Origin of the sequence: Plantactinospora sp. KLBMP9567 (assembly GCF_033446045.1) — a bacterium.
GTDB lineage: Bacteria > Actinomycetota > Actinomycetes > Mycobacteriales > Micromonosporaceae > Plantactinospora.
Map to the genome: position 1 here is coordinate 57,672 of NZ_JAWQRR010000026.1, position 114,803 is coordinate 172,474.

At 71.6% G+C, this 114,803-nt stretch carries 98 protein-coding genes and 9 pseudogenes (2 of these 107 cut by a window edge); 54 read left to right on the top strand and 53 right to left on the bottom strand.

The window, feature by feature from the left end; all coding sequences use genetic code 11:
- The 5 genes and pseudogenes from R6Y94_RS20885 to R6Y94_RS45215 form a co-directional block, all read left to right on the top strand.
- On the top strand, positions 1–634 hold the 3' portion of the coding sequence (locus R6Y94_RS20885; protein WP_318397563.1) for a hypothetical protein. The gene continues 80 nt to the left of window position 1, outside the view; only the last 634 of its 714 coding nucleotides appear in the window; its start codon lies off the left edge, out of view; it ends in the stop codon at positions 632–634.
- A 333-nt stretch (positions 635–967) separates the two neighbouring features.
- On the top strand, positions 968–1,789 hold the full coding sequence (locus R6Y94_RS20890; protein ID WP_318397564.1) for a hypothetical protein: 822 nt from the start codon (positions 968–970) through the stop codon (positions 1,787–1,789).
- A 12-nt stretch (positions 1,790–1,801) separates the two neighbouring features.
- Positions 1,802–3,727 (top strand): fumarate reductase/succinate dehydrogenase flavoprotein subunit, encoded by a 1,926-nt coding sequence (locus R6Y94_RS20895; RefSeq protein ID WP_318397565.1) that lies wholly within the window; start codon positions 1,802–1,804, stop codon positions 3,725–3,727.
- A pseudogene (locus tag R6Y94_RS20900) lies at positions 3,727–4,515 on the top strand (succinate dehydrogenase/fumarate reductase iron-sulfur subunit); the annotation flags it as partial. The gene R6Y94_RS20895 and the pseudogene R6Y94_RS20900, both read left to right, overlap by 1 nt.
- Positions 4,516–4,566: 51 nt before the next feature.
- Positions 4,567–4,818 (top strand): annotated as a pseudogene (locus tag R6Y94_RS45215) (succinate dehydrogenase/fumarate reductase iron-sulfur subunit); the annotation flags it as partial.
- Positions 4,819–4,934: 116 nt separating this feature from the next.
- On the opposite strand, the gene R6Y94_RS20905 reads toward R6Y94_RS45215, so the two are convergent.
- Positions 4,935–5,318 (bottom strand): (deoxy)nucleoside triphosphate pyrophosphohydrolase, encoded by a 384-nt coding sequence (locus R6Y94_RS20905; RefSeq protein ID WP_318397567.1) that lies wholly within the window; start codon positions 5,316–5,318, stop codon positions 4,935–4,937.
- 269 nt (positions 5,319–5,587) lie between these two features.
- On the opposite strand from R6Y94_RS20905, the gene R6Y94_RS20910 reads away from it, so the two are divergent.
- A complete protein-coding gene (locus tag R6Y94_RS20910; RefSeq protein ID WP_318397568.1) occupies positions 5,588–5,899 on the top strand; it encodes a 4a-hydroxytetrahydrobiopterin dehydratase in 312 nt (103 codons plus the stop codon).
- A gap of 85 nt (positions 5,900–5,984) precedes the next feature.
- A complete protein-coding gene (locus tag R6Y94_RS20915) occupies positions 5,985–6,347 on the top strand; it encodes a PH domain-containing protein (RefSeq protein ID WP_318397569.1) in 363 nt (120 codons plus the stop codon).
- A 67-nt stretch (positions 6,348–6,414) separates the two neighbouring features.
- On the opposite strand, the gene R6Y94_RS20920 is transcribed toward R6Y94_RS20915, so the two are convergent.
- Positions 6,415–6,756 (bottom strand): winged helix-turn-helix transcriptional regulator, encoded by a 342-nt coding sequence (locus R6Y94_RS20920; RefSeq protein WP_412102836.1) that lies wholly within the window; start codon positions 6,754–6,756, stop codon positions 6,415–6,417.
- A gap of 192 nt (positions 6,757–6,948) precedes the next feature.
- Here R6Y94_RS20920 and R6Y94_RS20925 point away from each other — a divergent pair, with 192 nt between their 5' ends.
- Entirely contained in the window at positions 6,949–7,824 is an 876-nt protein-coding gene (locus R6Y94_RS20925; RefSeq protein WP_318397571.1) for an SDR family oxidoreductase, read from the top strand.
- Positions 7,825–7,841: 17 nt separating this feature from the next.
- Here the strand turns inward: R6Y94_RS20925 and ychF are convergent, their stop codons facing one another.
- Positions 7,842–8,930: a redox-regulated ATPase YchF gene (gene ychF / locus R6Y94_RS20930; RefSeq protein WP_318397572.1), complete on the bottom strand. Its 1,089-nt coding sequence runs from the start codon at positions 8,928–8,930 to the stop codon at positions 7,842–7,844.
- 253 nt (positions 8,931–9,183) lie between these two features.
- On the opposite strand from ychF, the gene R6Y94_RS20935 reads away from it, so the two are divergent.
- The 9 genes and pseudogenes from R6Y94_RS20935 (at position 9,184) to R6Y94_RS20975 (ending at position 21,347) form a co-directional block, all read left to right on the top strand.
- Complete coding sequence (locus R6Y94_RS20935) at positions 9,184–10,815, top strand: DNA-3-methyladenine glycosylase 2 family protein (protein WP_318397573.1); 1,632 nt, start codon at positions 9,184–9,186, stop codon at positions 10,813–10,815.
- Positions 10,816–10,820: 5 nt separating this feature from the next.
- Positions 10,821–11,324, top strand: a complete 504-nt coding sequence (locus R6Y94_RS20940; protein ID WP_412102837.1) for a methylated-DNA--[protein]-cysteine S-methyltransferase — start codon at positions 10,821–10,823, stop codon at positions 11,322–11,324.
- A 289-nt stretch (positions 11,325–11,613) separates the two neighbouring features.
- Entirely contained in the window at positions 11,614–12,546 is a 933-nt protein-coding gene (locus R6Y94_RS20945) for a TIGR04222 domain-containing membrane protein (protein ID WP_318397575.1), read from the top strand.
- A 17-nt stretch (positions 12,547–12,563) separates the two neighbouring features.
- Positions 12,564–13,337: pseudogene (locus R6Y94_RS20950) on the top strand (DUF692 domain-containing protein); the annotation flags it as partial.
- A gap of 442 nt (positions 13,338–13,779) precedes the next feature.
- On the top strand, positions 13,780–15,759 hold the full coding sequence (locus tag R6Y94_RS20955; RefSeq protein ID WP_318397577.1) for an ABC transporter ATP-binding protein: 1,980 nt from the start codon (positions 13,780–13,782) through the stop codon (positions 15,757–15,759).
- A complete protein-coding gene (locus tag R6Y94_RS20960; protein ID WP_318397578.1) occupies positions 15,756–17,669 on the top strand; it encodes an ABC transporter ATP-binding protein in 1,914 nt (637 codons plus the stop codon). The genes R6Y94_RS20955 and R6Y94_RS20960 overlap by 4 nt, the downstream gene beginning before the upstream one ends.
- Positions 17,670–17,895: 226 nt before the next feature.
- A complete protein-coding gene (locus R6Y94_RS20965; RefSeq protein ID WP_318397579.1) occupies positions 17,896–19,587 on the top strand; it encodes a serine hydrolase domain-containing protein in 1,692 nt (563 codons plus the stop codon).
- A 33-nt stretch (positions 19,588–19,620) separates the two neighbouring features.
- Positions 19,621–20,292 carry a response regulator transcription factor gene (locus tag R6Y94_RS20970; protein WP_318397580.1) on the top strand — a complete coding sequence of 224 codons (672 nt, stop codon included), beginning with the start codon at positions 19,621–19,623 and terminating at the stop codon, positions 20,290–20,292.
- Positions 20,289–21,347, top strand: coding sequence for a HAMP domain-containing sensor histidine kinase (locus tag R6Y94_RS20975; protein WP_318397581.1), 1,059 nt, complete (start codon positions 20,289–20,291; stop codon positions 21,345–21,347). The genes R6Y94_RS20970 and R6Y94_RS20975 overlap by 4 nt, the downstream gene beginning before the upstream one ends.
- Before the next feature lie 60 nt (positions 21,348–21,407).
- On the opposite strand, the gene R6Y94_RS20980 is transcribed toward R6Y94_RS20975, so the two are convergent.
- Positions 21,408–22,454, bottom strand: coding sequence for an aminoglycoside phosphotransferase family protein (locus R6Y94_RS20980; RefSeq protein WP_318397582.1), 1,047 nt, complete (start codon positions 22,452–22,454; stop codon positions 21,408–21,410).
- Between R6Y94_RS20980 and R6Y94_RS20985 the strand changes: the two genes are divergently transcribed.
- The gene (locus R6Y94_RS20985) at positions 22,453–23,052 is read left to right on the top strand and encodes a DUF6939 family protein (protein WP_318397583.1); all 600 of its coding nucleotides are present in this window, start codon (positions 22,453–22,455) and stop codon (positions 23,050–23,052) included. The genes R6Y94_RS20980 and R6Y94_RS20985 overlap by 2 nt on opposite strands.
- Before the next feature lie 69 nt (positions 23,053–23,121).
- Here the strand turns inward: R6Y94_RS20985 and R6Y94_RS20990 are convergent, their stop codons facing one another.
- Positions 23,122–23,796, bottom strand: a complete 675-nt coding sequence (locus R6Y94_RS20990) for a transposase (RefSeq protein WP_318397754.1) — start codon at positions 23,794–23,796, stop codon at positions 23,122–23,124.
- Positions 23,797–24,133: 337 nt separating this feature from the next.
- Here R6Y94_RS20990 and valS point away from each other — a divergent pair, with 337 nt between their 5' ends.
- Positions 24,134–26,746 carry a valine--tRNA ligase gene (gene valS / locus R6Y94_RS20995; protein WP_318397584.1) on the top strand — a complete coding sequence of 871 codons (2,613 nt, stop codon included), beginning with the start codon at positions 24,134–24,136 and terminating at the stop codon, positions 26,744–26,746.
- Here the strand turns inward: valS and R6Y94_RS21000 are convergent.
- Complete coding sequence (locus R6Y94_RS21000) at positions 26,743–27,366, bottom strand: TetR/AcrR family transcriptional regulator (protein ID WP_318397585.1); 624 nt, start codon at positions 27,364–27,366, stop codon at positions 26,743–26,745. The genes valS and R6Y94_RS21000 overlap by 4 nt on opposite strands.
- Before the next feature lie 66 nt (positions 27,367–27,432).
- Between R6Y94_RS21000 and R6Y94_RS21005 the strand changes: the two genes are divergently transcribed.
- The gene (locus R6Y94_RS21005) at positions 27,433–28,149 is read left to right on the top strand and encodes a hypothetical protein (protein WP_318397586.1); all 717 of its coding nucleotides are present in this window, start codon (positions 27,433–27,435) and stop codon (positions 28,147–28,149) included.
- A gap of 159 nt (positions 28,150–28,308) precedes the next feature.
- Here the strand turns inward: R6Y94_RS21005 and R6Y94_RS21010 are convergent, their stop codons facing one another.
- Complete coding sequence (locus R6Y94_RS21010) at positions 28,309–29,574, bottom strand: M14 family zinc carboxypeptidase (RefSeq protein WP_318397587.1); 1,266 nt, start codon at positions 29,572–29,574, stop codon at positions 28,309–28,311.
- A 252-nt stretch (positions 29,575–29,826) separates the two neighbouring features.
- Here R6Y94_RS21010 and R6Y94_RS21015 point away from each other — a divergent pair, with 252 nt between their 5' ends.
- A complete protein-coding gene (locus tag R6Y94_RS21015; protein WP_318397588.1) occupies positions 29,827–30,051 on the top strand; it encodes a hypothetical protein in 225 nt (74 codons plus the stop codon).
- 510 nt (positions 30,052–30,561) lie between these two features.
- Here R6Y94_RS21015 and R6Y94_RS21020 read toward each other — a convergent pair.
- Positions 30,562–32,457, bottom strand: a complete 1,896-nt coding sequence (locus R6Y94_RS21020) for a serine hydrolase (protein ID WP_318397589.1) — start codon at positions 32,455–32,457, stop codon at positions 30,562–30,564.
- Positions 32,458–32,615: 158 nt separating this feature from the next.
- Between R6Y94_RS21020 and R6Y94_RS21025 the strand changes: the two genes are divergently transcribed.
- Positions 32,616–34,433 (top strand): glycoside hydrolase family 3 protein, encoded by a 1,818-nt coding sequence (locus tag R6Y94_RS21025; protein ID WP_318397590.1) that lies wholly within the window; start codon positions 32,616–32,618, stop codon positions 34,431–34,433.
- Between the two features lie 15 nt (positions 34,434–34,448).
- Positions 34,449–34,514: pseudogene (locus R6Y94_RS21030) on the top strand (ATP-binding cassette domain-containing protein); the annotation flags it as partial.
- 47 nt (positions 34,515–34,561) lie between these two features.
- Here R6Y94_RS21030 and R6Y94_RS21035 read toward each other — a convergent pair.
- Both R6Y94_RS21035 and R6Y94_RS21040 read right to left on the bottom strand, forming a co-directional pair.
- Positions 34,562–35,215 (bottom strand): hypothetical protein, encoded by a 654-nt coding sequence (locus R6Y94_RS21035; protein WP_318397591.1) that lies wholly within the window; start codon positions 35,213–35,215, stop codon positions 34,562–34,564.
- A 112-nt stretch (positions 35,216–35,327) separates the two neighbouring features.
- Positions 35,328–36,101 (bottom strand): hypothetical protein, encoded by a 774-nt coding sequence (locus R6Y94_RS21040; RefSeq protein ID WP_318397592.1) that lies wholly within the window; start codon positions 36,099–36,101, stop codon positions 35,328–35,330.
- 71 nt (positions 36,102–36,172) lie between these two features.
- On the opposite strand from R6Y94_RS21040, the gene R6Y94_RS21045 reads away from it, so the two are divergent.
- Both R6Y94_RS21045 and R6Y94_RS21050 read left to right on the top strand, forming a co-directional pair.
- Positions 36,173–37,354 carry a DNA recombination protein RmuC gene (locus R6Y94_RS21045; protein ID WP_412102826.1) on the top strand — a complete coding sequence of 394 codons (1,182 nt, stop codon included), beginning with the start codon at positions 36,173–36,175 and terminating at the stop codon, positions 37,352–37,354.
- A 192-nt stretch (positions 37,355–37,546) separates the two neighbouring features.
- Positions 37,547–40,819, top strand: coding sequence for a S8 family serine peptidase (locus R6Y94_RS21050; protein ID WP_412102827.1), 3,273 nt, complete (start codon positions 37,547–37,549; stop codon positions 40,817–40,819).
- 492 nt (positions 40,820–41,311) lie between these two features.
- Here the strand turns inward: R6Y94_RS21050 and R6Y94_RS21055 are convergent, their stop codons facing one another.
- Together R6Y94_RS21055 and R6Y94_RS21060 are read right to left on the bottom strand one after the other, a co-directional pair.
- Positions 41,312–41,758, bottom strand: a complete 447-nt coding sequence (locus R6Y94_RS21055) for a hypothetical protein (protein WP_318397595.1) — start codon at positions 41,756–41,758, stop codon at positions 41,312–41,314.
- Between the two features lie 55 nt (positions 41,759–41,813).
- Entirely contained in the window at positions 41,814–42,845 is a 1,032-nt protein-coding gene (locus R6Y94_RS21060; RefSeq protein WP_318397596.1) for a 4-hydroxy-3-methylbut-2-enyl diphosphate reductase, read from the bottom strand.
- A gap of 102 nt (positions 42,846–42,947) precedes the next feature.
- On the opposite strand from R6Y94_RS21060, the gene xseA reads away from it, so the two are divergent.
- Positions 42,948–44,168 carry an exodeoxyribonuclease VII large subunit gene (gene xseA, locus R6Y94_RS21065; protein WP_318397597.1) on the top strand — a complete coding sequence of 407 codons (1,221 nt, stop codon included), beginning with the start codon at positions 42,948–42,950 and terminating at the stop codon, positions 44,166–44,168.
- Positions 44,169–44,230: 62 nt separating this feature from the next.
- A complete protein-coding gene (locus R6Y94_RS21070) occupies positions 44,231–44,467 on the top strand; it encodes an exodeoxyribonuclease VII small subunit (protein WP_318397598.1) in 237 nt (78 codons plus the stop codon).
- 58 nt (positions 44,468–44,525) lie between these two features.
- Here the strand turns inward: R6Y94_RS21070 and R6Y94_RS21075 are convergent, their stop codons facing one another.
- Complete coding sequence (locus tag R6Y94_RS21075; protein WP_318397599.1) at positions 44,526–45,332, bottom strand: hypothetical protein; 807 nt, start codon at positions 45,330–45,332, stop codon at positions 44,526–44,528.
- Between the two features lie 81 nt (positions 45,333–45,413).
- A complete protein-coding gene (locus R6Y94_RS21080) occupies positions 45,414–46,046 on the bottom strand; it encodes a DUF4245 domain-containing protein (protein WP_318397600.1) in 633 nt (210 codons plus the stop codon).
- A gap of 177 nt (positions 46,047–46,223) precedes the next feature.
- On the opposite strand from R6Y94_RS21080, the gene glpX reads away from it, so the two are divergent.
- A complete protein-coding gene (gene glpX / locus R6Y94_RS21085) occupies positions 46,224–47,255 on the top strand; it encodes a class II fructose-bisphosphatase (RefSeq protein WP_318397601.1) in 1,032 nt (343 codons plus the stop codon).
- A gap of 31 nt (positions 47,256–47,286) precedes the next feature.
- On the opposite strand, the gene R6Y94_RS21090 is transcribed toward glpX, so the two are convergent.
- Entirely contained in the window at positions 47,287–48,216 is a 930-nt protein-coding gene (locus R6Y94_RS21090) for an NAD-dependent epimerase/dehydratase family protein (RefSeq protein WP_318397602.1), read from the bottom strand.
- A 211-nt stretch (positions 48,217–48,427) separates the two neighbouring features.
- On the opposite strand from R6Y94_RS21090, the pseudogene R6Y94_RS21095 reads away from it, so the two are divergent.
- A pseudogene (locus R6Y94_RS21095) lies at positions 48,428–49,117 on the top strand (TetR/AcrR family transcriptional regulator); the annotation flags it as partial.
- 101 nt (positions 49,118–49,218) lie between these two features.
- Here the strand turns inward: R6Y94_RS21095 and R6Y94_RS21100 are convergent.
- The 6 genes from R6Y94_RS21100 to R6Y94_RS21125 all read right to left on the bottom strand — a co-directional run bounded on the left by R6Y94_RS21100 (position 49,219) and on the right by R6Y94_RS21125 (position 54,947).
- Positions 49,219–50,187 carry an NAD(P)/FAD-dependent oxidoreductase gene (locus R6Y94_RS21100; RefSeq protein WP_318397603.1) on the bottom strand — a complete coding sequence of 323 codons (969 nt, stop codon included), beginning with the start codon at positions 50,185–50,187 and terminating at the stop codon, positions 49,219–49,221.
- 112 nt (positions 50,188–50,299) lie between these two features.
- Positions 50,300–50,965 (bottom strand): rhomboid family intramembrane serine protease, encoded by a 666-nt coding sequence (locus R6Y94_RS21105; protein WP_318397604.1) that lies wholly within the window; start codon positions 50,963–50,965, stop codon positions 50,300–50,302.
- Positions 50,966–51,076: 111 nt separating this feature from the next.
- Positions 51,077–51,766, bottom strand: coding sequence for a lytic transglycosylase domain-containing protein (locus tag R6Y94_RS21110; RefSeq protein WP_318397605.1), 690 nt, complete (start codon positions 51,764–51,766; stop codon positions 51,077–51,079).
- 308 nt (positions 51,767–52,074) lie between these two features.
- Positions 52,075–53,493: a PhoH family protein gene (locus tag R6Y94_RS21115; protein WP_318397606.1), complete on the bottom strand. Its 1,419-nt coding sequence runs from the start codon at positions 53,491–53,493 to the stop codon at positions 52,075–52,077.
- Between the two features lie 363 nt (positions 53,494–53,856).
- Positions 53,857–54,189, bottom strand: coding sequence for a hypothetical protein (locus R6Y94_RS21120; RefSeq protein WP_412102828.1), 333 nt, complete (start codon positions 54,187–54,189; stop codon positions 53,857–53,859).
- Between the two features lie 398 nt (positions 54,190–54,587).
- Positions 54,588–54,947 carry a hypothetical protein gene (locus tag R6Y94_RS21125; RefSeq protein WP_318397607.1) on the bottom strand — a complete coding sequence of 120 codons (360 nt, stop codon included), beginning with the start codon at positions 54,945–54,947 and terminating at the stop codon, positions 54,588–54,590.
- A 264-nt stretch (positions 54,948–55,211) separates the two neighbouring features.
- Between R6Y94_RS21125 and R6Y94_RS21130 the strand changes: the two genes are divergently transcribed.
- The 3 genes from R6Y94_RS21130 (at position 55,212) to otsB (ending at position 57,207) form a co-directional block, all read left to right on the top strand.
- Positions 55,212–55,652, top strand: coding sequence for a helix-turn-helix transcriptional regulator (locus R6Y94_RS21130; RefSeq protein WP_318397608.1), 441 nt, complete (start codon positions 55,212–55,214; stop codon positions 55,650–55,652).
- 158 nt (positions 55,653–55,810) lie between these two features.
- On the top strand, positions 55,811–56,176 hold the full coding sequence (locus tag R6Y94_RS21135; RefSeq protein ID WP_318397609.1) for a hypothetical protein: 366 nt from the start codon (positions 55,811–55,813) through the stop codon (positions 56,174–56,176).
- Between the two features lie 206 nt (positions 56,177–56,382).
- Positions 56,383–57,207, top strand: coding sequence for a trehalose-phosphatase (gene otsB / locus R6Y94_RS21140; protein ID WP_318397610.1), 825 nt, complete (start codon positions 56,383–56,385; stop codon positions 57,205–57,207).
- 52 nt (positions 57,208–57,259) lie between these two features.
- On the opposite strand, the gene R6Y94_RS21145 is transcribed toward otsB, so the two are convergent.
- The 4 genes from R6Y94_RS21145 to R6Y94_RS21160 all read right to left on the bottom strand — a co-directional run bounded on the left by R6Y94_RS21145 (position 57,260) and on the right by R6Y94_RS21160 (position 62,039).
- Positions 57,260–58,030: an isoprenyl transferase gene (locus tag R6Y94_RS21145; RefSeq protein WP_318397611.1), complete on the bottom strand. Its 771-nt coding sequence runs from the start codon at positions 58,028–58,030 to the stop codon at positions 57,260–57,262.
- Positions 58,031–58,047: 17 nt separating this feature from the next.
- Positions 58,048–59,196, bottom strand: coding sequence for a geranylgeranyl reductase family protein (locus R6Y94_RS21150; RefSeq protein WP_318397612.1), 1,149 nt, complete (start codon positions 59,194–59,196; stop codon positions 58,048–58,050).
- 11 nt (positions 59,197–59,207) lie between these two features.
- Entirely contained in the window at positions 59,208–60,092 is an 885-nt protein-coding gene (locus R6Y94_RS21155) for a hypothetical protein (RefSeq protein ID WP_318397613.1), read from the bottom strand.
- 75 nt (positions 60,093–60,167) lie between these two features.
- The gene (locus R6Y94_RS21160; protein ID WP_318397614.1) at positions 60,168–62,039 is read right to left on the bottom strand and encodes a phosphoenolpyruvate carboxykinase (GTP); all 1,872 of its coding nucleotides are present in this window, start codon (positions 62,037–62,039) and stop codon (positions 60,168–60,170) included.
- 401 nt (positions 62,040–62,440) lie between these two features.
- On the opposite strand from R6Y94_RS21160, the gene R6Y94_RS21165 reads away from it, so the two are divergent.
- The 3 genes from R6Y94_RS21165 (at position 62,441) to R6Y94_RS21175 (ending at position 64,333) form a co-directional block, all read left to right on the top strand.
- Positions 62,441–62,989 (top strand): GtrA family protein, encoded by a 549-nt coding sequence (locus R6Y94_RS21165; RefSeq protein ID WP_318397615.1) that lies wholly within the window; start codon positions 62,441–62,443, stop codon positions 62,987–62,989.
- A 61-nt stretch (positions 62,990–63,050) separates the two neighbouring features.
- Positions 63,051–63,824 (top strand): GtrA family protein, encoded by a 774-nt coding sequence (locus R6Y94_RS21170; protein ID WP_318397616.1) that lies wholly within the window; start codon positions 63,051–63,053, stop codon positions 63,822–63,824.
- Between the two features lie 8 nt (positions 63,825–63,832).
- Entirely contained in the window at positions 63,833–64,333 is a 501-nt protein-coding gene (locus tag R6Y94_RS21175; protein ID WP_318397617.1) for a MaoC/PaaZ C-terminal domain-containing protein, read from the top strand.
- A 107-nt stretch (positions 64,334–64,440) separates the two neighbouring features.
- Here the strand turns inward: R6Y94_RS21175 and R6Y94_RS21180 are convergent, their stop codons facing one another.
- The 3 genes and pseudogenes from R6Y94_RS21180 to R6Y94_RS21190 form a co-directional block, all read right to left on the bottom strand.
- Positions 64,441–65,013 (bottom strand): PH domain-containing protein, encoded by a 573-nt coding sequence (locus R6Y94_RS21180; RefSeq protein ID WP_318397618.1) that lies wholly within the window; start codon positions 65,011–65,013, stop codon positions 64,441–64,443.
- A 233-nt stretch (positions 65,014–65,246) separates the two neighbouring features.
- Positions 65,247–65,693, bottom strand: a pseudogene (locus tag R6Y94_RS21185) (biotin--[acetyl-CoA-carboxylase] ligase); the annotation flags it as partial.
- A gap of 165 nt (positions 65,694–65,858) precedes the next feature.
- A pseudogene (locus tag R6Y94_RS21190) lies at positions 65,859–66,272 on the bottom strand (biotin--[acetyl-CoA-carboxylase] ligase); the annotation flags it as partial.
- A 144-nt stretch (positions 66,273–66,416) separates the two neighbouring features.
- Here R6Y94_RS21190 and R6Y94_RS21195 point away from each other — a divergent pair.
- Positions 66,417–68,009: an acyl-CoA carboxylase subunit beta gene (locus tag R6Y94_RS21195; protein ID WP_318397619.1), complete on the top strand. Its 1,593-nt coding sequence runs from the start codon at positions 66,417–66,419 to the stop codon at positions 68,007–68,009.
- Between the two features lie 36 nt (positions 68,010–68,045).
- Here R6Y94_RS21195 and R6Y94_RS21200 read toward each other — a convergent pair whose 3' ends face one another.
- The 7 genes from R6Y94_RS21200 to R6Y94_RS21230 form a co-directional block, all read right to left on the bottom strand.
- Positions 68,046–68,996, bottom strand: a complete 951-nt coding sequence (locus tag R6Y94_RS21200) for a hypothetical protein (protein ID WP_318397620.1) — start codon at positions 68,994–68,996, stop codon at positions 68,046–68,048.
- Positions 68,989–69,489 (bottom strand): SigE family RNA polymerase sigma factor, encoded by a 501-nt coding sequence (locus tag R6Y94_RS21205; protein WP_318397621.1) that lies wholly within the window; start codon positions 69,487–69,489, stop codon positions 68,989–68,991. Before R6Y94_RS21205 ends, R6Y94_RS21200 begins: the two co-directional genes overlap by 8 nt.
- A gap of 153 nt (positions 69,490–69,642) precedes the next feature.
- On the bottom strand, positions 69,643–70,749 hold the full coding sequence (locus tag R6Y94_RS21210; protein WP_318397622.1) for a ketopantoate reductase family protein: 1,107 nt from the start codon (positions 70,747–70,749) through the stop codon (positions 69,643–69,645).
- Positions 70,750–70,824: 75 nt separating this feature from the next.
- Entirely contained in the window at positions 70,825–71,565 is a 741-nt protein-coding gene (locus R6Y94_RS21215) for a M50 family metallopeptidase (RefSeq protein WP_318397623.1), read from the bottom strand.
- A gap of 42 nt (positions 71,566–71,607) precedes the next feature.
- Entirely contained in the window at positions 71,608–71,829 is a 222-nt protein-coding gene (locus R6Y94_RS21220) for a winged helix-turn-helix domain-containing protein (RefSeq protein WP_318397624.1), read from the bottom strand.
- A 521-nt stretch (positions 71,830–72,350) separates the two neighbouring features.
- The gene (locus R6Y94_RS21225) at positions 72,351–72,590 is read right to left on the bottom strand and encodes a hypothetical protein (protein ID WP_318397625.1); all 240 of its coding nucleotides are present in this window, start codon (positions 72,588–72,590) and stop codon (positions 72,351–72,353) included.
- A 104-nt stretch (positions 72,591–72,694) separates the two neighbouring features.
- Positions 72,695–72,835 carry a hypothetical protein gene (locus tag R6Y94_RS21230; RefSeq protein ID WP_318397626.1) on the bottom strand — a complete coding sequence of 47 codons (141 nt, stop codon included), beginning with the start codon at positions 72,833–72,835 and terminating at the stop codon, positions 72,695–72,697.
- Positions 72,836–73,921: 1,086 nt separating this feature from the next.
- Here R6Y94_RS21230 and R6Y94_RS21235 point away from each other — a divergent pair.
- A pseudogene (locus tag R6Y94_RS21235) lies at positions 73,922–74,323 on the top strand (IS1634 family transposase); the annotation flags it as partial.
- A gap of 236 nt (positions 74,324–74,559) precedes the next feature.
- On the opposite strand, the pseudogene R6Y94_RS21240 reads toward R6Y94_RS21235, so the two are convergent.
- Together R6Y94_RS21240 and R6Y94_RS21245 are read right to left on the bottom strand one after the other, a co-directional pair.
- A pseudogene (locus tag R6Y94_RS21240) lies at positions 74,560–75,607 on the bottom strand (IS1634 family transposase); the annotation flags it as partial.
- 666 nt (positions 75,608–76,273) lie between these two features.
- Positions 76,274–78,349: a serine/threonine-protein kinase gene (locus R6Y94_RS21245; RefSeq protein WP_318397627.1), complete on the bottom strand. Its 2,076-nt coding sequence runs from the start codon at positions 78,347–78,349 to the stop codon at positions 76,274–76,276.
- A gap of 91 nt (positions 78,350–78,440) precedes the next feature.
- Here R6Y94_RS21245 and R6Y94_RS21250 point away from each other — a divergent pair, with 91 nt between their 5' ends.
- From R6Y94_RS21250 to R6Y94_RS21270, 5 genes are all read left to right on the top strand, one after another.
- Complete coding sequence (locus R6Y94_RS21250) at positions 78,441–78,668, top strand: acyl-CoA carboxylase subunit epsilon (RefSeq protein ID WP_318397628.1); 228 nt, start codon at positions 78,441–78,443, stop codon at positions 78,666–78,668.
- Positions 78,669–78,758: 90 nt separating this feature from the next.
- Entirely contained in the window at positions 78,759–79,232 is a 474-nt protein-coding gene (locus tag R6Y94_RS21255; protein ID WP_318397629.1) for a hypothetical protein, read from the top strand.
- A 1,443-nt stretch (positions 79,233–80,675) separates the two neighbouring features.
- Positions 80,676–81,740 (top strand): S8 family serine peptidase, encoded by a 1,065-nt coding sequence (locus R6Y94_RS21260; protein ID WP_318397756.1) that lies wholly within the window; start codon positions 80,676–80,678, stop codon positions 81,738–81,740.
- A gap of 66 nt (positions 81,741–81,806) precedes the next feature.
- Positions 81,807–82,556, top strand: coding sequence for a Maf family protein (locus tag R6Y94_RS21265; RefSeq protein WP_318397630.1), 750 nt, complete (start codon positions 81,807–81,809; stop codon positions 82,554–82,556).
- 43 nt (positions 82,557–82,599) lie between these two features.
- The gene (locus R6Y94_RS21270) at positions 82,600–83,253 is read left to right on the top strand and encodes an O-methyltransferase (protein ID WP_318397631.1); all 654 of its coding nucleotides are present in this window, start codon (positions 82,600–82,602) and stop codon (positions 83,251–83,253) included.
- Between the two features lie 86 nt (positions 83,254–83,339).
- Here the strand turns inward: R6Y94_RS21270 and R6Y94_RS21275 are convergent, their stop codons facing one another.
- From R6Y94_RS21275 to R6Y94_RS21285, 3 genes are all read right to left on the bottom strand, one after another.
- Complete coding sequence (locus R6Y94_RS21275; protein WP_203858186.1) at positions 83,340–84,095, bottom strand: ABC transporter permease; 756 nt, start codon at positions 84,093–84,095, stop codon at positions 83,340–83,342.
- Positions 84,096–84,152: 57 nt separating this feature from the next.
- Complete coding sequence (locus R6Y94_RS21280; RefSeq protein WP_318397632.1) at positions 84,153–85,109, bottom strand: ATP-binding cassette domain-containing protein; 957 nt, start codon at positions 85,107–85,109, stop codon at positions 84,153–84,155.
- 113 nt (positions 85,110–85,222) lie between these two features.
- Positions 85,223–85,966, bottom strand: a complete 744-nt coding sequence (locus tag R6Y94_RS21285) for a PadR family transcriptional regulator (protein WP_318397633.1) — start codon at positions 85,964–85,966, stop codon at positions 85,223–85,225.
- Between the two features lie 303 nt (positions 85,967–86,269).
- Between R6Y94_RS21285 and R6Y94_RS21290 the strand changes: the two genes are divergently transcribed.
- Together R6Y94_RS21290 and R6Y94_RS21295 are read left to right on the top strand one after the other, a co-directional pair.
- Positions 86,270–88,045, top strand: coding sequence for an acetyl/propionyl/methylcrotonyl-CoA carboxylase subunit alpha (locus R6Y94_RS21290; RefSeq protein ID WP_318397634.1), 1,776 nt, complete (start codon positions 86,270–86,272; stop codon positions 88,043–88,045).
- Positions 88,046–88,281: 236 nt separating this feature from the next.
- A complete protein-coding gene (locus tag R6Y94_RS21295) occupies positions 88,282–89,721 on the top strand; it encodes a GuaB1 family IMP dehydrogenase-related protein (protein ID WP_318397635.1) in 1,440 nt (479 codons plus the stop codon).
- A 33-nt stretch (positions 89,722–89,754) separates the two neighbouring features.
- Here R6Y94_RS21295 and R6Y94_RS21300 read toward each other — a convergent pair whose 3' ends face one another.
- From R6Y94_RS21300 to R6Y94_RS21315, 4 genes are all read right to left on the bottom strand, one after another.
- Positions 89,755–90,354, bottom strand: a complete 600-nt coding sequence (locus R6Y94_RS21300) for a TetR/AcrR family transcriptional regulator (RefSeq protein ID WP_318397636.1) — start codon at positions 90,352–90,354, stop codon at positions 89,755–89,757.
- A gap of 178 nt (positions 90,355–90,532) precedes the next feature.
- Positions 90,533–91,744, bottom strand: a complete 1,212-nt coding sequence (thrS, locus tag R6Y94_RS21305; RefSeq protein ID WP_318397637.1) for a threonine--tRNA ligase — start codon at positions 91,742–91,744, stop codon at positions 90,533–90,535.
- A 236-nt stretch (positions 91,745–91,980) separates the two neighbouring features.
- Positions 91,981–92,175, bottom strand: coding sequence for a hypothetical protein (locus R6Y94_RS21310; protein ID WP_318397638.1), 195 nt, complete (start codon positions 92,173–92,175; stop codon positions 91,981–91,983).
- A 330-nt stretch (positions 92,176–92,505) separates the two neighbouring features.
- Positions 92,506–93,909 (bottom strand): NAD(P)H-quinone dehydrogenase, encoded by a 1,404-nt coding sequence (locus tag R6Y94_RS21315; RefSeq protein WP_318397639.1) that lies wholly within the window; start codon positions 93,907–93,909, stop codon positions 92,506–92,508.
- Between the two features lie 106 nt (positions 93,910–94,015).
- On the opposite strand from R6Y94_RS21315, the gene R6Y94_RS21320 reads away from it, so the two are divergent.
- Positions 94,016–94,471, top strand: coding sequence for a gamma-glutamylcyclotransferase (locus tag R6Y94_RS21320; RefSeq protein WP_101369614.1), 456 nt, complete (start codon positions 94,016–94,018; stop codon positions 94,469–94,471).
- Between the two features lie 34 nt (positions 94,472–94,505).
- On the opposite strand, the gene R6Y94_RS21325 is transcribed toward R6Y94_RS21320, so the two are convergent.
- From R6Y94_RS21325 to R6Y94_RS21340, 4 genes are all read right to left on the bottom strand, one after another.
- The gene (locus R6Y94_RS21325) at positions 94,506–94,850 is read right to left on the bottom strand and encodes a sensor histidine kinase (RefSeq protein ID WP_318397640.1); all 345 of its coding nucleotides are present in this window, start codon (positions 94,848–94,850) and stop codon (positions 94,506–94,508) included.
- Positions 94,851–94,902: 52 nt separating this feature from the next.
- On the bottom strand, positions 94,903–95,661 hold the full coding sequence (locus R6Y94_RS21330; protein WP_318397641.1) for an SCO6745 family protein: 759 nt from the start codon (positions 95,659–95,661) through the stop codon (positions 94,903–94,905).
- Between the two features lie 216 nt (positions 95,662–95,877).
- Positions 95,878–96,942, bottom strand: a complete 1,065-nt coding sequence (locus R6Y94_RS21335; RefSeq protein WP_318397642.1) for a hypothetical protein — start codon at positions 96,940–96,942, stop codon at positions 95,878–95,880.
- Between the two features lie 18 nt (positions 96,943–96,960).
- Positions 96,961–97,590, bottom strand: a complete 630-nt coding sequence (locus R6Y94_RS21340; protein WP_318397643.1) for an MBL fold metallo-hydrolase — start codon at positions 97,588–97,590, stop codon at positions 96,961–96,963.
- A 115-nt stretch (positions 97,591–97,705) separates the two neighbouring features.
- On the opposite strand from R6Y94_RS21340, the gene R6Y94_RS21345 reads away from it, so the two are divergent.
- Positions 97,706–98,728, top strand: coding sequence for a DUF4349 domain-containing protein (locus R6Y94_RS21345; protein WP_318397644.1), 1,023 nt, complete (start codon positions 97,706–97,708; stop codon positions 98,726–98,728).
- A 91-nt stretch (positions 98,729–98,819) separates the two neighbouring features.
- Here R6Y94_RS21345 and R6Y94_RS21350 read toward each other — a convergent pair whose 3' ends face one another.
- Entirely contained in the window at positions 98,820–100,073 is a 1,254-nt protein-coding gene (locus R6Y94_RS21350; protein WP_318397645.1) for an amidohydrolase, read from the bottom strand.
- Positions 100,074–100,573: 500 nt separating this feature from the next.
- Positions 100,574–102,157: a methylmalonyl-CoA mutase gene (locus tag R6Y94_RS21355; RefSeq protein ID WP_318397646.1), complete on the bottom strand. Its 1,584-nt coding sequence runs from the start codon at positions 102,155–102,157 to the stop codon at positions 100,574–100,576.
- A 282-nt stretch (positions 102,158–102,439) separates the two neighbouring features.
- Here R6Y94_RS21355 and R6Y94_RS21360 point away from each other — a divergent pair, with 282 nt between their 5' ends.
- On the top strand, positions 102,440–104,374 hold the full coding sequence (locus R6Y94_RS21360) for a protein kinase domain-containing protein (protein ID WP_318397647.1): 1,935 nt from the start codon (positions 102,440–102,442) through the stop codon (positions 104,372–104,374).
- An 88-nt stretch (positions 104,375–104,462) separates the two neighbouring features.
- The gene (locus R6Y94_RS21365) at positions 104,463–106,169 is read left to right on the top strand and encodes a phospho-sugar mutase (RefSeq protein WP_318397648.1); all 1,707 of its coding nucleotides are present in this window, start codon (positions 104,463–104,465) and stop codon (positions 106,167–106,169) included.
- A gap of 43 nt (positions 106,170–106,212) precedes the next feature.
- Here R6Y94_RS21365 and R6Y94_RS21370 read toward each other — a convergent pair whose 3' ends face one another.
- On the bottom strand, positions 106,213–106,890 hold the full coding sequence (locus tag R6Y94_RS21370; RefSeq protein WP_318397649.1) for a GOLPH3/VPS74 family protein: 678 nt from the start codon (positions 106,888–106,890) through the stop codon (positions 106,213–106,215).
- 118 nt (positions 106,891–107,008) lie between these two features.
- Entirely contained in the window at positions 107,009–107,641 is a 633-nt protein-coding gene (gene upp, locus R6Y94_RS21375; protein ID WP_318397650.1) for a uracil phosphoribosyltransferase, read from the bottom strand.
- Positions 107,642–107,775: 134 nt separating this feature from the next.
- Here upp and deoC point away from each other — a divergent pair, with 134 nt between their 5' ends.
- Genes deoC through R6Y94_RS21395 form a run of 3 tightly spaced genes read left to right on the top strand, consistent with a single transcriptional unit; the run spans position 107,776 to position 111,157 of the window.
- Positions 107,776–108,906 (top strand): deoxyribose-phosphate aldolase, encoded by a 1,131-nt coding sequence (gene deoC / locus R6Y94_RS45220; protein ID WP_412102829.1) that lies wholly within the window; start codon positions 107,776–107,778, stop codon positions 108,904–108,906.
- Positions 108,907–108,909: 3 nt separating this feature from the next.
- Positions 108,910–110,340 (top strand): aldehyde dehydrogenase family protein, encoded by a 1,431-nt coding sequence (locus R6Y94_RS21390; protein WP_318397651.1) that lies wholly within the window; start codon positions 108,910–108,912, stop codon positions 110,338–110,340.
- Positions 110,333–111,157: an aldehyde dehydrogenase family protein gene (locus R6Y94_RS21395; RefSeq protein ID WP_318397652.1), complete on the top strand. Its 825-nt coding sequence runs from the start codon at positions 110,333–110,335 to the stop codon at positions 111,155–111,157. Before R6Y94_RS21390 ends, R6Y94_RS21395 begins: the two co-directional genes overlap by 8 nt.
- Before the next feature lie 140 nt (positions 111,158–111,297).
- On the opposite strand, the gene R6Y94_RS21400 is transcribed toward R6Y94_RS21395, so the two are convergent.
- A complete protein-coding gene (locus tag R6Y94_RS21400; protein ID WP_318397653.1) occupies positions 111,298–112,884 on the bottom strand; it encodes an alkaline phosphatase D family protein in 1,587 nt (528 codons plus the stop codon).
- Between the two features lie 230 nt (positions 112,885–113,114).
- On the opposite strand from R6Y94_RS21400, the gene R6Y94_RS21405 reads away from it, so the two are divergent.
- The 3 genes from R6Y94_RS21405 to cydD all read left to right on the top strand — a co-directional run.
- Complete coding sequence (locus R6Y94_RS21405; RefSeq protein ID WP_318397654.1) at positions 113,115–113,522, top strand: BlaI/MecI/CopY family transcriptional regulator; 408 nt, start codon at positions 113,115–113,117, stop codon at positions 113,520–113,522.
- 4 nt (positions 113,523–113,526) lie between these two features.
- Positions 113,527–114,450: a M56 family metallopeptidase gene (locus tag R6Y94_RS21410; protein WP_318397655.1), complete on the top strand. Its 924-nt coding sequence runs from the start codon at positions 113,527–113,529 to the stop codon at positions 114,448–114,450.
- Positions 114,451–114,652: 202 nt separating this feature from the next.
- Positions 114,653–114,803, top strand: the start of a protein-coding gene (gene cydD / locus R6Y94_RS21415) for a thiol reductant ABC exporter subunit CydD (protein WP_318397656.1). It continues 1,679 nt past the right edge of the window; the window shows 151 of its 1,830 coding nt (coding positions 1–151); its start codon is at positions 114,653–114,655; its stop codon lies off the right edge, out of view.

The window sequence follows — 114,803 nt, forward strand, 5'->3', positions numbered from 1 at the left end:
GGCCGAGCCGGCGAGCAGGGCCGGCGACGTACCCCCGGGTGCGCCGGCCGGCACCGACCAGCCGACCGGGCAGCGACGTCCGCCCGACGCGGCCGCCCGGCGGCGCCGCCGGCTGACCATCGCCGGAATCGCCGGTGCGGCGGTCCTGGTACTTCTGGTCTGCGGCTGCCTCGGCGCGTTCGCGGCCGGTCTGGGCCGGTTCGCCCGGGAGTCCGACCGCGAGCGGACGGCGCAGGCCCGGGGCGATTCCGCCTGCCGCGAGCTGGAGAGGCGGCTCAACCGGTTGACCCCGCCGGGTGCCACCGGAAGCCCGGGCGCGCGGGCGGCGGCGATCCGGGACGAGAACGCCGCCGTACGGCCGTTCCTGTCCGAAATCGAGCGACTACGCGGTTGGTGGGGCAACGACCGCGACGACCCGGACGACGACCGGGGCGGTCGTGGCGAATCCTGGCAGCGGCTGGTCGACGCCCGGGCCAGCTATGCGGACGCACTCGACCGGCAGGTGACCAACGGTGAGCCGGCGTTCTTCATCGCGCCGCGCGATCCGGCGGGCCGACCTGTGGTGGACCGGTTGCAGCACGGGCCCGAGGAGTGCGCCTCGGCCGCCCGCAGACTCGGCGCGCCGGACCTGTAGGCGGCGCGCCGGACCTGTCAGCAGTTCACGTTCCGCAGCCGACCCTGAATCGTCCGTGCCCCGCTCGGCCGCACCGATCCGGCCGTACCCGGCACGGTGGGTGTCACCGAGTGAAGTTATGCACAACCGCGCCCGGATCCGGGAACAGGACTTTCGTAATCGGCGGGAAACCCGCGAGACTCCCTTGCGCATGTGCCTGTCAACGTGCGGCGTAACGTGTGCACCGACGCGGACGCAGGTAGCGCGGCTGCGGGTCCTCCCCTGCCCCCGCGCGCCCCGCCGGAACACCATCCGTGCCCGTCAGCCAGACCGGGCCCCGTCAGGGAGACATAGATGACTACGAGGACGGCCCCACCTCCGGCCGGACTGCCGGGGAGCGTGCGCCAGCGCGCGGCCATCACGGCAAAAACCCTGCGTACCGACCGCTGGTGGTTCGCTCCACTGATCACGGTGATCGGGCTCGGCGCCTGGGTCACGTACGCCACGGTGCGGGTATTCATGCACGACTTCTACTGGGTCGCGGACTACCACTACCTGACCCCGTTCTACTCGCCGTGCGTGACGGAAGCCTGCATCCCCGAGGCGGCGCACTTCGGCCGGGTACTCCCCGGCTGGTGGTTCATTCCGGACGCCGCGCTGACCCTGCCGTTCCTGCTGCTGTTCCGGCTCACCTGCTACTACTACCGCAAGGCGTACTACCGGTCGTTCTGGCTCTCGCCGCCGGCCTGCGCGGTCCCGGACGGGCACAAGACCTACACCGGCGAGACCCGCTTCCCGCTGCTCGGCCAGAACCTGCACCGCTACACCTTCTACGCCGCCGTGATCATCTCGCTGATCAACAGCTGGGACGCGGTCCTCGCCTTCCACAGCCCGAAGGGCTTCGGCTTCGGCCTCGGCAACCTGGTCCTGCTCGGCAACGTGGTGATGCTCTGGGCGTACACGCTCTCCTGCCACTCCTGCCGGCACATCGCTGGCGGCCGGTTGAAGCACTTCTCCCAGCACCCGGTGCGGTACCGGTTCTGGACGTTCGTCTCCAAGCTCAACGTCCGGCACATGCAGCTCGCCTGGATCACCCTGGGCACCCTGGCGCTGACCGACTTCTACGTCATGGCGCTCTCCGCCGACTGGTTCGACGACCTGCGGTTCATCAACTAAAGGGCCTCTGACATGACTACCCGAATCGAACGACACCACTACGACGTCGTCGTCATCGGTGCCGGTGGTGCCGGCCTCCGCGCGGCGATCGAGGCCCGGCTGGCCGGGAAGCGGACGGCGATCATTTCGAAGTCGCTGTTCGGCAAGGCCCACACCGTGATGGCCGAGGGCGGCGCCGCCGCCGCGATGGGGAACGTGAACAGCCGGGACAACTGGCAGGTGCACTTCCGGGACACCATGCGGGGCGGCAAGTTCCTCAACAACTTCCGGATGGCCGAGCTGCACGCGAAGGAGTCGCCGCAGCGGATCTGGGAGTTGGAGACGTACGGTGCGCTCTTCGACCGCACCAAGGACGGGAAGATCTCGCAGCGCAACTTCGGCGGCCACGAGTACCCGCGGCTGGCGCACGTCGGCGACCGGACCGGCCTGGAGCTGATCCGCACCCTGCAACAGAAGATCGTCTCGTTGCAGCAGGAGGACAAGAAGGCGCACGGCGACTACGAGGCGCGGATCAGGGTCTTCGCCGAGACCACCGTCACCGAGCTGCTGCTCGACGGGGACAAGATTGCCGGGGCGTTCGGCTACTACCGGGAGTCCGGCGAGTTCGTCCTCTTCGAGGCCCCGGCTGTCGTGCTGGCCACCGGCGGCGTCGGCCGGTCCTACAAGGTCACCTCGAACTCCTGGGAGTACACCGGTGACGGGCACGCGCTGGCGCTGCGGGCCGGCGCAACGCTGATCAACATGGAGTTCCTCCAGTTCCACCCGACCGGCATGGTCTGGCCGCCCTCGGTGAAGGGCATCCTGGTCACCGAGTCGGTCCGGGGCGACGGCGGGGTGCTGAAGAACTCCGAGGGCCAGCGGTTCATGTTCAACTACGTCCCCGACGTCTTCCGGAAGCAGTACGCGGAGACCGAGGAGGAGGCGGACCGGTGGTACACCGACCCGGACAACAACCGGCGCCCGCCGGAGCTGCTGCCCCGGGACGAGGTCGCCCGGGCGATCAACGCCGAGGTCAAGGCCGGTCGGGGTACGCCGGCCGGCGGCGTCTACCTGGACATCGCCAGCCGGCTGCCGGCCGAGGAGGTACGCCGCCGGCTGCCCTCGATGTACCACCAGTTCAAGGAGCTGGCCGACGTCGACATCACGGCCGAGCCGATGGAGGTCGGGCCGACCTGCCACTACGTGATGGGTGGCGTCGAGGTCGAGCCGGACAGCGGCGCGGCGGCCGGACACGTGCAGGGGCTCTTCGCCGCCGGTGAGGTCTCCGGCGGCATGCACGGCTCCAACCGGCTCGGCGGCAACTCCCTCTCCGACCTGCTGGTCTTCGGCAAGCGGGCCGGCGGGCACGCCTCGGCGTACGCCACCGGGCTGGCCGCGCGCCCGAAGGTGTCGGCGGCGGACGTCGAGGCCGCGGTGGACCGGGCGCTGGCCCCGCTGGAGCGCGAGGGCGGGGAGAACCCGTACACCTTGCAGCAGGACCTCCAGGCGGTGATGGGCGACCTGGTCGGCATCATCCGGCGCAAGGGTGAGCTGGAGGAGTCGCTGGTCAAGCTGGCCGACCTGCGGGACCGGGTGACCCGGGTGGCGGTGGCCGGCGGTCGCCGCTACAACCCCGGCTGGCACCTGGCGCTGGACCTGCGCAACATGCTGGTGGTCTCGGAGTGCACCGCCCGGGCGGCGCTGGAGCGCGAGGAGTCCCGGGGCGGCCACACCCGGGAGGACTTCCCGACGATGGCGCCGCAGTGGCGCACGGTCAACCTGGTCTGCTCGCTCGACGGCGACAAGGTACGCCTGGAGCACAAGCCGCTGCCGAAGATGCGGGGCGAGCTGATCCAGCTCTTCGACCGCACCGAGCTGGCCAAGTACCTGACCGAAGAGGAGCTGGCGGACTTCGACGCCCTCACCGCAGAGGCGCACGCTGAGGAGGCGGCCAAGTAATGGCGACACAGAACGCGCCGGGCGGCGCCGGCAAGGCCGGTTCCACCCGCAACTTCAAGGTCTGGCGCGGCGACGAGTCGGGCGGGGAACTGACCGACTACCAGGTGCAGGTGAACGAGGGCGAGGTGGTCCTCGACGTCATCCACCGGTTACAGGCGACCGAGGCGCCGGACCTGGCCTGCCGGTGGAACTGCAAGGCCGGCAAGTGCGGCTCCTGCTCGATGGAGATCAACGGCATGCCCCGGTTGGGCTGCATGACCCGGATGTCGACGTTCGAGGAGAACGAGACGGTCACCATCACCCCGCTGCGGACCTTTCCGGTGATCCGGGACCTGGTCACCGACGTCTCGTACAACTACGAGAAGGCCCGGGAGACCCCGGCGTTCGCTCCGCCGAGCGAACTGGAGCCGGGTGACTACCGGATGCAGCAGGTCGACGTCGAGCGGTCCCAGGAGTTCCGCAAGTGCATCGAGTGCTTCCTGTGCCAGAACACCTGCCACGTGGTCCGGGACCACGAGGAGAACAAGGTCGCCTTCTCCGGGCCGCGCTACTTCATCCGCGCCGCCGAGCTGGACATGCACCCGCTGGACGCGAAGACGGACCGCAAGGAGTACGCCCAGGCGTCGCAGGGTCTCGGCTACTGCAACATCACCAAGTGCTGCACCGAGGTCTGCCCCGAGCACATCAAGATCACTGACAACGCGATCATCCCAATGAAGGAACGCGTCGTCGACCGACGGTACGATCCAGTTGTGTGGCTCGGTAGCAAGATCTTCCGCCGTGGCAAGCAGAACGAGGCCGCTCAGGGCCAGACCCCGCGCGACCCGGACGAACTCGGCTCGGTGCACTCGCACGCGGGCGGTTCGCACGAGCCCGAGGCCGAGGCTGGGGCGGAGCACGGTGTGCACTGGGGCCGGCAGGTCCCGCACCCGACCGCGCCGCCGCTGGACTCCCGGGGTCGGTTGGCGATCAGCGAGTTCACCTTCGACAAGGCGGCCGCGCCCTCACCGTTCGGTGACGACGTGACCTTCCCACTGCCGGCCGAGGGGCTCAACTACAGCCACCCGGAACAGCCGCGCGACAAGGACTGACCCGTCTCGTGGCGCGGGCCGAGGCCACCGGAGGGTGAGCTCGGCCCGCGTCCCGGGGCCGGGTGGCGGTCCGACGACGGCCGACGGGACGGCGGTGTTCAGCACCGGCCGGTCGGTCAGGACGCGGCCAACACCGGGCGCAGCGCCGCCACGATCGGTAGGTCCGCCGGCAGCCACGGCACGCTGTCCAGCTCTTCCGGGCGCAGCCAGCGCAGTTCGGAGTGCTCCAGAGGCTGCGGCTGGTCCCCGTCGACCAGTGCGGCCAGATAGACCCGGAGCACCGAGCGGCCATGACCCATCGGGACATCCCCGCCGATCCGGTCACCGATCTCGACCCGTACGCCCAGCTCCTCGGCACACTCCCGGACCAGCGCGGCGACCTCGGACTCGCCCGGCTCGACCTTGCCGCCCGGAAACTCCCACCGGCCGGCGACCTCGGGCGGGTGAGATCGCGCACAGCCGAGTACCCGGCCGGCGACCACGATGGCCGCTCCCACCACGACCTTCGGCTCCCGCCGTCCGCGCCCGGAATGTCCCCGGGTCGACCCATCCCGGTCGTTACCGTTCGCCCAATCGGTCCGCACGGGCGTCCAGCGTGCCAGATCAATCGGGAATTCGGGTAGCTGCGCCGGACCCACCGGCCAACAGAAGACGGAAGGGTGGACGTGGACACACCAGCCGGCCAGCGACAGACTAGGGAGCACCGACCGAGACACGGGATGGCGACGATTTGGCCACAAGCCGGCAACGACGCCTGGGAGGTTTGGCGATGCGTGCTCTGTGGGGTGGCCGAATGGACCGCGACTACCTGAGCGACGCACTCACCCTACTGGGCGGCTGGACCCGCGAGGGACAGCAGATCAAGAGGACCCTCATCCTCGACGACACCCAGCACGCGGCCCTCACCGAGCGGATAAAGATCATCGCAGACGCGCTGCATCTCCGCCCGGAGGTGCGGCGACTGGACGGGCACACCCAGATCAGGATCGGCCCCGGCGACGACAGTGAGATCACCGAGGGTGAGGTCACGCTCGCCGCCCGGATCGAGGACGTCTACCGCGCGGTGACCGCTCCGAACTGACCGGGCGAGGCCCGGCCCCGTCTCCGCGGACCCGGCGGCCCCGCTGGGCGGTGCGGTGGTGGCGGGCCCCTCCTACCCTCGGATCATGGCCAACGTCACCTTTGACCGTCGCGAGCAGCTCAAGCAGATCGAGAGCGGCCTCCTCGACGGGGAACAGGTCATCGCCGTCTACGACGCCATCGGCACGGGCACCGGGTTCATCGGGCTGACCGACCGACGCGTGATCATCCAGGACAAGTCGTTCGTCGGCAAGAAGTTCGCGATCACCAGCATCCCGTACTCGAAGATCACCAGCGTGAGCGTGGTCAGCAACAAGTCATGGGGTGGTTCGTTCTTCTCCACCGGCGCCATCGCGATCAACGTCGGCACCCACACCTACGAGGTGGAGTTCCGTGGCGACCAGAAGAGTCACCACGTACACAACGTGATCCTGCACTACATCTCGTGACCGTCGACCGGGCTGATGTCCACCCGGTCGCCGTCCGGGGACGCACCCGGGACGGACGCGCCGACGCTCAGGCTTCCCGCGTCGCCTCGTACGCCTTCCGGGCGGCGAGGACGTCGTCCAGCCGCCCCTCGACCCAGCGGGCCAGCGCCGACACCTGCTCCGCGACCTCCCGTCCGGTCGGGGTCAGCGAGTAGTCCACCCGGGGCGGGATCACCGGTTTGGCGGCGCGGTGCACGAAGCCGTCCCGCTCCAGGGTCTGGAGAGTCTGCGCCAGCATCTTCTCGCTCACCCCGCCGACCTGGCGGCGCAGCTCGCTGAACCGGTAGGACCGGTGCAGCAGCACGGCCAGCACCAGCACGCCCCAACGGCTGGTGACGTGTTCGAGCACCCCCCGGGACGGGCAGTCCACCCGGTTGACGTCGGGCGCCGTGCCGGGCGACTTGGGCGGAACCCGACCGGCGGGAGTCGAATTCTCGGTTACGCTCACGTCACTACCTTACTCAGAAGTGGGTACTGTCACCAGGACCCATACCCCTCCTACAGTGAGTGCGGAACGTACGGCGTGCACCTGCGCCACCAGACGACCGGAAGAAGCACTCAGATGAGCATCGTCATCACCGGGGCAACCGGCCAGCTCGGCCGCCTGATCATCGCCGACCTGCTCACGGCGGGCGTGCCGGCGGACGCGATCACCGCCGTCGCCCGGAGCAAGGAGCGGGCGGCCGACCTGCTGGCCCGGGGCGTCGGGTTGCACGTCGCCGACTACGACGAGCCGGACACCTTCGCCCGGGCGTTCCAGCCCGGCGACCGGGTACTGCTGATCTCCGGCAGCGAGGTCGGCAGGCGCATCCCCCAGCACGCCGCGGTGATCGAGGCGGCCCGGGTCACCGGTGTCGCCCAGTTGGCCTACACCGGCGTGTTCGGCGGCCCCCGGGCCGACTTCCAGCTCGGCACCGAGCACCGGGAGACCGAGCGGCTCATCCTCGCCTCCGGCCTGCCGTACACGTTCCTGCGGAACAACTGGTACTCCGAGATGTACGCGGTCAACGAGCTGCCGGGAATCCTGGCCCGGGGCGCCATCGTCACCAACGTCACCCCGGGCAGCCGGATCGCCACCGCCACCCGGGCGGACTACGCCGCCGCCGCGGCCGTCGTGTTGCGCGAGGACGGACACCTGGGCAAGGCGTACGAGCTGAGCGGCGACACCGCGTGGACCTTCGAGGAGTTCACCGAGGAGGTGTCCCGGCGCAGCGGCCGGACCGTCGTGCACACCTCCGTACCCGGGCCGGAGCGGGCGGCTATCCTGACCAGTGCCGGTGTCCCGGCTCCCTTCGCCGACGTACTGGTGGAGGTGGACGAGGCGATCAGCCGCGGTCTGCTCGCCGGCACGCCCGGTGACCTCTCCCGACTCATCGGCCGCCCGACGACACCGATCGCCGACACCATCGCGGCGAGCCTGGCCGCGCAGGCCGGCTGAGCCGAGCCCGACCGCAGTCAGACGTTGAAGCGGAACTCCACCACGTCGCCGTCCTGCATGACGTAGTCCTTGCCCTCGATCCGGACCCGGCCGGCGGCCTTGGCGGCTGCCATCGAGCCGGCGGCGACCAGGTCGTCGTACGAGACGATCTCGGCCTTGATGAAGCCGCGCTGGAAGTCGGAGTGGATCACACCGGCCGCCTCCGGCGCGGTCGCCCCGATCGGGACCGTCCAGGCCCGTGCCTCCTTCGGCCCGGCGGTCAGGTACGTCTGCAGCCCCAGGGTACGGAAGCCGACCCGGATGAGCTGGTCGAGACCGGGCTCGGACTGCCCGATCGACTCCAGCAGTTCCCGCGCCTCGTCCGGGGGCAGGTCGGTCAGCTCCGACTCGACCTTGGCGTCCATGAAGATCGCCTCGGCCGGTGCGACCAGCAGTCGCAGCTCGTCGAGCAGGTCGGCGTTGTTGAGTTCCGCCTCGTCGACGTTGAAGACGTACAGGAAGGGCTTGGTGGTCAGCAGGTGCAGCTCGCGCAGCTCGGCCACCTCGATCCCGGCGTTGGCCGCGCCCGCGTAGAGGGTGACCCCGGTGTCGAGCAGCTCGGCCGCCTTCTTCGCGGCGGTGACGGCGGCGGCCCGGTCCTTACGGACCTTCGCCTCCTTCTCCAGCCGCGGCAAGGCCTTCTCGATGGTCTGGAGGTCGGCCAGGATCAGCTCGGTGTTGATCGTCTCGATGTCGTCGCCGGGCGAGACCTTGCCGTCGACGTGCACCACGTTGGGGTCGGAGAAGACCCGGACGACCTGGCAGATCGCGGCCGCGTCCCGGATGTTGGCCAGGAAGGCGTTGCCCCGGCCCTGCCCCTTCGACGCGCCCCGGACCAGGCCGGCGATGTCGACGAAGGAGACCGGCGCGGGGATGATCTTCTGCGAGCCGTGGATCTCGGCGAGCTTGTCCAGCCGCTCGTCCGGCAGGCCGACCACCCCGACGTTCGGCTCGATGGTGGCGAACGGGTAGTTCGCGGCGAGTACGTCGTTCTTGGTCAGCGCGTTGAAGAGGGTGCTCTTGCCGACGTTGGGCAGGCCGACGATGCCGATGGTCAGTGAAGTCATGCGAACGCGACTGCCTCTCTCGTAGCCTCCGGCGACCCGGTGTGGTCCACCGGCCCGGCCCGGGATGAAGTCTACGGACGCTCCCGGACCGCTACCGCGACGGGCGAGACCCGGCGCCGGGCCACCGCTGACGGACCGACCGGAGCGCGCCGGCCGGTCCGGACGGTGACCCCGGCCACCACTCGATCGGAGACCCACGGCCAGGTCCGATTTCCGCGCGTCAACGCGCCCGGCACGGGGCACGATCGAAGGCATGGAACTGGACTTCGAACGGTGCTATCGGGCGGTCGACAGCCGGGACCAGCGGTTCGACGGCTGGTTCTACACCGGCGTCACCACCACCGGCATCTACTGCCGGCCGTCCTGCCCGGCGACGACCCCGAAGCGGCGCAACGTCCGGTTCTATCCGTCGGCCGCAGCCGCCCAGCGCGCCGGGCTGCGCGCCTGCCGGCGCTGCCGGCCGGACGCCGCGCCCGGATCGCCGGAGTGGAACGTCCGGGCCGACCTCGTCGGACGGGCGATGCGGCTGATCGCCGACGGTGTGGTCGACCGGGAGGGGGTGCCGGGGCTGGCCGGCCGGCTCGGCTACACCGACCGGCACCTGCACCGGATGCTGGTCGCGGAGGTCGGTGCCGGGCCGCTCGCCCTGGCCCGGGCGCAGCGGGCGCAGACCGCCCGGATCCTGGTCGAGACGACCGACCTCGGGCTGGCCGAGATCGCCTTCGCCGCCGGCTTCGGCAGCGTACGGCAGTTCAACGACACGATCCGCGAGGTGTACGCGGTGGCGCCGTCCCAACTGCGCGACGCCGCCCGCCGCTCGGCCGGTACCGACTCCCGCCGCGCTTCCCGGACGGTCGGGGGCGGCGACTCCGGTCCGACGGCGTCGGCGGTCCCCGGCGGCTCGAACGGCACGCCGGGGACGATCGCGCTGCGGCTCGCCTACCGGGCACCGCTGCACGCCGACGCGCTGCTGGACTTCCTCGCCCTGCGGGCGGTACCCGGGATCGAGGAGGTCGAGGCCGGTTCGTACCGCCGCGGCCTGCGGCTGCCGCACGGGCCGGCCGAGATCGCCATGACCCCGATGCCCGGGTACGTCGCCGCCACCCTCCGGCTCGCCGATGTCCGTGACCTGGCCCCGGCGGTGGCCCGCTGCCGCCGCCTCTTCGACCTGGACGCCGACCCGGAGGCGGTGGACGGGGTGCTCGGCGCCGATCCGGTGTTCGCCGAGACGGTGGCGAAGGAGCCGGGCATCCGGGTGCCGCGTGCGGTGGACGGCTTCGAGATGGCCGTCCGGGCGATCGTCGGCCAGCAGGTCTCGGTCGCCGGGGCGCGTACCGTGCTGGCCCGGCTCGCCGCCGCCGTCGACACCGACGCGCCGGCGGCCCTGGCCCGGGACGCCGCCTCTGCCCTCCGGGACGACCGACTCGGCCGGACCGAGGCGGCCGCCGTACCCACGGACCCGGCTGTCAAGCCGGCCGGCTCGGCCGAGACAGCCGGGCCCGCCGGGCTGCGCGCGTTTCCGACCGCCGAGGAGGTACTGGCGCTGCCGGACTCCGCGTTCGGCATGCCGGCCGCCCGGCGGGCGACGATCCGGGCGCTGGCCGAGGCGGCCGCCGCAGGCGACCTGGACCTGGACCCCGGCGCGGACCGGGCCGAGCTGGTCGACCGGCTGACCGCGCTGCCCGGCATCGGCGCCTGGACCGCCGGCTACGTCGCGATGCGGGCGATCGGCGACCCGGACGTCTTCCTCCCCACCGACCTCGGGGTACGCCGGGGCGCCGCGGCGCTCGGCCTCCCCGACGACCCGAAGAGCCTCGACGCGTACGCCGGCCGCTGGCGGCCCTGGCGCTCGTACGCGGTGATCAGACTATGGAGAGCAGAGTGAACGAGATGTACAGCAGCCGTATCGAGACGCCGACCGGACCACTGACCGTCCTCGCCGACCCGGAGGGCGTGGTGCACGCCGCCGGCTTCACCACGGACACCGCCAACCTGCTCGGACTTGTGCACCCCCGACTGCGTCGGGAGGTCCGGGAGCGGTCCGAACTCGGCCCGGTCAGCGCGGCCGTAAGGTCCTATCTGGACGGCGATCTGACCGCGATCGACGCCGTACCGGTCGTGCAGTACACCGACGGCGAGTTCATGGCCCACGCCTGGAACACGTTGCGGCAGGTCAAACCGGGTGAGCCGATCACCTACACCGAGTTCGCCGAGCTCTCCGGCCGGCCCCGGGCGGTCCGGGCCGCGGCGATGGCCTGCGCCCGGAACGCGGCGGCGCTCTTCGTACCGTGTCACCGGGTGCTGCGCAGCGACGGCGGGCTCGGCGGTTTCCGGTGGGGGCTGCCGGTGAAGACCTGGCTACTCGCGCACGAGCGCCGGGCGGACGTCCGTTAGGAAGGGGGCTGGCGGTCCCTCCAGCAGCACAGTCAGCCGGGCCCCGGGGCGGACGTCCGCGAGGAGGGCCGGCCGAGGTTTCCCCGCAGGCCGACCCGGATCGCGATGCGGCGCCGCTCGGCCACCTCGACCGAGGTACCCGGTAGGCCGGCTCGACCGCCGCGACATCCGGATCCGGGTGTCGCGGCGGCATATACTGACGGCCACCGATCAGGGCCGGTGCCTCTCCCGGCCGTACGGCCCGGCACCGGACAGATCGGCCGGACCACTCCGCCGGCCGGAAGCCGCCATGACCCTCCTGCTCTGGACAGCAGCCGTCGTCTTCGCCGGACTGGTGCTCTTGACCCGGGCCCGGGTCAAGACAGCGGTCCAGCACTGGTTGCCGGAGGTCCGGAAGCGACAGTGGCGTCCGGCCTCCACAGCGGACCCGCTGGCCGACCTCGGGACGTACGAGCTGGCCTATCTGATGGGCGACGCCGGACACGCCATCGACGCCGCACTCGTCACGCTGCACCACGGCGGGGCGGTACGGATCTCCCGCGAGGGAGAGGTCAGCGCGGTGACCGGTGTGCCGGTCCCGACCGATCCGCTGGAACGGGCGGTGCTGGACACGCTCGCCACGGATCCGCACCGGCCCCGGTCGGCGCCGGAACTGCGGGCGGCGCTCCGGTTCACGCCCGTGCTGACCAGCATCCATCGGCGGCTGGAAGATCTCGGCATGCTGACCCCGGACGAGGCGGTCGAGCCGACCCGGGCACGGCTGGTCGAGCTGCTCACCGCGTCGGTCGGCGCGACCGTCGTACCCTGGCTGCTGCTCGTGGCCGCCGCCGTGTTCTTCCCGGTCGACTGGTTGGCGGCGCTCGGTGCGGCTCTGCTCGGTACGGCCGCCGGCGGGCTCGGCATCCGCGAACACGTGCTGGGGCGACGGGCGATCGACACGATCGGCGGCCACGGCGGCTGGCACGGGGACAGGTTCCTGGTCCACCGGGTCGCCCCGGAGGCCGCGTCGGCGCTGCTGCGCAAGTCCGACGCGGCCCGGCGAGGGCCGGCGAAGCGCCGGGCACTGGTACCGGTCGGACTCGCCGTGGCGCTCGGCGGGCTGGCCGTGCTCGCTGATCCGACGCTCCAGACCGCGCTCCGCCCGCCCGAACCGGAGTCCGAATCCGGCGGCGCCGGTACGGGCTACGGGGGCTGCGGTGGTGGCTGCGGCGGCTGCGGCTGACCCGGGAGGTCGCAAAGATGCTGGGCATCGGGATCGGCTGGCGTTCGGAGATCGACCTCACCGTGGAACGGCTGCCCGGGGTCGACTTCGTCGAGGTGATCGCCGAGCGGCTACGACCGCCGCGGCTGCCGGAGTCGCTCCGGCTGCTGCGTGCCCGGGGTGTCACCGTCGTGCCGCACGGGGTGGGGCTGGGCCTCGGCGGGGCGGAGCCACCCGACCGGCGCCGGCTGGCCCACCTGGCCGCCTGCGCCGAGCTGCTGGAGGCGCCGCTGGTCAGCGAGCACGTCGCGGTGGTCCGGGCAGCCGGGTTGGAGGCCGGGCACCTGTTGCCGGTGCCGCGTACCCGGGACTGCCTGGAGGTGCTGGTGGCGAACGTCCGGCTGGCCCAGGCCGCGCTGCCGGTGCCGCTGGCCCTGGAGAACGTGGCGGCGCTGTTCGGCTGGCCCGGCGACGAACTCACCGAGGGCCGGTTCCTGGCCGAACTGGTCGAGCGGACCGGCGTACGGCTGCTCGTCGACGTGGCCAACCTGCACACCAACCGGGTCAACCAGTCCGTCGACCCGCTGGAGACCCTGGCCGGGTTGCCCCCGGACGCGCTGGGGTACGTGCACGTGGCGGGTGGCCAGCGGCAGGACGGGATCTGGCACGACACGCACACCCGGGCACCGGTGGACGATGTCTACCAACTCCTCGCCGACCTGTGCACGCTGGCCCGTCCGCCCGGCGTACTGCTGGAATGGGACGGGGACTATCCCAGCGACCAGGTACTCGCCGACACCCTCGGTCGGATCCGCCGGGTGGTCGAGGAACGGTCCACTCCGCACCCCGGCCCGGTCCGCATCCCACCGCCGCCGATCCGGCCGTCGGCCCAGCCGGACCGGGTCGACGCGGCCCGCTCCCGGCTCGCCGCGCGGTACGCCGAACTGCTCCGCACAATGCTGCTGGCCGCACCGCCGCCCGCCGGGTTCGACCCCGAGCGCCTCCGGGTGCAGGCCGAGCGCCTGGCGGAGCGGCGCCGCCGGTACGCCCACCGGCACTGAGCCGCCGATCAGCACCGACCGGGCGGCGCACGGCGCCGGGCAGGTGTCGCGAGCGCCGCTCCGCAGCGTGCCGTCACCTGAGCCGTCGATCGACGCCGATCCGCCGACCGGTGCCGGCCGGGCCCGCTCCGGCGACGCCAGGTGACAACAACACGACTCGTCCGGAAGCTGGATTTGCCGTTAACGTCATGGCATGGCGCCGGATCGTGACGACGAGCCCACGGTCCGGGGCCGGCCGGGCTTCCGGCTGCCCGCCCGGCTGGGGATTCGCCGGAGGGGCCAACCGGCGCGGCGCACCGCCGACCCGCCCTCGCGGCGCACCGCCGACCCGCCCTCGCAGCACACCGCTGAGCCACCGTTGCGGAGCTGGCGCCGGCTCCGGCTGCCCGGCAATCCGTTGCCCCGCAACCTCTGGCGGCTGCGGCGCTACCTCCGCCCGTACCGGGCGCAACTGGTCTGGCTGCTGCTCGCGGCGTTCGCGGCGACCGGGGCGAGCATCGCCGTACCGCTCGTCGTGCAACGGGCGGTGGACGGCCCGATCGCGCACCGCGACCCCGGCGGCCTGCTCCGGCTCGGCGGGCTGGCGCTGCTGCTGGGGCTCGCCGAAGCGGCGTTGATCTTCATCCGGCGGTGGGCCCAGTCCTCCTCGGCCGTCGGGATGGAGGCCACCATCCGGGACGAGATCTACGCCCACCTGCAACGGCTGCACATCGGCTTCCACGACCGCTGGCAGTCCGGCCAGTTGCTGTCCCGGGTCACCAGCGACCTCTCGGTGATCCGGCGCTTCCTCTCCTTCGGGCTGCTCTTCCTCGTCGTGAACGTCACCACCTACCTCGCCGTGGTGACACTGCTGATCACCCTGCACCCGGGCCTGGGGCTGCTGGTGGCGGCCGGCGCGGTGCCGCTGTTCCTGGCGAGTCGCCGGTTCACCCGGGACTATCTGCTGGCGGCCCGGCGGCTCCAGGACGAGCAGGGCGACCTGGCCACCCTGATCGAGGAGTCCGCGCAGGGCATCCGCACCGTCAAGGCGTTCGGCCGGCGCCCGGAGATGACCGGGCGGTTCGCGGCCGGCAGCCGTACGCTGCACGACACCGCGACCGGCAAGGGCCGGCTGCTCGCCCGTACCTCCGCACAGTTCGACCTGATTCCCAACCTGACCCTGGCGGCGGTGCTGGTGGCCGGTGCGGTCGCCGTCGCGCAGGGCTCGCTGACCATCGGCGGACTGGTCGCCTTCGTCAGCCTGCAACTGATGCTGATCTGGCCGATCGAGTCGCTCGCCTGGATCATCGCCAACGCCCAGGAGGCGATGACCGCCGCCGACCGGATCTACGAGGTGCTGGACACCCGGCCGACCATCGTCGACCGGCCGGGCTCGGTGGCACTGGCCGGGCCGGAGGGCGCCGGCCGGGGCTGCGCACTCCGCTTCGACCACGTGTGGTTCGGCTATCCACAGGGGCCTCCGCTGCTGCGCGGCGTCGACCTGGCGGTCCAGCCCGGCGAGACGCTGGCCATCGTCGGCGCCACCGGCTGCGGCAAGACCAGCCTGCTCTCGCTGGTGCCGCGCCTGTACGACGTCACCGCCGGCCAGGTCAGCCTGGATGGGCGGGATATCCGGGACATCCGGCTGGACTCGCTGCGCAGCCGGGTCGGGATCGCCTTCGAGGAGCCGACGCTCTTCTCGATGTCGGTGCGGGAGAACCTCACTCTGGGCCGGGCCGACGCGGGCGACGACGAGGTACGCGCCGCGCTCGCCGTGGCCCAGGCCGACTTCGTGTACGACCTGCCGTGGGGGCTGGACACCCGGATCGGCGAGCAGGGGCTCTCCCTCTCCGGCGGGCAACGGCAACGGCTGGCCCTGGCCCGGGCGGTACTCGGCCGGCCCGGGGTGCTGGTGCTCGACGATCCGCTGTCGGCGCTGGACGTACACACCGAGGCGCTGGTCGAGCGGGCGCTGGCCCGGGTGCTCCGGGACACCACCGCGCTGGTGGTGGTGCACCGGCCCTCGACCGTCGCCCTCGCCGACCGGGTGGCGCTGCTCGCCGACGGCCGGATCGCCGCCGTCGGTACCCACGCCGAACTGCTGCGCGAGGTGCCCGCGTACCGGGCGGTGCTCTCCGCCGAGGACACCGACCCCGCCGAGGACACCGACGACCTGGGACTCGTCAGGTCATGACGGCAGCCGGTCCGGTCGACGGTGCGACGGCGGCGGAGTCCGCCGACGACCCAACGACGACCACCACCCCGGACCTGGCCCGGTGGCGGGGCATCGCCGCCGACCCGGACGCGGACCGGACCGCCGCCGAGACCGGCACCGCGCAGGGCATCGCCAGGCTGCGCAGCCGCAGCCGGGTCCTGCTCGGCTCGCTGATCCGGCCGCACCGCAAGCTGATCGGCGTGGCGGTGGCCCTGCTGCTGCTCCAGAACGCGGCCGGGATGGCCGGGCCGTACCTGGTGATGCTCGGTATCGATCGGGCGATCGGGCCGCTCCGGGCCGGTGACCCCGGTCCGCTCGTCGCGGTGGCGACCGCGTTCGGGCTGGCCGCCGGAGCCGAGTACGTCGGCAAGCGCGGCTTCCTCACCCTCTCCACCCGGATCGGCCAGGCCATCCTGCTCGACCTGCGCCGCCGGGTGTACGACCACTTCCTGCGGCTGTCGGTCAGCTTCCACGAGCGCTACACCTCGGGCCGGCTGGTGGCCCGGCTGACCAGTGACATGGACTCGATCGCCGAACTCGTCGACGGCGGCATCGACGACCTGGTGCTCGCCGTGCTCTCCATCGTCTCGGTGGCCGGCGTCCTGCTCTGGCTGGACCTGCCGCTGGCCGCGGTGACCCTGCTCGCCTTCCCGTTCCTGCTCTGGCTGTCCCGCTGGTTCGCCCGCGCCTCCGCGTCCGCCTACCGGCGTACCCGGGAGACGGTCGCGCTGGTGATCGTCCACTTCGTCGAGTCGCTCGGCGGGATCCGGGCGGTGCAGGCGTTCCGCCGGGAACCGCGCAACCAGGAGATCTTCGGCACCGTCAACGACGAGCACCGGCGGGCGAACCTGCGGGCGTTCCGGCTGATCGCCACCTACTCCCCGGCGATCAAGGTGATCGGCAACGTGACCATCGCGGTGGTGCTGGCGTACGGCGGCATGCGGGTGCTGGGCGGGCACGCCGAGATCGGCGTACTCGCCGCGTTCCTGCTCTACCTCCGCCGGTTCTTCGAGCCGATGCAGGAGTTGAGCCAGTTCTACAACGCACTCCAGTCCGCCACGGCGGCGTTGGAGAAGCTGGCTGGAGTGCTCGACGAGCGGCCCGGCGTACCGGAACCGGCCGCTCCCCGCCCGTTGCCGACCGGCCCGGCCCGGGGTGCTGTCGAACTGCGCACGGTGACCTTCGGCTACCGCGCCGGCGCCCCGGTCCTGCCGGAGTTGAGCCTGTCGATCCCGGCCGGCCAGACGGTGGCGCTGGTCGGCGCGACGGGGGCCGGGAAGTCGACGGTGGCGAAGCTGGTCGCCCGGTTCTACGACCCGACCCGGGGCACCGTCACCCTGGACGGCGTCGACCTGCGCGACGTGGCCGACGCCGACCTGCGCCGGGCGGTCGTCATGGTCACCCAGGAGAACCACCTCTTCGCCGGGTCGGTGGCGGACAACATCCGGTTCGGCCGGCCGGGTGCGGGCGACGAGGACGTGGTCGCGGCGGCCGACGCGATCGGCGCGCACGACTTCATCGCCGCGCTGCCCGCCGGGTACGCGACCGACGTGCACCGGCGCGGCGGCCGGCTCTCCGCCGGGCAGCGGCAGCTCGTCGCGTTCGCCCGGGCGTTCCTCGCCGACCCGGCGGTGCTGATCCTGGACGAGGCCACCTCGTCGCTGGACATCCCGAGCGAGCGGCTCGTGCAGCGGGCGCTGCGGACCATCCTCGCCGACCGGACCGCGATCGTCATCGCCCACCGGTTGTCCACGGTGGAGATCGCAGACCGGGTGCTGGTGCTGGACGGCGGCCGGGTGGCCGAGGACGGTCCGCCGGAGCTGCTGATCGCCCGAGGCGGCCGGTACGCGGCGCTGCACCGGCAGTGGCGCGACTCGCTGCTCCAGTGAGCCTCCGACCCGGCCCGTCGCAATCCGGAGGACTCCCCGGTCCGACGCTGACCGCCGCCGGATCTCCCGACCGCCGGCCGGGCGGCCCCGCCACCGTGGCCGGGCGGTCCCGCCACTGTGGCCGGGCGGTCCCGCCACTGTGGCCGGGCGGCCCCGCCACTGTGGCCGGGCGGTCCCGGCCGCCTCGTTTACCTCAGGTTCGCACCGGTACTCCTAGCTTCGGCCCATGACCAAGCACTTCAGGTTCATCGCGGTGGCGATGATCGCGGTGTCGCTGGCCGCCTGCACTGCCAAGAGCGGTCCGCCGGAGTTCGAGCCGGGTTCTCCGGCCGCCACCGGTGCCCGGTGCGACGGCCGCATCGACGCCGCCTTCGGCGCATGGGCTCGGGCCGGGTTCAGCGGCTCGATCGCGATTTCGACCGGTGGGCGCTTCGACTGCCTGGCCAGCTACGGATCGGCGGACGAGGCCGCCGGCACACCGAACACGGTCGATACCGTCTTCAGCATCGGCTCGGTCAGCAAGGCGTTCACCGCCGCCACCGTGTTCCGACTGGCGGACGACCGCAAGCTGGCGCTCGACGACCGGGTCGGCACGATCCTGCCGGAGCTGACCGGTCCGGTGGCCGGGGTGACCGTCCGGCAACTCCTGCTGCACACCAGTGGGCTGAACGGCACGCACGGCACCGACCACAAGCCGCTGGACCGGGCCGGCGCGCTGTCGGCGATCGGCGGCCTGAAGCTGGCGTTCGCGCCGGGCACCGGTTACGTCTACTCGAACGCCGGCTACACCCTGCTGGCCCTCGTGATCGAGAAGGTCTCCGGCCGGAGCTACCGGGACTACACCATGGCGGAGATCCTGACGCTGCCCGACGGCCGGGTCGCCGGCGGATTCTGGGACGGCCAGCCGGCCGCGCCGGGCCCTCGCGCCGTCGGCCGGCTCGACGGCGGCCAGACCGGTGAGTCGGGAGGCTTCGCCGGACCGCACTGGGCGGTCGACGGCAACGGCGGGCTGGCGATGACCACTCGGGACCTGGCGGCCTGGACCCACGCGCTCTTCACCGGCCGGCTCGTCTCGGCCGCGTCCGTGCAGGCGATCGGCACCCCCGGGCACGACCTGGGCAAGGGCAGGTCGGAGACGCCCGGCTGGGTGGCGTACGACGCCTCCGTGTACGGCAAGCCGTTCCTGACCACCGCGGGTGGGGGCGGCGACATCGGCCACAACGCCGTGGTGGTGTGGGTACCCGAGGGCGAGCGAGTGATCGCGATGGCGTCCAACCGGCCCGAGGTGAACGCCGAGAAGCTGCTCGAAAAGGTGGGCCCGGCCCTGCTCGCCGACGCTCCGCTGCCGACGCCCAGCCCGCCCCCCGGCGGCACCGCCCCGGCCGCTACCGTCGGGAAGTACCGGCTGGAGACGGGAGGAGGGTTCGAGGTGACCGCTGCCGGCAACCAGATGTCGATCTCCGCGAGCGGTGCGGACGCCGTTGCCGCGCTCTTCCCGCCGCGCGGCGTCTCCGCCGACGAGCTGCGACGGCACGAGGAGCGGGTGCTGGCGCTACTCGACGGGGAGACCCAGGAGGGCCGCAAGGAACGCAAGGCACTGGAGACCGCGTTCGGGCGGATCACCGGCATCACTCCCGGCGGCACCGTCGTCCGGGACGGCGAGCTGCGCAGCTACGTCACGGTCACCACCGACACCCGGACGGTCCTCGGGTGGTTCGCGGTCAACCAGAAGGGCGGGGTCGAGGCCGCCGAGGTGGACACCGGACCGCCGACCCTCACCCTCACCCCGGCCGGTGCCGGCCGCTACCGTCCCGACGACCCGACCGGCAGCGGTCCGGAGGTGGTCGTCGAGTTCGGCGCCGGCCGGCTGACCGTCACCGGACCGGGCGGCCCGCACGTCGCCAAGCTGGCCGGCTGACCGACCCCGGTCCCGCTTCCGAGGAGCCACGCCATGCGCATCCTGCTGGTCGAGGACGACCCCGATCTCGCCGAGGTGGTCGCCCTCGGCCTGCGCAACGAGTCGTACGCGGTCGACCTGGCGGCCAGCTACGCCGACGCCGAGGAGCTGCTCCAGATCACCGGCTACGACGTCGCCTGTCTCGACCTGGGGCTGCCGGACGGGGACGGGCTCGACCTCGTCCGGCGACTCGGCCGGGATCCGGAGCTGCACCGGCCCCGGCGCTGCCTGGTGCTGACCGCCCGGGACTCGGTGACGGACCGGGTAGCCGGGCTCGACGCGGGTGCGGACGATTACCTGGTGAAGCCGTTCCACTTCGCCGAACTGGTCGCTCGGCTGCGGGCGCTCGGGCGCCGGGGCGACGTACCCGGCTCGACGCTGCAGGTCGGCGACCTGACCCTGGATCTGGCCGCGCACCAGGCGTGGCGGGCCGGTACCGAAATCGGGCTGACCGCCCGGGAGTTCTCGCTGCTGCGCTACTTCATGCACCATCCCGGCCGGGTGCTCTCCGCCGAGGAGCTGCTGGAACACGTCTGGGACGCGCACGCCAACCCGTTCACCTCGTCGGTCCGCGTGATCCTCAGCCGGTTGCGCCGGAAACTCGGCGAGCCGGCGCCGATCGTCACCATCACCGGCGTCGGCTACCAACTGGCGGAACCGTCGTGAGCCGCGGCTGGCGCTCGCTGCGGGTACGCCTCGCGGTGCTCGGCTTCCTGGCCAGTTACGTACCGGTCCTGCTGCTGTTCGGCGTGACCCTGGTGACCGACACCGAGACGACGACGCTGGCGCTGATCGGTGCGGAACCCGTCGAGCACACCACCACCGACCGGTCCGGCTGGGTCACCTGGACGGTTCTCGCCCTCGCCCCGGTCGCCGCCGGACTGGCCTGGTGGTGGGCCGGCCGGGCGGTCGGCCCGATCGACCGGATCCGGCGGGTCGTCGAGGAGATCGAGGGAGCGGACCTGAGCCGGCGTACCGGGCTCGACCGGGGCCCGACCGAGCTGGTGTCGCTCGCCGCGAGCTTCGACGCGATGCTCGACCGGCTGGAGCGGGCCGCCGACACCCAGCGGCAGCTCATCGAGGAGACCAGCCACGAACTGCGGATCCCGCTGGCCGTCCTGGTCACCAATGCCGAGGTGCTGCTCACCCATCCGGAGCCCACCGTCGAGGTGTACCGGAAGGGACTCGAACGGTCCCGGACCGCGGCGGTGCGGCTGCGGGCGACTCTCGACGAACTCCTGGTGGATGCCCGCGGCCGGGCCCGCGTCCTCGACCGGCAGCCGGCCGAACTGACCGCCATCGTCGGCCGGGTACTGGAGGACGCCGGCGTACTGGCCGCGAAGCGGCGGATCCGGCTCTCGGTCGGCGGGCCGGCGGACGCGAGCTGCGCGGTGGACGAACCTACGGTACGGCGTGCCGTCACCAACCTCGTCGACAACGCGATCCGGTACGCCCCGGCCGGCTCGGCGGTACGGGTCGACGTCAAGGCCACCGACTCCGAAGTGGCCGTACTGGTCACCGACCACGGGCCGGGCGTCCCCGCCGACGAGCAGGAGCGCGTCTTCCAGCGTTTCTGGCGTAGCCGGCGGGATGTCCCCGGCACCGGTCTCGGCCTGGCGATCGCCCGGCAGATCGCACTGGCGCACGGCGGCGACCTCACACTGCGCTCACCGGGCCCCGACGGCGACGGTTGCGAGTTCCGCCTCACCCTGCGCCGCTGACGCCGTACCCGGCCCAGCCGGGACAGCAGCCTGCTCAGCACAACCGGGACAACAGCGTGCTCAGCTCAGTCGGGACAGCAGCAGGCGGGCGACGTCCAGGGCCCGGCTGGCCGGCGACGGATCGCCCGGTTTCCAGTCCTCGGCCGTCCAGACATCCGACAGCACCGCCATGACGAAGCCCCAGCCGACCACCCGGTCCACCGGCATCGTCAGCAGGTCGGCGAGCTGTTCGACCCGGGCCGGCACCAGCGCGGTCAACGCCGGGTCCCGGTCGTCCGGCTCGGGGTTGTAGAGCAGCGCGCCGACCTCGAACCCGGGATCGCCGACCAGCCCGTGCGGGTCGATGGCGAGCCACGGTTCGCGCTCCGCGCGCAGGATGTTGTCGTGGTGCAGGTCTCCGTGCAGCACCACCCGGCCGGTCGCCGAGGCGCACAGCTCCCGCATCAGGCCGCCGGCCCGGGCGACGAGGTCGGCCGGCAGCGGCCCGCCGTCGCCGTGCACCGCCAGATACTCGTCGAAGCCGGCGGCATAGGTCGAAAGGTCGGGCAGCGGACAGTCGGCCGGCGGCGGTACGGCGAGCCGGCGCAGCACCTCCGCCGCCACCGAGGTCGCCTCGGCGTCCCGGCCGGGCAGGAGGTCACGCAGCCGCCAGCCGGGCTCGGCCCGCTCCAGCAGCAGCGCACCCCGGTCCAGGTCGGCGCGGAGCAGGCGTACGGCGCCCCGGCCGGCGAACGCGGCCAGCGCCGGTGCCTCGGTACGCAGCGACTCCCCGCTCGGCACACCCAGCTTCAGCACGGCCGGCCGGCCATCGGCACAGGTCACCGGGGTGACGTAGTGGAACGACAGGTCGTACGGCTCGCCGATGGTCAGCTCCCAGTCGGCGGCCACCTCGGCGAGCACCCGGGGCAGTTCGGCGAGCCAGCGGATGCCGTCCACCCCCCACACCTGCCGTACGTTGCGGGCGAGCGCCTCGGGAATCACGGCGTCCACGGTAGCCGGCGGATCGGCGGCAGGGCGGCGGGTGTCGTACCCGGGCGGCAGGATGCGGAGTCGACCATCGTGGTCACGTCGGGCCGGCAACGTGCCGTCGACGGAGGGTGGGTCCATGGCGATACGGGTGATGAGCCGGCGGCGCTCCGCCGCGACCCTCGAGGCGGCGCCGGGGGCGGCGGTGCTCGACGTGACCTCGCGCGGGCCCGACCCCTGGGTGCGGCTGAGCCCGTTCTATCCGCACGGCGGCATCCCGGTGCCGTTCTCGCCCGGCATCACCGGAGAGTCCGTCGAGGGGATCTGGCAGGCGCTCAAGGTCTTCGCCGGCGCCGACGTCGATCCGGGCCGGCTCGGCGTGACCACGATGAAGGGCCTGAAGCGGACGGTGCGCCGCTACGGTGCGGTGCGGGGGCACCGGGCCGGGCTGACCGGTGACCGACTGCTGGGCTACGCGGAGGCCCGGCGCCTGATCTACCTGCCGGCGTACCGGTGGGTGCTGGAGCATCCGGCGGCCGACCTGGTCGCCGAGCTGCGACGGCTCTCCGCCGACCGGGACGTGGTGCTGCTGGACTACACCACCAACGCCGACGTCGCCGACCTGGGCACTCCGCTGTCGCACGCCGCCCTGGTCCGGTCGTTCCTGACCGGGGACTGGCCGGCGGAGTCACTGCCCGACGGGCGGGCCCGGGTGCTGTCCGACGGGTGGGCGGAGTAGCCGTCCGCTGGTGGTCGGCGGTGCCGAAATCCTGGTCGCCTGGCCCGCCGTCTCCCGTACCATCGGCCATTAACGCTTCCCGACGGCTGGAAGCCGGGGGATTTCTGACTCAGACCGCACGAGAGCACCGCCCCGGGAGGAGGTGATCGCATGTCTCACGTCGTCGGCACCAGCACGATCACGTTCTGCCGTGGCGAGGATCGTCCTCGCGGCGTTCCGGTCTCGGCAGGCGGTGTAGCCGCAGGTGTCGCACCGGAAGACTCTGACACCCGGCCCGAGGCGGTGCTTGGCTCTCGTACCGCACTGCGAGCAGGTCATCGTGGTGTGGGCGGGCGGTACCAGCACCACCTTCCGGCCCGCCCGCATGCCACGCTCGACCAGTTCCCGCTTCGCCGCCCCGATCGCCGCATCAGCGCCCTTACGGGCCATCCGAGACCTGCTGAGGAATGTCGGCTTGAAGTCCTCGGCCGCGATCGTGGCGTGGTTGTCGATGATCTTCTTTGTCCAGACGCGGGCGTGGTGGGTGTTCTGCCGGGCCGCCTTCTTCGCGATCTTCGCCGCCTGCGGCTTGGCGCGCAGGTAGCCGTTCGACGGCGGGGCCCCCTTCGATCGCCGGCGGCGGGCCATCCGGCGCTGGAGTTTGGCCAGTTCGGCGGCGCACCGTTTCCGGTGGCCGAGGTGTGGCAGGTCGTAGGCAGCATCGGTCGTCGTCGCGGTCGTCGCCACACCCCAGCCGACACCGATCGCCCCTCAGCAACGGGGGCGGCGACAGCCTCACGGCGCACGACGAAGGAGGCGTACCAGTGCCCGATCGAGTCCTGGTAGACCCGCTGCTGATGCACGGCTTCGTTCCACAACCACCGTCAGCGCCCCCACTCGGCCAACAGCACGGCCTCCGCGGTCGCGCCAGGCCGCAACCGGTAGGTGTACCGCGCCGTCTCGTCCACAGCTCGAAGCATCCCAGCCGCATCCGACAGTTCCGCCCTCGCGGAGGTGTCGACGGCATGCCGGAACCCAACACCACGCCTGACCGCGCCCTCCTCCCCATGGCTGAAGCCAAGGGTTACTCGGGCGGCTCCTGATGACGGATACGGAGCGGCACCAGCGCACCGGCGTCCCGGAGCGGCCGAGCCTGGACGGGCTGGCCGAGAAGTGGGCCCGCCGGTGGCAGGAGGAGGGGACGTACGCCTTCGACCGGACGAAGAGCCGGTCGGACGTGTACGCGATCGACACTCCTCCGCCGACCGTATCCGGCGAACTGCACATGGGGCACGTCTTCTCGTACACCCACACCGACACGGTGGCCCGGTTCCAGCGGATGCGCGGCCGGACGGTCTTCTATCCGATGGGCTGGGACGACAACGGCCTGCCCACCGAGCGCCGGGTGCAGAACGTCTACGGCGTCGCCTGTGACCCGAGCCTGCCGTACGACCCGCAGTGGCAGCCGCCGCTACGGCCGGTCGGCGAGGAGGCCCGGAAGAACCCGGTCGCGATCTCGCGGCGCAACTTCGTCGAGCTGTGTGCCGCACTGACCGCCGAGGACGAGCAGGTCTACGAGGAGCTGTGGCGGCGCCTCGGGCTGTCGGTGGACTGGTCGCTGACGTACACCACGATCGGCCCGACCGCCCGGGCCACCGCGCAGCGGGCGTTCCTGCGGAACCTGGCCAGAGGTGAGGCGTACTCCGCCGAGGCGCCCGCGCTCTGGGACGTCGGCTTCGGCACGGCGGTGGCCCAGGCGGAACTGGAGGACCGGGAACGGCCGGGGGCGTACCACCGGATCCGGTTCGAGGTGCTGGCGTCCGGGCCGGGCAGCGCCGGTACCCCGATCGGTCCCGGCCCCGGCCGCGACGACCCGTACGTCCAGATCGAGACCACCCGCCCCGAGCTGCTGCCGGCCTGCGTGGCGCTGGTCTGCCACCCCGACGACGAGCGCTACGCCGACCTGGTCGGCGGCACCGTCCGCACCCCGCTGTTCGGCACCGAGGTGACCGTCTACGCCCACCCGCTGGCCGATCCGGCCAAGGGCACCGGTCTGGTGATGACCTGCACCTTCGGTGACCTGGCCGACGTGACCTGGTGGCGGGAGCTGCGGCTGCCCACCCGGGTGGTGATCGGCCGGGACGGCCGGCTGCTGCCCGAGCCACCACCCCCGGTCGACCCGGCCCCGTACACCGAACTCGCCGGCCTGCGGGTCAACGCGGCCCGGCGGCGGATCGTGGAGCTGCTCGCCGCCTCCGGCGACCTGGACGGCGAGCCGAGGCCGATCACGCATCCGGTGAAGTTCTACGAGAAGGGCGACAGCCCGCTGGAGATCATCTCCACCCGGCAGTGGTATCTGCGCAACGGCGGCCGGGACGCCGAACTGCGGGCCGCGCTGCTGGACCGGGGACAGGAGCTGAACTGGGTGCCGGCACACATGCGGCACCGCTACGACCACTGGGTGAGCGGGCTGACCGGGGACTGGCTGATCAGCCGGCAGCGCTATTTCGGGGTGCCGTTCCCGGTCTGGTACCGGCTCGACGACGCTGGCGAGCCGGATTACGACCAGCCTCTCACGCCGGACGAGGCAGCGCTGCCCGTCGACCCGACCTCCGACACCCCGGCCGGATACACCGAGTCGCAGCGCGGCCGGCCGGACGGTTTCATCGCCGACCCGGACGTGATGGACACCTGGGCCACGTCGTCGCTGACCCCGCAGATCATCGGCGGCTGGCTCGACGACCCCGACCTGTACGCCCGGGTCTTCCCGATGGACCTGCGACCACAGGGGCAGGAGATCATCCGTACCTGGCTGTTCGCGACCGTGGTGCGGTCGCACCTGGAGGCCGGGGTGCTGCCCTGGCGGGACGCGGTGCTCTCCGGCTGGATCCTCGACCCGGACCGCAAGAAGATGTCCAAATCCAAGGGAAACGTGCAGACCCCGATGGGGCTGCTGGAGGAGCACGGCCCGGACGCGGTCCGCTACTGGGCGGCGAACGGGCGGCCCGGCACCGACCTGGCGTTCGACCCGGGCCAGATCCGGATCGGCCGGCGGCTCGCCACCAAACTGCTCAACGCGTCCCGGTTCGCGCTCGGCCTCGGTGCCGGCGACGCCCTGCGGGCGCCGGCGACCGAGCCGTTGGACCGGTCGATGCTCGCCGGACTCTCCACTGTGGTCGCCACCGCCACCGCCGCCTTCGACCGGTACGACCACACCGAGGCGATGCAGGTCACCGAGGCGTTCTTCTGGCGGTTCTGTGACGACTACATCGAGTTGGTGAAGGAGCGGGCCTACGGCGAGGGGCCGGGTGCCGAGTCGGCCCGGGCCGCGCTGGCCGCCGCCCTCTCCACGCTGCTGCGGCTGTTCGCCCCGTTCCTGCCGTACGTCACCGAGGAGGTCTGGTCCTGGTGGCGGTACGGCTCGGTGCACCGCTCCCCGTGGCCGACGACGTACGAGATCCAGCGGGTCGCCCCCGATGGCGACCCGGCCCTGCTGGAGCTGGCCGGCGCGGCACTGACCCAGGTGCGGCGGGCGAAGTCGGAGCGGAAGGTGTCGATGCGTACCGAGGTGCCGCTGGCCGAGGCGCTCGGCCCGGCGGCGATGCTGGAGCAGTTGGCCAGCGTCGCCGGTGATCTGAAGGCGGCGGGCCGGATCGGCAAGCTCGACTTCCTCCCCGACCGCACCCCGGAACTCGTCATCGCCTGCGCCTTCTAGCCGAGCAGTTCCCGGGTGAGCAGCTCGGTCCACCAGCGTTCGACGCGCTCGGGCGACCAGCCGCGTCCGGCGGTCAGCTCCGCGTACGCGTCGATGCCGCAGATCGCGCCGTACATGTCGACGGCGGTGCGCGGGTCGACGCCGTCGGAGAAAGTGCCGGCGGGCCACGAGGAGAAGAGCGCCAGTAGCGCCTTCTCGCCACGCCGGGGTCCTTCGCGGTAGGCGGCGGCCAGTTCGGGTTCGGTCCGGCCGCCCTCGCGGAGCAGCAGGATCACGTCTCCGGCCCGCTCGAACAGCCGTCGATGGAAGGCGACCGATACCGCGAGCTGACCGGGCGGATCGGCGGCCGCCGCCAACTCCGCCACCAGCCGGTCGGGGTCGGCGGCCAGGTCGGCGGCGTCCATCAGCGCAATGGCGAGACCCAACTTGTTGCCGTACGCCGAGTAGACCGTCGGGACCGAGACGCCGGCCTCACGGGCCACGTCCCGGACGGTCGTCCGCCCCCACCCCTGGGCAACGAAGAGCCGGCGGGCCGCCTGGGCGATCTGCCGGCGGGTCTCGTCGGCCTGCGCTGTCCGGACGAGCGAGTCGTACCGCCGCCGTTCCGGCGCTGCCGCCATCTTGTCCTCCCTCTTGTCGCTGCCTATATTTAATATAAGTCGCGTAAAGCCAATTGGAGGCACCTCATGCGCTTCGCCCGGCTGGCCGGCCTGTCCGGCATCGGTTTCGTACTCCTGCTGCTCGGCGGAAACCTGGTGCTGGTCTCGGCCGGCTTCCCAAACCCGTCCGATGCGGTGGGGTTCGACGAGATAGCCGCGGTCCACGCCGACGAGTCGGACGCACTCCGTCTCACCTCCGCCCTGCTGCCCACCGCCTGGTTGCTGGCCACCATCTTCGCCGCTGGAGTGTTCGCCGCGCTGTGGCGCCACGACCGGGTGCGGGGCGAGGGCTGGGCCATGGTCGGCCTCGCCGGCATTCTCATGCAGTGCGTCGCGTTCACCAGCGTGGGGGCGTCCCGGCTGGCCGTGGCCACGGCCGCGCCCCACGACCCGGGCGCCGTGGCCGGGCTCTGGGGCCTGCACAACGCACTCTTCGGCTTCAACCAGATCTTCCTGGCGACAGCCCTGCTCGGTCTCTCCGTCAGTGGTCGGCGGGCCGGCCTCGGCACCCGCTGGCATGCCGCCGTCGGTGTGCTCGGCGCGGCGCTGCTCTTCCTCGCCGCGACCACCAGCCCGTACGGCACCGACGGGGTCAACCCGCTCTCGCTGTTCGGCCTGGTCGGCTGGCTCCTCTGGCTGATCTGGATCGTGGCGTACAGCCTGCTCCTGATCCGGGGCGCCGATCGACCCGCACAGGGCCACGCCGTCGCCGGCGGCCTGTCACCGCACCCGGTGAGCCACTGACCGCCACCTGTGCCTCGACGGCAGGCGCGCTCCACGCGGCGGTTCGGTGTGGCGTCCCGCTGTGCAGCAGCAGGCAATCGGTCGGAGCGCCGCTGGCGTCCCGGCCGCCCCCACGGGAGGCCGGGACGCCAGTTCGTTCCGGTCGTCAGCTCCGCCTCGTCAGTCCTGCGGGACGTTCATCCGCTCCGGAATCGACTCGTAGCGCTCCGGGTCGATGCCGGCCAGCGTCCCGTCGGCGACGGCGTCGATGATGCCGAACATCCCGACCTCGATCTGCTTGTTCAACATGCCGTTCTGCTTCTGGCTCCAGGACTGCGTCTGCCCCCGCGTCTCGAACAGGATGGTTGCGCTGCCCCGGAGGGCGAACGAGCCCAGTGCGGTACCGGGCAGGTTCGTGTCCTGCGGATAGCGCGTCACCTTGCTCTGCGGCGAGTTCCCGCCCTGCATGGCGTCGTACGCGGCGACGTTGATCCGCCGGGACGCGTCGTAGTCGAACTTGGGCCAGTTGCCGTGCTGTGCCGGGTCGGTGATGAAACGCCCCGAGATGGAGAGCGTGGTGAAGTCGTCCATCCCCTCACCGGTGTAGCAGGGTGCCTGGTTGTGCAGGTCGACGAAGACGTCCACGGTGCCGAACTCCCGCTCCAGGCCACGGTAGACCTCGCGGACGGTCTGCGCCTCGTGGGTCACGTACCAGCCGACCGAGGCGCTGTTGCCGGGGAAGTCGCCCGGCTGGGGAACGTAGTCGAGGTCCGGGTTGAAGTCGCGGTTCACGTCGAACCCGCCGAGCCGGGAGTTGTAGTTCCACGCCGGCTGGACCCCCGCCAACTGCGGGAAGTCGGCGACGACATCGTCCCAGCTCGTCGCGTTCTGCCGGGTGTCCAGCTCGCCGCCGTCGGCGTTGAGCCTCGGCACGGCGACCACGGTGACGGCCTTGCGGATCTCCGCGGAGCGGGCCGAGTTGTCGCCCAGCTTCTTGAGCGTCTCCAGCAGCGCGACGGTGCCGTTCATCTCGTTGCCGTGGATCTGGCTCTGGATCAGGACCACGGTGTCGCCCTCGCCGACCCGGGCGGTCCAGATCTCCCGCCCCTGGTTGGAGTGACCGGCGACGTCGACGGCGACCTTGCCCCCGCTGGTCTGCTCGATCTGCGCAAGGCTGCGCCGCAGCTCGTCGTGGCTGATGAAGCCCTCGACCGGCTTGTTGCCGGTCTCCGTCCCGCAGTGCGACTGGAGGGGCTGGGCGGCGACCGGCCCGCTGGTCATCGCGACCGCCCCCGGTACGCCGACGAGCAGGGCGGCGGCCACCGCGAGGCGGCGCTTGAGCGGGCTGACGGCCGCGTCGGGTCCGGACGATGACGCGGCGGCGCCACCTGCGACGGATCGCGTGGCGGCTGGCTGACTACTGTGGCGGGACAACCTCGATGACATGCGCTGTACCTCCGATGGGGTGGGGGTCCGGCGTGACGCGGTCATGTCGGACACAGATTGATCTTGCTGCACCGAGCCGCAGCCGAAGCCGGCGGAAACAGTGAGAAATGTCCGCCGCGCCGTACGGCGGGTCGATGTAACGAAATCCGACCAATTTCGCTACGAATACGTTCCTCGACCTGCGCCTACCAGGACGGCAACCGCGAGGCGCTGTCGCTGGTCGCGACCGCGTTCCCCGACCGCGCCGACACCGTGACCGAGACGATCGACGCCATCGGCGAGGGCAGCCAGGCCAAGACGACCCGGGTCGACGGCGTCGGGGCGGACGCGGTGGCGTACACGGTCGACGGCGCCCGGGTACTGGCCTTCGCCGTGCCGTACCAGCAGGAACTGCGGTTGGTGGTGCTCTCCGGCTCGTCGGTCATTGCGCAGAGCAAGTTCGCCGCACTCGGCAAGCAGGTCGCCGCCCGGCTCTGAACCGGCGCGACATCAGTCCGAGCCGGCGAGGCGCCAACGGTGGGCGGGAGCAGGAGGAACAGGTCTCTTCTGATCGCTGTCCGATCGGCCTCGCTGAGACGAGTGGGACGCCTTCCTGGCCGGCGCCAAGGACGGCGAGTTCGATTCCGACAGCAGCCTGCGGCGAGAACCGTCCGTGCCTCGTCATCGGTACGCGCCCAGCCCGCCGCGTCGAACAGCGCCCGCGCGATGGTGGTACGCATCGACCGGCGGAGTTGCAGGTGCGACTCGGGCAGGACCGTACCGCGCAACCTGCTGATCTTGTGACACATGTACCGGGACACGAACTGCGACAGATGTCATCGGACTGAACAGTTCGCCGCGCCCCAACTCGCCAGGAATCTTGGACGGCGGCCGGGAAGGGCACGGCCGGGAAGGCGGCGGGCGGCGGCGAAGTGCCCGTCATCCCGATCTGACCCACGCCGAGGCCGTTCCCTGCCGATCCACCGGCAGCGGCGAGCCGGCCCCGGACTAACGACTCGACGGGGTCCAGCCGGTCGGGACGAAGCGGGTCGCGTCGCTGCCCTCGCCGGAGAAGAGCAAACCGTTGGTGCCGACCACGAGCAGGCCGTCGACGTACACGCCGCGGCCCCGGGAAGTGCCGTCGGTGGTGTAGCTCCAGCGCAGGTCGGTGGTGCCGGCCGGCAGTTCCGCGAACGCCTGCCACCAGCGCCGGCCGCCGTAGCCGGTGACCGAGCCCTCGGCGGTCCACCGCCCGGTCGGACCGACCAGGGTCACGTCGACCGGTGCCCAGGTCTCCCCGCCGTCGGCCGAGGACCGGAAGTGCAGCAGGTCGTAGCGCGGCTCGGTGTCGTACCAGAGTTGGAAGCTGGCCACCGCCGCGCGGCCGGCGGCGCGGCGCAGCGGCGCGCTGAGCGTGACGCTGCCGCCGTCGAGGTCGTCCGCGCGCCAGGCGGTGCCGCCCATCGGTGGCCGGACCGGAGTCGCGTACGCCAGGTCGCGGGCCAGCGCCCGCCGGGCCACGTTGTTGCTGCCCCAGTTCCGGTCCGGGTGTACCCGGTTGGTCAGCAGGATCAGGAAGGTGTGCGACAGCGGGTCGACCACGATCGAGGTACCGGTGAACCCGGTGTGCCCGAACGCGACCGGCGAGGCGAGCCCGGACATGTACCAGTGCTTGTGCAGCTCGACCCCGAGCCCCCGGTCGCTCTCCGGATAGCGGCTCTCCAGGCCGGCGTTGTAGTTGACCAGCATGTCCCGCACGGTCGACTCGCGCAGGATCCGGGCGCCCCGGTATTCGCCGCCGTTGAGCAGCATCTGGCAGAAGATGGCCAGGTCGGCGGCGGTGGAGAAGAGCCCTGCGTGCCCGGCCACCCCGCCGAGTGCCCAGGCGTTCTCGTCGTGCACCTCGCCCCAGACCATCCCGCGGTTCGCGTACGGCTGGTATTCGGTGGCGGCGATCCGGTGCCGGAGCGCCGGTGCCGGGTTGTAGCCGGTGTCCACCATCCGCAGCGGCCCGGTCACCTCGGTGGCGACGAGTTCCTCCAGCGGGTGGCCGGTCACCCGCTCCACGAGTACGCCGAGCGCGATCAGCCCGAGGTCGGAGTAGACGTACTGGTTGCCGGGGCTGGCACCGGCGGCGAACGGGGTGGCCAGGGCGGCCGCCTCCCGCTCCTCCGGGGTCGGGTAGCTGCTCCACAGTGGCGCGAACGCGGGTAGCCCGCCGGTGTGGGTGAGCAGCATCCGTACGGTCACCGCCTCCTTGCCGCCCGCGGCGAACTCCGGCAGGTAACGCACCACCGGCGCGTCCAGCTCGACGGTGCCGCGCTCGACCTGGCGCAGCGCCACCACGGTGGTGAAAAGCTTGGAGATCGAGGCGAGGTCGAAGATGGTGTCCTTGCGCATCGGGATCTGCTGGTCGGGTGGCAACTCGACACCGACCCGCCCGGGTGCCGGCCCGACCTCGCTGTACTTCACCGCCGCGCCGACCGCCTCGTGCCGGACCACCACCCCGTCCTTGGCGGCCAGCAGCACGGCTCCGGCGTACGTCGGGAAGGTCGGGTGGTCCGGGGTCGGCCTCAGGTACGCCTCGGCGTCGGCGCGCAGCCGGTCGACGTACTCGGGCAGCAGGCCGACCTCCTGCGGCCGGCCGGCCCGCAGCGTGCGCCGGGCGAACCGGACGTCGCCGGGCTCGACGGTCGGCGGCCCGCTCTGCCAACCTCCGCTGCGGCCCCCGGGCACTGCCTGGCCCACCTTGGGACCGCTCACCGCCTGGCCGACTTTCGGGCCGGCGGTCGCCGGGTGCGGTACGGCCAGGGCCGTGACCAGGACCACCGTGCCGACTCCGGCGCCGAGAAGTCCGGTGCCGATCCTCCGACGACGCATCGCCACCACCTCCGTGCCGGTCATCGACCATCCCGTCAGCCACGGCTCCTGTCGACCACGACTCTCGTCGACCACGACCAGAATGAAGGTTTCCTTCGCCATTGGCAATAACACAGAAGCTTCTTGCCCCTCACCCCGGGGGCGACTAATTTACAGAGTCGGATGAATCACCTGGAGGTGCCATGCGGACCCGGCTACTGGCAGCAAGCGTCGCGATCGCCCTGCTCGCCGCCGGCGGCGCCAGCCCGCCCGCCCAGGCCGCACCGTCCACCCGCGGCACACCGTCCCCGGTGGACCGGCTGATCGCCCGGATGAGCCTGCCGGAAAAGGTCGGCCAGCTCTTCGCCACCTACGTCTACGGCGGCTCCGCCACCGCGCCGAGCCCGGCCGACGCCACCGCCAACCGCCAGGCGTACGGAGTGGACACCGGTGCCGAGGTGGTCGCGAAATATCACCTCGGCGGGGTCATCTACTTCTCCTGGTCGCACAATCTCGACTCACCCCGGCAGATCGCCACGCTCTCCAACGGGCTGCAGGCGAGCGCCGCCGCCAACGGTCCCCGGATCCCGCTGCTCATCTCCACCGACCAGGAGCACGGCATCGTGCAGCGGCTGCCGGCACCGGCCACCCTCTTCCCCGGCAACATGGCGCTCGGCGCCGGGCGCAGCCTGGTCGACGCGTACACCGCGGCCCGGATCACCGGGCGGGAACTGCGGGCGGTCGGCATCGGGCAGGCGTGGGCGCCGTCGGCCGACGTCAACGTCAACCCGGCCAACCCGGTGATCGGGGTACGCTCGTTCGGCTCCGACCCGCTGCTGGTGGCCGGGATGACCGCTGCCCAGGTGGTCGGCTTCCAGGCCGGCGCCGGGGTGAGCGTGGCCGCCAAGCACTTCCCCGGACACGGCGACACCCGGGACGACAGCCACACCGCGCTGCCGGTGATCCACCACACCCGGGACGAGTGGCAACAGCTTGACGCCCCGCCGTTCCGGACCGCCATCGCGGCCGGAGTGGACGCGATCATGACGGCACACATCGTCGTACCGTCGCTGGACGGCTCCGGCGACCCGGCCACGCTCTCCGCGCCGATCCTCACCGGACTGCTCCGGGATCAGCTCGGCTTCCGGGGCGTGGTGGTGACCGACTCGCTCGGCATGGCCGGGGTACGCCAGAAGTACGGCGACGACCGCGTTCCGGTACTCGCCCTCAAGGCCGGCGCCGACCTGCTGCTGATGCCGCCGAATCTGGACCTGGCGGTCAACTCGGTACTGGCCGCCGTCGCCTCCGGGGAACTCACCGAGGCCCGGATCGACCAGTCGGTACGCCGGCTCCTCACCCTCAAGCAGCGCCGGGGCGTACTCGACGGGGTGCCGCCGGTCGACCCGGCCGCTGCCGAGCGGGTGGTCGGGCAGCCCGCCCACCAGGCCGAGCTGCGGAAAATCACCGATCGTACCGTGACCGCCGTGCGCAACGACGCCAAGCTGCTGCCGCTGCCGGAGGCCGACCGGTCGGTGCTGGTCACCGGCTGGAACTCCAGCGCCTTCGACAACGTCGGCACCCTCGCCGCCGGGCTGGCCGCCCGGGGCAACCGGACCAGCGCGCTGCCGACCGGGCTGCCGAACGACGCGAAGATCGCCGAGGCGGTGGCCGCCGCCCAGGCCAACGATCTGACGGTCGTGCTGACCCAGAAGGCCTTCGACACCACGGTCACCGACCCGTTCGCCCGGCAGCAGAAGCTGGTGCACGCGCTGGCCGCCACCGGCAAGCCGGTGGCGGTGGTCGCGGTGCGGGACGCGTACGACGTCGGGCACTTCGACGACGTGCCGACCCAGCTCGTCACGTTCGGCTACACGAAGGCGTCGATGGAGGCGCTGACCCGGGTACTCGCCGGAGAGGTCGCGCCGCGCGGCAAGCTCCCGGTCAGCGTGCCGGACCCGGCCGACCCGGCGACGGTCCGCTACCCGTACGGCCACGGCCTCACCTGGCGGCTCCGCCGCTAACCGCACGGCGGCCAGGTCACCGGGATTGTCGGCCGGAACGGAGCCGGCAAGTCCACCACCATGCGGATGATCGTGGGCTAGACCGGCTGACTGAGCGCTGACCGGGCCGCCGGAGGACGGCGACCGGCTCAGAACTGGAACGGCCAGTCGCGCAGGAAGCGCAGGCCGAGCAGGAACGCGATCACCGCCGGGCCGACGGCCAGGGTGACGGCCTGGGCCCGGTACTGGATCCGGTGCCGGAGCAGTTCCAGCCCGTTGGCCAGGATGATCACGCCGCCGACCATCATGAAGACGCCCCACCAGCCGGTCGAGCCGAAGTCCAGCGCGTCGTTGACCAGCAGCAGGAACGTCACTCCGAGCGCGGCGGTGTTCAGCGCCAGCATCGCAACGGTGCGGTGGAACGCCCGGGGCAGCGGATCCGGCGACCGCCAGAAATAGGTGCCGGCGACGGCCAGCGCCGGCAGACTGATCATGAACGGCCAGCCGCGCCCCATCACCCCCAGCATCAGCATCGCGCCGACCGCGAAGACCAGGCCGCCGACGCAGGCCAGCAGGTATCCGACGAACGCGCGCCCGCCGCCCCGGGCCAGCAGGGGTCCGCCGGACGCCGCGATCAGGGCTCCGGGCACCAGCACGAAGCCGGCCCACCAGTGGAACCGGTCGATCGACTGTGCGGTCACGGTCACCACCACGACCCCGAGTCCCGCCACGGCCAGGCTGGTCAGCCAGCGTCCGGCAATCACCGGCCGGCGCCTCCCCACGGTCTCCACGTCAACGCTCACAGTTGACGACTCTGCCGGCTGGCCCTCGCAAGGACCATCCCGTCAGCCCTACCATCCGCCGGACGGTTAGCCCTAAGACCGGACAGACCCCCGGGACAATCCGGTCGTACCGCTAAAAGTCTCCACCGCCACCGAAGTCTCCGCCGCCGAAATCCCCAGCACCGAATCCGCCTCCGCCGAAGTCTCCGGCACCGGGATCCCCCGCCCCGCCCGCGTCGCCGTAGTCCGCGCCGTCGGCGAAGCCCTCCTGGTAGCCGGCGTCGGAGCCGTACCCCGGGTCGGCGAAGGCGGGCGAGAAGAGTGCGTCGGCGATCAGCACGCCGCCGAGCACCCCGGCACCGGCCGCCAGGCCGGTCTTCCACCACGGCGTCGAATACCAGCCGGCCGGCACCGGCCGGCCCTGCATCCGCCCACCGGGGTAGTAGTAGGGCGTCCCCGCCCCCGGGGCCGGCCCGGCCCGGAACGTCTCGCCCTGGACCTGCACCTCCCGGGGCACGGTGACCGCACCGACTCCCCGGGCGGCGGCCAGCGGCGGCAGTTCCGGCCCCGGATCGATGCCGAGCGCCACCCGGGCCGCCCGGACGTACGCCAGCCCCTCCAGGGCGGTCTCCCGGGCCAGCTCGTACTGCCGGGCGCTGCGCGCCTGTTCGAGCTGGGCACCGGCGGCGTTGTAGCGCTCCCCGGCGTCGGCCAGCGCCTGCCGGACCGCCGGCTCGGCACCGTGCAGGTTCATCAGCTGCCCGCCCAGCCGCTCGTACCAGCGACCGGCCTCGGCCCGCGCATCGGCGAGTTCCCGGGCCTGCCGGGCGGCGCGCTCGTGACGCCACCAGAGCACCCCGCCGCCGACCAGCACCACCAGCAGGAGGAACCAGATCACCTCGCCCATCACCCCACGGTACCCACCCGCACCGGCGAGTACCCGCGCCGCTGCGCCGGGCGCCTGGCATGCTCTGTGAGGTGGACCTCTCGACCGTGGCCGTGGTGATCGTCTGCCTCGTCGCGGGCGGGGCGATCGGCTGGCTGGCCGCCACCGCGCGGTCGACCGCCGAGATCGCCCGGCTGGACGCGACCCTGCGGGCCACCCGGGACGGCGAGGGCCGGCTGGAGCAGTCGATGCGGGCGCTCTCCTACGAGGCGACCGCGCAGTCCCAGGAGGCGGTGGCCCGGGCGGTGGCGCCGCTGCACGAGACCCTGCGCCGCTACGAGCAGCGGGTCGCCGAGCTGGAGCACGACCGGGTCGACGCGTACGCCGAGCTGCGCGAGCAGGTCCGTTCGATGACGGCGGTCTCCGGCGAGCTGCGTACCGAGACCAAGCAGCTCGTCGCCGCGCTGCGCGCCCCGCAGGTACGCGGCCGCTGGGGCGAGCACCAGCTCCGCCGGGTGGTGGAGGCGGCCGGCATGCTGGAGCACTGCGACTTCGCCGAACAGGTGACCGCGGCGACCGAGCACCAGGTGGTCCGCCCCGACCTGGTGGTCCGGCTGCACGGCGGCCGCTCGGTGGTGGTGGACGCGAAGGCACCGTTCGACGCGTACCTGACCGCCATGGAGGCCCGGGACGAGCAGGGCCGGGACCGGCACCTGGACGCGCACGCCCGGCACCTGCGGGCACACGTCGACGCGCTGGCCGCCAAGTCCTACTGGGCCGCCTTCGACCAGTCCCCGGAGTTCGTGGTGCTGTTCGTGCCGGCGGACCCGTTCCTCGACGTGGCGCTGCAACGCGACCCGACGCTGCTGGAGCACGCGTTCACCCGCAACGTGGTGCTGGCCACCCCGGCGACCCTGGTGGCGCTGCTGCGTACCGTCGCCTACTCGTGGCGGCAGGAGGCGCTGGCCCGCAACGCGGTCGCGGTGCACGCGCTGGCCCGCGAGCTGTACGGCCGGCTCGGCACCCTCGGCGAGCACGTCGCCAAGCTCGGCGGGGCGCTGGGCGGGGCGGTGACCGCGTACAACCGGGCGGTGGGTTCGCTGGAGGCCCGGGTACTGGTCAGCGCGCGCAAACTCGCCGAGCTGGGTGTGGCCGGCGACGACCTGCCGGTGCCGCCGCAGGTGGAGACGGCACCACGCCAGCCGCAGGCGCCCGAGCTGGTCGATCCGCCGACGGGGCGGCAACTGGAGATTCCCCGGTCACCCCAGCTCTGACCGTCCGAATCGGAACCGGCGTTCAGCCGGTCATCGACACCGATCCGCCCAGCTACCGCGCCGATCGGTCCACTCAGATCACGGGGTGGTCACAACGCGGAGCGCGATAGTGACAGGCATGTGCACGGCGACCGAGGATTCCGGTCACGTGTGCCCTGCGCTGCAGGGCCTGTTCTCCCGAAGGACATGAACGTGAGTAGATCCCGTGCCTGGCGCCGACGGACCTCCGCCGGGGTACTCGCCTCGGTCGTGGTTCTGAGCGGCCTGACCCTGGCCACCGGTGCCACCCCGGCGAGCGCCGATCCGACCGCCGCTCCCGAAACCCTGAAGTCCGATCCCGCCGACACCCTGGGCCCGCGCGACCTGGAACTGCTCGCCGAGGCGAAGTCCCGCAAGGAACCGCGGGTGACGCTGCTCATCGCGGCCGACAAGGGCCGGTCGGCCATCGTCGTCGCCGGGCTGCGCAAGCTCGGCGGCATCATCGCCAAGCGGGCCGACCAGGTCGGTTACGTCCGCGCCAGCGTACCCACCTCGGCCGTGCCGGCCGCCGCAGCGCTGCCCGGCGTCATGGCGGTCGACCTGGACGACAAGGTCAAGCTGCCAGAGCCCGAGCCGACCCCCACGCCAGCCCGGGCACAGGCGCGGGCCAAGGCGGCGGTGACCGGTCCCGGAGCCGACACGCCGGCCCGGAACCCGTACATGCCGACCCACGAGATCGGGGCGGTGGACTTCAAGACCGCGCATCCGAGCTGGGACGGCCGGGGCGTCACGATCGGCATCATGGACACCGGGGTCGACCTGGACCACCCGTCGTTGCAGACCACCTCGACCGGCGAGCGCAAGATCGTCGACTGGTTCACCGCCACCGACCCCATCTTCGACGGGGACGCCACCTGGCGGATCATGCGCGACCAGGTGACCGGCCCGAGCTTCAGCTACGCGGGTGCCACCTGGACGGCGCCGGCCGGGACGTACCGGATCAACCGGTTCGCCGAGTCCATCACCGCCGGGAGCGCCCCGGCCGGTGACATCAACCGGGACGGCGACACCGCGGACCTGTTCGGCATCCTCTACGACCCGACGAGCCACGACATCCGGGTCGACGCCAACGGCAACCGGGACTTCACCGACGACCCGGTGATGCGCCCGTACGCCGAGCGCTACGACGTGGGCCACTTCGGCACCGACAAGCCGGACACCCCGGTACGCGACCAGACCCCGTTCGTGGTCGAGTTCCGCGAGGATGTGGACACCACCCCGGCCGGCCTGCCGGGCGCGTACGACTTCGTCAACATCGGGGTGGTCGAGGACGCGCACGGCTCGCACGTCGCCGGCATCACCGCCGCGAACGACATGTTCGGCAACGCCAACCTGGACGGTGGTGCGCCCGGCGCCAAGCTGGTCTCCGCCCGCGCCTGCACCTGGGGCGGCGGCTGCACCTTCGCCGCACTCACCGACGGCATGGTCGAGTTGGTGGTCAACCGTGACGTGGACGTGGTCAACATCTCGATCGGCGGCCTCGGGGCGCTGAACGACGGCAGCGACCTGCGCGCGGCACTCTACAACCGGATCGTCAACGAACTCGGTGTGCAGCTCGTCTTCTCGGCCGGCAACTCCGGACCCGGCATCAACACCATCGGCGATCCGTCCACGGTCAGCAACATCGTCAGCGTCGCCGCCGGGATCAGCCAGGAGACCTACCTGGCCAACTACGGCTCGGAGACCCGCACGCCGTACCAGCTCCTCTACTTCTCCTCGCGCGGCCCGCGTGAGGACGGCGGGTTCAAGCCGAACATCACCGCACCGGGGTCGGCGATCTCCACCACCCCGCTCTGGCTGCCGGGCAACCCGGTGGCCGAGGCGGGCTACCCGCTGCCGCCGGGCTACCAGATGATCAACGGTACGTCCATGTCCGCCCCGCAGGTGACCGGCGGCATCGCGCTGTTGCTCTCGGCGGCCAAGGCGAACCGCAAGCTGGTCACCACCGCCGCGCTGCGCCGGGCGATCTACTCGTCGGCGTCCTGGATCGACGGGGTACCGGCGCACGGCCAGGGCAACGGGCAGCTCAACGTACCGGCCGCCTGGCAACTGCTGGCCGGTGCCGCGCTGGAGACCCGGGGCTACACTGTCGACGCCCCGGTCTGCACGCCGCTGGCGGACCTGCTGGCCACGCCGTACCGGGGCACCGGCATCTACAACCGGTGTGCCGTCGGCGCCGGCGGGCAGAAGCCGAACGTGGCGAAGACCTACAAGGTGAAGGTGACCCGGAACAGCGGCCCGAAGGGCACCGTCCGGCACGACCTGCGCCTGGTGGGCAACACCGGCAACGTCTTCGACAACCTGCCGGCGCACCTGGACCTGCCGCTCGGCAAGACGGTGACGTTCAGCGTCGAGGCGAAGGCGGGCGTCGGGGCGCACAGCTCGATCGTCGAGGTCGACGACCCGGCGACCCCGGCGGTGGACTTCGAGTTCATGAACGTCGTGACGATCGCCGAGGTGCCGAAGAAGAAGAACTTCTCCTTCTCGGCCGGCGGCAACGTGGACCGCAACCTGTTCACGACGTACTTCGTCACGGTGCCGGAGGGTGCCGGATCGTTGCAGGTCAACCTGACCGGCATCGCCCCCGGCTCGCAGACCCGGTTCATCGCGATCAACCCGTGGGGCATCCCGGTGGACAGCACCGTGAGCACGGCCTGCTTCACCAACTTCTCCGACGTGGCCGCCTGCAAGCCGGACGAGCGGTCGTACGACAACCCGATCCCGGGCGTCTGGGAGATCGAGGTCGAGTCCCGGCGTACGTCGCCGCTGCTCGGCAACCCGTACCAGATCCAGGCCCGGGTGCAGGGCGTCGAGGTCACCCCGGACGAGACCGAGCTGCTCAGCGTGCAGGCCGGGGAGCCCACCCCGGTCGACTGGGAGCTGACCAACCAGTTCGGTCCGGTCGTCGTCACCGGCTCGGGCGGGCCGCTCGGCAGCACCGTGGAGGCGCGGCCGAGCATCGGGCACCACGAGGTGCTGACCTACGAGGTGGCGGTCCCGGCCGGGGCCAGCCGGCTCGACGTGGCGATCGGCAACACCAGCGACGCCGGTGCCGACCTCGACCTCTACGTCTACAAGGACGGCGTACGGGTGGCGTTCGACGCCGACGGTGACTCGGAGGAGTCCGTCTCGCTGGCCAACCCGGCGGCCGGGACCTACCAGATCGAGGTCGACGGGTACTCGGTGCCGGCCGGTACCACCCAGCTCGACTACCGGGACGTGTTCTTCTCCCCCGCCCTCGGCAACCTGTCCGTGCCGGCGACCTACGAATCGCTGGCGTACCAGGACACGACGACCATCACCGGTTCGGTGACCGCGCTGACGGTTCCGGTCGCCGGCCGGCAGCTCTCCGGCCAGATGCAGGTCGTCACCGTGGACGGTGCCGTGGTCGGCAACGCCCTGGTGAAGGTCGACGCGGTGAACTGAGTTCTACGTTCAACTGAACCGATCGGGGTCCGTCCCAGCCTGGGACGGACCCCGTTCGACGTCTGGCGTCACTACCGGCGCCTGGCCCGGGCCAGCAGGCGCGGCTGGCGCTCGTGACCGCCTTCCGGAATGACCGGGTCGGCCTGATGGTGTACCTCTGCGCCCAGCTCGCCCGCGCGCTGCGGGAGCTGCCCGACGTCCATCCCGCGTTGCTCGCGGGCCAGATCCTCTACTGGGGTACTCCAGCGCCGCTGACCGACCTCCCCGAAATCCTGCGGGCGGCTGCAACGGCAGGCATATCTGCGCTGAGCGTGATACCACGAGGTCATCGTGATGACATGGTGGTATCACGCTCAACCGGCATATGCCTGGCCGAGGACGGCCCCAGCGCTTTCCGACAGGCGCCCGTAGTGCCCCGGGGGCAGGCTGCGACCGCTCGGAACAGCTCGGCGGCCTGCCCGGTCGCTCGGCGGCCAGTCGGTCGCTCGGCGGTCAGCCCCTCGTTGCGCTCTGCACCTGGAACGGGGTGCCCTGCTGGCAGGTGGTCATCAGATCGGGACGTACCTCGCCGACGACCGTCACCCGGGCTCCGGCGGCGAGCACGTCCCGAGGGCCGCCGACCAGCAGATAGCCGTCCAGCAGCAGGCAGTTGGGTTCGACCCCGGCCTGGACCGTCCCGCGCAGCGTGGTCGTACCGCTCGGCGCCGCCCCGCCGGACGGTGGTCTGGTCGGAGCGGTCGGATCCGCGCTCGGACCGCCGGGGCTGGTCGGACCGGGGCCGGACGGACCAGACAGGCTGGACGAGGCCGGGTCTGGCGAGGGGGACGCGGTCACCGGACTTCCTCCCGATCCGTTCGGCGGCGTCGAGCCGGAATCCGCGCACGCCCCGAGGGCCAGCCCAGCAGCCAGCACCGCGCCGACCATCCACCGCGTCGTCATGGCAGATTCGACGCGTACGCCGGGCCGCCCGTTCCGCGCCACGCCGCCCGGCCGGTCAGCCGTTGGCGGCGCTCGCCGCGAGCGGGCTCTCCTGCTCGGCCGCCGCCTTGGCCGCCGCGGCCTTCATGTCGCGCCTGAGGTCCTGCGGCAGCGAGAAGGTCAGCCGCTCGTCGGCCGTGGTCACCTCGGTCACGTCGGCGAAGCCGCGCGCGGCGAGATGGTCGAGCACCTCCGTCACCAGGTCGTCGGGGACGCTCGCCCCGGAGGTCACGCCGATCGTGTTCGCCCCGGCCAGCCAGTCGTCAGAGATCTCCGAGGCGTAGTCGACCAGGTAGCCGGCCCGCGCGCCCGCGTCCACCGCCACCTCGACCAGCCGTACCGAGTTGGACGAGTTGCGCGAGCCGACCACGATCACCACGTCACAGTCGGCGGCGATCTCCTTGACCACATGCTGGCGGTTCTGGGTGGCGTAGCAGATGTCGTCGCTGGGCGGCGACTGGAGCAGCGGCAGCCGGCGCTTGAGCCGGGCGACGGTCTCCATCGTCTCGTCCACCGACAGGGTCGTCTGGGAGAGCCAGACCACCTTCGACGGGTCCCGTACGGTCACCTTGTCGGCGTCGTCCGGACCGTCCACGAGCTGGATGTGCGTGGGTGCCTCCCCTGAGGTGCCGATCACCTCTTCGTGCCCCTCGTGACCGATGAGCAGAATGTCGTAATCGTCCGCCGCGAACCGCCGGGCCTCGTGGTGCACCTTGGTGACCAGCGGGCAGGTGGCGTCGATCGCCTTCAGCGAGCGGGCCTTCGCCTGCTCGTAGACCTCCGGCGCCACGCCGTGCGCCGAGAAGATCACGATCGACCCCTCCGGCACCTCCTCGTTCTCCTCCACGAAGACGGCGCCCTGCCGCTCCAGGGTGGAGACGACGTGCTTGTTGTGCACGATCTGCTTGCGCACGTAAATCGGCGCCCCGTAGAGCTTGAGGGCCTCCTGCACGGTCTGCACGGCACGGTCGACGCCGGCACAGTAGCCGCGGGGCTTGGCCAACAGGACACGCTTGCCGGTCTGGGGTGTCGCCTGAGCCTCGGTCACCCGCCCAGTCTACGTTCCGCCCGTGGTCCCGGCCGCTGGCCGCCGTCCCGCCGGGCGGCCGGCATGGCGCGGGGCTGGCGGTGGCCGCCGTAGGCTGACCGGATGACCGAGGCCGGCATCCCGCGCAGTACCCCCGACGAGCCGTGGCCGGTCCGGGTGGTCAGCCAGAAGCTGAGCGCCTGGATCGGCAAGCTGGGCTGGGTCTGGGTGGACGGCCAGGTGGCGCAGCTCAGCCGGCGCCCCGGCGCGGCGACGGTCTTCCTCACCCTGCGCGACCCGTCGGCCGACCTCAGCCTCACCGTCACCACCAACCGGGACGTACTGGACGCCGGTGCACCGGAGCTGACCGAGGGAGCCCGGGTACTGCTGCACGCCAAGCCCGAGTTCTACGCCGCCCGGGGCACGCTCAGCCTGCGGGCCGACGAGATCCGGCAGGTCGGGCTCGGCGAGCTGCTGGCCCGGCTGGAGAAGCTGAAGAAGCTGCTCGCCGCGGAGGGGCTTTTCGACCGGGCACGCAAGCGCCGGCCGCCCTTCCTGCCGAGCCGGATCGGCCTGATCACCGGCCGAGCCTCGGCGGCCGAACGGGACGTGCTGACGAACGCCCGTCGCCGCTGGCCAGCGGTGCAGTTCCGGACCGTCACCGTGGCGGTGCAGGGCCCGACCGCCGTACCGCAGATCGTCGACGCGCTCAAGGTGCTCGACGCCGACCCGAGCATCGACGTGATCGTGCTGGCCCGGGGCGGTGGCAGCGTCGAGGACCTGCTCCCCTTCTCCGACGAGGCGCTGTGCCGGGCGGTCTTCGGCTGCCGTACACCGGTGGTCAGCGCGATCGGCCACGAGACCGACACGCCGCTGGTCGACTACGTGGCCGACCTGCGCGCCTCGACACCGACCGACGCCGCCAAGCGGATCGTGCCGGACCTCGGCGAGGAAACCCGACTGATCCGGATGGCCCGGGACCGGCTCGACCGGGCGATGATCGGGCTGGTCGACCGGGAGGCGCACCGCCTCGACGCCTGGCGGTCCCGCCCGTCGCTCGCCCGGCCGGAGGTACTGCTCGACCAGCGGGCCGCCGACGTGACCGCGCTGCGGGACCGGGCCGTCCGCTGCGTGCAGCACCGGCTCGGCACCGCGACCGGGGAACTCCGGCACACCGTGGCGCGGCTCCGGGCCCTCTCCCCCGCTGCCACCCTGCACCGGGGGTACGCCATCGTGCAGCGCGCCGACGGGCACGTCGTACGGGCACCGGGTGAGGTCGCCGCCGGTGACCCGCTGCGGGTACGCCTCGCCGAGGGCGAACTGGGCGCGGTCGTCCAGCCGTAGCGGTCGCACAGGTGTGTGCGCGGACCCGCGTCCGGCACCGGTGTGCTGAGATGGGACCCACCATGACTGACACGGAAGAACGCGCGAGCGGGCCGGGCGACGGACTCAGTTACGAGCAGGCCCGGGCCGAGCTGGCCACGGTGGTCGAACGGCTGGAGGCCGGCGGTACCTCGCTGGAGGAGTCGCTGGCGCTGTGGGAGCGGGGCGAGCGGCTGGCCGAGATCTGCCAGGGCTGGCTGGACGGTGCCCGGCAACGGATCGACACCGTCCGGCAGGCTCGGGAGACCACCCAGAGCTGACCGCCGGCACCGCGAGCACCGGGCGGAGCGGCAGCGCCACCCCACCCGGCACCGGTACTCACTTGTTGAACAGCTCGTACGTCTCGGGCGACGCCTCCACGACCTCGGCCGCCGGGGGCGCCTTGGCCGGGCTCGCCGCGCCGTAGTCGGAGTAGCCGACCGTCAGTTGCTGCGCCTTGCCACCGCCGACCGCCGGCAACTGGATGGTCAGCGAGGTGAGCCGGCCCTGCGCGTCGAGCTTGGCCTCGAACGGCAGCTTGGTCGCCTCGGCGCCGAGCAGCTTGACCGCGTCCTCGTCGACCATGCCTGCGCCGGTGGCCTTGGTCAGGTCGATGGTGCCGGTGTACGCGCCCTCGCCGGTCTTCTGCACGTCGACGACGGCCTTGGTCAGCGCCTCGCTGCCGGCCGGGTCGATGTCCTTGAAGTCGAAGCCCAGCCCCCGAGTACCAGTGATCTTGGACTGGTCCAGGTGCTGGTACTTGCCGGAGTTCAGTTTCTCCAGCCCCGGTACGCCCTCGGCACCGGTGACCGTCAACTTCACCCAGCTCTCCGGCTCGATGTAGACGATCTCCATGTCCATCGAGAAGTCACCGTCGCCGGCCTTCATGGTCATCTGGGCGCTCTTGCTCGGCAGGTGCACGAAGCCCTGACCGTCCAGGTCCGCGCCGGTCATGCTGAACTTGAAGTTACCCTTGGTGATCTCCTTGGTCGACGCGAGCAGCGCCTCCTTGGCGTCGTCCGGGATCGCCGGCGAGTCGGAGCCGGAGGCGCTCGGCTCGGTGCCCGTGCCCGCGCAGGCCGTCAGAGCCGGCGTGAACAGGGCCACCGCGGCGATCGTGGCGACGCCCCAACGTCGGAATGTCACTGTCGATTCCTCCCCAGAAGGTTGCCCGGCAGGCGTGTGCCCACCGTGATGGCAGACACGAAGCGTACCGATACCGGACAGCTACCGCAGAGAAGCGACTATCTGCCGCAGTTCACCTTCGGACGCCCGGCCGACCACCAGTACCGTCCGGTCGGGCTCCAGCAGCACCAGGGCCGACTCGTCGGGGCGGGCCGTGTAACGCTGCCAACTACGGCCACCCACCTCGACCGTGCCCTGCGGCCGCCCCTCGCGGGTCAGCTCGGCCCGCAGCAGCCCGTCGGCCGGCAGACTGCTCTGCACGAGCTGCACCCCGCCGCCGTCCGGACTGAGATAGCCGATCCGGAGGGTCGCACCGCCGGCTTCCCGCCGGAACTCGGCCAGCACGGTGCGCCAGCCGTCGGCCAGGCCGGTCGGCTCGCCGACCGGGAAGACGTTGGCGGCCCGGGCCTCCTGGAGCGCCGGGGCCGGATCGACCACCACCGGCTGGTCCGCGTTGAGGACAACCCGACCGAAGCCGATCACGAGGGCGATCGGCACCAGCAGCACCAGCAGCGAGATGACGATGTCCTTGGTCGACCGCTGTGACCTGATCGCGGCCGGCACGACCCGCTCGTCACCCGGCCCGGCGCCCGCCGACCGGTCGGCGAGGGCCGCGTCGGGTTCGCCCGGGAGCTGGTCGTCCGGGTTACGGTCGGCAGGGTGGGTGGGGTTCACCCCTCTATCTTGACAGCCCCGCCGGCCGGGGCTTTCGGCCCACCGGTTACCGGGATCCGGACACCGGCCCCCCGAACCGGCGTTAAGTTGACCAGCGTGTCAGGATTCCTGACAAGGCCGGCGGCGGCGCGCCGCGCTGTGCCGGGCCACCCCGCAGTGCCGCGAGGAGGAGCCGACATGACCAACACCCGTACCCGGGTGCCACAGAACCTGGACCGCAACCTGGCCCTCGACCTCGTCCGGGTGACCGAGGCGGCGGCGATGGCCGCCGGCCGGTGGGTCGGCCGGGGCGACAAGGAGGGTGGCGACGGCGCAGCCGTCGACGCCATGCGCAAGCTGATCAACTCGATCCCGATGCGCGGCGTCGTGGTGATCGGCGAGGGCGAGAAGGACAACGCCCCGATGCTGTTCAACGGTGAGCAGGTCGGTGACGGCACCGGGCCGGAGGTCGACGTCGCGGTCGACCCGATCGACGGCACCACGCTGATGAGCAAGGGCATGCCGAACGCCCTGGCCGTGCTCGCGGTGGCCGAACGCGGCGCGATGTTCGACCCGAGCGCCGTCTTCTATATGGAGAAGCTCGCGGTCGGCCCGGTCTACGCGGACGCCGTGGACATCAACGCCGGAGTCGCGGAGAACCTGCGCCGGATCGCCAAGGTCAAGGGCACCGAGGTCTCCGACGTCACGGTCTGCGTACTCGACCGGCCCCGGCACAAGGACCTGGTGCAGCAGATCCGCCGGGCCGGCGCCGGCATCCAGTTCATCTCCGACGGCGACATCGCCGGGGCCATCGCCGCCGCCCGGGGCGAGTCCGGCGTCGACGTGCTGATGGGAATCGGCGGCACCCCGGAGGGCATCACCGCGGCCTGCGCGCTGAAGTGCATGGGCGGGGCGATGCAGGCCAAGCTCTGGCCCCGGGACGACGAGGAGCGGGAGAAGGCGCTCGCCGCCGGGCACGACCTGGACCGGGTACTGCGCACCGACGACCTGGTGACCGGGGACAACGCCTTCTTCGTGGCCACCGGGATCACCTCCGGCGACCTGTTGCGCGGGGTCCGCTACCGGGCCGGTGGCGCGTACACCCAGTCGATCGTGATGCGTTCCAAGAGCGGCACCATCCGGGTGATCGACTCCTACCACCGGCTGGAGAAGCTCGCACTCTATTCGGCGGTCGACTTCGACGGCCGGCCCCTCGCCGAGCAGGAGTAGCCCGGGCCGGAAGCCGTCGGACGGGCCTGGATCAGCGGGACGCCGCCGGGGTGCGCCCGGCGGTCTCCCGCAGCGCGGTGTCCAGCCCGGTCGGCTCGATACCGAACGTCGCGGTCGCCGCCGAGGAGTCCAGCACGAACGGCCGGCGGAACTGGTAGGCCGTCTCCCGCAGCTCGCGGGCCGTCGGGTCGAAGAGCCCGCCGAGCCAGAGCACCGCGGGCGGCATCGGGGCCAGCCGCGGGGCCGGGGCACCGGCCAGCTCGGCGAGCCGGGCCGCCAGCGCCCGGATCGACACCGGCGGCTGACTGGGTACGTGCCAGGGCCGTCCCCAGCCCCGCTCGTCGTCGGCGGCGGCGACCAGGGTACGGGCCACGTCGCCGACGTACGTCCAGCTGTGCGGGGCGTCCAGGTCGGCAGGCACGGAGGCCCGCTTCCCGGCCAGCACCTTCGGCACCACGAGCAGGGTGAACAGGGTCTGCGCGCCCGCGCCGAGGTAGTCGGAGCCGCGTACCTCGGTCACCCGGGCCCGGCCCGCCTCGTGCGCGGCCAGCGCGTCCTGCCACATCTTCGCCCGGACCTGTCCCTTCACGCCGGTCGGGCGCAGTGGCGCGCTCTCGGCGATCGACCCGTGCACCGGGCCGTAGCCGTACAGGTTGCCGGTGGTCGCCAGCACCGCCCCGGTGCGCTCCGCCACGGCCAGCAGCGCGGCGGCGATCGGCGGCCAGTCGGTCGCCCAGCGGTGGTACGCCGGGTTGGCGCAGTTGTAGAGCGCCGCCGCGCCCTCAGTCAGCTCGGCCAGCCGCTCCAGGTCGGCCGCGTCGGCGCCGACCTGCTCGATCCCGGGATGCTCCGGCCCGGTGCCCCGGCGGCTGACCAGCCGCACCCGCTCGCCCCGGTCGGCGAGCAGCCGGGCAACACCCCGGCCGACCGGACCGGCACCGACGATCACCTGGAGCGCCATCAACCCCACCTTTCAGATCAACTCTCTAAACCGAGAGCGCCGCTCTCTGGCCACCTTCTCACTGTGCCTCGCGGCGAAGCCGGCGTCAAGAGCACCGCTCTGATTTCTGATCAGCGCTCACGCCAGGTGCCGGCGCTTCCGCCGGGAATCGGCCGCTTCCCAGGTGGAGCTGGTGCTCTCGAAGGGCTTCCGGGTGTGGCATGGTGGCGGCATGTCCGCACCATCGATCCGGGCCCGGGTCCGCGCCGAGATGATCGAGGAGATCAAGGCGGTCGCCCGGCGGCACCTCGCGACCGAAGGCGGCAACCTCTCGCTCCGGGCCGTCGCCCGCGATCTCGGCATGGTCTCGTCGGCCATCTACCGGTACTTCCCGAGCCGGGACGCGCTGCTCACCGTGCTGATCGTCGAGGCGTACCAGGCGCTCGGCGACGCGGCCGAGGCGGGTGACGCGGCGGCCGCTCGGCACGACCTGCGCGGGCGCTGGCTGGGGGTGAGCCACGCCGTACGGGCATGGTCGTTGGCGCACCCCGCCGAGTACGCGCTGCTCTACGGCAGCCCGGTGCCCGGGTACGCCGCCCCCGCCGAGACCGTCGTCCCGGCCCAGCGGGTGGTCTACGCGCTGGTCGGGATCATGGTCGACGGAGCCGCCACCGGCCGGCTCGCCCCACCCGACGCCACGCCCGTGCCGCCCCCGGTCCGCGCCGACCTGGCCCGGCTGCTCCAGCAGCGTCCCGGATCACTCACCGAGGAGCAGCTCGTCCGCTGCATGGCCGCCTGGAGCCAGCTCTTCGGCCTGGTCAGCTTCGAGGTGTTCGGCCGGCTCGCCCAGGGGGTGGTCGAGAACTACGAGGCGTACTTCGACCACCAGATGCGGCTGATGGCCGACCTGGCCGGCCTACCCGACGAGCCGGGTCAGCCCGACGAGCCGGGTCAGCCCGACGAGCCGGGTCAGCCCGACGAGCCGGGTCAGCCCGACGAGCCGGGTCAGCCCGACGAGCCGGGTCAGCCCGCGTCGGAGGAGTGACCGGGGAAGAGGTGCGCGGCCGGATTGATCACCACGGCCGCGTTGTTGACCGCCGTCGCCGCTTCGCCGAAGCCGGTGGCGATCAGCCGGACCTTGCCCGGATATTCGGTGATGTCACCGGCGGAGAAGACCCGGGACAGGTTCGTCACCATGGTGCTGTCGACCAGGATGTGCCGCTTGTCGAGCGCCAACCCCCACTCGGTGAGCGGGCCGAGATCGGCGGTGAAGCCCAGCGCGGCGACCACGGTGTCGACCGGGATCGTCTCGGTCCCGCCGCCCTTGACCGCGATGTCCGCCCCGGTCACCGCGCCCTCGCCGTGCAGCGTCGTCACCTCGGCGTTGACCACGATGCGTACCGGCAGTTCGCGTACCCGGTCGACGGTGGCGGCGTGGGCCCGGAACTTCTCCCGGCGGTGCACCAGGGTGACCGACCGGGCCAGGGGTTGCAGCGCCAGCGCCCAGTCGAACGCCGAGTCGCCGCCGCCGACGATCAGCACGTCCTGCCCGGCGAGGTCGGCCAGGTGCGGTACGAAGAAGACGATGCCGCTGCCGACGAAGTTCTCGGCGGCGGGCAGCGGGCGGGGGGTGAAGCTGCCCAGCCCGGCGGTGACGATGATCGCGCCGCAGTGCAGGATGTCGCCGTTGGCCAGGCTGAGCACCGGCTTGCCGTCCAGGTACGACAACTTCTCCGCACGTACCCCGAGCAGGTATTCGGGGTTGAACGACGCGGCCTGGGTGACCAGGTTGGCGACCAGGTCGCGGCCCTTGATCGACGGGAACCCGGCGACGTCGTAGATGACCTTCTCCGGGTACATGGCGGTGACCTGTCCGCCCGGCTCGGGCAGCACGTCGATGACCGCGACCGACAGTCCCCGGAACCCGGCGTAGTAGGCGGCGAAGAGCCCGGTGGGGCCGGCCCCGATTATCGCGACATCGACCTCACGCATGTGCTCACCGTCGCTCTCCGACCACGGACTGATCAACAGGCTGTGCTGATCCGACCGTAGGCGGACAACAGGCATCGAAGCAATAGCCGTCCCACCGGCGGGTGTACGGAGGTCAGGGCAGGGTCATCGTGGACTCTGACCGGTACGGGTCGTCGTCGCGGGGCCCACGTCGCCGGAAGACCACCGCGGCCACCAGACCGCCGAGCAGCCCGAAGAGGTGCCCCTGCCAGGAGATTGGTTCGTCGGTGGGTAACACCCCGAGCAGTTGCCAGCCGTAGAGCAGCCCGACCAGCAGCACGACCGCGAAGTTCCACCAGCTCCGTTCCACGATCCCGCGCATGAAGAGCAGGCCGAGGTAGCCGAAGACCACCCCGCTGGCACCGACCACGATCGACTGGGGCGATCCGGTGATCCACACACCGACCCCGCTGACGAACATGATCAGGAGCGTGGAGTAGAGGAACCGCCGCGCCCCGGTGGCGAGTACGAAGGTGCCGAGCAGGATCAACGGGATGCTGTTGCTGTAGAGGTGGTCGAAGCCGTGGTGCAGGAACGGCCCGAAGAAGATGCCGTCGAGCCCGGCGACGCTCCGGGGCATGATTCCGGCGGTGGTGTCGAATCCGGCCTTCAGCCAGACGTCGAGCGCCTCGATCACGAAGAGCACCGGTACCACGGCGCACATCGCGACGAAGGCCCGGCCGAGCGCCGCATAGAAGGCTTCGGTGCCGAACCGGTTGGGATCGTTGCCGCGGGACATCGGGTCGAACGTCACCCTCATGTTGCTATCAGCTTCCCGGGCCAACCGCCACCGGAGCCCGTCGACAGGGCCGCACCCGACGGAAGGAGCGGGGGCTCGGACCATCCGATCCGGCCCCCGCTCTCCGGGTCATCAGTAGAAGCCCTCGGCCTGGAAGAATGCCCAGGCGCCGCAGGGCGTGTCGTACCGGCCCTTGACGTAACCCAGCCCCCACTTGATCTGGGTTGCCGGGCTGGTCCGCCAGTCGCTGCCGACCGAGCCCATCTTGCTGCCCGGCAGAGCCTGCGGGATGCCGTACGCCCCGGAGGACCTGTTCTCGGCCTTGTGGTTCCAGCCGCTCTCCTTGGTCCAGAGCTTGTCCAGGCAGGGCATCTCGGCGATCTTGAAGCCCGCGTCGAGCAGCAGGGCACAGCCGATCTTGCGGTTACCGCTGTATTCGTTGCACGAGGCGGGGATCGGCCCGGTGTACGGCTTGGTGGCCCCCTCCGCCTCCTCCTTCTCCTGCTTCTCGCGTTCGCGCTTACGGCTCGCGGCCTGCTCGGCCTTCTTGGCCCGCTCCGCCGCCGCCTTGGCGACCTCGGCCGCCTTGCGGGCGGCCTCCGCCTCGGCGGCCCGCTGCGCGGCGGTGGCGCGGATGTGCGCCGCGTGCCGCTCGCGGAGCAGGTCCCACTCGGCCTGCTGCGCGTCGAACGCCGACTCGGCCTCGATGCTGTGTTGCTGCGCTTCCCGGTCCTCGCCGAGGTAGTAACCACCGCCGACGCCCCCCAGGAGCAGGGCGACGGCGACTCCCCGGACACCGAACCGGCTCCACAGCCGACTCACAAAGTGGTCCTCTCGTCGGGGGCAAGGACGCGGCGCGCCGGAGGCGGGAACGCCCGCCGGGTCACGCCGCGAGCGCCCCGACCCGGTGGGCCGCGACCCCGACCGACCGCTGCCCGTCGGTGCCTCCGCCCCGCGAGGAGAACTGATCTCCAGCTATGCCCCCGGGACGTGGGCGCTCGAAGGACACGATTGCGCAAGGTGAGGCGCTTGGGAAACGAGAGGCGGAATTTGTGAACTGCGTCACGTCGTATATCGGCTTAAAATAGAACAAATGACACCGCTACGTCGTTAGCCGGAGCGCTCATCCGCTACAACGGGATGTCCTCCAGCAGATCCGTGACCACCTCGGCGATCGGGGACCGTTCGGACCGGGTCAGGGTGACGTGGGCGAAGATCGGGTGTCCCTTCAGCGCCTCGATCACCGCCGTCACACCGTCGTGCCGGCCGACCCGCAGGTTGTCCCGCTGGGCGACGTCGTGGGTGAGCACCACCCGCGAGCCCTGCCCCACCCGGGACAGCACGGTGAGCAGCACCCCGCGTTCCAGCGACTGGGCCTCGTCGACGATGACGAAGGCGTCGTGCAGGCTCCGCCCCCGGATGTGGGTCAGCGGCAGGACCTCCAGCATCCCCCGGGCCAGTACCTCTTCCATCACGTTCTCGTGCACCACCGCGCCGAGGGTGTCGAAGACCGCCTGCGCCCAGGGCGACATCTTCTCCGCCTCCGAGCCGGGCAGGTAGCCGAGTTCCTGGCCGCCGACGGCGTACAGCGGGCGGAAGACGATGACCTTCTTGTGCCGGCGCCGCTCCATCACCGCCTCCAGGCCGGCGCAGAGCGCCAGCGCGGACTTGCCGGTGCCGGCCCGGCCGCCGAGCGAGACGATGCCGATCGACTCGTCCAGCAGCAGGTCGAGCGCGACCCGCTGCTCGGCCGACCGGCCGCGCAGGCCGAACGCCTCCCGGTCACCGCGGACCAGGCGTACGGTCTTGTCCGGCAGTACCCGCCCCAGCGCGGAGCCGCGCGGCGAGTGCAGCACCAGGCCGGTATGCGTGGGCAGCCCGGCGGCGGTGTCCAGGTCCAGCGCCGCGCCGTCGTAGAGCTGGTTGACCTGCTCCTCGCCCAACTCCAGCTCGGCCATCCCGGTCCAGGTCGGGTCGCTGGCCTGGCCGTGCCGGTACTCGTCCGCGGTCAGCCCCACCGACGCCGCCTTGACCCGCAGCGGCATGTCCTTGCTGACCAGCGTGACCGCCCGGCCCTCGGCGGCCAGGTTGAGCGCGACCGACAGGATCCGGGTGTCGTTGGACTCGGTACGGAACCCCGGCGGCAGTACGCCGTCGTCGGCGTGGTTCAGCTCCACCCGCAGCGTCCCGCCCGCGTCGTTCGCCGGTACCGGCTGGTCGAGCCGGCCGTGCTTGACCCGCAGCTCGTCGAGCATCCGCAGCGACTGGCGGGCGAACCAGCCCAGCTCCGGATGGTGGCGCTTCCCCTCCAGCTCCGAGATCACCACGAGTGGCACCACCACCTCGTGCTCGGCGAACCGGTGGAAGGCGCCGGGGTCGGAGAGCAGCACCGAGGTGTCCAGGACGTACGCCCGGCGTTCTGGTGCGGGCTCCGCACTGGCGGCCGGCTCGGACGTCCGGGTGCGGCGTCCGCTCCTGGCTCGCCCCGGGGTCTTGGTGGCGGCCGGGTTCTGGTCGTCGGCCCGAGGGGTGGTACGGCGATTCGTCACAGGCCTGCTCCGGCGGGCGTGCACCCGTCCACCCGCGTTCCGCCTCGTCCGGTGCCCGGAGACACGGGGTCGGATGCGGGCCCCGTGGCACGTGCAGTCGCAGAGTCCGGGCCGGCCGGCTGGCCCGGGACGACCCCGTGCCATGCGTAGACGCTAACCGGGAGATGCCAGCTTGGGCTAGGGCGCACCACTGTGCGACTTCGCACGACGCCGGGCGGCGGACCGGCCGGGATGCATGCCCCCTGCGCGCATCCCGGCCGGTGGGATCACCGTCACCGGTCTGACGTGATCCCGACGGTGCGGGTCCTCACGGACCGGCGCACCGTGCTCGCGGGTGACCGCTCACCCCAACCGCGCCGCCGGTCAGGCATTCCTGACGGCGAGGGCGTCGGTGGAGTGCCGTCCGCCGTTGGTCGCGGTCCCCGCGAAAGAGGCGCCCGTATACGTCGTTCCCTGACCTACGACGGTGTGGGCGATGTGCGGTGTGCTGGGTGATGGCACCGCCAACACCGAGGCGATGGCCGCCTGCGCCTCCCTACGCCGACGGTTCCAGGCCCCCCGGTCCCCGTCGAAATATCCCTGGCGGTAACCGAACCGGTAGCCGAGCCGGTAGCTGAGCTGGCCGTGCAGCCGTCCGGCCGCATAGCTGGCCGAGACGAGCAGAAGCAGGCCGAAAACCATGAAGAACGGACTCACCGCGTCTCCTCGCACCGCTCGTCGATGCCACGCCGCCCGCCGACCCCGCGAGTTCGAGCCCTGAGCCGGCTGATTCGCTCGCTTCGCTTGCTCATGCCGGCACTCCGCTGCGCTCCGTGCCACCATGAGGCACATACGCACCGAGCCAGCTGATTCGCTCGCTTCGCTTGCTCATGCCGGCACTCCGCTGCGCTCCGTGCCACCATGAGGCACATACGCACCGAGCCAGCTGATTCGCTCGCTTCGCTTGCTCATGCCGCCGCCCGGCTCGGCCGGTCGACGCCGGAAGTCCGGGGCCTGAGCCGGCCGGTTCGCTGGTAACTCTCGCTCACGCAATCTCCTCGCTCCGCTCGTCGCTGTCCTGGGTTCCACACCCGGCCGACCGGTCGTCAGCCGGGTCACTTCTCCTCCGGGTCGAAGGAGGTCGGGTCGAAGGAGGTGGGATCGGTGATGAGCAGCCGGTCGAGATCCTCGGTGCTCACCTCCTCGACCAGTTCGACACTGATCCGGCAGCCGTCCAGCACGACCTCGGCGACCGAGGCTCGCCGGATCTCGCCGCCGGCGTCGTACACCCGGACGCTCAACTCCGGACAGCCGAGGTGGGTCCGCCAGGAGTTCCACTCCGCACGGTCGCCGACGTTGAGCGACAGGTAGCGGCAGCCGCGGGCCAGGTAGAGCCGCCACGGCGCACTGAGACCGGCGGCGACGCCGTCGGCGATCAGACCGAATGCCTGGGCCCGGGTTGCTAGTTCGGTCACCGGACTCCTCCAGTCGCGGGGGTGTCACCCTCGCGAGCACGAAACGTCTCATGCACGAGACAAACGGTAGGGCGTATCGTACGCGTGACAGTATCAGCTTTTCGTCTGATTACCCCCACACCTACGTACACCTATTGTGGCCACGTGATACCCCTCAACACAAGCAAGAGCGCCGCGCGCCGGAAAAGTGAGACGTTGTCACGCACGCAGTACAGGCTGACCGCAGTCCCCCCGGAACCGGGCACCTGGCCGTACCGTCACCGGGTGCCGGACCGCGCCCACGGACGGAAGATCGCGTTCGCTGCCTTCGTACGCAAGGCACTCGACGACGCGCGCACCAGCCGCGCCTGGACCGGCACGGAGGTCTCCCGGCGTACCGGTGTGTCCCGTCAGACCATCAACCGCTGGGTCCGCGGCGAGTGGGCCAGCGACCCCGAGGCCGCCCGGGTGGTCGCGTTCTGCGAGGGCCTGGGGCTGGACCCGAGTGTCGCGTTCGGAGTCCTCGGCTGGGACCGGGCCGCCCCGTCCCGGCCGGCGCCGAGTGCCCCGCCGATGGATCCGGACGTCGAGGCGCTGCTGCGCCGGCTGGTCGACCCTAACGTCTCGGACGCGGAGAAGTTCCACATTCGAGAGACCATCCGTTATCTGGCATATCGTCCGACTCTGCCGCCGGGCGTCCGAAAAGGCCGAACGCAAGCCGGGTAGTTACTCAGATGGCGCAACTTCGCGCATGAGTCCCATCCAATCAGCTCCAGGAATCAATCAGTCGCGCTAACGTCCCTGCGTACTGCTTGGGCTCGTCGTCGGCGGGGGGACGGGACAAGGCCGAATTCAGCCCTGCGGGACAGAAGGAGGGGTCAGCCATGACCCTGAAGTGGATGGCTGTCGTTGTCGCGGCGGTGTCCCTGACCTTGTGCGTGACCGCGAACGTCGTGGTCGGGACGGTGCGCGGCGGCGACCCGGTGCCGTTCCTCGTAAACGTACTCGCCATCACCGCCACCGGTACCGCCATCGTCCTGGCCGTCGTCGCCGATCTCCACGAACGGCTCAACGCCCGAATCACCGCACTCACCGAGTTCCTGATCGCCCGACTGAACGAGCTCGACCGCAACACCGGAGACCACAACACCGGTTTCGTCGAGGGCTACCTGCTGAGCCGCAACCAGGACTCGGTGGTGCCGATCGGGCCCCGACTGCACGGCCGCCGGGCGATGCTCGGCGACGACTGAGCTTTCCACCTCCGAGCCGACCACGGCGACAAGGGGAGATCGCCGTCAGCAGCTCCGCCGGCCGGTTGCCGTGCCAGCCGCCCGGCAGGCACCCACCCGTACCACCGGCGGGTCGCCACCGCGACGATCGAGGTTGCCGCCTCGACGAGTGAGACGTTTTCGCTTCGACATCTGCGGTGGCAACCCGCCGGGGTACGCTGACGCCCGTGCGGCCGATCAACGCGGGGGGCGAGCCCCCGACCCGTCCACTGACTGCCGAGCAGGCATGGCGGGCGACCGCCGACCGGGCCGGGCGCTGTGTCCTGTTCTTCGACTTCGACGGCACACTCGCCCCGGTCCGGGACGATCCGACGACCGTCGAGCCGGCTCCCAAGGCGCTGGCCGCGATCACCGCGCTCACCGAGGTGGTGCAGCGGGTGGCCATCGTCTCGGCCCGACCGGTGGAGTTCCTCCGCGACCGGTTCGCCGGCGCGCCCGGCGTGGACCTCTACGGCCTCTACGGGCTGGAGCACCTGCACGCCTCGGGCGAAACCATCACCGAGGAAGCCGCGCTGCCGTTCGTACCCACCATGGCCGAACTCGCCGACCACGCCCGGGCGGAGCTGCCCGCGGGCACGCTGGTGGAATACAAACGGCTCTCCGTCGCCCTGCACTACCGCACCGCCCCGCACCTGGCCGAGCAGGTCGAACGGTGGGGTCGGGACCAGGCCGACCGACTGGGCCTGCGGGTGCAGGTCGGCCGGATGGTGCTGGAGCTCAAACCGCCCGTCGACCGGGACAAGGGGATGGTGATCGACGAGGCGGTCCGGGACGCCGGCTGCGCCTGGTATTTCGGTGACGACGTCTCGGACATCAAGGCGTTCGCCGCCCTGCGCGCCCGCGAGGCGGTCGATCCGGACTTCTTCGGCGTCTGCGTCGCGGTGGCCAACCCGGAGACCGGCGACGAGGTCTCCACCGCCGCCGACCTGAACATCGAGTCCCCGGAGGCCCTCGGCGACTTCCTCACCGAGGCCCTGCACCGGCTGACCTGACCGGAGCCGCCCAGGGCGGCCGGCACGCCACGCCGGTCACCGGGCGGGCTGGCTAGGCGCCGTACCGGCGTTGGCGGTTGGCGTACGACCGCAGGGCGCGCAGGAAGTCGACCCGCCGGAAATCCGGCCAGTTCAGCTCGCAGAAGTAGAACTCGGAGTGCGCCGACTGCCAGAGCAGGAACCCGGAGAGCCGCTGCTCGCCACTGGTCCGGATGACCAGGTCGGGATCGGGCTGCCCCCGGGTGTAGAGGTGCTCCGCGATGTGATCCACGTCGAGCACCTCGGCGAGTTCCTCGATGGTGCCACCGGACGCCGCGTGCTCGTAGAGCAGGGACCGGACCGCGTCGGCGATCTCCCGCCGGCCGCCGTAGCCGACCGCGATGTTGACCTGTGCCCCGCCGACCCGGTCCTGGGTGCGTTCCTGCGCCGACTTGAGCGTGATCGCGGTCTGCGCCGGCAGCAGGTCGAGCGCGCCGACCATCCGCAGTCGCCAGGGATTGCCCTCCTCGGCCAGCTCGACCACCAGGTCCTCGATGATCTGCACCAGCGGGTCCAGCTCGCTGGCCGGCCGGCGCAGGTTGTCGGTGGCCAGCAGGTAGAGCGTGACGTGCCCGATTCCGGCCTGGTCGCACCAGCCCAGCACGTCTTTGATCTTGGCTGCGCCGACCCGGTGCCCGTCGTTGGGGTCGACATACCCCATCTCCCTGGCCCAGCGCCGATTGCCGTCGCACATCACCCCGACGTGCTTCGGCACGGGTTTGCCGGCGAGCTTTGCCGTCAGACGTCGCTCATACACCGAGTAGATCAGGTCGCGCAGACTCATCCCTTGCAGCGTACCGATCAGAGCCGGCTACGGAAGTGCCGGCCGGCCGAGCCGGCCACCGCGCCGGCGACTCTGGTCAATGTCCGGGCGTCCAGCCGGCCGTCGCCGAGGCCCAGCTCGACCAGGGTCCGGAAGACCCGGGCGTCCCGGTCGGCGGCCCGGACCACCCCGTCCACCACCGGCGCCCGGCGGGCCAGCCAGGCCACCGCCGAGCTGTCCCGCAGGTGAGCGCCGAGGCGGGCCCGCAGCGCGGCCGCGTACCGGTCGGCTGCGGCGTGCGGGGCCGTGGCGGCGGCCGCCCCGGCCAGCGCCCCGGAGAGGACCGCGTAGAAGATCCCCTCGCCGGTGAACGGGTTGACCAGCGACAGCGCGTCCCCGGCCAGCACGATCCGGCCCCGGCCCGGCGCCGGCCGGCGGGTGGAGAGCGGCAGGTGGTGCGCCCGCAGCTCGGTGACGGCCGCCGGGTCGAACTCGGGAAGCAGCGCGGCCAACCGCTCCAGCAGTTCGGTCCGGCGCAGCGGGCGGCCGGCCAGCACCTCGCCGTACCCGACGTTCGCCCGCCCGTCACCGATCGGGAACGACCACGCGTAGCCGGGCCAGTGCGCCGCCGAGGTGACGATCCGCTGCTCGGCCGGGCCGGCGGCGTCCGGTGCGTACCCCCGGATGGCCAGCGCCAGGTGGCCGTCGGGATTGGCGCCGTGCCCCAGCGCCCGCCGGACCACCGAGCCGGCACCGTCGGCACCGACCACGGCACGGGCGGCCACCGTACGGTCGAGCACCACCAGGCCGTCGGAGCGCTCGATCCGCCGCACCGCGTGCCGGCGCAGCTCCGCGCCGGCCGCGAGCGCCGCCGCCACCAGCCGGGCGTCGAAGACCCGGCGCGGCACCGTGTACGCCGGCCGCGGCAGCCGCCGCGCCACGTTCCCGCCACCGGGCGCCACCAGCCGCAGCGCCGGCACCGGCCGGTAACCGGACACCGGGTCCGGAACCCCCAGTTCGGCGAGTACGTCGAGCGCGTGTGCGGCGATCCCGTCCCCGCATGCCTTGTCCCGGGGAAAGTCGGCCCGGTCCAGCAGCAGCACCCGCGCTCCCGCCCGGCGGGCCGCCAGCGCGGCGCTGGCCCCGGCCGGACCGGCACCCACCACCGCGACGTCGACGGTCTCCACGGCCGGTCACCTCAGCCGGGTCGGGCGGCGGCGACCCGGGCCGGGGGTGCCGACCGGGCGGCCCGGGCGGCCCGGCGCAGCGCGTAGAGGGTCAGCCCGGCGGCCACCACCAGCGGTACACCGTCCCGGACCAGGCCGTCGACCCCGAGCAGCAGCCAGCAGAACGCCAGGTCGGCCACGACCACCAGCACGCTGATCAGCACCAGCAGCCCGCCGGCCCAGGTCTTGCCCCGGAGCAGGAAGAAGGTGCTGAACAGCACCGCATAGCTGACCCCGATGCCGATGCCGAACCACAGCACCACGGTAGGCACCGCGAGCAGCCGGCCGTCGAGAATCGTGCCGATTGCCACCAGGCAGGGCACCAGGGTCAACGGCCCGTACGTGAAGGCGGCGACCCGGGCGGTGAGCAGCCAGCCGGCGACCGGCGGCCGACGCGGGGCGACCTCCCGCCAGGAGATGCCCCGCCGGTCGACGACCAGCCGGCTCGGGTGCCGGACCAGGTATTCCTGCAGCGGCGGCGACCGGTAGAGCAGCCAGACGACGGCGGCGCAGAGTACGGCCAGCACGGCGAAGCCGAGCACTCCGGGCAGCGCCGGTACGCCGGCCCGGGGCACGATCAGCCGACCGACCGCGAAGACCGTGGTCACCGCGAGGATCAGCCCGAGCGGGCGGGCACCGGCCCGGCCCCGCCGGACGTGCCGGATCAGGATCAGGAACCCGAGGGTGCGCAGCAGCGCCCAGCCGCTGCGTACCGCCAGCCCGAAGCCGCGGTCGGCGGCGTACCACCAGTTGAGCGCGTCGACCGCGATGGTGGCCGCCGCGGTCGCGGCAAGCAGCCAGGTCAGCCCGCGGACGGCGGACGGCCGCCGGACCTCGGTCGCGGCGGCCGTCGTCATGCCGTCGATGATGCCCGACCCGGACCACCCACACCCGCCCGGGCGTGTCCCGGGCCGGCCGCCCGGGCCGTGTCCCTAGCGGGCCGAGCGCTGCTGGTCGGTGCCGACCCGGACCGCCTCGTCGTCGAGCCGGGCCCGCAGCGCGTCCAGTTCGGCCCAGAGCACGCCCGGCAGCTTGTCACCGAACTTCTCGAACCACTCGGTGACCATCGGCAGTTCGTCGCGCCACTCCTCGACGTCGACCCGGGTGGCGATGCGGAGGTCCTCCGGGCTCATGTCGAGCCCGTCGACGTCGAGCGCGCCCGGTGCCGGTACGAAGCCGATCGGCGTCTCGACCGCCTCGGCCCGGCCCTCCAGGCGCTCGACGATCCACTTGAGCACCCGGGAGTTCTCGCCGAAACCGGGCCAGATGAAGTCGCCGTCGGCGTTCTTCCGGAACCAGTTGACGTAGTAGATCTTCGGCAGCTTCGACTCGTCGCCGTCGGTGCCCTTGCCCATCTCGATCCAGTGCCGGAAGTAGTCCCCGCCGTGGTAGCCGATGAACGGCAGCATCGCCATCGGGTCCCGCCGGACCACACCGACCTCGCCGGAGGCGGCGGCGGTGGTCTCCGAGGAGAGCGTCGCTCCCATGTAGACGCCGTGCACCCAGTCCCGGGCCTCGGTGATCAGCGGAATGGTGTCCTTGCGCCGCCCACCGAACAGGATCGCGTCGATCGGTACGCCGTTCGGGTCGTTGAACTCGTCGGCCACGATCGGGCACTGGAGCAGCGGGGTGCAGAACCGGCTGTTGGCGTGCGAGGAGAGTTCGCCGTTGTCCGGCGTCCAGTCCCGACCCTTCCAGTCGATGAGGTGGGCCGGCGGCTCGCTCATCCCCTCCCACCAGATGTCGCCGTCGTCGGTCAGTCCGACGTTGGTGAAGATGGAGTTCCCCAGGTCGATGGTGCGCATCGCGTTGGCGTTGGTCTTCCAGCCGGTGCCGGGTGCGACGCCGAAGAGCCCGTACTCGGGGTTGACCGCATAGAGCCGGCCGTCGGGGCCGAACTTCATCCAGGCGATGTCGTCGCCGATGGTTTCGACCTTCCAGCCTGGAATGGTCGGTTCCAGCATGGCGAGGTTGGTCTTGCCGCATGCGGACGGAAAGGCGCCGGCGATGTAGTGCACCGACCCCTCCGGCGAGGTCAGCTTCATGATGAGCATGTGCTCGGCGAGCCAGCCCTCGTCCCGGGCCATCACGCTGGCGATCCGCAGCGAGTAGCACTTCTTGCCGAGCAGCGAGTTGCCGCCGTAGCCGGAGCCGAAGGACCAGATCTCCCGGGTCTCCGGGAAGTGCGAGATGTACTTGGTGTCGTTGCACGGCCACGCGACGTCCGGCTGGCCCGGCTCCAGCGGCGCGCCGATCGAGTGCAGCGCGTGCACGAAGTCGGCGTTCTCCCCCATTCCGGCCAGTACCTTCGTGCCCATCCGGGTCATGATGCGCATGGACGCGACGACGTACGGGCTGTCGGTGATCTCGACGCCGAACATCGGCTGTTCCGCCTCGAGCGGGCCCATGCAGAACGGAATGACGTACATGGTCCGACCGCGCATCGAACCCCGGTAGAGGTCGGTCATGATGCGCTTCATCTCGGCCGGGGCCATCCAGTTGTTGGTGGGTCCGGCATCGGCCTCGTCGACCGAGCAGATGAAGGTGCGGTCCTCGGCCCGGGCCACATCGGAGGGATCGGTACGCCCCCAGAACGAGTTCGGCTTGCGGGCCGGATCGAGGCGCACGAGCGTGCCGGCGTCGACCAGTTCGTCGGTGAGGCGCTGCCATTCCTCGTCCGAGCCGTCCACCCAGACGACCTGGTCCGGGCTGGTGAGTTCGGCTACCTCTTTGACCCAGGCGAGTAGTTTCGGATGGCTTGTCGGAGCTTGATCGAGACCCCGGATAGTAGCCGGAGCGGCCATGACAGTTCTCCTTTGGTCGACGCTGACCGATTGCCGCGCGTGCGGTGCCGACGGGGCGGCGACCGCGTCGCCTTGTGAAAGCCTGGGATTTCCGTCAGCGTAAACCGAGCCGGCGTTCGGGGCAGCGAGACTGGTTGTGAAGAACTGCACAAGATGCGGGCGGGCTGCCGTAAGGCGATTCTTTCCTCGCTCCCACGCGCAGTTTCACGCAAATCCTTCAGGGCAACAGCATTGCGTCACGGTGTCCTCACAGCAGTCATTGACGCCAGGTGACCCGGATGTCACACCCGACACTCCTTCCGCGAAACGGTCCGGCCGCCGCCAGGTGGCCGCCGCGGTCCGGTCCCGCGAGTCGCCCGTTGCGGGGCGTGCGGACGACCGGCAACCGGTACGCTCAAGCCGTGTCTTCGACCGCCACCGGCGAACAGCCCTCACCGCCGGGCGCCCGCCGCGGTTTGATTCGGACCCTTCTGGACCGGTTCGGTCATCTCATTCACGAGCTGGGCAAGTTCGGCACGGTCGGTGCGGTGGCCTTCGCGGTCGACTTCGTGCTGTTCAACTACGCCAACGCGAGCCTCGGCTGGGAGACCCTCACCGCGAAGACGTTCTCCACGGTCATCGCCGCCACCGTCGCCTTCGTCGGCAACCGGTTCTGGACCTGGCGACACCGGGAACGCTCCGGCATGGCCCGGGAGTACTCGCTCTACTTCTTCTTCAACGCCGTCGGCCTGGGCATCGGTCTCGCCTGCCTGGCCATCAGCCACTACGGGCTGGGCAGCATCTGGCCGGGCGTGTTCAAGTCGCTGATCGCCGACAACATCGCGGCCAACTTCATCGGCGCCGCGCTGGGCACCTTCTTCCGGTTCTGGTCGTACCGCCGGTTCGTCTTCGTCGGCCCGGCGGCCTCCGACGCACCAGAAGTGATCACACAGAGTCACAAGAGGCAGTGACCGGCGACCCACCTCGCCCCGTCGGCGCATCCGGCGCCCACATCTGCCCTAAGGTGGTCGAATGCGTTTCGCCCGTCTGTTGCCCGAGCGCTGGCAGAGGTTCCTGCGTGAGGTGCTGAAATTCGGTGCCGTGGGAGGCGTGAACGCCGCCATCAACTACGCGGTGTTCAACGCGCTGGCGCTCACCGTGTTCGCCGACGGGCAACTCAAGGCGAACGTCGTCGCCACGGTCGTCGCCACCATCTCGTCCTATCTGATGAATCGGCACTGGACCTACCGGGACCGGCCAAAATCGGCGATGCGCCGCGAATACGCCCTCTTCTTCCTGTTCAACGGCGCCGGCCTGGTCATCGAACTCGGCGTACTGGCGCTGGCCAAGTACGGGTTCGGCATCAGCGGCCTGCTGGCGCTCAACCTCGCCAAGACGGTCGGCGTCGGGCTGGCCACGGTCTTCCGGTTCTGGTCCTACCGCACCTTCGTCTTCCGGAAGTCCCCGAGCACCGTCTTGCGGAAGTCCCCGAGCACGCCGTCCGTCCCGACCGCGCCCGGTGTGGTGGGCAAGACGACCGGATTGCACCCGGCGGGCGAGCCGGACGGCGAATTCCTGGCCGAGCTCGACCCGGTCGCCGAACTCGCCGGGGCGGTCAGCGAGCTGACCGAGCCCGAGACCGCCGGCGCCGCACCCGCCACGACCGGGACACGAGCCGACACCGGGTCGCCGGTCGGCTCCGCCCAGCCGCTCGAGGTTCAGTTCGCCGAGACCATCGACGCCGCGCTGGAGACCGAACTCGCCGCCGAGCTGAACGCCGCTCCCCGGCGTTCGTCAGCCCGCTGAGCCGCACGGTGAGCCGATCCGGTACCGGCGCGCCCGCCGAGCTGTTTTTCGAGGATCTGACGCCCGGTCGCTCCTTCGACCTCGGGGTCACCGTCGTCGACGGGCGGGAGATGGTCGACTTCGCCCGGCGCTTCGACCCGCAGTGGTACCACCTCGACGAGGAACTGGCCCGACGCAGCCATCACGGCGGGCTGATCGCCAGCGGCTTCTTCACGGTCAGCCTCTTCATGCGGGCGTACGTCGACCACGTGCTGGCCCGGGCGGCCGGGGACGCCTCACCCGGGCTGGAGGAGCTGCGCTGGCTGGCCCCGGTACGCGCCGGTGACCGGCTGGCGACCCGGCTGACCGTACTCGGCAGCAAGCCGTCGGTGGCGCGACCCGGCTTCGGCACCGTCACCCTGACCGCCAGCATGGACCGGCTGGACGCCCAGGGCCAGCCGGAACGCGAGGTACTGCGTACCCGCTTCCGGGGGTGGTTCCTGATGCGTGAACCGGTACCTCCGGGCTGATCTGCGCCGAAGGGCCCCTGACCGGCCGCGAGCGGCGGGCTCCAGGGACCCTTCGGCGTGTTGCTTCGGCTCTTCGCGCAGCCGGTGTCCGGCTGCCGGCACAGCCGCTACTTCGACTCTTCGCGCAGCGGCTTGCCCTCGGTCATGTCCGCCATTATTTCGCGCATCTCGCCGTCACCGAGCGAGTGCTTGTCATGGTTTGCCTCCACGATCTCGTAGAGCATGGTCTGCACCTTCTCCACGCCCGGGATGTCCGCCAGCACCGACTGGCCCCGCTCGCCGGCCGACTCGATGGTCAGCGTGCCGCAACCGAGCAGCCGCTCGAGAAACTTCTGGTTCATCGAGTGGTCGTTGATCCGGCCCAGCGGGATGTCCCGGCGATCCCGGGAGAAGACACCCTTCTGCAGCAGCACCCGCTCGTTGGTGAACAGGTAGTGCGTGGTCCGCCAGACCAGGTACGGCCAGATGCTCAACCAGACGACCAGTACCAGCGCGACCGCCGCGACCACGTAGCCCCCAACGGTGCCCGCACCGCTCGACGGCAGCAGAACGAGGCCGGCGACCACCGCGGCGACGGCCAGGACCAGCACCACGACCGGTCGGATCAACGCCTTCCAGTGCGGGTGCAGGTGCGCTACGACATGCTCGTCCTGGGTGAGCACGTCCTCAGGGAAAGCCACCCCATCCTCCTCGTCCATAACCGAATGTCCGCGGTGACCGTAGCGGTTCCACGCTACGACCGTGGTATCCGGTATCGACTCTTTACCGACAGTCGGGCGGATCACCGTCCGCTCCACGCCGACGCGGTGGCGGATCTCCGCACCGTTGCCGGGCCGATGACGCCGGCACGGCCGCGGCCGTGCGGGTCGGCGCCGACCGCACCCGGTGCCGGCAAAGGCAGCAGAGACGCTGGTCAGCGCAGGTGCAGGACGTCACCGGCGGCGACCCGGCGTTCGCCGCCGGCGGTGGTGAGCACCAGTTGCCCGTCCGGGTCGACCGTGCTGGCGGTACCGACCAACTCGTCGCCGGCCGGCAGCAGCACCCGTACCTCTCGGCCGAGGGTCGCGCAGTTACGCAGGTACGCCTCGTGCAGGCCGCAGGCGAGGGCATCGCCACCGGCGGTACGCCAGCGGCCGTACCAGCGGTCGATGCCGCGCAGCAGCGCCCGCAGCAACGGGTCGCGGTCGGTGGCCACCGCACCGGCCAACTGAAGCGAGGTGGCGGGCAGCCCGGTCGGGTTGACCGGCAGCTCGGCCGCGCGCAGCGTCACATTCACGCCCAGGCCGAGCACCACCGCAGAGTCCGCTCCACCGGTTCCGGAGACACCCTCGGCGAGGATCCCGCCAGCTTTCGCCTCGCCACCCGCCCGGCCGGCAGCCTCGCCGCCCGTCCACCCGTCCGGCTCGCCGCCCGTCCACCCGTCCGGCTCGCCATCCGTCCGACCGGCAGCCTCGCCACCCGTCCGGCCGGTGGGCGGGTCCTCGGAGGGGTGGCCGTTGCCGGAGTCGGGCCAGACCAGCAGGTCGTTCGGCCACTTCAGCGCGGAGTCCAGCTCGGCCAGCAGGTCCACCGCCTCCACCAGCGCGACCCCGGCCAGCAGCGGAAGCCAGCCGTACCGGGGTGGCGGCACCGCCGGCCAGTCCCGGTCGGGCACCTCCACCCCCGGGCGGAGCAACACGCTGACCGCGAGCCCGGCCCGGGCCGGCGACTCCCAGGTACGTCCGCGTCGCCCCCGCCCCGCGGTCTGCCGCTCGGCGACCACCACCAGCCCCTCCGGCTCGCCGGCCCGGGCAGCCTCGGCCGCGTCGGCGTTCGTCGACCCCGTCTCGCCGTGCAGCACCAGCCGGGTCCAGAGGCTCTCCGGCGTGATCAGGGCCCGCCGGAGCCGCCGCGCGTCGAGCGGCGGACGGTCCAGGTCGGTGTACGGCGATCCGGGCATCAGCCCAGCGTACGGGTCCGACGCCCGGGGCGGGTCCGTCCGGTCGCGGCCGGGGTATTACCGCCGGTCGCCGGTGGGGTGGTGCGGCACACGCCCCGCCACCGGGCGGTGGCCTGGGCACGGATCGTCGTTACGATCGCGGGCGTGACTGGGCAGCCGAGCACCGCCGACATCGACCCCCACAGCACCGCCGGTCGCCTGGCGGACCTGGACCGACGGGTGGACGAGGCGGTGCACGCCGGGTCGGCCCGGGCGGTGGAGAAACAGCACGCCCGGGGCAAGAAGACCGCCCGGGAGCGGATCGAGCTGCTCCTCGACCCGGGCTCCTTCGTCGAGCTGGACGGGCTGGCCCGGCACCGGTCGACCAACTTCGGGCTGGACCGCACCCGCCCGTACGGGGACGGCGTGGTGACCGGGTACGGCACCGTCGACGGTCGGCAGGTCTGTGTCTTCGCCCAGGACTTCACGGTCTTCGGCGGCTCCCTCGGCGAGGTCTTCGGGGAGAAGATCGTCAAGGTGATGGACCTGGCGATGAAGATCGGCTGCCCGGTGGTCGGCATCAACGACTCCGGCGGCGCCCGGATCCAGGAGGGGGTGGTCAGCCTCGGCCTGTACGGCGAGATCTTCTTCCGCAACGTCCGGGCCTCCGGCGTCATCCCGCAGATCTCACTGGTGATGGGGCCGTGCGCGGGCGGTGCCGTCTACTCCCCGGCGGTCACCGACTTCACCGTGATGGTTGACCAGACCTCGCACATGTTCATCACCGGGCCGGACGTGATCAAGACGGTGACCGGCGAGGACGTCGCGATGGAGGAACTGGGCGGGGCGCGTACCCACAACACCAAGAGCGGCAACGCGCACTACCTGGCCACCGACGAGGACGACGCGATCGACTACGTCAAGGCGCTGCTGTCGTACCTGCCGAGCAACAACCTCGACGAGTCGCCGGTCTTCGACGCGCCGGCCGAGCTGGAGGTCACCGACACCGACCGGGAGCTGGACACCCTGATCCCGGACTCGGCGAACCAGCCGTACGACATCCACCAGGTGATCGAGCACGTTCTCGACGACGGGGAGTTCCTGGAGGTCCAGCCCCTCTACGCGCAGAACATCGTGGTCGGCTTCGGTCGGGTCGAGGGGCGGCCGGTCGGGGTGGTGGCGAACCAGCCGATGCACTTCGCCGGCTGCCTGGACATCGCCGCCTCCGAGAAGGCCGCCCGGTTCGTCCGGACCTGCGACGCGTTCAACATCCCGGTACTGACCTTTGTGGACGTACCCGGGTTCCTGCCCGGCACCGGCCAGGAGTGGGACGGCATCATCCGGCGCGGCGCCAAGCTGATCTACGCGTACGCCGAGGCCACCGTGCCGAAGGTCACCGTGATCACCCGCAAGGCGTACGGCGGGGCGTACGACGTGATGGGCTCCAAGCATCTCGGCGCGGACCTGAACTTCGCCTGGCCGACCGCGCAGATCGCGGTGATGGGCGCGCAGGGCGCGGTGAACATCCTCTACCGGGGTGAGCTGGCCGCCGCCGACGATCCGGCCGCCGTCCGGGCCGAGAAGATCCGGGAGTACGAGGACACCCTCGCCAACCCCTACGTCGCGGCCGAACGCGGCTACGTCGACTCGGTGATCCGGCCGGCGGAGACCCGGAGCCAGATCGTCCGGGCGCTCCGGATCCTCCGCAGCAAGCGGGAGTCGCTGCCCGCCAAGAAGCACGGCAACATCCCGCTCTGACCGGCGCTGCCCTCCGGGGCCGGCCCGGGGGCCGCCTCAGCAGGGCGGGTTCGCGACGTCGCAGAGCCGGGCGGCGGCGGCCAGGGTCAGCGCCCGGGCCCGTTGCGGGTCCGGCACCTCGTCGACCCGGTCCACCGCCGCGACCAGGTCGCCGACCCGGGCGACTCCGACCAGCCGCCCGGCCGGCCCGTCCACCACCGCCGCGCCGTCCCGCCGCCGGATCGTGGTCTGCCACTCCAGCAGCACCGACTCGTCCCCGGCGAAGCCCTCGGCAAGGACCCGCCAGCGGTGCTCCGCGTCCACCGGAAGCCGACGGCCGTCGATCTCGATCACGCCGGAACTGACGTACCGGGCACAGAGGTCGGGCACGGCACGGGCGTCCGCGAAGACCCGCCGGGCCGCGTCGGGAGCGAGCCGGAACACCTTCTCGTGTACGACCGCCTGCCCGGTGAGCGGGTCGCCGGGTACCGTCGGCGGCTTCTGCACGGTGTGCCGCCGAAACATCCGGGCCAGCCCGTCGTAGCGGTCGTACGCCCCGTACCCGGGGCAGTCGATCACCACGGTCGGATCGATCAGGTCCACCGCCGCGTCCGCCCAGACGTTGACCCGGTCCACGACCAGTCCCGGCCCGACGTCCCCGGGTTGCAGCAGCGCCGACGGCGGGATCGCGACCGGGTCCGGCGCGGGTGTCGGCGCCGAGGCTGGTGGAGCGACCGGCCGCGGGTGGCCGCCGTACCGCTCGACGAGGCCGACCGACCCGGCCGTCACCGCGACGACCACCGCGACCGTGCCGGCCACCGTCCGGATCCGGTTGCGCCGCCGGGCCCGGGCCCGGATCTCCTCGGGTGCGGGCCAGGACACCGTGGCAACCTCCAGGGCGACCCGGCCGACGAGGCTCGGCTGCCACCCGGGCGACCGACCCGACGGCGGGTCGGAGGCGTGCCCCGGCTCCGGGCCCGGTGCCCGGGAGGGAAACGGCTCAGACATCGGCCACCTCTTCCAGATCGACGACCGCCAGCAGGCCGGCCAGCGCGGCCCGGCCCCGGGCCAGCCGAGCCTTCACCGTGCCGACGGGTGCGCCGGTCTCCCGGGCCACCTCGGCCACCGGCAGGCCGAGCAGGTAGTACAGGGCAATCGCGGTACGTTGCTCCTCCGGCAGCCGGCGGAGTGCGGCGACCACCTCCACGGTCTCGGTACCCGGGCCGGGGGTGTCGGCCAGCACCCCGTGCCGCAGGTACGCCCGGGCCCGGCTGCGCAGGCTGCGCCAGCGACTGATCGCCACCCGTGCGGCCACCACCCGTACCCACGCCTCCGGGTCGGCGTAGTCGCGTATCCGTGACCAGCGCTGCCAGGCCCGGATGTACGCCTCCTGTACCGCGTCCTGGGCCTCGGCCAGGTCACCGGTCAACAGGTAGACGTACCCGAGGAGCCGTTGCCGGCTCCCCCGGTAGAACTCGTCGAAGTCGTCGACGTCGGGCACCTACGACCTCCCCCTGGCGGACATAGCCAATACGCCTGGGCCCGGGGGTCCGGTTGCCTGGCTGGAGCGAAAGATTGCCGGTGCACGTCCGTCCTCAGCGCGGCAGGTCGGTCAGCTCTGCGGCGGATCGGTCCGCGCCACGAGACGGGTCGGTCAGCTCCGCGGCGGGTAGGTCAGTTCCGCGACGGGGAAGGTGCCGGCCGGAATGCGCTCCCGGACCGCCCGGCGCATCGCCCGCTGCACCGTCGCGTTGGCCGGGGTCGGCACCCCGTGCAGCCGGCCGAGCAGCACGATCTCGCCGTTGAGGTAGTCCGTCTCGGCCGAGCCGGCGTCCCGGGCGAGACTCTGCCAGGTCGAGCCGCCCTGCCGGCGCTGCCCGGCCACCGGCACCACCTCCACCCGGTCGCCGCGCTCGGCCGCTTCCTCGGCCGACGAGGTGTACGGGATACCGGCCGCCGTGAGTACGGCCTCGCCCTCGGCCCGCACCGCCGCGAGCAGCTCGGCCGCCTGGGCCGCCCGACGATCGTCCGCCCCACCGTCGGCGCTGCCGTCAGCCCTGCTGCCGTCGGCGCTGCTGCCGTCGGCGCTGCTGCCGGCGGCGCTGCTGCCGGCGGGGCCGAGGAGTGCCTGGACGGCGTTGCCCAGGTTGCGCAGCAGTTTGCCGTACTTCCAGCGCATGATGTCGTCGCGGACCGGGGCGAGGATCCGGGCCGCCGTCAGGTCCGCGCTGACCCGCCGGGCGAGGTCGTCGGAGCCGGCCGGGAAGGTGCCGAGGTGCAGCATTCCCGAGTACGGGTGCCCGCTGGCGACGACCCGGCCCGGCTCCAGGTGCGTCGCCGGCAGCCAGACGCAGACCGGATGGACCCGGTCGAAGATCCGCGCCGCGATGCGTTCGTTGGCCACCCCGTTCTGCGCGGTCAGCAGCGGCAGTCGCTCCGCCGCCGTGCCGCCGCCCTGGACGGGCAGGTCGGCCCAGCTCCGCAGGGCTGCCTCGGTGTCCTGCGACTTGACGGTCAGCACCAGCACCGTGTCGGGGGTCAGCGTCGCATCGGTGATCCCGGAGTCGGGGGCAGCCGGGTCGCCGACGGCGGGGACCCGGGCGACGTACTCGCCGTCGGGGGTGCTCAGGGTCAGCCCGTGTGCCCGGATCGCGACCAGGTGGGCGCCCCGGGCCGCCAGGGTGACGTCCCGACCCGCCTCGTTCAGCCGTACCCCGATGGTGCCACCGACCGCACCGGCTCCGATGATCACGTATCGCATGGGTTCCCTTGCTTCCCTCGCTGTCCGCCTGGTGCCCCCCGTTGTCCCCCCGGTGCCCCCGTTGTCCGGCGGTGGTCAGCCGGGCAGGCTGGCGGAGTTCAGTATCGGACCGGTGAGCAGGGCCGCGCCGGCCAGCAGGGCGAGCAGGTTGACCGCGCCGAAGATCCCGACCCAGACCAGCCCGGGTACCCGGGTGAGCCAGGCGAGCTGGTCCGCGTCCGACTGCGGCAACTGGCCCCGCCGACGCAGGGTCTGGAGTTCGCCCACCGGCCGTACGCCGCCGAGCAGCAGGAACCACACCCCGGTGTACGCGAACGCGGCCTGCACCTCCGGCGACGCCATCCAGGACACCCCGAGTACGACCCCGGTGGTGACCACGATCGAGATGATGCCGAAGACGTTGCGGATCATCACCAGCATGGCGAGCAGCAGCGCCACGGCGACCCAGAGCAGCAGGGTGATCCGGTTGCCGCCGAGTACCCAGGCAGCGGCCAGACCGATCAGCGACGGCGCCAGATAGCCGGCCAGCAGGGTGAACACCATCCCGGGCCCGGTCGGCCGGCCGGCTGACAGGGTCAGTCCGGAGGTGTCCGAGTGCAGCCGGATCCCCTGCAACCGACGCCCGGTGAGTACGGCGGCCAGCGCGTGCCCGCCCTCGTGCGCGATGGTGATGGCGTTGCGCCCGACCCGCCAGGGCACCCGGGTGACCACCACGGTGAGGGCGACCAGTCCGGTGATCAGGACCAGCAGCGGGGGTGGGTCCGGTTGCGCCCCGAGCAGCTTGTCCCAGAGATCTGTCACGCCATCCACTGACATCCGAGCGAGCCTAGCTCACGTCTCCGGTGCCCAGCGGGCTGCCTACTCCTCGTGCTCCACAACGAAGACGCCCAGCCCTGGATGACCCTCCACCAGCCCCTTCGCCTTGAGCCAGTTGACTGCACCACGCACGACGGTGATGGAGACACCGTATTGGGCGCGTAGCTCGGCCGCACTCGGGATCTGGTCGCCAGGATTCAGCTCGCCTGACGCGATCTTGCGAGTGATGTCATCAATGATCTTCTGAGTCTTCGACGTTGCCACCGATACTCCCTGGTCCGCAGGAGTATTCGATCACGCAACCTTGTGCATGCACAAGCCTAAGGATGCATAAGGGTGCATCAAGGGTTGCCTAGGGCATCTAGATGCCCTATGTTCGGATGGCCGATTCCTCCCTGGTCCGCAGCCCGGCGGGGTCGGTCCCCCGCGCGGCGGCTCGTCTCCCGTTGGCAGCCGGCGAGCCGCCGCGCCTCCCGCAACCCGCCGGAGGTCCGCAATGGAACGCGACCGCTCGATGGCGATCATCGAACGACATCGCCCGGCACCACTGTGGCGACTACTCGGCATGTGGCGGTGTGTCGCCTGCCGGCGCCGCTGGCCCTGCCCCCGTTATCGCGACGCCCGCAGCAGCCTGCTCGCCCACAATCGCCACGACGTCGCGGACGTGGCGCGGCGATTGAACAGCCGCTGGTCCCGCCCCTGAGACGAGTCGGCGGCATCGGGACCGGTCATCACCTGTGCAGGTCGATAACTGATCCGGTTACCGCCATCGTCGAAGCCCGATCTCAACGAAACTGACCGGCAGAGCCGGCCCGCGTCCGCCCCGTCGCCGCTACGGCCACCCCAGCCGGTAGCGCCGCAGTCCGGTTCGGCATGTCGCGTCGCAGCAACAACATGCCGCGTCGCAGCAACAACCAGCCACCCGTCGTAGCGACGGCCACGGTCACGACGCTGGCGAGCGCGATCACCGCGAGCATTCCGACGCTCGCCACCAGCAGGGCGAGATCGCCGATCGCGACCAGCATCCACAAGGCGATGCTCGGCTTCGTCGCATGATGTCGAACGCGCAACAGTCATACCTCCTTCCGTCGAGATCACCACTACCCCGACGGAAATGAGGTCATGCCTGTCAACTCGTCGCGGGTCGGAATCCATCCGCGATGATCTTGAAAGTGGCGAGTTCCCGGTTCCAGTCGGCCGCCTCGGTGTCCCAACGGACCGCGTACGCCTTCTTGCCGCTGGTGACGAAGCCCCGGTTGCGGAGGTACATACGGACGCCGAACTCCGTCAACGCTGAGCGTGTTTCAATCAACAGTCGCAGGCGAAACTTCCCGTCGAGGATCACGTGGGACCAGCCGTCGGCAACAACCGACGCAACGCGGGGTGCAGGCGGCCAATTAGGCAGCGAGCATGGTGATGCCCGCCGCAGGCGCGGTGGCCGGCGGCGAGCAGCCAGCCACGGTGCCGAACATGTTCCCTGGAACGTCGACTATGCCGGGCTTGTGGCATGACTTGATCAGGTGGCACCCTTCATGTAGGACACCACCTGATCAAGGCGCCGAAAGCGTCAAATCCCTGCCTCGATCAGGATCAACATATTAGCCATGAGAATCCGAAACCGGGAGGCGATCAGCAGTGGTAGGGGGCGCCGCCGTTCTCTAGATACGCATCCGACATCCAGCCTGCGGGAGCGGGATCACTCCAGATATGCACATAAGACCAAGTCGTATAGGTAATACCATTCCTTACTACAGCGTCTCCTGTATCATAGCAATGTGCGTTCATAATCAGCCCAGAATTCACGCGGTAATTCAAACCACAAGACGTATGCGGTCCAGTTCGGACCGCGACCTGGTCACTGGTAACACTGAGCAGCGCGGACGACGGAAAGGAGGTGGAATGGCTACATGACGCAGAAGCCGGCGAGCCCGCTCCGCCGACTATCACGCCAGTTGCGACAAGCGCAAGCATGGCCGACGACGCAAGAGAGAGGCCTTTTTGCAGCTTAGGGCTTACGTGCATCAGATCCACCTTCCGTTGGATGTGCATCACGTGCAGCAATCATTCCACATCCATGGATGCACCGACAACCCCAGATCCATCAAAGGTTCTGTAGCGCAGCTTCCTTGTGACGAGGTCCAAGCAAGACGCCAGGTCGATCGCATAGCCGGAGGGCATTCAAAACAGGTTGACGGCTACGGATGTAACCCGACTTGGCTCACGGTCTGCGATCCGGGGGTCTACGGGGCTGTGACCTGGGGTGTTATGTCGGGAGGCCCGCACTAAACGGCGCGGGTTTTATCGTGTGGGTGTGGCGTACGTGCGGACGGTGAAGACGGCGTCCGGGGCGCGGGCGGTGCAGATTGTGCACTCCCAGCGGCGGGGTTCGCGGGACATCGAGCACATCGGGTCGGCGCACACGGACGCGGACCTGGAGCTGTTGAAGGCGGTGGCGCGGCAGCGGATGGCCGCGGGGCAGGGTGAGTTGGATCTGCGTCTGCCGGGCAGCCCGGCCAACGGGGGTGGTCCGTTGCCGATCACATCCACGACGGCCGGGCACCTGTTGGATGCGTTGGGCCGTGGGTACGACGCCCTGGGGTTCGCCGCGGCGGCCGAGCAGGACGAGGTGTTCAAGGCGTTGGTCCTGGCCAGGATCATCGAGCCGACCAGCAAACTCGACTCGGTGCGGGTGTTAGACGAGGCCGGCGCGTGGGCGCCGTCGTACGCGACGATCAAGCGGCGGCTGCGGCTGTATGCCACGGGAGGCAAGGCGTCCGCGGCCGGCGAGAAGACCGAGGGCACCATGTGCGGGCGGCCCAACAGCGTGTTCTCCCACCGAGCCACCACGCCTCGCCCACCCGATCCACCAGGTCGGCGGTTTGTTCTGAGCTGAGCCGCTGTGTCCAATCGGGACGCTCTCGCGGCCGGCGATCAACCCAGCGTCACTCACCGTTACATCCGTAGCCGTCAACCTGTTTTCCCGACTTGGCTCATTTAGTGCGTGCCGTGGATGACGTCGAGGGCGGCTTGGAGTTCGGTGGGTAGGGGGTCGGCTGCGGTGATCGTGTGGTCGCCGGCTTGGATCGTGATGGTCCGGTAGCGGCGGGCGGTGGTGACGAACCGTTTGATGGTCCAGCCGGTGGTGTTCTCGATCCAGCGGGACACGGCCAGGGCGGCGAACACGATGGTCAGGTGCGCTTCGATCGACTCGCGGGTGTGGTGGAAGATCGGCCGGGCGGCCAGGTCCGTCTTGGACATCCGGAAGGACTTCTCCACCTGGAGTAGCTGGCTGTAGGCGCCGATCACCTGCTGCGGGTCCGGGTTCGGGAGGTTGGTGACGTAGCCCTTGATGCCGGCCAGGGCCCGGTTCTTGGCCTCCAGGGTCCGGTTCACGCTCTTGGTCGCGCCGGTCAGGCGTACGTACCGGTTCCGCTTGACCGCTGTTTTGCCGGCGACGGCGTTCTCGGCCTTGGCGACCTGGGTGTCGATACCCCGGAGGGTGCGTCGGGCGCGGTCGGCCCGGTACTGGTAGAAGTATGGTGTGGTCGCGGCGTCTGTCGCCGGGGCCGGCGGGCCAGGGCTGGACGAACACGTGCCCGTCGGGGATCTCGGCGTCGGGATGGGCGTCGCGCCATTCCGTGACGACGTAGGGCACGTCAGGGACGCGGGCGCCGAGGATGAACGACAGCCCAGCGGCTTCGATGGCGCGTTTGTTCGCCTCGGACACCATGCCGGCGTCGGCGATGACGGTGACATCCGACAGGTGGTGTGCGTCGAGGAAGGCCCGTAGGACCGGCAGCATGGTGGTGGTTTCGGCCCGGTTGCCCTCGAACGCGTGCACCATCAGCGGGAACCCCGCCCCGTCGGTGAGCAGACCGACGGTGATCTGCGGTTCGAGCCGCCTTTCCTTGCTGAAGCCGGGCTCGCGGAACCCGTCGCCTTCGTCGGCCTCGAAGTACAACGTCGTGACGTCGTAGAGCAGGAGCGTCGCCGGCCCGAGGCGCACATGCTCGGCGCAGGCGCGTGCCAGCCGTGCCCGCCACGGGCTACCGGCCGAATCAGCGCCGTCCTCGACCGGCACGCCGCTGCCCGCCGCGTCGGGCCGCCGCATGACGACACCGTGCACGTCGGGGATGCGGGCACCGAGGATAAAAACAGCCCCGCCTGCTTAATCGCGCATTTGTTCGCCTCCGACACCATCCCGGCTCGGCCACGACCATGACCTCGCACAGGCCGTACGCATCCAAGAACGCCCGCAGGACCGGCGCTGGTGGTGGTCGGCCCAGTTGCCCTCGAACGTGTGAACCATCAGCGGGAAACCCCGCTCCATCGGTCACAACAGACGGACGGGGACATGCGCCGCCAAGCGGCGTTCCTTCGAGAAACCCGGGCTCACGGAACCCGTCACCTTCGTCAGTCTTCAAGTACAACGTCGTGACGTCGTGGAGCAGCAACGTCGCCGACCCCAGACGCACATGCTCGGCGCAGGCATGGCGCCACCGTGCCTCGCCGCCGACCGAATCAACCTCGGGCTCAGCAAACCGTGAGCCATGTCGGGTGACAGTAGCCGACTGTCGCACTGACAGAAGAACCGCGACGCCCGCTGCCGCAAGATCCCCCGCTCGAATCGGACACGTCCTGGCGAGGTCGCAAACCTGGAAGATCCTGCCGGATCACCGCCGCGCCGTTCGAGATCGACTCGTCAGAGTCAATCCCGGGCGGGTCGGAAGCCATCGACGATGAGCTGGAAGTTGGGGAGGTTCTCGTCCCACTCGTCTGCTGCGGTATCCCACCGGATCGCATACGCCTTGTCAGGAGCCGTCACGAAGCCGCGGTTACGGACATGGACCCGGACTCCATCCACAGTCTCCAACCAGTCCCAGTCGGCACATTTGTCCCAGTAGTCCACCGCGCGGATCTGCCTGACCCGCTGGTAGTTGACCGTATTGTTCCGCCGATAGTCTTCCTTGCTCTTCCAATCGGCTACCGGATCAGGCTCAGGCCGGTTGGTCTGGTCGATGAGTAGCTGTCCGGGACCATTCGGATCACGGAACCACACCCGGACCGCATCCGCCGCCGGCCCAGTCTTCTCCCGAGTCATCTCCCACCCCTCTAGGACGGGCACGGAGAAATTCGTCGGGTCCCTGTGCATGCGCCAGCCAAGTGGTAGCTGCGGCTGGCTGGGTTGACCGGTCGGGGTCGCCGAAGGTTGAGCCGATGGCGTCGTTGCAGCCGGCGTCGGCGTTGATGTTGCGTTGGTAGCGGCGGTCGGCGCACCGGCTGGAGCCGAGCCCGTGGTGCCGACGTTATCCTCCTCCCCCGAACCCCCGTTGGCCAGTGGCACTATCACGGCCAAGGCGAGCAGAAGCAGAACGACGAGTCCGCCGAGAAGCCACATCCGTCGGTTGCCGGCCGGTACGGCGACCAACAGACCGCGACCGTTCCCGCCGCCCTCGTCGTATTCGATATCGCGGCCGGTGGGGACGGATGTCTGGCTTAGCGGTTGTGCCGCCGGGGCTACCAGCTCGGTCGGCGCGGTGTCGGGCTTCGGCTGCACTGCCGTGGGCGCCGGATCCGACTTCACCTCGCCTTCGTCTGCCGACCCAGCGGATACGACGACCGCAGGCTCGGACGGCGACCAAGGGCTGTCGGGCGTTTTGGGTGTCGAGCCGGTCTCCGGTGCCGGAGAGTCCGCTGTACGCGCCGCCACTGTCTCCACCTCGTCGACCGGTGCGGCGGGCAACTTCGTTGTCTCGGCGGCCGGCGGCTCGGGCAGTCTCGTCGTGTCGGCAGCTGATGGGACGGCCGTTGGCGGAGCCGTAGCGGGGGCGGCCTGCGGCCGTTCCTGCGCCGGTCGCGGCGCCGGCAACGGCACGATCCGGGTACGCGGCTCGCCCGGCTCGCGCGGGCCGTTCGGCCCCGGTCGACGTACCCCGTCAAGCAGTGACATCCCCGGGCTGCGGCGCCGGCCGGACGCGCGACGCAGCAGCCGCTCCGCGACCTCGGCGTTGATCCTGTTCGCCGGGTCCTTGCGCAACAGGCCGGCGAGCACGGTCTTGAGCGGACCGGCGCGGCGCGACACCGGCGGTGGCTCGGTGGCCAACGCCGCCAGCGTGGCGATCGCCGACGGCCGGGCGAACGGCGACTGCCCCTCGACGGCGGCGTAGAGCGTCGCGCCCAGCGACCAGAGATCACCCTCCGGCCCGGCCGTGCCGTCCCGGGCCCGCTCCGGCGCGATGTACGCGGGCGACCCCAGCACCAGCCCGGTACGCGTCACGTTCGGGTCCCCGGGCACCGTGGCCAGCCCGAAGTCGGTCAGCACCACCCGACCGTCGTCGCCGAGCAGCACGTTGCCGGGCTTCACGTCCCGGTGCATCACCCCGGCCCGGTGCGCGGACTTCAGCGCGCCGAGCACGCCCAGCCCGATCTCGGCGGCCCGTGCCGGTGACACCGGCCCGTCGCTGGCCAACGCGTCCTGCAACGACCGCGACGGGATGTACTCCATCACGATCCACGGGTCACCATCAGTACGCAGGACGTCGAAGACCCGGACCACGTTCGCGTGGTTCAGCCGGGCGATCGCCCGTGCCTCGCGAAGCGAGCGTTCGCGCATCTCCCGCCGCTCGTCCTCGGTCAGCCCCGGCGGCGGCACCAATTCCTTGATCGCGACGTCCCGGTGCAGGACTTCGTCACGCGCCTTCCAGACACGACCCATCCCGCCCTGGCCAAGCGGCTCGATAAGCCGGTACCGGTCAGCGATGAGTTGTGGAGGCGCACTAGACACGCGTGGACGGTACCCAACGGCAACAAGTGTCACACCCTCGGCACGCCTATCTGAGACGACCACCAATTGACAAGGACGTACCCTCAATGCCATGGCTGACGAAGAACCGCTGCTCCGGGTGGTCCGAGGTACGCCCACCCCGGAGGAGCTGGCGGCGCTGGTCGGGGCGGTCCTGCTCCGGTCCCGACCGGCCACATCGGCCCCTGCGGTTGCCGCGTCGACCTGGGCACGACGCGGTCGCCCCGGTACGGCGTCGCCGCCCGGCGGGCCGGCCCACACCGGCCGTGACGCCTGGCGGCTCTCCGGCCTTCCGTACTGACCTCCCCGGGCCACCCGAACAGGGCTGCCCACACCGGCACATACCCACTAACCTTGGCATGGGGCAGTACGTAGCACCTGGGGAGAAGACGTGATACCTGAGGAAGACCGTGGCCCTGCGTGGCTGCGCGACTACGGCGGTTCTATAGAAGCTGACATCCAGCGGATGGAAGAGTTCGCCCAGCAACTCCTGGCCGAGGTCCAGAAGAACTACGTCCCACACATGGAAGAAGTCCAGTCGGACATGCTGCCCAACCTGCCCGCGCCGAACGCAGGCTTCGCGGAGCTGGTGTCCTTCTTCGAAGCGCATCGGAACGTCCAGCAGGACACGTCCACACGGGTCTGGGACGTCGGCGACGGCACCGGCGGCCTCGCCACCGCGGCCGAGAAGGTCAGCAAGAACTACGGCAACGCCGATGCGTTCTCGCAGGCCCGGGTCCGCGACGTCGAACAGGCGCTTGATGAGACTGGTGCAGCGGCACCGCCGCCACCCGGGTCGCAGAACGCGACAGCGCCGCAGGGTGACGCGGGGAACACGGGGAACACGGGGAGTCCAGATGCTTGATGGTGGGGGGACCGGCCAGATCTCCGGTACAACCAACTGGGTGTCACATGATGTCCGGCAGATGTGGAGTCTGTTGGCCAACCAGCAGACGGACACGCACTGGCAGCATGTCAGCGGTTGGCGGAAGACTTCGGAGCTCAGCCTGCTCCACCTGTCGCGGTTGAAGCAGTACCGCGAGAACCTGATCGAAGCTTGGCCGCCGGAGAAGAGCGAGGCGGCGAAGGCGTACGTCGCACGGCTCGACTACCTCGTCGAAACGGTGCAGGGCGTCTACGACACGGCCGCCGCGAACCAGCAGGCCCTCAGCGGCGTGACTCAGGCGATCTGGGAGTCGCGTAGGAACCTTGAGGAGATCCACAAGGAGTACCTCGCGAAGGAGCAGGCCAAGCAGCAGTACGACGCGGCGGTTACGGCGAACAACGGCCGGCCGCCTGCTGGGCAGCAGCCGACGACCCAATCCGACCTGGAAGACCTGAACTGGCGCGCTCGCCACATCATGTACGGGCTGAGCAGCGAACTCGCCACCGCCCAGGTGCAGCTTCGCAAGCCTCCGGTGTACAAGAATCCCAAGGGCTCGAGTGACGAACCTGAAAACGGAGGTGGCTCGGGTGGTAGTAGCGCGATGGGCGGCTCGAGCCCGCCGGTGCTTCCGCCCGTTGTGCCGATGCCAGCGGGCGGGGGTGCGAGCTACAGTCCCTCTCCGACTCCGGCCATCCACACTGTCGTTCCGACACCACCTGCGCCTGGTGCAGGTCCGATCCTCGGTGGTACTGGGCCGATAGCTCCCCCGGCGGTGCCACCAACGCCGCCGAGCGTCGTTCCACCGCCGCCGCCCACCGTTGGTCCCGGTTTGCCACCGCACCCGATTCCCCCTGGCTTGCCGCCAGGAGCCAGACCGCCAGGATTGCCTCCTGGGGCTAAGCCGCCGGGGCTGCCTCCTGGCTATCCGACGTCAGCGGTACCACTTGGGAACCAGCTAAACAAGCCAGGACTTGGCCCCAACGTTGGAATGGGTCCGCGAGTAATGCCTCCGGGCGGGATGATCGGTGGAACACCAGGCACAGGCCTCTCACAGCCCGCTTCGGGAGTTGGAGGAACTCGGCGGATCAACCCGGTCGGTGGTGTCATCGGCGGTAACGGCGCAGGCACGACGCCAGTCGGTGCCAGCCAGCGAATCAGTAGTATGAGCTCTGGCGCACGAACTGGTGGTCAGAGTAGCGGTAGCAACGAAGAAAACAGTCGCCACTGGGACCCGGATAATCCATGGGAGACAGATGAGGGAGTAGCGCCGGTCATGTTGCCCAGTCGCAATGAGGGCAGGATCGACCCTGGCCCGGCGATCGGTCACAAGCGGTGATCTTCCGCACAACCCGCACGGCCGTGGCACTGCTTTGTGCCACGGCCGTCGCATTTTTGCCAGCGACGGCGGCCAGGGCCGACCAGATGCGTAGCAATCAATGGCATCTGAAGTACCTGAAGATTGCCGAAGCACACAAAGTTAGCCAGGGCCAAGGGGTCACTGTCGCCATCATAGACACCGGCGTCGATCCCCATCCCGACCTTAAGAATAACCTACTGTCGGGCACTGTTACTGCCGGTAGGGGGTCGGGAGACGGACGCCGGGATAGCGACCCCGGCGGGCATGGGACCGGGATGGCCGGCTTAGTTGCCGCCCATGGCCGCGGGAGCAATGGGGCTTTAGGGATCGCACCCAAGGCCAAGATAATTCCAATACAAGATGGGACAGGGGCTGGCGGGGCTGGCGAAATGGACGATACCGCCGAAGCCATTGAATGGGCGGTATCGAAGCGAGTAGACGTAATCAGCATATCCTCAGGAGGGGGATCTTCATCTCGCCTGAACGCCGCGCTACGAGCAGCGTCCGAGGCAGATATTGTCATCGTTGCAGCAGCCGGCAACAGGCCCGGAGATTTTCTAATCCAATTTCCCGCCGCAGCAGAGGGAGTCGTTGCGGTTGGCGCGACTGACCAGAGAGGAGGGCACGCCGACATCTCTGTTACAGGCAGTAGGCTCGCCATCAGCGCACCTGGGGTCGGAATTGTCAGCACCTCGGTTAACGGGCGCTATCGAACCGGCACTGGAACCTCGCCATCGACTGCGATCGTGGCTGGGGCGGCTGCGCTCGTACGGAGCAAGTTTCCGGATCTGTCGGCGGAGGAAGTCGTCCATCGGCTGACCGCAACCGCAGATGACAAGGGGGCGCCGGGTCGGGACGTGGAGTACGGGTACGGCGTACTCAACCTGGTCAAGGCGCTGACGGCGGACGTACCTCCCCTGGAGGGAAGCGCCGATCCGAGCGCTAGTGCCGCGGCCAGCCCCAGTCAGACCCAGCCCACCGGCAACGCGGCTCCCGAGCCGGAGAACAGATCGAACGTCGGCTCGACGATCCTGATCGGTGTCCTGGTGGCTCTCGTCGTACTGGGCCTGTTGGTGACCCTGCTGGTGGTGCTCCTGATGCGACGGCGACAGCAGCCGCGCCGCTTCTGAATTGAGCCGCCCGAACACCCGGCCCGATCGCGGGTAGCTCTCGCCGGGCCGGGTACGTTGGCCGTCGTGCACACGACAAATCGGCTACGCCTGGTGCTCGCCTCGGCGAGTCCGGCCCGACGCAAGCTCCTGCAGGCCGCCGGTATCGAGCCGGACGTACTGGTCAGCGGGGTCGACGAATCGCAGGTGGACCCCTCGACCCCGGAAGTCCTGAGCCTCACACTGGCTCAACTGAAGGCACGAGCGGTAGCCGAGCGGATCGCATCGGCTGGTACAGGTGCCGGTGCCATCGATGAGATCGGAAACAACGCGGCCGAGCCCCGTACGCTGGTGCTCGGCTGTGACTCGGTGCTGGCCTTCGACGGCGAGATCCTCGGCAAGCCGGCCGACGCGGACGAGGCGACCCGCCGCTGGCAGGTGATGCGGGGAAAGAGCGGCGTGCTGCACACCGGGCACTGCCTGATCGACCTGTCGAACGGGCGGGAGGTTGCCCGGGTCGCCGGCACCGCCGTCTACTTCGCGGAGATCACCGACGAAGAGATCGCCGCGTACGTGGCGACAGGTGAGCCGTTGCAGGTGGCGGGCGCGTTCACCATCGACGGGCTGGGTGGCCCGTTCGTCGACCGGGTGGACGGCGATCCCGGCGCGGTGATCGGCCTCTCCCTGCCGCTGTTCCGCCACATGCTCGGCGACCTCGACCTGCTGATCACGGACCTCTGGGCCGCCCGAACGACTCCGTTCGATGCCGCCCGAACGACTCCGTTCGGTGCCGACGCCGGGACGGCGGCCACGTCGGCGGCGACCGACCCGCACTGACGAACCGCTACCGTCGGCCGGGAACCTGGCATAGCGTCGAGCCGTGCCGACGAAGTCGATTCCGCTCACCGAAGACCTGCACGCGTACGTCCTGGCGCACGGCTCCCCGCTGGACGTCCTGGCCCAGGAGCTGATCGACGAGACGGTCTCCCTACTGCCGGCCGACGCCGAGATGCAGATCGCTCCGGAGCAGGCCGGACTCCTCACCTTCCTGACCCGGCTGGTGAACGCCCGGCAGGCGGTCGAGGTCGGCACCTTCACTGGGCTCTCCTCGTTGGCGATCGCCCGTGGCCTGCCCGCCGGCGGCCGGTTGACCTGCTTCGACATCTCGGAGGAGTACACGGCGGTTGCCCGCCGGTACTGGGCACGGGCCGGCGTCGACGACCGGATCGAGCTGCGGATCGGCCCGGCCGCCGAGAGTCTGCGGTCTCTCCCCGTGGAGCCGCACCTCGACCTCGCCTTCGTCGACGCCGACAAGCCGGGCTACCTGACCTACTGGGCCGAGTTGGTGCCGAGGATGCGTACCGGTGGGTTGATCGTGGTGGACAACGTGCTGCGGGGCGGTCGGATCCTGGCCCCGCAGAGCGTGGCGGACCGGGCGATCGCCGAGTTCAACGAGGCAGTACTCGCCGACGAGCGGGTCGAGCTCGTGATGCTGCCGATCGCCGACGGCCTCACCCTGGCCCGCCGCCGCTGACCGTCACCTGCACCGACGCCGACACCTGCCCGGGGCTACGGGCGGAACCGGCGCCGGGGCCGGCTCCGCCCGTACCCGATGGGGAGCTAGCGGACGCTGCGGGCGAACTCGCGCGCGGCCCAGACCACGGCGAGCGCCGTGATCACCGCCATCACCGAGAGTCCCTGCCAGACGGCGTCGTTGCCGAGATCGCCGGCGAACAGCGCCCGGGCGCCGTCGACCGCCCAGGAGAACGGGTTCCAGTCGGCGATCCCCTGCAACCAGCCGGGCGCGAAGTTCAGCGGCAGCAGGATCCCCGAGAGCAGCAGAACCGGTTGGGCGATCGTGTTCATCAGCGGCGCCAGCGCGTCCTCGCTCTTCACCACCAGCGCGATCCCGTAGGACAGTGCCGACGTCATCAGCGCGATCAGGGCAAGCATCAGGTACGCGAGCAGCAGGTCCCCGATGAAGACCGAGAGCCCGAAGGCCAGCGCCAGCACGGTGATGATGATCGCCTGGGCGATCAGCGACACCACGTCGCGCAGCGACCGGCCGAGCAGCAGGGCGAGCCGGCTGACCGGGGTGACCCGGGACCGTTCGATCACCCCGGCCCTTAGTTCGGCGATCAGACCGAAGCCCTGGAACAGCCCGCCGAAGATGGCGAGCAGGACCAGCAGGCCGGGCACGAAGATCCGGTACGCCTCCGCGTTGCTCGACGCCTGCAACGCGGGCTTGAGCAGCGGGGCGAAGAGCAGCAGGTACATCACCGGCTGGAAGATGCCGACGAAGAGCCAGACGGGCTGGCGGACCAGCAGTAGGAACTGCCGCTGGAAGATCAACCATGTGTCGCGGGCGAATTTCATCACAAGTCTCCTGTTCGGCGGTGCGCGGCGAACGCGCAGGACTCGCGCGGCGAGCGGTCAGGACTCGCGCAGCGAGCGGCCGGTCTTGGTGAGGAACACGTCGTCGAGGCTGGGCCGGTGCAGCTCGATCGAGCTGAGCGCGATGCCGGCAGCGTCGAGCGCGCGGAGGATCTGGGGCATGTCCCGGGCCCCGTCGTTGACGTAGAGCCGGAGCGCGCCCTCGTCCGAGGTCTCCAACCTGGTGACGTACGGCTCGGTCTCCAGCACCTTGCCGGCGTCCTGGGCCGACCCCTCGATGGCGACGAGCACCACGTCGCCGGAGATCTCCCGCTTCAGCTCCGCCGGTGTCCCCTCGGCGACCACCTCGCCGTGGTCCATGATGGCGATCCGGTCGCAGAGCGCGTCCGCCTCGTCCAGGTAGTGCGTGGTGATGAAGACCGTCATGCCCTCGGCGCGCAGCCGGCGGATCTCGTCCCACATGTGCGCCCGGCTCTGCGGGTCGAGGCCGGTGGTCGGCTCGTCCAGGAAGACGATCTTCGGTTCGTGGATGATGCCGAGCGCGATGTCGACCCGCCGGCGCTGGCCACCGGAGTACGTCTTGCACTTGCGGTCGGCGTACTCGGTGAGCTGGAACGCCTCCAGGGCGCGTACCGCGCGCCGGCTCGCCTCGGCCTTGCTGAGGCCGTACATCCGGGCGTGCAGTACCAGCTCCTCGCGGGCGGTCGACTCGTCCCAGGTGCTGCCGCCCTGGGCCACGTAGCCGATCCGCCGCCGCACCTCACCCGGGTTGGTCCGCAGGTCGACGCCGGCGATGTTGGCCTCGCCGCCGTCCGGTTCGATGAGCGTGGCGAGCATCCGCAGCGTGGTGGTCTTGCCCGCGCCGTTCGGGCCGAGGAAGCCGAAGATCTCCCCCTCGGCCACCACGAGGTCGACACCGCGGACCGCGTCGACCGACTTCTTCGCTCTGCCCTGCCGGGAGCGGAACGACTTCCGCAACCCCTTTGTCTCGATCATGCCTGCTCCTGGTCAGCCTGGACCGGCATCCCCACCGGCCCCATCCCCCGGGGCACGCCAGAAGGCGCCCACCGCAACGCTTCCGGGAGGCTAACGCGATATAGCGCATCTAGTCAACGTTGATTATTACGCGTCGTACTGCCGTCCCCGGCAGGTAGGGACGACGACTCCGACGACGACTCCGACCCCGCCACCAACGGCGGCCCGGCGGAAGCCGGATCGTCCGGCGTACGCCCGCCGGCCCAGGAGGCGTCGACGGCCATCGAGGCGAACTGCGCCCAATCCTGGTTCTCCGCGTAGTCCTCCGGCAGGTACGGCACCCCGGCATCGATCAGGTCGGCGATCCGCTCACACCAGCCGATCTCCCCCTCCGCCCGGGCGATCGACAACTGCCACATCCAGGCGACATGCACCGGCTTGTCCTTCTTCATCCAGCCGGACTCCATCGCCGCCCGCAGGCTGTCGTTGACCGCCCGCAGCAGTCGGGCCCGGTTACGCAGCGCCGCCGACGCCTCTTCCCGGGGCAGTGCGGGCAGGAAGGAGAAGGCCGCGAAGAACGGGTCGACGACCTCGCCGAGGTTCCACCAGTTGCCCCTGAGCAGGCCCTGGAACTCGTCCTCGCCCTGTGGGGTGATCCCGTACGTGACCCGGGCCGGACGGGCGCCGACCTGCTCGGTGGCCACCTCCCGTAACAATCCCTCCTCGGTCAGCTTGCGCAGCGCGTGATAGATCGAGCCGGGCTGGACGTTCGCCCACTTGTCCGCGCTCCAGCTCAACAGCTCGCGACGTACGTCATAGCCGTGCACCGGTTGCATCCACCGGACCAGGCCGAGAATCATCATTCGGGTAGCTGACACACCCAGAAGCGTAATAGCCAAAATTGACTAGCTACCAACGCCGCCCCGTGGCACGGGCCGACCAGCTAGGTAACAGCGTGTAGCTGACTCGGTGACCAACAGCAACGCCGCCTTCTCGGCGGCAGCTGGAAGCGACTATCGAGCGGGTCGGGAGCAGCGCCGGACCCGGGTCGGCCGACCGGGTCACCGCCCCCGCCCGTCGGGCGGACGGCCGGGATCGTTGACAATGGCGCCTGGCAACGTCCCTGGCAGCCACCTCGGCGACCGGCGACGGTGGGGAGCGATTCGAGGAGGAGCAGCCGCGTGCGCAAGGTACTGATCGCCAACCGGGGCGAGATCGCGGTACGGGTCGTCCGCGCCTGCCGGGACGCCGGACTGGCCAGCGTCGCCGTCTACGCCGACTCGGACCGGGATGCGCTGCACGCCACCCTCGCCGACGAGGCGTACGCACTCGGCGGCGAGACCGCGACCGAGACGTACCTGCGGATCGACAAGCTGCTCGACGTGGCCGCCCGGTCGGGCGCTGATGCCGTACACCCGGGTTACGGGTTTCTCTCGGAGAACGCGGACTTCGCGGCGGCGGTGATCGACGCCGGCCTGACCTGGATCGGGCCGAGCCCGCAGGCGATCCGCGACCTGGGCGACAAGGTCACCGCCCGGCATCTCGCGCAGCGGGCCGGCGCTCCGCTGGTGCCCGGCACCTCCGAGCCGGTGAGCGGGCCGGACGAGGTGCTGGCCTTCGCCGCCGAGCACGGTCTGCCGGTGGCGATCAAGGCGGCGTTCGGCGGCGGCGGCCGGGGCCTCAAGGTGGCCCGGACGATGGCGGAGATCCCGGCGCTCTTCGAGTCGGCCACCCGCGAGGCGCTGGCCGCGTTCGGCCGGGGCGAATGTTTCGTCGAGCGGTACCTGGACCGGCCCCGACACGTCGAGGCGCAGGTCCTCGCCGACCAGCACGGCAACGTCGTGGTGGTCGGGACCCGGGACTGCTCGCTGCAACGCCGCCACCAGAAACTCGTCGAGGAGGCGCCGGCCCCGTTCCTGACCGACGAGCAGCGGGCGGCGATCCACGCCAGCGCGAAGGCAATCTGCCGGGAGGCCGACTACCACGGCGCCGGCACCGTGGAATACCTGGTCGGCGTGGACGGCACCATCTCCTTCCTGGAGGTGAACACGCGCCTACAGGTGGAGCACCCGGTGACCGAGGAGACCGCCGGCATCGACCTGGTCCGGGAGCAGTTCCGGATCGCGTCCGGCGAGAAGCTCCGGTTCGACGCCGATCCCGTGCCGCGCGGGCACTCGATCGAGTTCCGGATCAACGGCGAGGACCCGGGCCGGAACTTCCTGCCGGCGCCGGGCACGGTGACCGCGCTGCGGCTGCCCACCGGGCCCGGCGTACGGGTGGACGCCGGCATCGTCGCGGGCGACGTGATCGGCGGCAACTTCGACTCGCTGCTCGCCAAGGTGATCGTCACTGGCGAGACCCGTACCGAGGCGCTGGAGCGCGCTCGCCGGGCCCTCGACGAGATGGTGGTGGACGGGATGGCCACCGCGCTGCCGTTCCACCGGCTCGTCGTCCGGGACCCGGCGTTCACCTCCGCGCCGTTCACCGTGCACACCAGGTGGATCGAGACCGAGTTCGACAACACCGTGCCGGCGTTCACCGGCGCCGGGCCGGCCGACGAGCCGGCCGGCGCCCGGGAGACCGTCGTGGTCGAGGTCGGCGGCAAGCGGCTGGAGGTCAGCCTCCCCGCCGGCTACGGCGCGGGTACGACCCCGGCCGCCGGCCCGGTTGCCTCCGGTGCTGCCGCCCGACGGCCGGCCCGGCGCGCTGGCCGGTCGGGTACGGCGGGCGGGGCCGCCGCCGGTGGAGACGCGCTGACCTCCCCGATGCAGGGCACCATTGTCAAGATCGCGGTTGCCGACGGCGACACGGTCGCCGAGGGTGACCTGATCGTCGTCATGGAGGCGATGAAGATGGAGCAGCCGCTGCACGCGCACAAGGCCGGCGTGGTGAGCGAACTCGCCGTCGAGGTCGGTGGGGTGCTCACCGCCGGTGCCGTCATCTGCGTCATCAGCTGACCCGTCCGGCACACGTCGCACACCCTCGGCCCGGAGTCCCGGCACCGGCTGGCCGCGAGCCCAGACAGTCAGGCGGGCAGACGGCGAGCCCAGACAGTCAGGCGGGCGAGGAAACGACGAGAGCGGGGACACCGGCGTCGCGGGACCCCGGCGACACCGGTGAGAACCGGAGAGGCTGGTGACGTGACCAGCGGGACTGCCGGGCCGGGCGGATCGTCCTCCGGCATGATGGCCAGGTGCGGTTCATCACCGGCGGAAAGCCCACCCAGGATCTGACCTACAACGACGTCTTCCTGGCCCCGGTCCGGTCGGCCGTGGAGTCCCGGCTCGACGTCGACCTGGCCAGCAGCGACGGGACCGGCACCACCATCCCGATCGTGGTGTCCAACATGACGGCGGTGGCCGGTCGGCGGATGGCCGAGACGGTGGCCCGGCGCGGAGGTCTCACCGTACTGCCGCAGGACATCCCGATCGAGGTGGTCGCCGAGGTGATCGGCTGGGTCAAGCAGCGGCACCTGGTGCACGACACCGCGATCACGCTCGGTCCGACCGACACCGTCGGAGACGCCATCCATCTGTTGCCGAAGCGGTCGCACGGTGCGGTGATCGTGGTCGACCCGGATGGGCGGCCGGTCGGCGTGGTGACCGAGGCCGACACGGTCGGGGTGGACCGGTTCGCGCAGTTGCGGCATGTGATGTCCACCGAACTGCACACCGTACCCGCCGAGGCCGATCCCCGGACCGGGTTCGACCGGCTGTCCCGGGGTCGCCGCCGGCTCGCTCCGGTGGTCGACGTCGAGGGCCGGCTGGTCGGGGTACTGACCCGCCGGGGCGCGCTGCGGGCCACGCTGTACCGGCCCGCGCTGGACGGCAAGGGTCGGTTGCGGATCGCCGCCGCGATCGGCATCAACGGCGACGTCGCCGGCAAGGCCGCCGCGCTCTTCGAGGCCGGGGTGGACACCCTGGTGGTGGACACCGCGCACGGCCACCAGGAGCGGATGCTCCGGGCCCTGCGTGCGGTACGCAGCCTGGACCCGCCGGTCCCGGTGGCCGCCGGCAACGTGGTCACCCCGGAAGGGGTACGGGATCTGGTCGAGGCGGGTGCGGACATCGTCAAGGTCGGCGTGGGGCCGGGTGCGATGTGCACCACCCGGATGATGACCGGGGTGGGCCGGCCACAGTTCTCCGCGGTACTCGACTGCGCTGCCGCCGCCCGCGAGCTGGGCCGGCACGTCTGGGCCGACGGCGGGGTACGCCACCCGCGCGACGTCGCCCTGGCCCTGGCCGCCGGGGCGTCGAACGTGATGATCGGTACCTGGTTCGCCGGCACCTACGAGTCACCCGGGGATCTCTACACCGACGCCGACGGCCGGCGCTACAAGGAGAGCTTCGGCATGGCCTCGGCGCGGGCGGTCAGTGCGCGTACCGCCGAGGACAGCCCGTACGACCAGGCCCGGAAGGCGGTCTTCGAGGAGGGGATCTCCAGCGCGCGGATGTACCTCGCCCCGAACCGGCCGGGCGTGGAGGACCTGATCGACGAGATAGTCGCCGGGGTACGCAGCGCGTGCACGTACGCCGGCGCCGCCGATCTCGCCGAGTTCCACGCCAACGCGGTGGTCGGGGTGCAGAGCGCCGCCGGCTACACCGAGGGGATGCCGCTGCCCACCAACTGGTGAGGTGACCGGGTGAGCGGCATCGGCCCCGGCGGCTCAACCGGGTGTCGCGAAGAGGCGAGCGATCACCAGCCTGGCGGCGGCCTCCGGGTCGTCGCCGACCTGGTCGCCCCGAAGCGCTCCGCCGAGCCACAGGTTGGCGAAGCCGTGCACGATCGACCAGGCGGCCAGCTCGGTCTGCGCCGCCTCCGGGCCGACCGGTGCCGCCGGCAGGCCGGCCACACCGGCCCGGAGTGCCGCCCGGGCCCGCTGCTGGCCGGCGGCGAGTGCGGCGTCGTCGCGGTGGAAGAGATCCGGCCGGAACATCACCTCGAAGTAGGCCCGGTGCCGCACCGCGAACATGACGTAGCCGACGCCGAGTTCGAGCAGGTTGCCGTCGGACTCCTGGCGGATCCGGGCCAGCCTGTCGGCCAGCATCTCGAAGCCCTCGGTGGCGAACGCGGTGAGCAGCCCGGCCTTGTCGCCGAAGTGGTGCGCCGGGGCGGCGTGCGAGACGCCGGCCCGGCGGGCCAGGTCGCGCAGGCTGAGACCGGCCGGACCGGACTCCTCGATCGCGGTCGCGGCGGCGGAGAGCAGCGCCCGCCGCAGGTCTCCATGGTGATACGGCCGGCCCGGTGCTTCACTCTCCTCGCTCATACCCGCGAGCATATCTTGTCATCGACAAGTTCCCTGGGTCGAGAGGGCCGGACGGGCATGAACCAGTTCGACGGTGATACCACAGAGGCATCATGATGCCTCTGTGGTATCACGCTCGCGGGGAACATCCCCGACAGCCGGTCGGGGAGGCAGTCGCCAGACCACGCCCGGCAGGGTCTCAGGGTAGGAGTTCCGCCGACCGGCCGGCGACCACCCCCGCGATCAGGCCCAATGCGTCCGGCGCCGCCATCGGGTCGACGCCCCGGCCGTCCCGCAGCCGCAGCGCCACCTGCCCGGCCGCCACCTCGCGGGCACCGAGCACCGCCGCGTACGGGACCCTGCGCCGGGCGGCGTCCCGGATCCGGGCGCCGAGCGACCCGTCGACGACCAGCTCCGCCCGCAGCCCGGCGAGTACGCAGTCCCGGCGGAACGCCTCGGCCGCCGCCACCTGCTCCGGCCCGACCGGCAGTACCCGCACCTGGACCGGGGCGTACCAGGCCGGGAAGGCTCCGGCGTGCACCTCGATCAGGTACCCGAAGAGCCGCTCCATGCTGCCGACCAGGCTCCGGTGCACCATCACCGGCCGCGCCCGCCGTCCCCGGGCGTCGGCGTAGCAGAGGTCGAACCGGGCCGGCTTGTCGAAGTCGAGCTGGATGGTGGAGAGGGTCGACTCCCGGCCGGCCGCGTCCCGTACCTGGATGTCGATCTTCGGTCCGTAAAATGCCGCCTCCCCGGGCGCCTCGACGTACGGCAGTCCGGACAGTGCCGCCCGGAGCAGGTCCTCGGCGTGCCGCCACTCCTCGTCGTCGCCGACGTACTTCTCGCCCGGTCCGCGCAGCGACAGCCGGAACCCCGCCGGGCGTACCCCGAGCGCGGCGTGCGCCACCCGGATCAGCTCCAGCACCTCGGCGACCTCGGCGCCGACCTGCTCCGGCGGACAGAAGTTGTGCGCGTCGTTGAGCGAGATCGCCCGCACCCGGCTGAGCCCGCCGAGCACCCCGGACCGCTCCGGCCGGTACATCCCGCCCAGCTCGGCGATGCGCAGCGGCAGCTCCCGATAGGACCGGCCCCGGGCCCGGTAGACCAGGGCGTGGTGCGGGCAGAGCGCCGGACGGAGTACGAACTCGTCGTCGTCGGAGAGCCGCAGCACCGGGAACATGTCTCCGGCGAAGTAGCCGAGATGCCCGGACAGCTCGAACAGCTCCCGCTTGCCCAGCGGGGGCGAGTAGACGTGCTGGTAGCCGGCCCGGCGTTCCAACTCGCGGACGTACTCCTCGACGCTGTGCCGGGCGGCGGCGCCGGCCGGCAGCCAGACCGGCAGCCCTGCCCCGGAGAGCGGATCGGCGTGGAACAGCTCCAGCTCGCGGCCGAGCCTGCGGTGGTCGTGCATGTCAGCTCCCAGATCTGGTACGGCCCGACGGCTGCTCCACCCCGGGACCGCGCCGATCTGGTGCGCACGACGAAAGCCCCGGAGCGGATCGCCCCGGGGCCAGTCGACGAGTTGGTCTGCGTCAGCGCGGCACGCCGGGGTGTCCCGGCGTCGTCGTCTCGCTCATCGCGCTGCGCATGGCGGCCACGGTACTCCGGCTGGCTGGCCGCCCGCAGTCGATTTCCACCCGGCCCGGCTCAGCGCAGTCGGGTGATGGTCACCTCGACGCCCTGCCCGGTGTTGGCGAGCACGTCGGCCCGGACCCGCAGCTCCACGCTGGACAGCGGTTGCGGGGCATGCAGCGCCTCGTACGCGTCCCGCGGCATCCCGGGCGCGCCGAACATCTCGTCCCAGCCGGGGCCGAGGCGGTAGTCCTCGAACAAGTCCGCCATGACCTGACGCCACGCCGATCTCGTTGCGCCCGCGCAACACCGCGACGACGCATGACCAGCAAAAACCGATCACGGCCGTATCGGCGGTCAGGCGATGACTGCCCCGAGCACCACGGCAGGTCGGTGCCTTGATCGCCGATGGCGGATTCGCCGATTAGGAGGGCCGCCGGCGCGGGACCCGCCGGCGGCCCGGTGGCGAACCGCTTCGACCACCGGGAACGGGGGACCCGACGGGATACGGTTCGCGCGCCGACAACGGTACGCCGCCGGCCGCGCCACCACCGCCCCGCGAAGCTATCCGTACCACCCGCCCGGAGCCGCCGGAGTCCCCTACTCCAGCCCGTGCAGCATCAACTGCCGCGCCGCCTCGGTGATCGATCCGGACAGCGAGGGATAGATGGTGAAGGTCATCGCCAACTGGTCGACCGTGAGGTTGTTCTCCACCGCCATGGTGATCGGCAGGATCAGCTCGCTGGCCTTCGGCGCCACCACGACACCGCCGACGACCTGGCCACTGGCCGGGCGGCAGAACAGCTTGATGAAGCCGTCCCGAAGGTCGGCCATCTTGGCCCGGGCGTTGCCCGCCAGCGGCAGCATCACCTGGCGGGCCGGGACCCGCCCCGAGTCCACCTCGTTCTGCGACACCCCGACCGTGGCCAGTTCGGGATCGGTGAAGACGTTGGCGGCGACGGTACGCAGCCGCAGCGGCGAGACCGCCTCGCCCAGCGCGTGCCACATCGCGATCCGGCCCTGCATGGCGGCGACGCTGGCCAGCGGCAGTACCCCGGTGCAGTCACCCGCGGCGTAGATGCCGGGCACGTTGGTCCGGGAGACCCGGTCGGTGCTGACGTAGCCGCCCGGGGCCACCGTCACGCCGTACTCGGTCAGGCCGAGATCCGCGGTGTTGGGGATCGAGCCGACCGCCATCAGCGCGTGCGAACCGGACACCACCCGGCCGTCGGCGAGTTCCACCTCGACCCCGTCGCCGGAGCGGCGGACCGCGTTCGCCCGGCTGTTGTTGAGGATCTCCATCCCCCGGGCCCGGAAGACCTGCTCGATCGCCATCGCGGCGTCGGGGTCCTCGTGCGGCATCACCCGGTCGCGGCTGGAGACCAGGGTCACCTGTACCCCCATCGCCAGGTAGGCGCTGGCGAACTCGGCGCCGGTGACGCCGGAGCCGATCACGATCAGCTGTTCCGGCAGCTCGGCCAGGTCGTACACCTGGCGCCAGGTCAGGATCCGCTCGCCGTCCGGGACCGCGGTGGGCAGTACCCTCGGGGTGGCACCGGTGGCGATCAGCACGGTCGAGGCGTCCATCGAGTACGTGGAGTCACCGTCCGACGGGGTCACCAGCACCCGGTGGGTGTGACCGAGCGTGTCCTCGCCGAGCCGGGCCCGACCGGAGACGAAGGTCACGCCGGCCTTGATCAGTTTTGCCTGGATGTCGGCGGACTGGGCGAGCGCGAGCCGCTTGACCCGGCCGTAGACGGTCGGCGCGTCGACGGTGATCGCGTCCAGCCCGTCCGAGTGCACCCCGAACTCCTCGGTGTCCCGATATCCGGTCACCACTTCGGAACTGGCGATGAAGGTCTTCGACGGTACGCAGTCGTGCAGTACGCACGCTCCGCCCGCCCCGTCGGTCTCGACCACCGTCACATCGGCGTCCAACTGGGCGGCGACCAGCGCCGCCTCGTAGCCGGCCGGCCCCCCGCCGATGATCACAATCCGGCTCACAGTGCTCGCCCTCCGTCGCTGCTTCCAGTGACAATCTTGTTCAGAACCCGTCCGACACGCACGGTCGTATTCTCCCCCACCCCTCCACCGGGCTATCGTCATCGCCGTGCGTCATTACGCCGCGTACGGCTCAAACCTCGATCCCGCCCGGATGCGTGCCTACTGCCCGCACTCGCCGATGGTGGGCACCGGCTGGCTGGAAGGCTGGCGGCTCACCTTCGCCGGCGAGGGGGTGATCGGCTGGGAGGGCGCCGTCACCACCATCGTCGAGTCGCCCGGCGATCGGGTCTTCGTCGCACTCTACGACGTGCACTCCTGGGACGCCGCCCAACTCGACGAGGTCGAGGGGGTGGCCTCCGGCACGTACCGGAAGCTGCACGTCCGGGTGGTCACCCTGGACGGCGAGATCACCGCCTGGGTGTACGTCTTCGCCGGCTACGAGGGCGGGCTGCCCACCGCGTGGTACCTGTCGGAGATCGCCAACGCGGCGGAGAAGGCCGGTGCCCCCGACGACTACGTGGCCGAACTGCGTTCCCGGCCCACCGGCACCGCCTCGGCCTGACCCGGCCGTCCCCGCTACCGGCGAAGCCGTCCCGCTACCCGGGAAGTGGGCAGGGGATCTCCACGGTCACCAGCGTCGGGCCGCCGACCGGGCTGCGCACAGTGGGTATCCCGTCGAACGCGCCCAGTCGACGCCGCATGCCGCGCAGCCCGGTCCCACGGGCCGGATCAGCGCCGCCCCGACCGTCGTCGGCGACCGTGATCCGCAACACCGTGCCGGTGTGCGCGATGTCGATCTCCACCGTGTTCGCACCGCCGTGCCGGCTGGCGTTGGCCAGCGCCTCCAGCACGCAGAAGTACGCCGCCGACTCCACCGGCGCGTCGAGCCGGCCCGGCAGTTCCCCGGTCACCCGTACCGGGACCGGGCTGTCCAGCCCCACGGCCCGGAGCGCGTCCGGCAGGCCCCGCTCGGCGCCCCCACCATGCTCACAGTCAGTCCAGGTTGGGCGGTGACATCCGCACGCCGGTCAGCGCGGCGCCGAGCAGGCTGACCAACTCCACCCGCTCCGCCGGGTCGAGCACCCCGTACGCCTGGGCCACGATCCGGTCGGTCACCGACTCGGCCCAGAGCCGCCGCCGGACCAGCGGCCCGACCGGCGGGTACGGCGGCGACCAGCCGTATGTCACCGCGCCGGACTCGCCCTCCGGACCGGCGAGGATGACCTCCATCGCCGTCATGCCGGCCGCGCGCACCGCCATCAGGCTGGCGCCGGAGTAGTACTCGAAAAGCAGGTGCAGCAGCACGGCCGCCCGGGCGGCCGGGGCGGCGTCCGCCGGCACCGGCATGCCCCGCCAGGCCGCGAAGAGCGGCATCCCGGTGGCGTCGGCCGCCACCACGACCGGCTCGACCAACTCGATCAGCCGGGCCAGCGGCGGGAAGTTGGCCAGGTAGTCGATCCCCCAGCGGCAGCACTCGGCCCGGCTTACCTCGGCCACCGCGCTCGGGGTGGCCACCCGGACGGCGGTCTCCCAGCCGTCGGCGACCGCGTCCGGCGATAGGATGCCGATCGCGGCGGCCACGGTCTCGGTCCGTACGTCGCCGAGGACCGCACCACGACCGGTCACCAGGAACGCCCAGCCGGAGATGCCCATCTGGCGCGCCCGGCGCAACGTGCGGGGACACTCGATGAAGGCGCTGCCCAACTTCAGCACGGTCGGCCTGGCCGCGCCGGCGGCCTGCTCGGGGGTCAACGACACTGCCTTCCGGTCTGAGTTCCGGGTTCCGCCCGCGTCACCCGGTTGAGTCTGCCTCGCAGACGGGGATTTCGGCAGCCCCGACCGCCAGCCGCGCCGGAACGACCCGCCGGGCGCCTCCCGGCCCGACCGAGCTGGCCCGACCGAACCGGGCGCGTCCAGCGCGCCAGCCCGACCGAGCCGGGCGCCGGGATCGGTGACGGCGGCGCCGCCTCAGGGCGTGTCGTCGCCGTCCTCCGCCATCGCCTCGACCGCCGCCTGCACCTCGCCGGCCCGACGCCGGGCGGCGACCGCTCCCCGCTCGGCGGCCCGCCTTGCCAGTTTGCGCCGCCCGGACTCCTGTTCGGCGGCGGCCCGCCGCCGCTCCAGTTCGGCGAGTTCGGACTCGATCGCGGTCAGCGCCGCGGCGGCGTCCCGCTCGGCCGCCACCGCCGCCGCCAGCTCCGCCTCGGCCCGCTCCTGCCGGGTACCCGCCTCGGCCAGCGCCCGGTCGAGGGTACGACGACGGGCGGCCCGGGCGGACTCCTCGGCCCGGGCGGCCCGGGCGGCTGCCCGCTCGGCGGTCGAGGCGCCGCGCTGCCCACCGGCAGCACCCGGTCGCCCCGCCCCGGCTCCGGTACGCCGGCCGTCCACCCCGCCCGCCGCCGCCCGACCGGTCCCGGTCTCCCGGCCCGGCTCCGCGGACCCGTCGGCGGCGGCCTCGGCGGCTTCCTCGACCAGTTCGTCGACGGCGCCTTCGGTCAGCTCCCCGGTGTCCGGGCCGCCGACGATCAGTCGCAGCTGTGGCCTGGGTACCTCGCCGAAGCCGGCGTAGCTGGCCGCCCGGACCAGTCGGCCGGACCGGGCCTGCTCGGCGACCTCGACGTCGGCGAGCGCCGCGTTCAACGTCGCCTCCACCTCGGCCAGCGGCAGCTTTCCGCCAGCCAGCCGGGGATCCTCCTCCTCGGCGAGCGCCCGGGCCTGGCCGACCAGCGCACCCACCACGCCCCGCCGCTGCGCGGAGAGTTCCCGCAGGCGGTCGCCGCGCAGTTCCCGCTGTGCGCCCCGGAGCGCGGCGGAGAGTTCGACCAGGTCGGCCATCAGCTCCGGGCGGCGTAGGGCCAGCAGGTTCACCAGCCAGGCCGCCACGGTCGGCTTGCGCAGCTTGGCTATCTCGCGGGCGGCGCTCGGGTCGCCGGCGGCCCGGGCCGCGGCGGCCGCCCCGGAGCGGGCGGCGACGAAGCCGTCCGGCGGCGCGGTGTAGAGCCGTTCGACGAGGTCACGGGGCAGGTCGGGCATTCTCTCGATTCTCCGGGTTCAGTCGACCGCGGTCCCGGGCACCAGGCGGGCGTAGTCGCAGTTGGCCAGCAGCGCCATGTTCTTGTCGTACACCGTCAGCCCGGCGTCGCCGAGCAGCCCGTCGTGCAACGCGTACGCCCGGCGCGGGCTGACCGCCCGGACGAAGGTCACCGAGTCGGCGAGCTTGAGCCAGGGACCCGAGATCGGCACGAACAAAGTGTCCACCTGCACCGCCTCCGGTACGTCGAACGAGTCGCCCGGGTGGTACACCGAGTCGTTCACCAGGAAGCCGAGGTTCACCACCCGGGGAATCTCCGGATGGATCTCGGCGTGCCAGCCGCCGTACGCCCGCACGGCGAAGCCGGCCGCCTCGAACGACTCCCCGCAGGAGACCGTGCGCACCACGCCGGCCAGTGCATCCAGTTTGGACGCCACGTCGGGATGGGTGTGGACGGTCACCGACGGACGCCGGTCGAGCGCCTCGGCCAGGGCGTCCACGTCGAGGTGGTCGGCGTGTTCGTGGGTGATCAGCACCGCGTCCACCCCGTCCAGCGCGGCCGGCTCGGTGAGGTTGCCGGGGTCGATGACCAGCACCGCCCCGTCCTCCTCCACCCGTACGCACGCGTGGCCGTACTTGGTCAGTCGCATCGAGACTCCTCGGTCACCGAATCGTGATGTCTCCAGCGCAGTCTGCCGGAACCGGGGTGACTTCGCGGCGCGTCTGACGGAACGCCTCTACGGGGGACGGACGAACGGAGGGGACATGAGCGAACGAAGCGGGACCGTGGTCGGACGGGGCAGGATCTCGGCCGGAGCGGGCCGCCGGCGAGCCGGGCTGCTGGGTGCGGTGGCACTGACCGCCGCCCTGGCGCTGGCCGGCTGCGGAGCCGACGGCGGGGACAGCGCCGCCGGCACCTCGGCGGCGGACGCCCCGGCCGGCGGTGCCGAGCAGGCACAGCCCGGCGCGGCCGAGGGGCCGCTGGGCGGGGGCGGGGCGCCACCCGCCGGCCAGCCGGCGAAGGAACCGACGACCGAGCTGGGGGTCGGTCAGCGCGCGATCGTCTACACCGGCTCGGTGACGGTACGGGTGGACGACGTGGAGGCGGCGGCTGCCCGGGCGGTGGGCATCGTGACCGGGGCGGGCGGCTTCCTCGGTGGCGACAACCGGAGCAGCGACGCGTCACGCTCCGAGGCGACCCTGCAACTGCGGGTCCCGGCCGACCGGTTCGCCGCCGTGGTGGACGAGGTCGCCCGGCTGGGCGAGCAGTTGCGCCGGGAGGTGAAGACCGACGATGTCACCGAGGAGACCCTCGACCTGGACGCCCGGATCGCGACCCAGCAGGCGAGGGTGGCCAGCGGCCGGCGGCTGCTGGCCCAGGCGAAATCCCTGTCGGACCTGGTGATGCTGGAGAGCGAGCTGGCCAAGCGGGAGGCGGACCTCGCCTCGCTGGAGGCGAAGAAGCGCCGGCTGGCCGACCTGACCGCGCTCTCCACGGTCACCGCGGTGCTGCTCGGGCCGAACGCCCAGGTGCCGGAGGACGACGAGCCGGCGATCGGTTTCCTGGCCGGGCTGGAGGGCGGCTGGACGGCGTTCGTCGTGTCGCTGCGGATCCTGCTGACCGTGCTGGGCGCACTGCTGCCGTGGGCCGTCGCGCTGGGCCTGCCGGCGTTCGGGCTGGTCTGGCTGGTCCGCCGGCTCCGCGGCCGGCGCTCCCGGCCGACCCCGCCGGCTCCGCCCCGGAGCACGCCCGCGGTCCCGGCCCAGGCGCCGGCCCCGCCCGGCTGAGCCGTTTTCCCGGGTACGCCGGGTGTCGCGTCCAGGGCACCCGGCGGCTCCGGCCCGGACCGTCGCCTCGACCCGGGTCCGGTACGGCGGGTCAGCCGGCCAGGGCCTTGAGCGCGGTCTGCACCAGCAGCCGTACGCCGACCCCGATCGCCCGCTCGTCCACGTCGAACGTCGCCCGGTGCAGGTCGACGTTGGCCGCCGCCCGCCCGACGCCGAGCCGGGCCAGCGCACCCGGTACGTGCTCCAGATACCAGGAGAAGTCCTCGCCCCCCATGCTCTGCGGGGTCTCGGCGATCCCGGCCGGGCCGGCCGAGGCCACGGTCGCGGCGGTCAGCACCCGGATCGCCCCGGCGTCGTTCACCACCGGCGGGCGCCCGCGCAGGTATTCGACGTCCACGGTGGCGCCGGTCGGGGCGATCACGTCCCGGACCACCTGGGCGACGATCTTCGGTGCCTGGTCCCAGGTGTCCCGGTCCAGCACCCGGAGCGTGCCGGCCGCCATCGCCTCGTTCGGGATGACGTTGTACTGGGTACCGGCCGAGGCCTGTCCGAAGACCAGCAGCAGTCCGCTGTTCGCCGGCACCCGCCGGTTGACCAGCGCCGGCACCTCGGTGACCAGCCGGCCCAGCGCGTCGACCAGGTCCACGGTCAGGTGCGGCCGGGCGGTGTGCCCGCCCGGTCCGGTCAGCCGGACGGTGATGTTGTCCGCCGCCGCGGTGATCGGGCCGACCCGCAGGCCGACCCGGCCGACCGGCAGGTTCGGGTCGCAGTGCAGGGCGAAGATCTGGGTCACGTCGGTCAGCCCACCGGCCTCGATGACCTCCAGCGAGCCGCAGGGCAGGATCTCCTCGGCCGGTTGGAAGATCAGCCGGACCCGCCCGTCCAGCTCGCCCCGCCGGGCGAGCTGGGCCAGCAGCAGTCCGACCCCGAGCACGACGGTGGTGTGCACGTCGTGCCCGCAGGCGTGGCAGGCACCGTCCACGGTGGATCGGTACGGGACGTCCTTGACGTCGGTCAGCGGCAGTGCGTCGAGGTCGGCCCGGAGCGCGACCACCGGCCCGGACGGCCGCCCGTCGATGTCGCAGATCACCCCGTTGCCCTTCGGCAGCAGGCGCGGCTCCAGACCGGCCACCGCCAGCTCCCGGGCGATCAGCGCGGCGGTGTCGAACTCCTGGCCGGAGAGTTCCGGGTGGGCGTGCAGGAACCGGCGGGTAGCGATCAGATCAGGCAGCCGGACGTCGAGCATCCGGTCGAGCCCGAAGGGCAGGGGCTCGGCCCCGGGCGGCGTCTCGGATTCCGACGACGCCGGCTGGCTGCCGGTCGGCAGTTGCAACGCACTCGTCACGTCGAATTCTCGATCACTGTGGATGGGATGGGACTCGGACAGCCTAGACCGCCGACGGTGACGCTGCGCAACCTCGTTCTGGTAGTGATCAGACAGCACAGCGTCACGAAAACCCTGGTAGGAGCGCTCGGCAATGTACGGAGGGCTACCTATCCCGCCATCAGACCCCGCCATCTGTGCCACACCTCCTACAACGCGTGACGGTTTCACCGGTCACGATCTAGCTCGGCAGCAGCGCCGCCCGTCCGATTTGTCGAGGTTCCGACCGTCCTCGGGCAGGCGACGATGGAGCACCACCGGGTGGGGTGGCGGGGGTCCCCAGGGTGACAGTTGGTGTCAAACGGGCCGCGCACAGGCTGTCCGCCATCCACCGGTAGGGCCCGGCCACCTCCCGATACCCGAAAAACCGGACCGGCACTCCACAGACCGCCGATCACCCGACCGGGGTACCCGGCAGCGGGCGGCGCGGTCCGCCGGGACGTCGGTGCGATCGCCGGCGGTCAGAACCGGTCGCTGGGCCGGTACGTCCCCCATACCTCGCGCAGCACGCCGCAAACCTCGCCGACGGTGGCCCGCGCCCGCAGCGCCTCCTTCATCGGGTAGAGCACGTTCTCCGTACCCGAGGCGACCGTGCGCAGGTCGGCGAGGGCGCGCTCGACGGCGGCCGAGTCCCGGTCGGCCCGCAGCCGGGCCAGCCGGTCGCGCTGGGCCGCCTCGATCGCCGGGTCGACCCGGAGCGGCTGGTACGGCTCCTCCTCGTCGACGGTGAACCGGTTGACCCCGACCACCACCCGGTCGCCGGACTCGATCTCCTGGGCCACCCGGTAGGCCGAGGACTCGATCTCGCGCTTCTGGAAGCCCGCCTCGATCGCCTCCACCGCCGAGCCGTACTCGGCGACCCGGGCCATCAGCTCGCGCACCCCCGCCTCGATCTCGTCGGTCATCGCCTCGACGACGTACGAGCCGGCGAACGGGTCCACCGTGGTGGTCAGGTCGGTCTCGTACGCCAGCACCTGCTGGGTACGCAGCGCCAGCCGGGCCGCCTTCTCGGTGGGCAGCGCGATCGCCTCGTCGAAGCTGTTGGTGTGCAGCGACTGGGTGCCGCCGAGCACCGCCGCGAGGCCCTGCACGGCGACCCGCACCAGGTTCACCTCCGGCTGCTGGGCGGTGAGCTGCACCCCGGCGGTCTGGGTGTGGAAGCGCAGCATCAGCGACTTCGGGTTCTGCGCGCCGAACTCGTCCCGCATCAGGTTGGCCCAGATCCGCCGGGCGGCCCGGAACTTCGCCACCTCCTCCAGCAGGGTGGTCCGGGCCACGAAGAAGAAGGAGAGCCGGGGCGCGAAGTCGTCCACGGCGAGGCCGGCGGCGAGCGCGGCGCGGACGTAGGAGATGCCGTTGGCCAGGGTGAAGGCGATCTCCTGCACCGGGGTCGCCCCGGCCTCCGCCATGTGGTAGCCGGAGATCGAGATGGTGTTCCACCTCGGCACCTCCTTGCGGCAGTAGCCGAAGGTGTCGGCGACCAGCCGCAGCGAGGGCTTGGGCGGGAAGATGTAGGTGCCCCGGGCGATGTACTCCTTCAGGATGTCGTTCTGGATCGTCCCGTTCAGCGCCGAGCCGGCCACCCCGGCCTCCTCCGCCACCAGTTGGTAGAGGAGCAGCAGCACCGAGCCGGGGGCGTTGATCGTCATCGAGGTGGAGACCCTGTCCAGCGGGATGCCGGCGAAGAGGGTCCGCATGTCGTCGACCGAGTCGATCGCCACGCCGACCTTGCCGACCTCGCCGTGCGCGATCGGGTGGTCGGAGTCGTAGCCCATCTGGGTGGGCAGGTCGAAGGCGACCGAGAGGCCCATGGTGCCGGCGGCGAGGAGCTGGTGGTAGCGCGCGTTGGACTCGGTGGCGGTGCCGAAGCCGGCGTACTGGCGCATGGTCCACGGCCGCGAGGTGTACATCGTCGGGTAGACGCCCCGGGCGTACGGGAACTCGCCGGGGGCACCGAGCCGGGCGTCCAGACCTGCCGGTACGTCGGCGGCGTGGTAGACCGCCTTGATCGGGAAACCCGACTCGCTCGACCGACCTTCACTCATGACCGGCATGGTAGGCCGGCTCCCGCGCACCGGGCTCTCCCGGGCCGAATCGGCCCCGCCGGAGGACGCGCCGCAAGGGTCCGGAGCCGCCCGGCACAACGCCCGTCCCGGGTGAGCAGACCGGCACTCGCCGTCGATAAATACGAACGTTGAGTGAGATAATCAACACGTACGGTCGAGTTATCGGCAACTCCGGCGGTTGTCTTTCCCTTCTGCGGTCGGAACCCGCAATATAGGGGGGTTCTGTCCTGTGCCCCCTCGATTCTCTTCGGTGGCTTTTCTGTGACTCAGATCCCGACGTGGAGTGGCGGACCGGCCAATCCCACCAACGGACGTGCGGCACCCGGCATCACCATCGGCGGTAGGTACTCGTTGCGGGCGGCGGTCGGCCACGGCGGCATGGGTACGGTGTGGCGCGCGGCCGACACCCTGCTGCGCCGCGACGTCGCGGTGAAGGAGGTCGTGCTCCCACCGGGGCTGGCCCCCAGCGACCGCGACGCGATGTACGAACGCACCCTCCGCGAGGCGCGGGCCGCGGCGGCCCTCCAGCACCCGGCGGTGGTGCAGGTCTACGACGTGGTCACCGAGGGCGGGCGGCCGTGGATCGTGATGGAGCTGCTCGACGCGCGCAGCCTCGCCGACATGGTGATCGAGGACGGCCCGCTCGCGCCCCGCGCGGTCGCGAAGATCGGCATCGCCCTGCTCGGCGCGCTGGAGGTGGCGCACGCGATCGGGGTACTGCACCGGGACGTCAAGCCGGCCAACGTGCTGATCTGCTCCGACGGCCGGTGCGTACTCACCGACTTCGGGGTGGCCCGGATGCCGACCGACGTCCAGCTCACCACCCCCGGCATGGTGCTCGGCTCGCCGCACTTCATCTCGCCGGAGCGGGCCATGGGCCAGGACTTCGGCCCGCCCAGTGATCTCTTCTCGCTCGGCGTCACCCTCTACACCGCGGTCGAGGGGCGGCCGCCGTTCGACAAGGGCGACCCGATCGAGACCATGCACGCCGTGGTGGAGGATCCGCCCGCGCCGCCGGTCCGGTCCGGGGCGCTGACCCGGGTACTGCTCGGCCTGCTGGAGAAGGACCCGGCCCGCCGGCTCGACGTGACCGCCTCCCGCACCATGCTCCGCGAACTGCTGGCCGGCCCGCTGGCCAGCAACGCCGCCGGGCACATGGTCACCGACCCGTACGCGGTGGTGCCGTCCCAGCGCTCGCCGTGGCAGCAGTCGGCACCCGGCGCGCCCCAGTCAGCGGCGCCGGCCGGAGCCCAGCCGGGCCAGTCCAGCCGGCCGGCGACCAACGGTGAGATCGGTGGCTCGGCCATGCTCGCCCCGGGCGAGTCCCTGACCGAGCGGATCGCCCGCAGCTCCCGTGAGGCCGCCGCCTCCAACCGGCCCCCGGCGGCCGGCGGCAACCCGCTGGATGCCCCCACCGGGGCGATGCCGGGCTCGGCCGGCCGGCGCGGCGGGCCGCTAGACACGCCGACCGGGGCGATGTCGGGGGCCGGCGGTCGGGGCGGCACGGTGCACATGGCCCGTGGCGGCGGCGTCGGTCGTGGCCTGACCGGCGCCCGGCAGGCCGGCGACTCGGTGCTGCGCGCGGTCCAGAGCTGGCCCCGGAAGATGCAGCTCGCCGTGGCCGGCGGGGTCGCCTCGGTACTGCTGATCAGCATCGTCGCGCTCTCGATCGGCGGCGGCGAGGACCCGGCCGACACGCCGACGCCGCAGGCCGGACCGACCAGCCAGGCCCCGGTACCGGCGTCCTTCGCCACCCAGCCGCACGACGAGCGCGGGGTCTCGCTCAACGTGCCCAAGGACTGGAAGAAGGCGGCCCCGAAGAAGGCCGTCTACATCGACTACACCGATCCGGACGGCAGCGGGCGACGGGTCCGGGTGCTGGTCGAGGACTTCAAGGGCGACAGCTCGCGCCGCTGGGCGGAGATCGCCGCGAACGGGCTGAAGTCGAGCAAGAGTTGCGCCAAGCCCTACCGGCAGGTCGGCCTGACGGATGAGGAACTGATCGGCAAGCCCGCCGCGCAGTTGGAATACACCTGTGGTGACGGCGACGACCAGCGGCACGGCATATGGCGCGGACTGGTACAGGGCGGCAAGGTCTATTCCTTCTACCTGACCACCCCCGATGCCCGGTTCGAGGAGAGCAAGCCGATCTTCGCCGAGATGGTCAAGTCGTTCCGGCTCGGCAGCGCCGGCTGACGCCCGTCCGGCCCTGCCCGGGGGCGTAGACCACGCCGGGGCGGGGCCGGACTGCGTCCGGGGGTGGCCGGCGTGCTATCACAGTCCGATGGTGTCGAAACCGAAGCAGTCCGACGGCGTGTCCCCGGGCGGCTCCCCCGACGAGCTGGCCGGGCTCCGGGCCCGGGCCCAGGCGTGGCTCGACGACGACCCCGATCCGGCGACCCGGGACGAGCTGCGGGGCGTACTCGACCGGTTGCCGGCGAGCGGGGCCGAGCTGGCCGACCGGTTCGCCGGGCCGCTCACCTTCGGCACCGCCGGGCTGCGGGGCCCGCTGCGCGCCGGCCCGAACGGGATGAACCTGGCCGTGGTCACCGCGGCCGCGGCCGGGCTGGTCGGCTGGCTCGCCGCCCGCGACACCTCCGGCCCGCTGGTGATCGGGTACGACGCCCGGCACGGCTCGAAGGAGTTCGCCGAGCGGACCGCCCGGGTGGCCACCGGTGCGGGGCGGCCGGCCCTGCTGCTGCCCCGGCCGCTGCCCACTCCGGTGCTGGCGTACGCGGTCCGGGCCCTCGGTGCGGTCGCCGGGGTGATGGTCACCGCCAGCCACAACCCGCCGCAGGACAACGGCTACAAGGTCTACCTGGGCGCCTCGACCGGCGGCCCCCGGGGCGCGGGTGCGCAGATCGTGCCGCCGGTGGACGCCGAGATCGAGACGGCGATCCGGGCGGTCGGGTCGCTGGCGGCGGTGCCGCTGGGCGAGCCCGGGAGGGTGCTCGGTGACGACACCGTCGTCGGGTACGTCCGGGCCACCGCCGGGCTGATCGACCCGGCCGGGCCGCGCGGGCTGACCGTGGCGTACACCCCGCTGCACGGGGTGGGTGCCGCCGTGCTCACCTCGGTCTTCGCCCGGGCCGGGTTCGCCGTGCCGGGCATCGTGGCCGAGCAGGCCGAGCCGGACCCGAACTTCCCCACCGTCTCGTTCCCCAACCCGGAGGAACCGGGCGCGACCGACAGGCTGCTCGCACTGGCCCGGGAGGTCGGCGCGGACATCGCGCTGGCGAACGACCCGGACGCCGACCGGTGCGCGGTGGCGATCCCCGACCGGATACGCGGTTGGCGGATGCTGCACGGCGACGAGGTCGGGGTACTCCTCGCCGACCACCTGGTCCGGCAGGGCCGCACCGGCCTGTACGCCACGACGATCGTCTCGTCGTCCCTGCTCAGGGCGTTGTGCGAGGCGCGGGGCCTGCCGTACGGCGAGACGCTGACCGGGTTCAAGTGGATCGTCCGGGCGGAGTCCGGCGCCGCCGAACTGACCTACGGCTACGAAGAGGCCCTCGGCTACTGCGTCGCCCCGGACCAGGTACGGGACAAGGACGGGATCAGCGCCGCGCTCACCTTCGCCGAACTGGCGGCGACGCTGAAGGAGCAGGGCCGGACCGTGGCTGACCGGCTGGACGAACTGGCACGCGAGTTCGGGGTGCACCTGACCGACCAGCTCTCGGTCCGGGTCGACGACCTGCGCGAGATCGGGAACACGATGACCTACATCCGGACCAAGACCCCGAAGACGCTGCTCGACGAGCCGGTGAACTCGGTGCAGGACCTGGCTCCGGAGGCGGACGTGCTGATCCTGCGTACCGACGCTGCCCGGGTGGTGGTCCGGCCGTCCGGCACCGAGCCGAAGCTGAAGGCGTACCTGGAGGTGGTGGAGCCGGTGGTCGACGGTGACGTACCGGCGGCCCGGGAGCGGGCCGCCGCCTCGGTACGCGCGCTGCGCACCGAGACCGCCGCGGCCCTCGGCATCTGGTAGGCCGGCACCCGCCGGCCCCGGGCCGGTCCGCGCCGGCCGGCGGTCAGGTCCGGGTGCCCAGCGCGGCGTCGATGGCCCGGGAGAGCGCGGCGATCACCAGCGCCACCGAGGGGCGGATGGTCGACTCCTCCAGGCTCACGTCGTCGGTGAACCCGGCACCCCGGGCGATTTCGGTGAGCCGCTTCCGGGCGTCCTCGGCGGCCGGCCCGGTCAGCCCGAGACTGGGCTGTACCCGGATCGCCGCCATCACCGCGGCGAGCGCAGCGGTCCGCTCGTCCGGTGCGGCCTCCCCGGTCAACGCGTTCACCAGCCGGGCCCGGATCTCCGCTTCGACCGACGGATCGAGCACGGGATAGCGGTGGATGTGGATGTAGCCGAGTTCGGTTTCGTCGACGTCGTTGATTACGCCGCGCGTGCAGAGGCCGTTCAGGATCCGGTCGCGCAGCCCGTGCCGGAGCCGCTGCACCCAGGAGGCCGGCGTGTGCGGAGTGTCCGCCGCGATCCGGGCGAGCACGTCGTCGGCGATCGGGTCGCCGGTCGGCGTGGCGTCGGTGGCCACGATCGAACCGTCGGAGAAGGCGACCCGGCCGGCGAGCGCGAGGTCGACCAGCACGGCGGCGGCCATGCCGAGGTCGAGTCCGATCCGGGAACCGGTCGCCTTGCCGGATTTATCGTCGTAGCCGAGCAGCAGCAACTCCTCGGCCAGCCCAACACCAGTCATGGCCCGGAACGGTAGCCGCTCCGGGCCAGCCGCGCATGCGTCCCGGCCGGACCCGCCGCCCGGTTCCGTGGAATCCCGGCTGACCGCCTCGGTGGAGTCGGGTCCGGTTCGGTGCGGATCAGAACCGCGGCATGCCGCCGAACTGCCGGTCGCCGGCGTCACCGAGCCCCGGCACGATGAACATCCGGTCGTTGAGCCGCTCGTCGATCGCGGCGGTGACCAGCCGCAGCGGCAGCCCGGAGCGGTCCAGCCGCTCGATGCCGGCCGGCGCGGCGAGTACGCAGAGCACGGTGATGTCGGTGCAGCCCCGGTCGGCGAGCAGCCGGCAGCAGTGCTCCAGCGAGCCACCGGTGGCGAGCATCGGGTCGAGTACCAGCACCGGCCTGCCGGTCAGGTCGGTCGGCAGCGACTCCATGTAGGCGCGCGGCTCGTAGGTGTGCTCGTCCCGGGCCAGCCCGACGAAACCCATCGACGACTCGGGCAGCAGGCCGAGCGCCGAGTCGGCCATGCCCAGCCCGGCGCGGAGCACCGGTACCAGCAGTGGCGGGTTGGCCAGCCGGATGCCCTGGGTGGGCGCCACCGGCGTGTCGATCGGGAACTGTTCGACCGGCAGCGAGCGCGCGGCCTCGTACACCAGCATGGTGGTGAGTTCGTGCAGCGCGGCGCGGAACGACGCCGAGTCGGTCCGGGCGTCGCGCATCACGGTCAGCCGCGTCTGGGCCACGGGATGGTCAACCACGAGTACGTCCACGGTCGCTCAACCTACCGGTAACCCCGGATCGGACCTTCCCCTGGTCACCCGGTCCGCGGAGCACGGGGTACCGGCGGCCGCCGGGTGGCTATGGCCAAGATCACATGTTCGGGCCGGTGCGTAGACTTGCCCCCATGACGGCGACAACGGCGTCGGCGCGGTCCGACCTGACCGAGGTGGGACGCTCCGAGGCGACCCTGCGGACCTTCCTGCACGGCCTGCCCGGCGTGGACCAGGTGGGCGCGGAGCAGCGCACGGCGATGCTCGGCACCCGCTCGATCAAGACCACTGCCAAGGCGTGGGCGATCGACCTGGCGATCCGGATGGTCGACCTGACCACGCTGGAGGGCGCCGACACGCCCGGCAAGGTGCGCGCACTGGCCGCCAAGGCGCTCCGCCCGGACCCGGCCGACCCGTCGTGCCCGCCGGTCGCCGCCGTCTGCGTCTATCCGACGATGGTCCCGGTGGCCGCCGCCGCGCTCTGGGGCACCGGATCCGGTCCGGGCCGGCCGGGCGGCGGGAGCGGCGCAGGTGGAAGCGTTCCCCGGCTGGGACTGCTCGGCGAGCCGTCCGACGGCCGGGGTCCCCGGGACGGCGCGAGCCCGGCCGGAGACGGCACAGGCCCCACCGGAGACGGCGCGGCGCTCGCCGGTGCGGCGGGCCGGGTGCACCTGGCCAGCGTGGCCACGGCGTTCCCGTCCGGGCAGGCACCGCTGGAGGTCCGGCTCGCGGACACTCGCTCGGCGGTGGCCGGCGGGGCGGACGAGATCGACATGGTGATCAACCGGGGCGCCTTCCTCTCCGGCCGCTACCAGGAGGTCTACGACGAGATCGTCGCGGTGAAGGCGGCCTGCGGGGACGCCCACCTCAAGGTCATCCTGGAGACCGGCGAGCTGGCCACCTACGACAACGTCCGGCGGGCCTCCTGGCTGGCGATGCTGGCCGGTGCCGACTTCATCAAGACCTCGACCGGCAAGGTGCCGGTGGCCGCGACCCTGCCGGTCACCCTGGTGATGCTGGAGGCGGTCCGCGACTTCCGGGACCTCACCGGCCGGCAGGTCGGGGTCAAGCCGGCGGGCGGGATCCGGACCACCAAGGACGCGATCAAATACCTGGTGCTGGTGAACGAGACCGCCGGCCCGGACTGGCTGCACCCGGACTGGTTCCGGTTCGGCGCCTCCAGCCTGCTCAACGACCTGCTGATGCAGCGCACCAAACTGAGCACCGGCGTCTACTCCGGCCCCGACTACTTCACCCTGGACTGACCCATGTTCGAATACGCCCCGGCGCCGGAGTCGCGCGCCGTAGTGGACCTCAAGCCGTCGTACGGGCTGTTCATCGGCGGCGAGTTCGTCGAGCCGGGCGACGGCGGCCAGATCAAGTCGATCAACCCGGCCTCGGAGGAGGTGCTGGCCGAGGTCGCCGAGGCCGGCCCCGGCGACGTGGACCGGGCGGTCCGGGCGGCCCGCCGGGCGTACGACGAGGTCTGGGGACCGATGCCGGGCCGGGACCGGGCCAAGTACCTGTTCCGGATCGCCCGGATCGTCCAGGAGCGGGCCCGCGAGCTGGCCGTGCTGGAGTCGCTGGACAACGGCAAGCCGATCCGGGAGTCCCGGGACGTCGACATCCCACTGGTCGCCGCACACTTCTTCTACTACGCCGGCTGGGCCGACAAGCTCGGCCACGCCGGCTTCGGCCCCGACCCGCGCCCGCTGGGCGTGGCCGGCCAGGTCATCCCGTGGAACTTCCCGCTGCTGATGCTGGCCTGGAAGATCGCCCCGGCGCTGGCCGCCGGCAACACCGTGGTACTCAAGCCGGCCGAGACCACCCCGCTGAGCGCGCTGCTCTTCGCGGAGGTCTGCCAGCAGGCCGACCTGCCGGCCGGGGTGGTCAACATCGTCACCGGGGCCGGCGAGACCGGCCGGGCGCTGGTCGAGCACGACGGGATCGACAAGGTCGCCTTCACCGGCTCCACCGAGGTCGGCCGGCAGATCGCCCGCTCGGTGGCCGGCACCCGCAGGAAGCTCACCCTGGAGCTGGGTGGCAAGGCGGCGAACATCGTCTTCGACGACGCCCCGGTCGACCAGGCCGTCGAAGGCATCGTCAACGGCATCTTCTTCAACCAGGGCCACGTCTGCTGCGCCGGCTCCCGGCTGCTGGTCCAGGAGTCGGTGTACGACGAGGTGCTCGGCTCGCTCAAGCGCCGGATGGCCCGGCTGCGGGTCGGTGACCCGCTGGACAAGAACACCGACATCGGTGCGATCAACTCGGCGGCACAGCTCGACCGGATCCGGACGCTGTCCGAGATCGGGTCGAGTGAGGGGGCCGAGCGCTGGTCCCCGCCGTGCGAGCTGCCGGACCGGGGCTTCTGGTTCGCCCCGACCATCTTCACCGGGGTCAGCCAGGCGCACCGGATCGCCCGGGAGGAGATCTTCGGACCGGTGCTCTCGGTACTGACCTTCCGTACCCCGGCCGAGGCGGTGGAGAAGGCGAACAACACGCCGTATGGCCTGTCTGCCGGGATCTGGACCGACAAGGGCTCCCGGATCCTCTGGATGGCCGACCGGCTGCGCGCCGGAGTGGTCTGGGCCAACACGTTCAACAAGTTCGACCCGACCTCGCCGTTCGGCGGCTACAAGGAGTCGGGCTACGGCCGGGAGGGCGGCCGGCAGGGGCTGGAGGCGTACCTCGATGTCTGACCGGGTGGCGGTACGCAAGACGTACAAGCTCTTCATCGGCGGGAAGTTCCCGCGCAGCGAGTCGGGGCGGTCGTATCCGGTGCAGAACTCCAACGTGGCACTCGCCTCCCGCAAGGACGTCCGGGACGCCGTACTGGCGGCGCGGGCGGCGGTCAAGGGCTGGTCGGGGGCGACCGCGTACAACCGTGGGCAGATCCTCTACCGGGTGGCCGAGATGCTGGAGGGCCGGCGGGACCAGTTCGTCGGTCTCGGTGTGCCGGCCGCTGAGGTGGACGAGGCGATCGACCGCTGGGTCTGGTACGCCGGCTGGGCCGACAAGATCACTCAGGTGTACGGCGGCGCCAACCCGGTCGCCGGGCCGTACTTCAACCTCTCGGCGCCGGAGCCGACCGGGGTGGTCGGGGTGCTCGCCCCGGCCGAGCCGGCGCTGCTCGGGCTGGTCAGCGTGGTGGCTCCGGCGATCGTCACCGGCAACACGGTAGTGGTGCTGGTGGCCGAGGCGAGCCCGCTGCCCGCGATCACCCTCTCCGAGGTGCTGGCCACCTCCGACCTGCCCGGTGGGGTGGTCAACCTGCTCACCGGCCGGCCGGCCGAGACCGCGCCCTGGCTGGCCGGGCACATGGACGTGAACGCGCTCGACCTGACCGGGGTCGCCGACCCGGCGCTCGCCGCCGAGCTGGAACGGGCCGCCGCCGGCAACCTCAAGCGGGTGCTCCGGCCGGCCGAAGGCCCGGTCGACTGGGCCGCCGATCCCGGCATCGGCCGGATGACCGCCTTCCTGGAGACCAAGACGGTCTGGCACCCGAAGGGCGTCTGAGCCGGCGGACGTACCCCGGTCGTCCCGGCGGCGTCCGGCCGCCCGGCGGTGGCGTCGTCGCCGGCCTCCCCCGACGTGCCGGGTCCGCCCGGCGGGGTGCGCCGCGCGGACCCGGCGGTGTTGGTCGGGAGCGGGCCCGGCTACACCTGGCGGGCGCCCGGACGGCCGTCCGGCACGACGAACGAGGCGTACGTCGACTCCGGCGCGTCCGGCCGGCTGACCGTGCTGACCATCCGCAGGTCGGCCCGGAGTTCCGCGCGGGTGACCCGGCAGCGCACGTAACCGCGCCGGTCCCCGTCGAAGAACCGGATGTGCGGGTTGTACTTGATCATCGGTCCGTAGTACGGCCCGTAGACGTCGCCGTCACCGTTGGTGGAGATGGAGGTGCCGACGATCTCCGAGGCGACGACCGGCGAGGACGGGTCGTCGAAGTCCCGCAGGATGTCGTTGACGAAGGTCGAGTGCCAGTCGCCGGTGACCACCACCGGGTTGCTGACCTCGTGTCGCACCCATGCCTCGGTGAGCCGGTTCCGGGCGGCTGGGAAGCCGTCCCAGGCGTCGTGCCAGAGCCGCTCCCCGGCCGCGCCGTCGTGGTCCAGCCGGGCCAGCATCACGTTGCTGCCCAGGATGTTCCACCGGGCGGTCGAGGCGGCCAGGCCGGCGTAGAGCCACCGCTCCTGCTCGGCACCGAGCATCGTCACGGCCGGGTCGTACGCCTCGGCGCAGGCGTCGGCCTCGCCCCAACCGCACGGCGGCACCGAGCGGTACTGCCGCCCGTCGACCAGGTCGAGCTGGGCCAGTCGACCCCAGCGCAGCCGGCGGTAGATCCGGGGTCCGTCGGGCCCGGGCCGGGCGGGTGCCCGTACCGGCTGGTGCTCGTACCAGGCCTGGTAGGCGGCGGCACGCAGCGCGCCGATCTCGCCCTCGTACTGCGACGTGCTGTTGGCGTAGTCGTTCTGCACCTCGTGGTCGTCCCAGGTGACCATCCACGGGAAGCGGGCGTGCGCGGCCTGGAGGTCCGGGTCGCTCTTGTAGAGGGCGTACTGCATCCGCCACCGCGTCACGTCGCGCGGCGCCGCCCGCAGTACGTCCGGAGTCGACGTGCGCCGGTAGCCGCCGTCGGCCGGGATGCCACCCTCGTAGACGTAGTCGCCGAGGTGCAGCACCAGGTCGAGATCCTCGCCGGCCATGTTCCGGTACGACGGGTAGTAGCCGCTGTCCCAGGACTGGCAGGAGGCGAAGGCGTACGCCAGCGTCCCGCCGGCCGCGGACGCCGAGGGTGCCGTACGGGTCCGGCCGGTCGCCGACACGTCGTGCCGGTACCGGAACCGGTAGAACCACTCGCCGTCCGGCTTGAGCCCGTCGACCTCGACGTGCACCGAGTGCGCCAACTGTGGCGACGCCCACGCGGTGCCGTCCCGGACCACGTGCCGGAACCGCTCGTCGCGGGCCAGCTGCCAGTGCACCGGTACCGGCCGGTCGGGCATCCCGCCGCCGGGCTCGAACGGCTCCGGCGCCAGCCGGGTCCAGAGCACGACTCCGGTGGCCGTCGGGTCGCCGCTGGCGACGCCGAGCGTGAAGGGGTAGTCGCCGCCGGCCGGTCGGGGTGTGGCGGCGGCCCGGTCCACCGGAAGCTGTGCCAGGGCGGCGGCTCCGGCGACCCCCGCCACGCCGGTCAGGAAGCGGCGGCGGTCGGCGGCGGCGGGTGGCATCGGTCTGTCGGTCATGCCGGAAGGTCTATCGACGCCACGTGACGGGCAGGTGGCGGCCGGATGTGCGGGGAAGGGCCCTCGGCTGGCGCCTCGTCCGGTTCGGCGGGGGGCGGCGGCTGCCGGCGCCCTCGCCCGGTTCGACGGGCCGCGACCGTCGCTCCGACCGGCTCGGCAGGACCGCGACGGTCGCTCCGCCGGGGTCGGCCGGCCGACAACTGTACGACACTGAGTAGTAGAATTGCCGCGTGACGCGACTCGGTGATCTCGAACGTGCGGTGATGGACGTGCTCTGGGACCGGGGCACCGGTGCCGGGGCGACCGTCCGCGAGGTGGCCGAGGCGCTGCGCGACCGTGAGCTGGCGTACACCACGGTGATGACGGTGCTCGACCGGCTGGCCGGCAAGGGCATGGTCGAGCGCGAGCGGGAGGGGCGGGCCTGGCGCTACCGGCCGGCCGCCAGCCGTGAGGCGCACATCGCCCGGCTGATGCTGGACGCCCTCGACCTGGCCGGCAGCCGGGACGCCGCGCTGGTCCGGTTCGCCCGGTCGGTGACCGGAACCGAGGCCGAGGTGCTGCGCGCGGCGCTCGCCGGAGAGCCCGACGACACCCCGGCGGCGACCGACCGGTCTGCCGCCACCGAACGGCAGGGCTGAGCCGATGCTCTACGCCGCGCACTTCGCGCTCGCCGTCCTGGCCTGTTATCTCGCCGCCCAGGTGCTGGCCCGGTCCGGCCGGCTGGGCTCCGGGTGGGCGTGGCACAGTCCCCGGGTCGCGATCGTCTGCTGGCAGTTCGTCGGACTGGCCCTCGGGCTCTCCGCGATCGGTCTGCCGATCTCGCTCGGGCTCGCCCCGTACGGCCAGGGCACCGGCTCCGCGCTGCGGTCGCTCGCCGGTGACCTCTTCGGCGGCGGCAACCTGCCGCCCGGCCTTGGCGTCACCCACCTCGGCCTGGTCGGCATCGGCGTCGGCGTCGGCGTGGTGCTGCTCGGCTCGACGGCGCGGAGCCTGCTCGGCGCGCTGCGCGCCCAGCGCCGGCACCGTGACCTGCTGACCCTGGTCGCCCGGGACGACCCGGCCGCCCCCGGCGCGCTGGTACTCGACCACCCCAGTGCGGCGGCCTACTGCCTGCCCGGGGTACGCCCGCAGGTGGTGGTCAGCGCCGGCACCCTGAGCCTGCTCGACCGGGCGCAGCTCGCGGCGGTACTCAGCCACGAGCGGGCGCACGCCGACGAGCGCCACGACCTGGTGCTGCTCCCCTTCACCGCGCTCTGCCGGGCCCTCCCCGGCGTCCGCTGGGTCCGCGCGGCACACGATGCCGTCGCCCTGCTGGTGGAGATGCGGGCCGACGACAAGGCCCGACGCCTGCACGCCGACGGCCCGCTCGCCGCCGCGCTGCTGCGGTTCGCCAGCGCCGGTGCCCGGGTCACCCCGGCCGGTGCGCTCGGCGTCGCGGACGGCGAGATCGACGCCCGGGTGCAGCGTCTGCTGGCCGCCCGCCGGCCGGGCCGGCTGCCGGGTGCGACCGCGCTGGCACTGGCGACGGCCCTGGTCACCCTGCCGGTGTCGCTGTTCCTGCACTGAGCCGCCGGGCACCTACTACACCTCGTAGTAAACTGGCCCTGTCACGGAAGCTGCCCGAAAAGATGCGTGGGACATGGGTCTTCGATGGTCGCCGGCCACGCCGGCCGGACGGGGCGGCGCTACCGGCACCGCCCCGCACGCCGCCGCCGGCCGATACGCACGACGGCCAGCGCCGGCCGGTCGCCGGCAGCCCGGGGCACCGGTGAGTCGCCGCCCGTTCGACCCCCGCCTGCTGCGCCGGGTACCCGGCGCGCGGCGCCAGCTCGGACTGCTCGGCGCGCTCGGCGTCGCCGCCGCCGGACTGGTGATCGCCCAGGCCACCACGCTCGCCACGGTGCTGGCCGGGGCGGCCG

Excerpts from the sequence above, each read along its gene's own strand:
- R6Y94_RS21010 (WP_318397587.1), bottom strand. The coding sequence starts at position 29,574 with ATGTCATCGAGGTTGTCCCGCCACAGTAGTCAGCCAGCCGCCACGCGA.
- ychF (WP_318397572.1), bottom strand. The coding sequence starts at position 8,930 with ATGACTTCACTGACCATCGGCATCGTCGGCCTGCCCAACGTCGGCAAG.
- R6Y94_RS21275 (WP_203858186.1), bottom strand. The coding sequence starts at position 84,095 with ATGAAATTCGCCCGCGACACATGGTTGATCTTCCAGCGGCAGTTCCTA.
- thrS (WP_318397637.1), bottom strand. The coding sequence starts at position 91,744 with ATGCACGACCACCGCAGGCTCGGCCGCGAGCTGGAGCTGTTCCACGCC.
- R6Y94_RS21135 (WP_318397609.1), top strand. The coding sequence starts at position 55,811 with ATGACCCTGAAGTGGATGGCTGTCGTTGTCGCGGCGGTGTCCCTGACC.
- R6Y94_RS21215 (WP_318397623.1), bottom strand. The coding sequence starts at position 71,565 with ATGTCAGTGGATGGCGTGACAGATCTCTGGGACAAGCTGCTCGGGGCG.
- R6Y94_RS21145 (WP_318397611.1), bottom strand. The coding sequence starts at position 58,030 with ATGAGTCTGCGCGACCTGATCTACTCGGTGTATGAGCGACGTCTGACG.
- R6Y94_RS21280 (WP_318397632.1), bottom strand. The coding sequence starts at position 85,109 with ATGATCGAGACAAAGGGGTTGCGGAAGTCGTTCCGCTCCCGGCAGGGC.
- R6Y94_RS21250 (WP_318397628.1), top strand. The coding sequence starts at position 78,441 with ATGGCTGACGAAGAACCGCTGCTCCGGGTGGTCCGAGGTACGCCCACC.
- valS (WP_318397584.1), top strand. The coding sequence starts at position 24,134 with ATGACGGATACGGAGCGGCACCAGCGCACCGGCGTCCCGGAGCGGCCG.
- R6Y94_RS21160 (WP_318397614.1), bottom strand. The coding sequence starts at position 62,039 with ATGGCCGCTCCGGCTACTATCCGGGGTCTCGATCAAGCTCCGACAAGC.
- R6Y94_RS20910 (WP_318397568.1), top strand. The coding sequence starts at position 5,588 with ATGCGTGCTCTGTGGGGTGGCCGAATGGACCGCGACTACCTGAGCGAC.
- R6Y94_RS21000 (WP_318397585.1), bottom strand. The coding sequence starts at position 27,366 with ATGGCGGCAGCGCCGGAACGGCGGCGGTACGACTCGCTCGTCCGGACA.
- R6Y94_RS20890 (WP_318397564.1), top strand. The coding sequence starts at position 968 with ATGACTACGAGGACGGCCCCACCTCCGGCCGGACTGCCGGGGAGCGTG.
- R6Y94_RS21355 (WP_318397646.1), bottom strand. The coding sequence starts at position 102,157 with ATGAGTGAAGGTCGGTCGAGCGAGTCGGGTTTCCCGATCAAGGCGGTC.
- xseA (WP_318397597.1), top strand. The coding sequence starts at position 42,948 with ATGACCGAGGCCGGCATCCCGCGCAGTACCCCCGACGAGCCGTGGCCG.
- R6Y94_RS21090 (WP_318397602.1), bottom strand. The coding sequence starts at position 48,216 with ATGGCGCTCCAGGTGATCGTCGGTGCCGGTCCGGTCGGCCGGGGTGTT.
- R6Y94_RS21155 (WP_318397613.1), bottom strand. The coding sequence starts at position 60,092 with ATGACGACGGCCGCCGCGACCGAGGTCCGGCGGCCGTCCGCCGTCCGC.
- R6Y94_RS21310 (WP_318397638.1), bottom strand. The coding sequence starts at position 92,175 with ATGGCGGACTTGTTCGAGGACTACCGCCTCGGCCCCGGCTGGGACGAG.
- R6Y94_RS21410 (WP_318397655.1), top strand. The coding sequence starts at position 113,527 with ATGCTCTACGCCGCGCACTTCGCGCTCGCCGTCCTGGCCTGTTATCTC.
- R6Y94_RS20895 (WP_318397565.1), top strand. The coding sequence starts at position 1,802 with ATGACTACCCGAATCGAACGACACCACTACGACGTCGTCGTCATCGGT.
- R6Y94_RS20940 (WP_412102837.1), top strand. The coding sequence starts at position 10,821 with ATGTACAGCAGCCGTATCGAGACGCCGACCGGACCACTGACCGTCCTC.
- R6Y94_RS21230 (WP_318397626.1), bottom strand. The coding sequence starts at position 72,835 with ATGTACCTCCGCAACCGGGGCTTCGTCACCAGCGGCAAGAAGGCGTAC.
- R6Y94_RS21365 (WP_318397648.1), top strand. The coding sequence starts at position 104,463 with ATGGTGTCGAAACCGAAGCAGTCCGACGGCGTGTCCCCGGGCGGCTCC.
- R6Y94_RS20935 (WP_318397573.1), top strand. The coding sequence starts at position 9,184 with ATGGAACTGGACTTCGAACGGTGCTATCGGGCGGTCGACAGCCGGGAC.
- R6Y94_RS21170 (WP_318397616.1), top strand. The coding sequence starts at position 63,051 with ATGCGTTTCGCCCGTCTGTTGCCCGAGCGCTGGCAGAGGTTCCTGCGT.
- R6Y94_RS21210 (WP_318397622.1), bottom strand. The coding sequence starts at position 70,749 with ATGCGATACGTGATCATCGGAGCCGGTGCGGTCGGTGGCACCATCGGG.
- R6Y94_RS21400 (WP_318397653.1), bottom strand. The coding sequence starts at position 112,884 with ATGACCGACAGACCGATGCCACCCGCCGCCGCCGACCGCCGCCGCTTC.
- R6Y94_RS20985 (WP_318397583.1), top strand. The coding sequence starts at position 22,453 with ATGGCGATACGGGTGATGAGCCGGCGGCGCTCCGCCGCGACCCTCGAG.
- R6Y94_RS21370 (WP_318397649.1), bottom strand. The coding sequence starts at position 106,890 with ATGACTGGTGTTGGGCTGGCCGAGGAGTTGCTGCTGCTCGGCTACGAC.
- R6Y94_RS21055 (WP_318397595.1), bottom strand. The coding sequence starts at position 41,758 with ATGACGACGCGGTGGATGGTCGGCGCGGTGCTGGCTGCTGGGCTGGCC.
- R6Y94_RS20965 (WP_318397579.1), top strand. The coding sequence starts at position 17,896 with ATGACCAAGCACTTCAGGTTCATCGCGGTGGCGATGATCGCGGTGTCG.
- R6Y94_RS20970 (WP_318397580.1), top strand. The coding sequence starts at position 19,621 with ATGCGCATCCTGCTGGTCGAGGACGACCCCGATCTCGCCGAGGTGGTC.
- glpX (WP_318397601.1), top strand. The coding sequence starts at position 46,224 with ATGACCAACACCCGTACCCGGGTGCCACAGAACCTGGACCGCAACCTG.
- R6Y94_RS21040 (WP_318397592.1), bottom strand. The coding sequence starts at position 36,101 with ATGGGCGAGGTGATCTGGTTCCTCCTGCTGGTGGTGCTGGTCGGCGGC.
- R6Y94_RS21020 (WP_318397589.1), bottom strand. The coding sequence starts at position 32,457 with ATGACCGGCACGGAGGTGGTGGCGATGCGTCGTCGGAGGATCGGCACC.
- R6Y94_RS21345 (WP_318397644.1), top strand. The coding sequence starts at position 97,706 with ATGAGCGAACGAAGCGGGACCGTGGTCGGACGGGGCAGGATCTCGGCC.
- R6Y94_RS21200 (WP_318397620.1), bottom strand. The coding sequence starts at position 68,996 with ATGTCTGAGCCGTTTCCCTCCCGGGCACCGGGCCCGGAGCCGGGGCAC.
- deoC (WP_412102829.1), top strand. The coding sequence starts at position 107,776 with ATGACGGCGACAACGGCGTCGGCGCGGTCCGACCTGACCGAGGTGGGA.
- R6Y94_RS21025 (WP_318397590.1), top strand. The coding sequence starts at position 32,616 with ATGCGGACCCGGCTACTGGCAGCAAGCGTCGCGATCGCCCTGCTCGCC.
- R6Y94_RS21070 (WP_318397598.1), top strand. The coding sequence starts at position 44,231 with ATGACTGACACGGAAGAACGCGCGAGCGGGCCGGGCGACGGACTCAGT.
- R6Y94_RS20925 (WP_318397571.1), top strand. The coding sequence starts at position 6,949 with ATGAGCATCGTCATCACCGGGGCAACCGGCCAGCTCGGCCGCCTGATC.
- R6Y94_RS21335 (WP_318397642.1), bottom strand. The coding sequence starts at position 96,942 with ATGCCCGACCTGCCCCGTGACCTCGTCGAACGGCTCTACACCGCGCCG.
- R6Y94_RS20960 (WP_318397578.1), top strand. The coding sequence starts at position 15,756 with ATGACGGCAGCCGGTCCGGTCGACGGTGCGACGGCGGCGGAGTCCGCC.
- R6Y94_RS21390 (WP_318397651.1), top strand. The coding sequence starts at position 108,910 with ATGTTCGAATACGCCCCGGCGCCGGAGTCGCGCGCCGTAGTGGACCTC.
- R6Y94_RS20955 (WP_318397577.1), top strand. The coding sequence starts at position 13,780 with ATGGCGCCGGATCGTGACGACGAGCCCACGGTCCGGGGCCGGCCGGGC.
- R6Y94_RS20915 (WP_318397569.1), top strand. The coding sequence starts at position 5,985 with ATGGCCAACGTCACCTTTGACCGTCGCGAGCAGCTCAAGCAGATCGAG.
- R6Y94_RS21100 (WP_318397603.1), bottom strand. The coding sequence starts at position 50,187 with ATGCGTGAGGTCGATGTCGCGATAATCGGGGCCGGCCCCACCGGGCTC.
- R6Y94_RS21005 (WP_318397586.1), top strand. The coding sequence starts at position 27,433 with ATGCGCTTCGCCCGGCTGGCCGGCCTGTCCGGCATCGGTTTCGTACTC.
- R6Y94_RS21340 (WP_318397643.1), bottom strand. The coding sequence starts at position 97,590 with ATGCGACTGACCAAGTACGGCCACGCGTGCGTACGGGTGGAGGAGGAC.
- R6Y94_RS21300 (WP_318397636.1), bottom strand. The coding sequence starts at position 90,354 with ATGAGCGAGGAGAGTGAAGCACCGGGCCGGCCGTATCACCATGGAGAC.
- R6Y94_RS21105 (WP_318397604.1), bottom strand. The coding sequence starts at position 50,965 with ATGAGGGTGACGTTCGACCCGATGTCCCGCGGCAACGATCCCAACCGG.
- R6Y94_RS21225 (WP_318397625.1), bottom strand. The coding sequence starts at position 72,590 with ATGCTGGTCGCGATCGGCGATCTCGCCCTGCTGGTGGCGAGCGTCGGA.
- R6Y94_RS21260 (WP_318397756.1), top strand. The coding sequence starts at position 80,676 with ATGCGTAGCAATCAATGGCATCTGAAGTACCTGAAGATTGCCGAAGCA.
- R6Y94_RS20945 (WP_318397575.1), top strand. The coding sequence starts at position 11,614 with ATGACCCTCCTGCTCTGGACAGCAGCCGTCGTCTTCGCCGGACTGGTG.
- R6Y94_RS21395 (WP_318397652.1), top strand. The coding sequence starts at position 110,333 with ATGTCTGACCGGGTGGCGGTACGCAAGACGTACAAGCTCTTCATCGGC.
- R6Y94_RS20980 (WP_318397582.1), bottom strand. The coding sequence starts at position 22,454 with ATGGACCCACCCTCCGTCGACGGCACGTTGCCGGCCCGACGTGACCAC.